93 protein-coding genes, 3 tRNA genes, 2 pseudogenes and 1 riboswitch (2 of these 99 running past the window's edge) are annotated in these 115,343 nt (G+C 55.5%); of the genes and pseudogenes, 53 read left to right on the top strand and 45 right to left on the bottom strand.

What is annotated here, in order from left to right:
- On the bottom strand, window positions 1-1,565 hold the 5' portion of the coding sequence (locus KSF73_11755) for a patatin-like phospholipase family protein (protein ID MBV1776386.1). 631 nt of this gene lie to the left of the window's left edge; only the first 1,565 of its 2,196 coding nucleotides appear in the window; it begins with the start codon at window positions 1,563-1,565; the stop codon falls past the left edge of the window.
- Between the two features lie 108 nt (window positions 1,566-1,673).
- On the opposite strand from KSF73_11755, the gene KSF73_11760 reads away from it, so the two are divergent.
- From KSF73_11760 to KSF73_11775, 4 genes are all read left to right on the top strand, one after another.
- Window positions 1,674-2,327 (top strand): glycerophosphodiester phosphodiesterase, encoded by a 654-nt coding sequence (locus KSF73_11760; protein MBV1776387.1) that lies wholly within the window; start codon window positions 1,674-1,676, stop codon window positions 2,325-2,327.
- Window positions 2,328-2,478: 151 nt separating this feature from the next.
- Window positions 2,479-3,702 (top strand): hypothetical protein, encoded by a 1,224-nt coding sequence (locus KSF73_11765; GenBank protein MBV1776388.1) that lies wholly within the window; start codon window positions 2,479-2,481, stop codon window positions 3,700-3,702.
- Window positions 3,703-3,737: 35 nt separating this feature from the next.
- Window positions 3,738-4,136, top strand: coding sequence for a hypothetical protein (locus KSF73_11770; GenBank protein MBV1776389.1), 399 nt, complete (start codon window positions 3,738-3,740; stop codon window positions 4,134-4,136).
- Window positions 4,137-4,192: 56 nt separating this feature from the next.
- Window positions 4,193-5,809: a methyl-accepting chemotaxis protein gene (locus KSF73_11775; GenBank protein ID MBV1776390.1), complete on the top strand. Its 1,617-nt coding sequence runs from the start codon at window positions 4,193-4,195 to the stop codon at window positions 5,807-5,809.
- Window positions 5,810-5,945: 136 nt separating this feature from the next.
- Here the strand turns inward: KSF73_11775 and typA are convergent, their stop codons facing one another.
- Window positions 5,946-7,763 (bottom strand): translational GTPase TypA, encoded by a 1,818-nt coding sequence (gene typA / locus KSF73_11780; protein ID MBV1776391.1) that lies wholly within the window; start codon window positions 7,761-7,763, stop codon window positions 5,946-5,948.
- Between the two features lie 545 nt (window positions 7,764-8,308).
- Here typA and KSF73_11785 point away from each other — a divergent pair.
- Window positions 8,309-10,213 (top strand): DEAD/DEAH box helicase, encoded by a 1,905-nt coding sequence (locus tag KSF73_11785; protein MBV1776392.1) that lies wholly within the window; start codon window positions 8,309-8,311, stop codon window positions 10,211-10,213.
- 163 nt (window positions 10,214-10,376) lie between these two features.
- Here KSF73_11785 and KSF73_11790 read toward each other — a convergent pair whose 3' ends face one another.
- The 11 genes and pseudogenes from KSF73_11790 to KSF73_11840 all read right to left on the bottom strand — a co-directional run bounded on the left by KSF73_11790 (window position 10,377) and on the right by KSF73_11840 (window position 19,123).
- Window positions 10,377-10,964, bottom strand: a complete 588-nt coding sequence (locus KSF73_11790) for a DUF3617 domain-containing protein (GenBank protein MBV1776393.1) — start codon at window positions 10,962-10,964, stop codon at window positions 10,377-10,379.
- 496 nt (window positions 10,965-11,460) lie between these two features.
- Window positions 11,461-11,736, bottom strand: coding sequence for a hypothetical protein (locus KSF73_11795; protein ID MBV1776394.1), 276 nt, complete (start codon window positions 11,734-11,736; stop codon window positions 11,461-11,463).
- Between the two features lie 84 nt (window positions 11,737-11,820).
- Window positions 11,821-12,141, bottom strand: a complete 321-nt coding sequence (locus KSF73_11800; protein ID MBV1776395.1) for a DUF2004 domain-containing protein — start codon at window positions 12,139-12,141, stop codon at window positions 11,821-11,823.
- Between the two features lie 252 nt (window positions 12,142-12,393).
- On the bottom strand, window positions 12,394-13,584 hold the full coding sequence (locus KSF73_11805) for a DUF5009 domain-containing protein (protein ID MBV1776396.1): 1,191 nt from the start codon (window positions 13,582-13,584) through the stop codon (window positions 12,394-12,396).
- A 100-nt stretch (window positions 13,585-13,684) separates the two neighbouring features.
- Window positions 13,685-14,043: pseudogene (locus KSF73_11810) on the bottom strand (DUF86 domain-containing protein).
- A complete protein-coding gene (locus KSF73_11815) occupies window positions 14,040-14,330 on the bottom strand; it encodes a nucleotidyltransferase domain-containing protein (protein ID MBV1776397.1) in 291 nt (96 codons plus the stop codon). The pseudogene KSF73_11810 and the gene KSF73_11815 overlap by 4 nt, the downstream one beginning before the upstream one ends.
- A 137-nt stretch (window positions 14,331-14,467) precedes the next feature.
- Window positions 14,468-15,103: a phasin family protein gene (locus KSF73_11820; protein MBV1776398.1), complete on the bottom strand. Its 636-nt coding sequence runs from the start codon at window positions 15,101-15,103 to the stop codon at window positions 14,468-14,470.
- Window positions 15,104-15,350: 247 nt separating this feature from the next.
- Window positions 15,351-15,926, bottom strand: coding sequence for an SMC-Scp complex subunit ScpB (scpB, locus tag KSF73_11825; protein ID MBV1776399.1), 576 nt, complete (start codon window positions 15,924-15,926; stop codon window positions 15,351-15,353).
- Window positions 15,923-16,729 carry a segregation/condensation protein A gene (locus KSF73_11830; protein ID MBV1776400.1) on the bottom strand — a complete coding sequence of 269 codons (807 nt, stop codon included), beginning with the start codon at window positions 16,727-16,729 and terminating at the stop codon, window positions 15,923-15,925. Before KSF73_11830 ends, scpB begins: the two co-directional genes overlap by 4 nt.
- A gap of 57 nt (window positions 16,730-16,786) precedes the next feature.
- Window positions 16,787-18,130: a tRNA 5-hydroxyuridine modification protein YegQ gene (gene yegQ / locus KSF73_11835; GenBank protein ID MBV1776401.1), complete on the bottom strand. Its 1,344-nt coding sequence runs from the start codon at window positions 18,128-18,130 to the stop codon at window positions 16,787-16,789.
- Window positions 18,131-18,265: 135 nt separating this feature from the next.
- On the bottom strand, window positions 18,266-19,123 hold the full coding sequence (locus KSF73_11840; GenBank protein MBV1776402.1) for a DUF2807 domain-containing protein: 858 nt from the start codon (window positions 19,121-19,123) through the stop codon (window positions 18,266-18,268).
- A 167-nt stretch (window positions 19,124-19,290) separates the two neighbouring features.
- Here KSF73_11840 and KSF73_11845 point away from each other — a divergent pair, with 167 nt between their 5' ends.
- Both KSF73_11845 and KSF73_11850 read left to right on the top strand, forming a co-directional pair.
- Window positions 19,291-20,172: an SPFH domain-containing protein gene (locus tag KSF73_11845; protein ID MBV1776403.1), complete on the top strand. Its 882-nt coding sequence runs from the start codon at window positions 19,291-19,293 to the stop codon at window positions 20,170-20,172.
- A gap of 9 nt (window positions 20,173-20,181) precedes the next feature.
- On the top strand, window positions 20,182-20,409 hold the full coding sequence (locus KSF73_11850; protein MBV1776404.1) for a hypothetical protein: 228 nt from the start codon (window positions 20,182-20,184) through the stop codon (window positions 20,407-20,409).
- Here the strand turns inward: KSF73_11850 and rraA are convergent.
- From rraA to KSF73_11870, 4 genes are read right to left on the bottom strand one after another with little or no spacing between them, the layout of a single operon-like run.
- On the bottom strand, window positions 20,394-20,876 hold the full coding sequence (rraA, locus tag KSF73_11855) for a ribonuclease E activity regulator RraA (protein MBV1776405.1): 483 nt from the start codon (window positions 20,874-20,876) through the stop codon (window positions 20,394-20,396). The two genes, KSF73_11850 and rraA, sit on opposite strands and share 16 nt — an antisense overlap.
- Before the next feature lie 45 nt (window positions 20,877-20,921).
- Complete coding sequence (locus KSF73_11860) at window positions 20,922-21,170, bottom strand: hypothetical protein (protein ID MBV1776406.1); 249 nt, start codon at window positions 21,168-21,170, stop codon at window positions 20,922-20,924.
- A 47-nt stretch (window positions 21,171-21,217) separates the two neighbouring features.
- A complete protein-coding gene (gene pabC, locus KSF73_11865; GenBank protein ID MBV1776407.1) occupies window positions 21,218-22,042 on the bottom strand; it encodes an aminodeoxychorismate lyase in 825 nt (274 codons plus the stop codon).
- Window positions 22,042-23,355, bottom strand: a complete 1,314-nt coding sequence (locus KSF73_11870) for an aminodeoxychorismate synthase component I (GenBank protein ID MBV1776408.1) — start codon at window positions 23,353-23,355, stop codon at window positions 22,042-22,044. Before KSF73_11870 ends, pabC begins: the two co-directional genes overlap by 1 nt.
- A 163-nt stretch (window positions 23,356-23,518) precedes the next feature.
- Here KSF73_11870 and KSF73_11875 point away from each other — a divergent pair, with 163 nt between their 5' ends.
- Together KSF73_11875 and dinB are read left to right on the top strand one after the other, a co-directional pair.
- Window positions 23,519-23,692, top strand: coding sequence for a DUF3149 domain-containing protein (locus KSF73_11875; protein MBV1776409.1), 174 nt, complete (start codon window positions 23,519-23,521; stop codon window positions 23,690-23,692).
- 108 nt (window positions 23,693-23,800) lie between these two features.
- A complete protein-coding gene (dinB, locus tag KSF73_11880; protein MBV1776410.1) occupies window positions 23,801-24,847 on the top strand; it encodes a DNA polymerase IV in 1,047 nt (348 codons plus the stop codon).
- Between the two features lie 62 nt (window positions 24,848-24,909).
- Here dinB and KSF73_11885 read toward each other — a convergent pair whose 3' ends face one another.
- Window positions 24,910-25,398 carry a low molecular weight phosphotyrosine protein phosphatase gene (locus KSF73_11885; GenBank protein ID MBV1776411.1) on the bottom strand — a complete coding sequence of 163 codons (489 nt, stop codon included), beginning with the start codon at window positions 25,396-25,398 and terminating at the stop codon, window positions 24,910-24,912.
- A 429-nt stretch (window positions 25,399-25,827) separates the two neighbouring features.
- Between KSF73_11885 and KSF73_11890 the strand changes: the two genes are divergently transcribed.
- Window positions 25,828-27,807: an EAL domain-containing protein gene (locus tag KSF73_11890; protein MBV1776412.1), complete on the top strand. Its 1,980-nt coding sequence runs from the start codon at window positions 25,828-25,830 to the stop codon at window positions 27,805-27,807.
- Between the two features lie 79 nt (window positions 27,808-27,886).
- Here KSF73_11890 and KSF73_11895 read toward each other — a convergent pair whose 3' ends face one another.
- The 4 genes from KSF73_11895 to KSF73_11910 are packed head-to-tail and all read right to left on the bottom strand — an operon-like array spanning window position 27,887 to window position 32,793.
- Window positions 27,887-28,270, bottom strand: a complete 384-nt coding sequence (locus KSF73_11895; protein ID MBV1776413.1) for a hypothetical protein — start codon at window positions 28,268-28,270, stop codon at window positions 27,887-27,889.
- 20 nt (window positions 28,271-28,290) lie between these two features.
- Window positions 28,291-29,763: a type II secretion system ATPase GspE gene (gene gspE / locus KSF73_11900; protein MBV1776414.1), complete on the bottom strand. Its 1,473-nt coding sequence runs from the start codon at window positions 29,761-29,763 to the stop codon at window positions 28,291-28,293.
- Window positions 29,760-31,916 (bottom strand): type II secretion system secretin GspD, encoded by a 2,157-nt coding sequence (gene gspD, locus KSF73_11905; protein MBV1776415.1) that lies wholly within the window; start codon window positions 31,914-31,916, stop codon window positions 29,760-29,762. Before gspD ends, gspE begins: the two co-directional genes overlap by 4 nt.
- A 1-nt stretch (window position 31,917) precedes the next feature.
- The gene (locus KSF73_11910) at window positions 31,918-32,793 is read right to left on the bottom strand and encodes a hypothetical protein (GenBank protein ID MBV1776416.1); all 876 of its coding nucleotides are present in this window, start codon (window positions 32,791-32,793) and stop codon (window positions 31,918-31,920) included.
- A gap of 212 nt (window positions 32,794-33,005) precedes the next feature.
- On the opposite strand from KSF73_11910, the gene KSF73_11915 reads away from it, so the two are divergent.
- From KSF73_11915 to KSF73_11925, 3 genes are all read left to right on the top strand, one after another.
- Window positions 33,006-33,082 (top strand) — tRNA-Asp (locus KSF73_11915).
- 102 nt (window positions 33,083-33,184) lie between these two features.
- A tRNA-Val gene (locus KSF73_11920) sits at window positions 33,185-33,259 on the top strand.
- Between the two features lie 28 nt (window positions 33,260-33,287).
- Window positions 33,288-33,364: transfer RNA gene (locus KSF73_11925), tRNA-Asp, on the top strand.
- A gap of 178 nt (window positions 33,365-33,542) precedes the next feature.
- Here KSF73_11925 and KSF73_11930 read toward each other — a convergent pair.
- The gene (locus tag KSF73_11930; protein MBV1776417.1) at window positions 33,543-33,806 is read right to left on the bottom strand and encodes a hypothetical protein; all 264 of its coding nucleotides are present in this window, start codon (window positions 33,804-33,806) and stop codon (window positions 33,543-33,545) included.
- 68 nt (window positions 33,807-33,874) lie between these two features.
- Between KSF73_11930 and KSF73_11935 the strand changes: the two genes are divergently transcribed.
- Both KSF73_11935 and KSF73_11940 read left to right on the top strand, forming a co-directional pair.
- A complete protein-coding gene (locus KSF73_11935; protein ID MBV1776418.1) occupies window positions 33,875-35,695 on the top strand; it encodes a PKD domain-containing protein in 1,821 nt (606 codons plus the stop codon).
- A gap of 143 nt (window positions 35,696-35,838) precedes the next feature.
- Window positions 35,839-37,587, top strand: coding sequence for an STAS domain-containing protein (locus KSF73_11940; protein ID MBV1776419.1), 1,749 nt, complete (start codon window positions 35,839-35,841; stop codon window positions 37,585-37,587).
- Between the two features lie 61 nt (window positions 37,588-37,648).
- On the opposite strand, the gene KSF73_11945 is transcribed toward KSF73_11940, so the two are convergent.
- Window positions 37,649-38,083, bottom strand: coding sequence for a hypothetical protein (locus tag KSF73_11945; GenBank protein MBV1776420.1), 435 nt, complete (start codon window positions 38,081-38,083; stop codon window positions 37,649-37,651).
- An 833-nt stretch (window positions 38,084-38,916) separates the two neighbouring features.
- Here KSF73_11945 and hrpA point away from each other — a divergent pair.
- The 5 genes and pseudogenes from hrpA to KSF73_11970 all read left to right on the top strand — a co-directional run bounded on the left by hrpA (window position 38,917) and on the right by KSF73_11970 (window position 44,583).
- Window positions 38,917-42,981 (top strand): ATP-dependent RNA helicase HrpA, encoded by a 4,065-nt coding sequence (gene hrpA, locus KSF73_11950; protein MBV1776421.1) that lies wholly within the window; start codon window positions 38,917-38,919, stop codon window positions 42,979-42,981.
- 33 nt (window positions 42,982-43,014) lie between these two features.
- Window positions 43,015-43,194 carry a hypothetical protein gene (locus tag KSF73_11955; GenBank protein ID MBV1776422.1) on the top strand — a complete coding sequence of 60 codons (180 nt, stop codon included), beginning with the start codon at window positions 43,015-43,017 and terminating at the stop codon, window positions 43,192-43,194.
- Between the two features lie 184 nt (window positions 43,195-43,378).
- Window positions 43,379-43,747 carry a hypothetical protein gene (locus KSF73_11960; protein ID MBV1776423.1) on the top strand — a complete coding sequence of 123 codons (369 nt, stop codon included), beginning with the start codon at window positions 43,379-43,381 and terminating at the stop codon, window positions 43,745-43,747.
- Between the two features lie 487 nt (window positions 43,748-44,234).
- Entirely contained in the window at window positions 44,235-44,468 is a 234-nt protein-coding gene (locus tag KSF73_11965) for a MerR family transcriptional regulator (GenBank protein ID MBV1776424.1), read from the top strand.
- Window positions 44,425-44,583 (top strand): annotated as a pseudogene (locus KSF73_11970) (carboxymuconolactone decarboxylase family protein). The gene KSF73_11965 and the pseudogene KSF73_11970 overlap by 44 nt, the downstream one beginning before the upstream one ends.
- A 76-nt stretch (window positions 44,584-44,659) precedes the next feature.
- On the opposite strand, the gene KSF73_11975 reads toward KSF73_11970, so the two are convergent.
- The 3 genes from KSF73_11975 to KSF73_11985 all read right to left on the bottom strand — a co-directional run bounded on the left by KSF73_11975 (window position 44,660) and on the right by KSF73_11985 (window position 47,703).
- Complete coding sequence (locus KSF73_11975) at window positions 44,660-45,475, bottom strand: hypothetical protein (GenBank protein MBV1776425.1); 816 nt, start codon at window positions 45,473-45,475, stop codon at window positions 44,660-44,662.
- Between the two features lie 110 nt (window positions 45,476-45,585).
- Complete coding sequence (locus KSF73_11980; protein ID MBV1776426.1) at window positions 45,586-46,347, bottom strand: hypothetical protein; 762 nt, start codon at window positions 46,345-46,347, stop codon at window positions 45,586-45,588.
- A 324-nt stretch (window positions 46,348-46,671) separates the two neighbouring features.
- Window positions 46,672-47,703 carry an AraC family transcriptional regulator gene (locus tag KSF73_11985; protein MBV1776427.1) on the bottom strand — a complete coding sequence of 344 codons (1,032 nt, stop codon included), beginning with the start codon at window positions 47,701-47,703 and terminating at the stop codon, window positions 46,672-46,674.
- Window positions 47,704-47,951: 248 nt separating this feature from the next.
- Between KSF73_11985 and KSF73_11990 the strand changes: the two genes are divergently transcribed.
- From KSF73_11990 to KSF73_12035, 10 genes are all read left to right on the top strand, one after another.
- On the top strand, window positions 47,952-48,308 hold the full coding sequence (locus tag KSF73_11990) for a c-type cytochrome (GenBank protein MBV1776428.1): 357 nt from the start codon (window positions 47,952-47,954) through the stop codon (window positions 48,306-48,308).
- The gene (locus KSF73_11995) at window positions 48,305-49,732 is read left to right on the top strand and encodes an FAD-binding protein (GenBank protein MBV1776429.1); all 1,428 of its coding nucleotides are present in this window, start codon (window positions 48,305-48,307) and stop codon (window positions 49,730-49,732) included. Before KSF73_11990 ends, KSF73_11995 begins: the two co-directional genes overlap by 4 nt.
- 1 nt (window position 49,733) lies before the next feature.
- Window positions 49,734-51,002 carry an alanine racemase gene (locus KSF73_12000; GenBank protein MBV1776430.1) on the top strand — a complete coding sequence of 423 codons (1,269 nt, stop codon included), beginning with the start codon at window positions 49,734-49,736 and terminating at the stop codon, window positions 51,000-51,002.
- Between the two features lie 36 nt (window positions 51,003-51,038).
- Entirely contained in the window at window positions 51,039-53,435 is a 2,397-nt protein-coding gene (locus KSF73_12005) for a TonB-dependent receptor (protein ID MBV1776431.1), read from the top strand.
- 127 nt (window positions 53,436-53,562) lie between these two features.
- Window positions 53,563-54,435, top strand: a complete 873-nt coding sequence (locus KSF73_12010; GenBank protein ID MBV1776432.1) for a tetratricopeptide repeat protein — start codon at window positions 53,563-53,565, stop codon at window positions 54,433-54,435.
- Window positions 54,436-54,460: 25 nt separating this feature from the next.
- Window positions 54,461-54,856 carry a DUF4431 domain-containing protein gene (locus tag KSF73_12015; protein ID MBV1776433.1) on the top strand — a complete coding sequence of 132 codons (396 nt, stop codon included), beginning with the start codon at window positions 54,461-54,463 and terminating at the stop codon, window positions 54,854-54,856.
- Between the two features lie 29 nt (window positions 54,857-54,885).
- A complete protein-coding gene (locus KSF73_12020; protein ID MBV1776434.1) occupies window positions 54,886-55,365 on the top strand; it encodes a hypothetical protein in 480 nt (159 codons plus the stop codon).
- An 11-nt stretch (window positions 55,366-55,376) separates the two neighbouring features.
- Entirely contained in the window at window positions 55,377-55,826 is a 450-nt protein-coding gene (locus tag KSF73_12025) for a hypothetical protein (protein ID MBV1776435.1), read from the top strand.
- Window positions 55,823-56,248: a hypothetical protein gene (locus KSF73_12030; protein MBV1776436.1), complete on the top strand. Its 426-nt coding sequence runs from the start codon at window positions 55,823-55,825 to the stop codon at window positions 56,246-56,248. Before KSF73_12025 ends, KSF73_12030 begins: the two co-directional genes overlap by 4 nt.
- A gap of 137 nt (window positions 56,249-56,385) precedes the next feature.
- Window positions 56,386-56,994: a DUF2306 domain-containing protein gene (locus KSF73_12035; protein MBV1776437.1), complete on the top strand. Its 609-nt coding sequence runs from the start codon at window positions 56,386-56,388 to the stop codon at window positions 56,992-56,994.
- Between the two features lie 6 nt (window positions 56,995-57,000).
- On the opposite strand, the gene KSF73_12040 is transcribed toward KSF73_12035, so the two are convergent.
- The gene (locus tag KSF73_12040) at window positions 57,001-57,888 is read right to left on the bottom strand and encodes a DMT family transporter (protein MBV1776438.1); all 888 of its coding nucleotides are present in this window, start codon (window positions 57,886-57,888) and stop codon (window positions 57,001-57,003) included.
- Between the two features lie 125 nt (window positions 57,889-58,013).
- Between KSF73_12040 and KSF73_12045 the strand changes: the two genes are divergently transcribed.
- Genes KSF73_12045 through KSF73_12060 form a run of 4 tightly spaced genes read left to right on the top strand, consistent with a single transcriptional unit; the run spans window position 58,014 to window position 63,351 of the window.
- On the top strand, window positions 58,014-59,225 hold the full coding sequence (locus KSF73_12045) for a class I SAM-dependent methyltransferase (protein ID MBV1776439.1): 1,212 nt from the start codon (window positions 58,014-58,016) through the stop codon (window positions 59,223-59,225).
- Complete coding sequence (locus KSF73_12050) at window positions 59,222-60,088, top strand: hypothetical protein (GenBank protein ID MBV1776440.1); 867 nt, start codon at window positions 59,222-59,224, stop codon at window positions 60,086-60,088. Before KSF73_12045 ends, KSF73_12050 begins: the two co-directional genes overlap by 4 nt.
- A 43-nt stretch (window positions 60,089-60,131) precedes the next feature.
- Window positions 60,132-60,635, top strand: a complete 504-nt coding sequence (locus KSF73_12055; protein MBV1776441.1) for a class I SAM-dependent methyltransferase — start codon at window positions 60,132-60,134, stop codon at window positions 60,633-60,635.
- Between the two features lie 49 nt (window positions 60,636-60,684).
- Window positions 60,685-63,351, top strand: a complete 2,667-nt coding sequence (locus tag KSF73_12060; GenBank protein ID MBV1776442.1) for a tetratricopeptide repeat protein — start codon at window positions 60,685-60,687, stop codon at window positions 63,349-63,351.
- A gap of 73 nt (window positions 63,352-63,424) precedes the next feature.
- Here the strand turns inward: KSF73_12060 and KSF73_12065 are convergent, their stop codons facing one another.
- The 6 genes from KSF73_12065 to KSF73_12090 form a co-directional block, all read right to left on the bottom strand.
- Window positions 63,425-64,225, bottom strand: coding sequence for a hypothetical protein (locus KSF73_12065; GenBank protein MBV1776443.1), 801 nt, complete (start codon window positions 64,223-64,225; stop codon window positions 63,425-63,427).
- Between the two features lie 3 nt (window positions 64,226-64,228).
- Window positions 64,229-65,365 carry a DegT/DnrJ/EryC1/StrS family aminotransferase gene (locus tag KSF73_12070; GenBank protein ID MBV1776444.1) on the bottom strand — a complete coding sequence of 379 codons (1,137 nt, stop codon included), beginning with the start codon at window positions 65,363-65,365 and terminating at the stop codon, window positions 64,229-64,231.
- 169 nt (window positions 65,366-65,534) lie between these two features.
- A complete protein-coding gene (locus KSF73_12075) occupies window positions 65,535-66,875 on the bottom strand; it encodes a TolC family outer membrane protein (GenBank protein MBV1776445.1) in 1,341 nt (446 codons plus the stop codon).
- A gap of 2 nt (window positions 66,876-66,877) precedes the next feature.
- Window positions 66,878-68,245 (bottom strand): HlyD family type I secretion periplasmic adaptor subunit, encoded by a 1,368-nt coding sequence (locus KSF73_12080; GenBank protein ID MBV1776446.1) that lies wholly within the window; start codon window positions 68,243-68,245, stop codon window positions 66,878-66,880.
- Entirely contained in the window at window positions 68,242-69,969 is a 1,728-nt protein-coding gene (locus tag KSF73_12085) for a type I secretion system permease/ATPase (protein MBV1776447.1), read from the bottom strand. Before KSF73_12085 ends, KSF73_12080 begins: the two co-directional genes overlap by 4 nt.
- A gap of 78 nt (window positions 69,970-70,047) precedes the next feature.
- Window positions 70,048-76,224 carry a heme utilization protein gene (locus KSF73_12090; protein ID MBV1776448.1) on the bottom strand — a complete coding sequence of 2,059 codons (6,177 nt, stop codon included), beginning with the start codon at window positions 76,222-76,224 and terminating at the stop codon, window positions 70,048-70,050.
- A gap of 497 nt (window positions 76,225-76,721) precedes the next feature.
- On the opposite strand from KSF73_12090, the gene KSF73_12095 reads away from it, so the two are divergent.
- The 8 genes from KSF73_12095 to cheB are packed head-to-tail and all read left to right on the top strand — an operon-like array spanning window position 76,722 to window position 85,969.
- Entirely contained in the window at window positions 76,722-77,039 is a 318-nt protein-coding gene (locus KSF73_12095; GenBank protein ID MBV1776449.1) for an STAS domain-containing protein, read from the top strand.
- A gap of 1 nt (window position 77,040) precedes the next feature.
- Window positions 77,041-79,314 carry a chemotaxis protein CheA gene (locus KSF73_12100; GenBank protein ID MBV1776450.1) on the top strand — a complete coding sequence of 758 codons (2,274 nt, stop codon included), beginning with the start codon at window positions 77,041-77,043 and terminating at the stop codon, window positions 79,312-79,314.
- Window positions 79,315-79,362: 48 nt separating this feature from the next.
- Complete coding sequence (locus KSF73_12105) at window positions 79,363-81,006, top strand: MCP four helix bundle domain-containing protein (GenBank protein ID MBV1776451.1); 1,644 nt, start codon at window positions 79,363-79,365, stop codon at window positions 81,004-81,006.
- Window positions 81,007-81,017: 11 nt separating this feature from the next.
- Window positions 81,018-81,569: a chemotaxis protein CheW gene (locus KSF73_12110; GenBank protein ID MBV1776452.1), complete on the top strand. Its 552-nt coding sequence runs from the start codon at window positions 81,018-81,020 to the stop codon at window positions 81,567-81,569.
- A 22-nt stretch (window positions 81,570-81,591) separates the two neighbouring features.
- The gene (locus tag KSF73_12115; protein ID MBV1776453.1) at window positions 81,592-83,232 is read left to right on the top strand and encodes an MCP four helix bundle domain-containing protein; all 1,641 of its coding nucleotides are present in this window, start codon (window positions 81,592-81,594) and stop codon (window positions 83,230-83,232) included.
- 10 nt (window positions 83,233-83,242) lie between these two features.
- Window positions 83,243-83,779, top strand: coding sequence for a chemotaxis protein CheW (locus tag KSF73_12120; GenBank protein MBV1776454.1), 537 nt, complete (start codon window positions 83,243-83,245; stop codon window positions 83,777-83,779).
- A gap of 57 nt (window positions 83,780-83,836) precedes the next feature.
- Complete coding sequence (locus tag KSF73_12125; GenBank protein MBV1776455.1) at window positions 83,837-84,685, top strand: SAM-dependent methyltransferase; 849 nt, start codon at window positions 83,837-83,839, stop codon at window positions 84,683-84,685.
- Between the two features lie 39 nt (window positions 84,686-84,724).
- Window positions 84,725-85,969 carry a chemotaxis-specific protein-glutamate methyltransferase CheB gene (gene cheB, locus KSF73_12130; GenBank protein MBV1776456.1) on the top strand — a complete coding sequence of 415 codons (1,245 nt, stop codon included), beginning with the start codon at window positions 84,725-84,727 and terminating at the stop codon, window positions 85,967-85,969.
- Window positions 85,970-86,009: 40 nt separating this feature from the next.
- On the opposite strand, the gene flgL is transcribed toward cheB, so the two are convergent.
- The 7 genes from flgL to KSF73_12165 all read right to left on the bottom strand — a co-directional run bounded on the left by flgL (window position 86,010) and on the right by KSF73_12165 (window position 98,712).
- Window positions 86,010-87,386 carry a flagellar hook-associated protein FlgL gene (gene flgL, locus KSF73_12135; protein MBV1776457.1) on the bottom strand — a complete coding sequence of 459 codons (1,377 nt, stop codon included), beginning with the start codon at window positions 87,384-87,386 and terminating at the stop codon, window positions 86,010-86,012.
- A gap of 29 nt (window positions 87,387-87,415) precedes the next feature.
- A complete protein-coding gene (gene flgK / locus KSF73_12140) occupies window positions 87,416-90,625 on the bottom strand; it encodes a flagellar hook-associated protein FlgK (GenBank protein MBV1776458.1) in 3,210 nt (1,069 codons plus the stop codon).
- 27 nt (window positions 90,626-90,652) lie between these two features.
- Complete coding sequence (gene flgJ, locus KSF73_12145; GenBank protein MBV1776459.1) at window positions 90,653-91,543, bottom strand: flagellar assembly peptidoglycan hydrolase FlgJ; 891 nt, start codon at window positions 91,541-91,543, stop codon at window positions 90,653-90,655.
- Between the two features lie 151 nt (window positions 91,544-91,694).
- Complete coding sequence (locus tag KSF73_12150) at window positions 91,695-92,369, bottom strand: nitroreductase family protein (GenBank protein ID MBV1776460.1); 675 nt, start codon at window positions 92,367-92,369, stop codon at window positions 91,695-91,697.
- A gap of 218 nt (window positions 92,370-92,587) precedes the next feature.
- The gene (locus KSF73_12155) at window positions 92,588-94,285 is read right to left on the bottom strand and encodes a M28 family peptidase (protein MBV1776461.1); all 1,698 of its coding nucleotides are present in this window, start codon (window positions 94,283-94,285) and stop codon (window positions 92,588-92,590) included.
- A gap of 60 nt (window positions 94,286-94,345) precedes the next feature.
- Window positions 94,346-95,932 carry an amidase gene (locus KSF73_12160; GenBank protein MBV1776462.1) on the bottom strand — a complete coding sequence of 529 codons (1,587 nt, stop codon included), beginning with the start codon at window positions 95,930-95,932 and terminating at the stop codon, window positions 94,346-94,348.
- 281 nt (window positions 95,933-96,213) lie between these two features.
- A complete protein-coding gene (locus tag KSF73_12165; GenBank protein ID MBV1776463.1) occupies window positions 96,214-98,712 on the bottom strand; it encodes a prolyl oligopeptidase family serine peptidase in 2,499 nt (832 codons plus the stop codon).
- Between the two features lie 225 nt (window positions 98,713-98,937).
- Between KSF73_12165 and KSF73_12170 the strand changes: the two genes are divergently transcribed.
- Window positions 98,938-100,599: a S53 family peptidase gene (locus KSF73_12170; GenBank protein ID MBV1776464.1), complete on the top strand. Its 1,662-nt coding sequence runs from the start codon at window positions 98,938-98,940 to the stop codon at window positions 100,597-100,599.
- 92 nt (window positions 100,600-100,691) lie between these two features.
- Here KSF73_12170 and KSF73_12175 read toward each other — a convergent pair whose 3' ends face one another.
- Window positions 100,692-101,402: a hypothetical protein gene (locus KSF73_12175; protein MBV1776465.1), complete on the bottom strand. Its 711-nt coding sequence runs from the start codon at window positions 101,400-101,402 to the stop codon at window positions 100,692-100,694.
- A gap of 146 nt (window positions 101,403-101,548) precedes the next feature.
- Window positions 101,549-102,547 (bottom strand): helix-turn-helix domain-containing protein, encoded by a 999-nt coding sequence (locus tag KSF73_12180; GenBank protein MBV1776466.1) that lies wholly within the window; start codon window positions 102,545-102,547, stop codon window positions 101,549-101,551.
- A gap of 122 nt (window positions 102,548-102,669) precedes the next feature.
- On the opposite strand from KSF73_12180, the gene KSF73_12185 reads away from it, so the two are divergent.
- From KSF73_12185 to KSF73_12200, 4 genes are read left to right on the top strand one after another with little or no spacing between them, the layout of a single operon-like run.
- A complete protein-coding gene (locus KSF73_12185; GenBank protein ID MBV1776467.1) occupies window positions 102,670-103,806 on the top strand; it encodes an acyl-CoA dehydrogenase family protein in 1,137 nt (378 codons plus the stop codon).
- Between the two features lie 13 nt (window positions 103,807-103,819).
- A complete protein-coding gene (locus tag KSF73_12190) occupies window positions 103,820-105,025 on the top strand; it encodes an acetyl-CoA C-acetyltransferase (protein MBV1776468.1) in 1,206 nt (401 codons plus the stop codon).
- A gap of 10 nt (window positions 105,026-105,035) precedes the next feature.
- Window positions 105,036-107,171 carry an enoyl-CoA hydratase/isomerase family protein gene (locus tag KSF73_12195; GenBank protein MBV1776469.1) on the top strand — a complete coding sequence of 712 codons (2,136 nt, stop codon included), beginning with the start codon at window positions 105,036-105,038 and terminating at the stop codon, window positions 107,169-107,171.
- Window positions 107,172-107,173: 2 nt separating this feature from the next.
- A complete protein-coding gene (locus KSF73_12200) occupies window positions 107,174-108,229 on the top strand; it encodes a CoA transferase (GenBank protein ID MBV1776470.1) in 1,056 nt (351 codons plus the stop codon).
- A gap of 80 nt (window positions 108,230-108,309) precedes the next feature.
- Here the strand turns inward: KSF73_12200 and KSF73_12205 are convergent, their stop codons facing one another.
- Window positions 108,310-108,855, bottom strand: a complete 546-nt coding sequence (locus KSF73_12205) for a peptidylprolyl isomerase (GenBank protein ID MBV1776471.1) — start codon at window positions 108,853-108,855, stop codon at window positions 108,310-108,312.
- Between the two features lie 584 nt (window positions 108,856-109,439).
- Window positions 109,440-109,946, bottom strand: a complete 507-nt coding sequence (locus KSF73_12210) for a peptidylprolyl isomerase (GenBank protein MBV1776472.1) — start codon at window positions 109,944-109,946, stop codon at window positions 109,440-109,442.
- 535 nt (window positions 109,947-110,481) lie between these two features.
- Between KSF73_12210 and KSF73_12215 the strand changes: the two genes are divergently transcribed.
- The 6 genes from KSF73_12215 to KSF73_12240 all read left to right on the top strand — a co-directional run.
- Entirely contained in the window at window positions 110,482-110,979 is a 498-nt protein-coding gene (locus tag KSF73_12215; GenBank protein MBV1776473.1) for a DNA-deoxyinosine glycosylase, read from the top strand.
- 114 nt (window positions 110,980-111,093) lie between these two features.
- Window positions 111,094-111,516, top strand: a complete 423-nt coding sequence (locus KSF73_12220; protein ID MBV1776474.1) for an OsmC family protein — start codon at window positions 111,094-111,096, stop codon at window positions 111,514-111,516.
- A gap of 9 nt (window positions 111,517-111,525) precedes the next feature.
- Window positions 111,526-112,398, top strand: coding sequence for a pirin family protein (locus KSF73_12225; protein MBV1776475.1), 873 nt, complete (start codon window positions 111,526-111,528; stop codon window positions 112,396-112,398).
- A 405-nt stretch (window positions 112,399-112,803) separates the two neighbouring features.
- Window positions 112,804-113,064 (top strand): translation initiation factor IF-1, encoded by a 261-nt coding sequence (gene infA, locus KSF73_12230; protein MBV1776476.1) that lies wholly within the window; start codon window positions 112,804-112,806, stop codon window positions 113,062-113,064.
- A gap of 68 nt (window positions 113,065-113,132) precedes the next feature.
- Window positions 113,133-113,315: riboswitch (FMN riboswitch) on the top strand.
- 132 nt (window positions 113,316-113,447) lie between these two features.
- Entirely contained in the window at window positions 113,448-114,113 is a 666-nt protein-coding gene (ribB, locus tag KSF73_12235; protein ID MBV1776477.1) for a 3,4-dihydroxy-2-butanone-4-phosphate synthase, read from the top strand.
- 139 nt (window positions 114,114-114,252) lie between these two features.
- A protein-coding gene (locus tag KSF73_12240; GenBank protein MBV1776478.1) for a PDZ domain-containing protein crosses the window boundary here: on the top strand, window positions 114,253-115,343 show its beginning. 2,038 nt of this gene lie beyond the right edge of the window; only the first 1,091 of its 3,129 coding nucleotides appear in the window; the start codon lies at window positions 114,253-114,255; its stop codon lies off the right edge, out of view.

Genomic DNA, 115,343 nt, shown 5'->3' on the forward strand with positions numbered 1-115,343 from the left:
GCCTCACCAAATTCACCCTGATTGGAACCAACATCGAGTTGAACCTCGCGCCGAACCAGCTGGTAGTCGCTCACATGATGATTGCCCACCCAGGCCTGCTCAGGTACACCCAGAAAGCGCGCACTCGCTGACGCAAACATGGTGTGTCCTGCACCCACCGGCTGGGTCAGGAAGGTCTCTATCCCGCGCTTATCACCTGCCCATAAGCGCGTCTTCCAGTCACCGCCCGCATCATTAATCCAGGTTCGACGGTACTGTGCCAGCAAAGTGAAATCAGATGTTTCCGAGAAATTTGTACTGAGTGCCAACCCGAAGTTGAGATAGCCGGGGCCCCACTCTTTTTCCTGGGGCAGGAGAAGTAGTACATCTCCCCCGCCGGGATGCGGCGCCAGACGATAGCTGATTCGGCTGTAATCCCCGCGCGCATAGGCCTTGTCGAGCGCCCTGGCTAGCTCATCCGCATTCAAAGGACGATCTGTTTCCGTATGCGCCGCCTCTTTCAAGCTTTCCGGGCTCACAAATCGCGTCGGCTCCACTTCAACCGCACGTATCATCGGATTGGATGGCTTACGTTGCTGTCGGGACATCAGCCAAGCCTGCCAGCTTGCATCATCCGCCTTGAGCGCCTGCAACCGTGGCAAGACACGTTCGGTCGCCGCCTTTCCCTGCTCAATCGCCCAGGCAACCTGATTGAAATCTGCCGAAGACATATTTCCCAGTACAGGACGAATCAGCACATCCTGCCACGCCAGGGTAGCAAGTTGTTCATCCACATTTCGCTGCACCATCAGGCGTAGCGTTTGGTCGGAAATGGCAAGGGCATCAGGGATGTCCTTGCGCGTCAGTAACGGCGAACTGATATCTACCGCAATCACGACATCACCACATACTTGCCGGCCCACATCGACAGGCAGATTGCGCGCCAGCCCTCCATCCACCAGAACACGCGTTTCGCGCTCGACCGGCGCAAACACACCGGGTACCGCCATACTTGCACGCATGGCTTCGGCTAGGTCACCACGTGAAAGCACAACCATTTCGCCCGTTTCAAGATCGGTGGCAACGGCTCGGTAGGGCAAGGGCAATTCATCAAAATTCGCGTTCGCATTGCCTGCCAGCGAACGGATCATGAGATCGACCTTGTGTGTGCCAATTGCACCCTTGGGTAGTTTCAATTCGCCGGCATCCGAAATGCCCAGCTCGAAATCAACGAAATTCAGACGGTCATCCACCTTTTGCCGGTAATCCAGCAAGCTACGCGGCGGGCGGTCATTCAGAACATGATCCCAGCGTGTTGCGCGTACCACGCGCTCCAATTCGGCGGCGGTCATCCCTGAGGCATATCCCCCACCCACGAGCGCGCCCATACTGGTTCCCACCACGCAATCGACGGGTATATGGGCTTCTTCCAGTGCTTTTAGTACGCCAATATGTGCCAGTCCTCGCGCACCGCCGCCCGACAATACCAGCGCCACACGAGGTCGATCGGCCCAAACAACCGTACTACCCAGCAGGGATAGGCCGAACATACACACCGCCAATATCTGTCTTGATCGCGCAATCATAGGTGCCACTCGTCGGGAATCTCCGGCGCGATCATCCAGACTTGTGGGGTGGCTGGCAAGCATTCACACTACAGTAAGACTAATTGCGATTACATGAACAGATTCAAGATGAAGATTCTCGCTCACCGTGGCTGCCACCTCGACCATCCGGAGAATTCGATGGATGCCTTTGCTGCGGCGGTTTCCCGTCGATTCGATGGCATCGAAACCGATGTGCGCGCCAGCACCGACGGTCAAGCAGTTCTGATACATGACCGCGTCCTGAAAATGGGTGTAGCTGTCAGTGATTTAACACATGCCGAACTATCGCATGCCTGCGGATTTACCATTCCAACGCTGGAAGATGCACTCGATGCTTTCCCCGGCATCCTGTGGAATATTGAAATCAAGACGGTCGAGGCCGCGGCACTGGCCTGGCCCATCTTACGGCGATACGCATCGAGCCGCAGGCTGTTGCTCACCTCGTTCCGGCACGATGTCGTCATTCAGTCCTTAAGCGAGATCGCTTGTCCTGCGGGCTTTTTAATTGCCAGCCATCCCTCCGATATCCCGCATCTGATCTCCGCCTGTAAAACCCATCCCTTGATCTCTACCGTTGTCTGGGATTTCGAGATTCTGGATAACCGCACACTCGCCATGCTGTCCGATGCAGGCATTCACAATGCTGTGTACGGTCCGCGTACGCGTGCCGAGCATGAACGGCTAGCGCCACCCTTGATTGACACTGTCATTACCGATTTCCCGGATTTTTGTGGTCTTTAGGCAGCAAACTGCTCCAGTTTGACCATCGCGGCCATCTATTGCACTGGCGTACTCAAGATTGGCCTTCTATGGTGAGTTCAGGCATATCCAAAGAATGCATTTGATTTGTGCATGTTTTGCCTGAACCCATTGATGGAAATGGAGCCAAAAGATGATTGTGCGCCTCACCCCTCTGGCAGGAGCCCTACTCTTTGCCACCCTTAGCACTGCATATGCTGACGATGCAGGCAATATGTTCAAATTTTCTGGATTCGGCACGGTGGGTTTAAGCAAAACCAGCACCGACGAAGCCGAGTTCAGAACAAGCTACCTTACCTCGACCGGTACAAAGAAGAGTGCCGATTTCGGGCCGGATACCAAGCTGGGCATGCAACTTGAAATTGCGCCAACCCAAGGCGTGGTAGGTACCATCCAAGTGCTGTCCCAGAAAAACCGCGATGGTAACTACACGCCCGAAGTTGAATGGGCAAATGGAAAGGTAGCCATCAATAGCCAGCTGACTGCCCGTGCAGGTCGCATCGGTGCACCTGTGTTCATGATTTCCGACTTCCGCAGCGTGAACTACGTGAATACCTGGGTTCGCCCACCGATCGACGTGTACGCCCAAGTGCCCATCTCATTTTTTGATGGTGTTGATTTACTGTGGAAGCAATCCGTCGGCGATGCTTTCTTGACGATCCAACCTTATATGGGTCGCTCAAAAGCCAAGGTCAACTTCGACATGGATGTCGATCTCAAGAATCTTCAAGGGATCAATGCCACGCTGGAATATAACTCGTGGTCATTCCGGGCAGGCTACACTCAGGGCAAGATTACCGCGCATAGCCCTCAGCTGGATCAGGCGTTCGGCACCATGCACAAAGTGCCTGTCCCGGCCGTTCAGGACACTGTCAGCCAGCTCGAAGCTGTCGACAAGAAGTCGAGCTTCTGGGGCTTAGGTGCAACCTACGATGATGGCTCCTGGGTGGCGCAGAGTGAATATACCCAGCGTAAATCCGATAGCTTTCTGTCGAATTCAAAGGCCTGGTACCTGAGTGGCGGCTATCGCATTGGCGACTTCACGCCCTACGTCGTCACCAGCAAAGTAACGTCCGAACCGAATCTGGTGGGTGTCCCGCTTCTCTCCAGTCCGTCGCCTGTGTTGCAAGCACTGGGGAAGGCCTCTATGGCTGTACTGAGCGCCCTGAACCAGCACACAAACTCGGTAGGGGTGCGCTGGAATGCGGCGACCAACCTCGCGGTGAAAGCGCAGTATGATCGTATATCAACCGATACAGGCGTTGGCTACGGCAGCATTTTCACCAACCGTGTGAATCCGAACTTCCAGGGAAGCGCTGTCAGTGTGTACAGCGTCTCCGTGGATTTCCTGTTCTGAGGGGGTGAATCATGATGCGCATTGCAAAACTTCAATTGATCGCGACATGTCTGATCTCCGGTGTGGTCTGTGCTGAGTCACTGGTGGTGATTGTCAATCCAAAGGCAGCTGTCACCTCCATGACTCAGGAACAGGTGGCCAATGTCTTTATGGGCAAAGCCAACGATGTGGGTGGTATCTCGCCCGTGTCACCAACGGACCTGAAGAGTGAGGACAGCAAGAACGAGTTCTACACTAAGGTTCTGAAACGTGATAACGCTCAGATGAAGGCGTACTGGGCAAAGATGAGCTTTACCGGTAAAGGTCTTCCGCCCAAGGAGCTCGCCACAAGCGACGAAGTGCGTCGATTTGTTGCAGCAACTCCCGGTGCAATAGGCTATATCGATAAGAGTGCTGCAGATAGTTCCGTGAAAGTGGTATTGAGCGTGAACTAGTCGGGCCGCCCTGCAGGTGTGTACTTGCAGGGCAGATTATCCTTCGGAGTGAAATCATGACGATTGCCAAGCGTCTCATGTTGCTGATTTCGGTTGCGCTAGCCGGGCTTCTACTGGTTGGCGGGGCTGGTATGCTGCAGTTCAAGCGAATGAATAACCTGGTCGGCGTCATGACCGATGAGTCTATCCCCGGGCTTATCGCCATCAACAATGTCAGTGAAGCGTATCGTGATATGCGGACCTTGATTCTCAGCTTCATGGCGGAATCGGATCCGGACTTGCGCGGTGGATTCAAGGGCAAGATTGAAGAGGCGCGCAAGAATGGCCAGCATGCCATTGATAACTATGTCGCCCTACCGACACCAGATGAGGACAAGGCCAAAGTAGCCTCACTCAAAGCCGCGTTCGACAAGTATCTCAAAGCCTTTAACGGTACAATCTCCAAAGCGGAAACCGGCAGTACCGACTTGGCTCAGGCAGCCTTGTATGGCGAAGTGATGCCAGCCGCTGCGGAAATCGAGAAACAGCTGAAAGCTAGCCAGGAGGCTAAGCTGAAAGCACAAAGCTCCGCCTCGGAAAAGCTGAACAAAGCTTACAGTAACTCGATCATTGTCATGCTGATCGTGATCATCGGTGGATCAGCCTTACTGCTAGTGTTCAGTGCACAGCTGAATCGCTCCATATCCGGGCCACTGGGGTCCATGAACCGGACAGTGGTTTCGATTGGCAATAGCCTCGACTTCACCAAGCGCGTTCCGGTGTCCAATACCTCGGATGAAGTCGGACAAACTGTTGAAACGTTCAACAAGCTGCTGGATACATTGCAAACAAGCTTCGGGCAGATTTCTCAAGGCATTCGCGGCGTCAGTGGCTCTGCCAACGCAATTGACGGGTCTGCCCAGCAAATGCAGCGCAGTATTAATACCACCAGCGAATCTGCATCGGCGATGGCGGCAGTGGTCGAACAGGTCACCGTGATGGTGAATCATGTAGCCGAGCGTGCTGCTGATACGGAGTCCCTGGCCATGAAGTCAGGGAAGATCGCAGATGATGGCGCGGAAATTATTGAAGCTACCGTGCAGAATATCGATGAGATCGCGTCTTCGGTGAAAGAAGCCGCCGCGATTATCGAAGCACTGCAGCAAGAAAGCTCAAAGATTAGCGTGATGGTCACCGTGATCAAGGAAGTGGCCGATCAAACCAATCTACTGGCACTCAACGCGGCCATTGAAGCAGCCCGCGCGGGTGAACAAGGTCGCGGGTTTGCAGTGGTAGCGGATGAAGTACGGAAGCTCGCCGAGCGCACGTCGCAATCGACTCAGGAAATCAGCAAACTCGTGGGTAGCATCAGCACTGCCTCCGAACAGGCAGTATCTGGCATGAAGCAAGCCGTGACCAGTGTCGAAAACGGCGTGGTCAAAGCCAAGGAAGCGGGCAATGCAATTGGCGAGATTCGCTCGGGATCGCGCACACTGGTCGAACTGGTGTCGGATATTAGCCACGCCATTCGCGAACAGAGTGCGGCCAGCTCCAGCATGGCAGGACAAGTGGAACGCGTAGCGGAAATGTCGGAAACAGCAAGTGCCGAGGCCAGCCACACAACCCATGCTGTGAGCGAACTGCGCCAGCTAACCAATCAGATGCAGGATGTAGTCGGTCGCTTCCGAGTCTGACACACGCTTTCACGCATTCTACCCAGGGGTGAGCACATCATGCTCGCCCCTTCTTCTTTATGCCCCTGCCGCACCCCAGACAAAGAAAAAGCGATCCATCAGGATCGCCTTTATTGGCTAGCAGTCTATCTAGCAATTAGCCTTCGGAAGCACGCATTGCGCGCTTGCGGTCATGCTCGTTCAGGTGACGCTTGCGGATACGGATGCTCACCGGTGTAATTTCCACCAGTTCGTCATCATCAATAAATTCCACAGCGGATTCCAGGGTCAGCCTGATCGGAGGTGTCAGACGCACGGCTTCATCGGTACCCGATGCACGCACGTTGGTCAGCTTCTTGCCCTTGATCGGGTTCACGATCAGATCGTTATCACGGGAATGGATACCGATGATCATGCCTTCATACAGCTTGTCGCCCGGATTCACGAACATACGGCCGCGATCTTCCAGATTCCACAGCGCGTACGCCACGGCTTCGCCATTTTCCTGGGAGATCAGCACGCCATTGTGACGACCCGGCAGATCTGCCTTCACAGGACCGTAGTCATCAAACACGTGTGACATCAGACCGGTACCACGGGTCATAGTCATGAAGTCGGACTGGAAGCCGATCAGACCACGTGCAGGAATGCGATATTCCAGACGGGTACGACCCTGGCCATCCGATTCCATATTGGTCAGTTCGCCACGGCGACGACCAATTTCTTCCATGATGCCACCCTGGTGTTCATCTTCCAGATCGATGGTCAGGTTTTCGTATGGCTCGCACTTCTCGCCATTGATTTCCTTGTACACGACGCGCGGCTTGGCCACAGCCATTTCGAAGCCTTCGCGACGCATGTTTTCCAGCAGAATGGTCAGGTGCAGCTCGCCACGACCGGATACGCGGAATACGTCGGAATCTTCTGTGTCTTCAACGCGCAGCGCCACATTGGTCAGCAGTTCCTTGGTCAGACGATCGCGGATTTGACGCGAGGTCACGAACTTGCCTTCGGTACCGGCCAGCGGCGAGGAGTTCACCATGAAGTCCATGGTCAGGGTCGGCTCGTCTACGGTCAGCATCGGCAGACCAACAGGCGATTCCTGATCACAGATGGTGACACCAATACCGATTTCTTCCAAACCGGAGATAATGATGATGTCACCGGCTTCAGCGCCTTCCACCGGCACGCGATCCAGACCCTGGAAGCCCAGCACCTGATTGATACGGCCCTTGGCAACTTGATCTTCGTGGTTCATTACCACCACGTTCTGGCCCGGCTTGATACGGCCGTTCAGCACACGACCAACCCCGAGACGACCGGTGTAGGTGGAGTAGTCCAGCGCAGCGATTTGCAGCTGCAGCGGTGCATCCGGCGAACCCGGCGGGGTCGGCACATGGCTCAGCACGGTTTCGAACAGCGGACGCATATTATCGGATTCGGCAGCCAGATCCAGCTTGGCAAACCCGTTCAGACCGGAAGCGTACACAATCGGGAAGTCCAGCTGCTCGTCTGTGGCACCCAGCTTGTCGAACAGATCGAAAGTCTGATCCACCACCCAGTCAGGACGTGCGCCCGGACGGTCAACCTTGTTAATCACCACGATCGGACGCAGACCCAGAGCCAGTGCCTTCTTGGTCACGAAACGGGTTTGTGGCATCGGGCCTTCAACGGCATCCACCAGCAGCAGCACGCCGTCCACCATACCCAGCACACGCTCAACTTCACCACCGAAGTCAGCGTGACCCGGGGTGTCAACGATATTGATGTGCGTGCCTTCGTAGTCGATCGCGGTATTCTTGGCGAGAATCGTGATGCCGCGTTCCTTTTCAAGGTCGTTGCTATCCATCACGCGTTCGTCGACTTGCTGGTTTTCACGGAAGGTACCGGATTGACGCAGCAGCTGGTCCACCAGAGTGGTTTTGCCGTGGTCAACGTGGGCGATGATGGCGATATTGCGGAGTGCGCGGCTCATGTGACGTCTCGAAAAATCAGATTGTAAATCGGAGAATTTTGCAATTCTAACACGGCAAGGCAATTTCTTTGCACAAAAACTTGCATTTTTCCTTTGATTTCAGGATAATGCAGCGCCTCACAACCGAATCCTTGAATTAGGGAACCGGTGGAGAGTTTTCATCGTCCTGACCCTTGCGCCGAATTGCCTGTGTCTCAGTACGGTCAGCCACTTTGTGGCATCCAACGACTGTATAGAACATAAATGCTCATGGCGCGCTGTCACGGTAGCACTGCTACCTTGCCTTGTTGGTTAGCGTCGATGTTGGCGCTGACGATCCGCGATTAACGGCCGGGCCCTTCCCTGCCGACTCTGTCTGATCCAGCTTTGTTTGGCCGCCCGTCGGATTTGCGTGCTGCGGCCCCATACTTCAACCCCGAACCCGCAATTGAGCGGGGTGGCACTCATTTTGCCCGCGACTACGCCGTCGCACAGGGGTTGCGCTTCATGCGCCGCACATTCATATCGAATCGCGGCAGGATGATGCACTACTCAGGAAGACTACTTTGACTCAAGTTACATTCGCCGACCTCGGACTCGCTCAACCCGTTCAGGATGCACTGGCCAACGCAGGCTACAGCAACCCGACACCGATCCAGGCCGCTGCGATCCCCATGCTGCTCGAACGCCGTGACGTCATGGCCTCCGCAGCAACGGGTACCGGCAAGACAGCAGCGTTCATGCTGCCCGCCCTCAATTTCCTGACCACGAAGTCTGAAAAGACTGGCCGTGGCCCGCGCATTCTGGTTATGAGCCCGACTCGTGAACTGGCTGCCCAGATCAAGACCGCTGCCGAAAACTACGGCAAGCAAATCCGTCACGCCAAAGTGGTGAGCATCGTGGGTGGCATGCCCTACCCGCTGCAGATCAAGCTGCTGTCCTCCCCGTTTGAAATTCTGGTGGCGACACCGGGTCGTCTGCTTGACCTGATCAACCGTGGCCGTATCGATTTCTCCCGTCTGGAAATGCTGGTGCTGGACGAAGCCGACCGCATGCTGGATCTGGGCTTCCGCGATGACATCGCCGAAATCGCCACCAAGCTGCCAACCGAGCGCGTAACCGCCCTGTTCTCCGCTACGCTGGACGGCGACATCGCCCGCATCGGCGCATCGCTGCTGAACAATCCGGAACGCATCGAAATCGCTGCACCGGAACGCCGTCAGGAACAGATCGTTGAAAAACTGCACTACGCAGACGACATCGGTCACAAGACCAAGCTGCTGGATCGCGTACTGGAAGACGAAACCGTCAATCAGGCCATTGTGTTCATCGCCACCAAGATCGATGCCGATTCGCTGGCCGACAAGCTGCTGGCCGATGGCAAGAAGGTTGCCGCACTGCATGGTGACATGCAGCAGCGCGAGCGTCAGCGCACGCTGAACCGCCTCAAGAAGGGCGAAATTGATATTTTGGTGGCAACCGACGTTGCAGCCCGCGGTATCGACGTGGCCGGCATCACCCACGTGGTGAACTTCGATCTGCCGAAGTTTGCCGAAGATTACGTGCACCGTATCGGCCGTACCGGTCGTGCCGGTCGCGAAGGTGTGGCGATCTCGTTTGCTGCCAAGCACGAAGTGCCGGCACTGCGCCGCATCGAAAAATTTGTTGGCCGCAGCCTGACTTCGTTCAAGTACGAAGGTCTGGAATCCCGCTTCGAGCCGCGCGCCGGTGGCAGCGGTAGTGGTGGCAAGGGTGGCCGCTTCGGTGGCGGTGGCCGTCGTGAAGGTGGCTTTGGTGGTGGTCGTCGCGAAGGTGGCTTCGGTGGCAACCGTGGCGGCTTCGGCGGTGATCGCGGTGGTCGTTTCGATCGCGAACCGCGTCAGTTCGACGGTGAACGCAAGTTTGGCGATCGTCCGCAAGGCGAACGCTCTTTCGGTGACCGTCCGTTCGGTGATCGACCGCAAGGCGAGCGCAAGTTTGGTGACCGTCCGCAAGGTGGTTTCGGTGGCGAGCGTCGTGAACGCAGCTTCGGCGGTGAGCGCTCCTTCGGTGGCGAACGCAGCTTTGGCGGCGAGCGCAAGTTCGGCGACCGTCCTCCGCGCCAGTTCGACACTCCGCGCGCCTCTGCTCCGCGTGATCATCAAGGCGATGCAGATGGCAACCGCCGCGACATCCCTCCGACACACGAGCGCCGTTCGGTAGGCCAGTTCGACGATAACCGCCGTCCGCGCTTCCAGGGCGACCGCGCCGGTTTCGGTGGTGATCGCAAGCCGGGTGGTTTCGGTGGCGAGCGTCGCTTCGGTGATCGTCCGCAAGGTGATCGCAAGTTCGGCGACCGTCCGCATGGCGACCGCAAGTTTGGTGATCGCCCGCAAGGCGAGCGCAAGTTCGGCGACCGTCCGCAAGGCGAACGCCGCAGCTTCGGCGAAGGCCGCAGCAGCCGCTTCCCGAGCGCCGCTGACTTCGAATAATCATCGGGCCGGATAACCGGCCTGCTGGTTCGAAATAAGAAAAGCACACCTGAGAGGGTGTGCTTTTTTGTTTGACAGCGGACTTGTGTGCGGCAAGCTGTCCAGATGTTACTTTCACAGCATGGAAATGCGATTGCCTGAGACGTTGAAAGCCATCAAATACTTATCGAACAATCGGGCGCACATCACCGCAACTGCTACCCTTCCAAATTGCACGTGCCTCCAAGGATGCTTGAATTTTGGATGTACCCGCTGGAGCACCCACGATATCCCCAGAAGAGACGGCGTGGAACGTCCACTCTTTCTCGCTCTTAAGCTCAAGTTCGCCCACTGCATGCTGCGACCCGCCATTCGGTGCCGTACACGTGAGATCGTATTTCGCGCCACGCGGCGTTACGTTCAGTAAACGTGCCTGGCAATTCGGGTGGTCACTCTGTATCTGCTGACGCATTTTTTCGGTGTCCAGTCCCTGAGCTACCGCTTCGGGCGTAATGCATTCGAGATGGCGGCCAGCACTACTTCCTTTGGCTTTCATGTGCTTGAGCATAATTTCGCGCTCTTCAGGCTTGGCCTTGGCCAGAATCTGTTCCTGCATTTTATTCAATGCAGCCTCCATATTCTGACCATTGACGGTGGTATTGCTTGTGCGCTCCCACAGGCCTGGCTCGATTTTCGCGTGGATCACCTCAGCATGACTTTGAAAAATACACAGCAGTGCAGTAGTCATCCCAACAGCATGTCTGATCTTCATGAAATCTTCTTCCCGTAGATGCCACATATTTCGATGTGACAGTTTTTTTCATATATTGCAATAGGTTGCATGCATTATTCATATAGAACAATGGCATATCATATTGTAGCGATGACATGCAATCAAGTCGACGTTTTCGAGATTTCCCCAGTGCTTTCCCGTGTTCGCTATAACAAGTATGGGTTTGCATAAACGATGATGGGTTCATCGGCGAAGCCCGCAGCAGCCGCTTCCCAAGCGCAGCTGACTTCGAATAATCATCGGGCCGGGTAACCGGTCTAATGATTCGAAATGAGAAAAGCACACCTGAGAGGGTGTGCTTTTTTGTTTTTGTCGGGGTGGAAGGTGTGGCGGTTATCGACCCAATTCAGTCGTTCGAACTGGGTGGGAGCGGACGTTCAATGTTGCAAGTTGAACCTCGAATGGCAGCCCGCCGACGCGGGTCGGCTCAAGAGCAGCTTAGGAATCTCGCGGCGAAATTGAATCAGCCGGTTTCTCAAGATAAATGCCTAGCAGTTTCGGGCCACGCACCAGACTTTTGAAAGGCCGCTAGGATCTTCGGAATGAGGCGTTTCATGCATCCTTCATCAGACGAAACCGAGCCTTGCTCTTCGCCATTTGACGGTTCGAGAACGGCATAGCTCCAGTTCTCTGAATTGACACGAACTGTACCCGTCGCGACGGCAGCGTGAAAGCGATCTGGGAAGAAGCGATAGACCGCATACCCGCCCTGATTCTCGATCAGATGGCACTCGCAGAAGAACATGGTCATGGTAGGGGCTCAACGTGGGAATATCCGGCGGCGTGACATTCGCGTAAATTGCGAAGTTAGGCTTACCATTTTTACCAGCTTAATTTAGCTTTCCATTGTTATTTCTTCGACATGTCCATCAACGTCAAAACGAACACTTATAACATAGTCCGTTACTTCTTCTGGCAATGTGAAATCGAATACGCAATCATCATCCCAGTGGCTTTTTAGCTGAAGTATGTTCAATACTTCTCTAGGATCTGGAGTAGCTGTTCCAAAATGCTTTTTCCAATATTCCGCTTCAATTTCTTCTAGATGATGAGAAACAAATAACGTACCGCCAAATTCATCATCTTCTGTCCCAAACGCAGCCTTAATCGCATCAAGCGCCAGTTCTTCTCTTTTTTTAATCTGCTCAGAATTCATAGATAATTCCTGTTTTGCCTTACAGTGATTATACGTGCCCCTCGGTCAGCATAATAATTATTATTAAAGCGTCAGACTATATCACTACAACCCGCATCCAGGCTCGATTCATGCAGTGCTGGGTCCGTATAACAACACGGCTATTCAATATGCATGACTAGATAACTGTACAAGCTGTGATTCCTAACTGACAGGCAGCTTTGGAGACACTTACGGGGAGGTCCGCTCCTGGCCGCAACCAGACTTCGCTCGTCATACCACAACTTTAATACCCACCCGCGTCAGCCCCGCAGCCACGCCCGCCACCACCCACACAAACACCACCGAGCACATCACCCCTACCCCACCCTGCATCCAGCTCACCGGCCAGTTCACTCCAGTGACTTGCATCCCTGCTTCGACAAAAAACGGAATCAGATACGCCAGCAACGGGACCTGTGCCAGCCTACGCATGCCGGGCACCGCGAGCAGGCCGCGTGATAGCGGAGTCACTGCCTGAATCAAGGCAAACACCGCAATACAGATGGCTGCACAGTACAGTGCCCAGCTGGGCGTTGCATGGATTTTCGAGATGGGATAAATCGAATGCACAGCCACGGCCGCCACCAGACACAGCAGCGCAAACGCAAACAGGCCGACCCGTTTCGCCCGTGCAGGCAATTCGCTCAGTGCAATGCGTGTCGTCACAATACCTGCCAGAACGAGCAGCACATGCGCACAATGCAGCGACTGCGTTCGCAGCGCACGAATACCGGGCGAGGCGCTCAATGCCGGACATTCAAGCACCGCGTATATCAGCACACAGCCTGCCATCGCCAGCAGCATAGGCAGGATACGACCACGACCAGCTAAATAGACCTGAGCAGACAAGCAGCCCGCCCAGCCGATCAGACCGAGTATCCCCCACCAGCTGGTCTGCATGGGCAGGTTGCCATCCGGGCCGCCACGATAGATCGCAAAAAGAATCAGTAATCCCGATATGCCAAGGGGCCTTGCCCAAGCTGGCGTTGCATCGTGCCCTGCAGCCGCATGCAACCGCCCCCATATCAGCACCAGACAGATCAGCGAAAGCACGTTCCAGACCGGCAGGTTGATGCCAATCGCGGCAAAGCCCTCCTCCGCATTGACCATAAACAGACCCATCACAATCAGCGCCAGCGCACGTTTGCCCTGATCAAGCTGAAGTTGCCAAATTGAAGCCCCCCGAATCACTTGCTGCTGTAGCGAGAGCGGCATGGACAGGCCGGAAATAAAAAGAAATGCCGGGAAAATCACATCCGGCCAGGTCATGCCATCCACATGGGCAGGCATATGGTGCATCCAGTCCGGCATACCTTTTACGCCTGCCAGCTGATTGATGAATAACATGAGTGCCATCGTTAACGCCCGGCAGGCATCAATGGCAGGCTGGCGGCCGTGTGCGGCAAAAATGAAGGACTGCATGAAGGGGCGTCCGGCAAGACAAAATGCGAGTGTGCCGGCTTATTGCATGGCGCACCACTGTTGGAAAGTGGTCTGATTCATGTCTGACACAAAAGTAGAATTATGTCCGCAATGAATCCTGAGCTAGGCGGACTAAAACACTTAACTCCGGGAGATCACGCTGAACTGTTTTCCAGACAATTTGCAGATCCACGCGGTCATAGCCATGAGAGACGCGATTGCACATCGTATACATCACCAGCCACGGGATATGCTTATTGTGCTCAGCAAATTCTGGCGCTTGCCGGAGAATGTTGTTGGATGCCTCTCCGATGATTTCGATGTTCCGGATGACCGCATCCTGAACAAGTTCACTCCCAAGAAATCCAGCCTCATCCATGTCGGCAGTGTAGCGCCCGATTCGATCATTGCCTTGAGAATATGTTCAAGATAATCATGTGCGCGAGCGTCTTTTGTCATACGGGTACGGCCTCTGACAAGACACGATGACGAAATGCCTCAGGCAACGCCATGGGCGTCAACACATCAACGGATACGCCTAGAAGTTGTTGCAACTCAATCTGAATTGCCGCTACATCCATCAGGGAAGTGTCAGGCGTAGGGTCAATCAGAATATCGAGATCACTGTCATCGTGATCGCACCCATGGAGGACCGAACCAAATATCCGTGCATTGCTTGCATGGTGGGTTGCCACTACATGCCGAATCGCTTCTCTATTTGAATCAAGTACGTCAGAAGGTCTCAATTCCATTCCTTCCATGCTGTCGCCAGACATCATGATAATCGTAGCAAGCTGTGAGTGCACCATGCATTTGTACGATGCCTATAAACGCAAAAAGCCACCTGCCGAAGCAGATGGCTTTTTAATTCAGATGCCTAGAATTAGGCAGCAGCAGCCGGAGCAGCAGCCTTCTTGGCGCGGGTGGTCGCAGCCTTGGCCGAGGTTTCGGCAGCAGCAACGCTGGCTTCTGCGAAGTCAGTGGTGACCTTCTTCACAGTCTTCACAGCGGTGTCGTATGCGGATGCGGCAGTGGTCACCGCGTTCTTCAGGGTGGACACAACTACTTCGGAACCGGCCGGAGCGGACTTCACTGCGCGATCCAGTGCGGACACCAGACCCTTGTTGAACTCAACCACGTTTTCTTCAACGAGCTGGCTCAGTTCGGTTTGAGTGCTGCTGGCGGCTTCGTACACGTGACGGGCGATGGATAGCGCCTTGTCAACGGACGGCTGCGACAGTTGCTGTTGCAGCGCGACCAGACCTTGCAGGTCCTTCACTTCGCTCAGTTGGCGCACGTTGCTGGTGTTTTCTTCCAGCAGCTGGCGGGCCAGATCGATCTGCAGGCTGACCAGACGCTCGACGCCGCTCAGCGCGATGTTGGACAGACGGATGGATTTTTCGAGTTGTGCTTGGCTCAGGCCAGCGAAATCTTGGGTGTTGAACATTTTTTTCTCCAGTTTACGGAAGCGGATGGTATCGAGCGCTACTGCGCGGCCACCAATATTGCGCCGCAACATGACTACATTATGAATGTGCAAAAAAACGTCTGTCAACCTCTTTTTTGTGCACCGCACAAAACAGGGATACTCAAGTAAATGACCAATAAATCATTTACTTGTATACACCCTGACATTTGTTGATTTTGCGACAGCGAATTGCTTCAAAGGCAACATCGCGACGCAAAAAAGCCCGGATTGCAACCGGGCGACTGTCAAAAATGACAGGTAAATGCGATGAAAATTCGGGCAACCTTCCGTCACATTTTTACGACATTGCCATATCTTCCTTGGCAATTTCTGGCGCCACCAGATTGCCCAGCTCGGCGAGTGGCGGCAGTTCGGTTCGCGATTTCAGGCCCAGATCGTCGAGAAATTTGCGGGTGACATTATACAAACCGGGACGGCCGGGCGTTTCGCGATAGCCGACCACTTCAATCCAGCCACGCTCTTCCAATGTTTTCACGATCTGGGTCGACACGGCGACACCACGAATCTCTTCGATTTCGCCACGCGTCAGCGGGCCTTTGTAGGCGATGATCGCCAGCGTTTCCATCACTGCCCGCGAGTAGCGAGGCGGCTTTTCCGGACTCATGCGATCCAGATAGGGCTGCATTTCCAGCCGCGCACGGAAGCGCCAGCCCCCCGCCAGCTTGATGAGCTCGATGCCCCTGCCCCGCCAGGCAAGTTGAATTTCTTCCAGCAGCGGATTGAGGATGTCCGCATTCAGCTCTTCGGCGAACAGCTTCTTCATGTCATTTAAGGTCAGCGTCTCATTTGCGACCAGCAGGGCGGTCTCCAGCACCATTTTGACGTGCTGTGCATCATGAATGGCGGGCTTCATGCGTCTATTCCGGTTTCAATGGCTGCAGATGAATCGGCGAGTACAGCATCGCTACCCGCCAGTTTGACGTATATAGGTGCATAGGGCTCGATCTGGCTGACGTCCACCAGCCGTTCCTTGGTCAGTTCCAGCACTGCAATAAAACTGACCACCAGCAGCGGCACGCCGCGTGTGACATCGAATAGCTGGGTGAATTCGATATAGGCACCGGACTTGAGCTGGCGCAGGATATCACCCATCTGCTCGCGTACCGACAGCTCGTCGGGTCGCACTGTGTGGGATTTATGATGTTTGGCGCGCGCCAGCATGCTCATCCACGCCTGCTTCAAATCAACCGGGGAGACTTCCGGCAGCTTCACCACCAGTTCGCGGTCGAATAGCACTTCGGCCCAGCTGAAATCGCGCCCGGCAACCGGCAGCTGATCCAGCTCGAATGCGGCGAGCTTCATCTGCTCGTATTCCAGCAGGCGGCGGACCAGTTCGGCGCGCGGGTCGTCCACATCTTCGGCTTCGACTTCCGGACGCGGCAGTAGCATGCGCGATTTGATCTCGATCAGCATCGCAGCCATCAGCAGGTATTCCGCCGCCAGCTCGAACTGCGCAGATTGCATCATATCGACATAGTGCATGTACTGCGCAGTGACGGCAGCCATGGGGATGTCGAGAATATCCAGATTCTGCTTGCGGATGAGGTAGAGCAAGAGATCGAGCGGCCCCTCGAAGCGATCGAGGAGCACGCGCAGTGCATCAGGCGGGATGTAGAGATCCTGGGGCAGCTCGTTGACGGGCTGCCCGAACACCATGGCCAGCGGTTCAGCGGGTGTGTTCACGCGATCAGGATCTCGCTTGGAATGGAACGATTAGAGTAAACGCGTCACCATCGCGCCTTCAAGGCCGGATGGCAGCGGAATACGCACAGTATGCCCGACTCCCGGCGCCACTTCGATGGTATTGCCATCCAGGTTTTGCATGCTTGCAACGTCCACCATACGGTTGCCGGACGGGTGAATCACTTCCAGCTTGTCGCCCACAGCGAACTTGTTCTTCACCTCGATCACCGCGAAATCGCCCGACTGGCTCAGCACATCGCCGACATACTGGCTCTGCTTGGACTTGGAATGCCCGCTGAGATAATTCTGGGTTTCGTGGCTGTGATGGCGCTGATAGAAACCATCGGTGTAGCCGCGATTGGCCAGACCATCCAGATCGGCCAGCAGCGCCGGATTGAACGGACGACCGGCGACAGCATCGTCAATCGCCTGACGATAGGTTTGCGCGGTACGCGCCACGTAGTACTTGGACTTGGTCCGGCCCTCGATTTTCAGCGAATCCACACCTATCTTCACCAGACGCTCGATATGCTCCAGCGCACGCAGGTCCTTGGAATTCATGATGTAGGTGCCGTGTTCGTCTTCACTGATTTCCATCAGTTCGCCCGGACGATTGGCTTCTTCGATCAGGTAAGGCTTGTCGGCCAGCGGATGACGCGGCGTATCCCCGGCGCTGGCAAAGCTATTTTCGGCTTCGCTCATCGCCTTCTTGAAATCGAACTGGATGACCTGCGACTGACCGGCTTCGTCTTCAAAGGCATCGTGCACTTTGTAATCCCAGCGGCAGGCGTTGGTGCAGGTGCCCTGATTCGGATCGCGGTGATTGAAATAGCCAGACAACAGGCAGCGGCCCGAATAGGCAATGCACAGCGCGCCGTGTACGAATACTTCCAGCTCCATATCCGGGCATTGCTGGCGGATTTCTTCGATTTCGTCGATGCTCAGTTCGCGCGACAGAATGACGCGCTCCAGACCCAGCGATTTCCAGAACTTCACACCGGCATAGTTCACGGTGTTGGCCTGCACGCTCAGGTGGATGACCTGTTCCGGCCACTTTTCACGCACCATCATAATCAGACCCGGATCGGCCATGATCAGTGCATCCGGTTTCATGGCGATCACTGGCTCCATATCCGCCAGATAGGTTTTCACCTTGGCGTTGTGCGGCAGGATATTGGAGGCCACAAACAGCTTTTTGCCACGGGCATGCGCTTCTTCGATACCGGTCTTCAGGTTTTCCAGCTTGAAGTCATTATTGCGGGCACGCAGCGAGTAGCGCGGCTGACCGGCATATACGGCATCGGCACCAAAATCGTAGGCAGCGCGCATGCGCTCGAGGTCACCTGCAGGCAGGAGCAGTTCGGGGGCTTTGATCGTCATGATGATTCTCCGGCGATGCCGCTGGCAGGGCCACATCGCACAAGGCTAAAAAATGCCCCGCTGTGCAGCGGGGCCAAGGGGAGAATTCTATCATGCGAACCAGAAATTCACAGCGAAGCAGATTGAAGGTCAGCCATTGAAGTGCACATTGCGGCCGCGAACATTTCGTTCAGCAGGCTTGCCATAGATATTGATTGAGCCGGAACCGTACATCCCTGCAGAAATGGCATTGGTCACCGAGGCGTAAACGTCACCGGAACCATTCACTTCGATGTCTGCGTGATCTGCGACCAGCGCACCGAGATCAATCTTGCCAGATCCGTTGATCATGGCAGTCAAGCTAGCCACCTGACCATTCCCCCGGATTCGACCCGAGCCATTGATATGTGCTTTCAGCGTCGCGCCCTGCACCCGCCCGAAATCAACTACGCCGGAACCTGCAATGGCAGCGTTCCCTTCAGCAGACACTAACGCAGCTGCGTCTACGGTTCCGGAACCGGCCACTCTTGCCTCCAGACGGCCTACGCGTCCCTGTAGCCGGATATCTCCCGAGCCGGCGACATTGGTATCAAAGTAGTTTGAATCAATGCCGTTTACAGTAATCTTGCCCGAGCCATTCAGGCGCGCAGCTGTTGCTGCTGGCGTCACGACACGCACTTTCACACCATGACTGGCACGATAGCTGCCCGGCAGGTAGACATGCAGTGTGTCACCATTGGATTCAGTGATCACCTTGGGGAGCAGATTACTGTCGGTCTCGATCTGGATCGAAGGCTCGTTGCCGATTTGCTCGTCCACTTGAATCGAGCCATCCACGATCAGCCGGGGTGCACCGGCAAACGTACGGTTTTCCGAGCGCACATCACCATTCCCTGCAACGGTGTTACCCAGCACGGTTTGCGTCTCTATATCGCCATTCGGATTGATCACGATGGCACATCCACTTAATGCGCCCAGGCAGGCAAGTGCAATCAGCGTTTTCTTCATGTGTACGTCCTCCACCCTGCATTCAATGTTCTTGCATTTAGAATACTCGCAAGTATGTTTACTTGCAATTGTTTTACCTACTTTGCTCGCCAGTGTTTGACAAATGCCGAAAAACGCGTAGAGTGATACAAAAGTGATATCACTTTTATATCAACCAAGGAGGCAACATGAATCACGGTATTCAGGAGCATGACTACAACAGCCAGAATGGCTATGCGATGATCGGATTGGGTACGGTGCTGCTATTGCTCTGCCCCATTGCAGGTGCTGCCATGAAGAGTGCGGCAGTCGCCTTGGTGATCATTTTTCTGATCGTCGGGGCAATCGTGATGTTCTCGGGTTTGTACATGGTGAATCCGAATCAGGCTGCAGTGCTTACGCTGTTCGGCCAGTATCGCGGTACTGATCGCAATGCAGGTCTGCGCTGGGCCAATCCGTTTCTCAACAAACAGCGTATTTCTCTGCGTGCCAACAATTTCATTTCCGAGCGCCTGAAGGTAAATGACAAGCGCGGCAATCCGATCGAAATCGCGGCAGCAATCGTCTGGCGTGTATCCGATACCGCACGCGCCAGCTTCAACGTGGAAAACTACGAACAGTTTGTGCGTGTACAAAGCGAAAGCGCCGTACGCCATCTGGCGAGCAGCTATGCCTATGACGATATGGAGGAAGGTCATCACGCCGGCGAAATTACTTTGCGTAGCGGTGGCAAGCAAATCATGGATGCATTGCAGCGCGAACTGGCCTCTGCCATGGAAGAGGCGGGTATTGTGATCGATGACGCACGACTGACACACCTCGCCTATGCGCCGGAAATTGCCGGTGCAATGTTGCGCCGGCAGCAAGCAGAAGCAGTGCTGTCTGCCCGTCGAAAGATTGTTCAGGGTGCGGTTGAAATGGTGGAATCAGCACTCAAGGCACTGGAGGAAAAAGGCGTGGTCGACCTTGATCCCGAACGCCGTGCAGCCATGGTGTCCAACTTGCTGGTGGTATTGGTGGGCGAACGCGAAGCGACGCCAGTCATCAATAGCGGCACACTGTACGGTTAACCCAGTCTGATGGCCAGTCCGGGAAAAAAGGCCTATCCGCTGCGTATTGACCCCGCTCTATGGGACACCCTGGAGCGGCTGGCGGCTGCCGAGTTTCGCAGTGTCAATGCGCAGATCGAATGTCTCCTGCGGGAGGCGCTCACCGCCCGGGGCATTCGTCCGGCAGAAAAAAAGCGACCCGTTGACGGGGTCGCTTCCGATCCTCTGCCTGACAACGGACATCAGGATGGCGAATAGGCCTGTTCCAGCACCACGATGCCATCCTCATCCGAATACACGTAGTGCCCCGGTGTAAACGTCACACCACCAAAGTGCACCGCCACATCCGCTGCACCATCCCCGCGTTTGTCGCTCTTGCGGGGATTGGTGCCCAGCGCTTTCACACCCAGATCAAGCTGATCGAGCGCCACCGCATCACGTACTGCACCATTGATAATGACGCCGACCCAGCCATTCTTAACGGCGCTGGCACCAATCATGTCGCCCATCAGCGCGCTGTGCAGCGAGCCTCCTCCATCCACCACCAGCACGCACCCGTCGCCGGGCGTGGCCAGTATCTGCTTAACAAGGGCATTGTCGCCCAGTATGCGCGCGGTACGGATTTTGCCGCCGAACGCCCTCTTCTGGCCGAACGGGCGAAACTGCAGGTCGCAAGAAGGGGCGTCTGGAAAGGCGTCCATCAGGTCGCTGGTCGGGAAACTCATCTGTGCTACTCCGCAAAATGAAATGAAATCGGGGATACGGACACCTTAGCCTTCCGGCTTCCACTTCAGGCAGTAGCGATCGTAATTGGTCTCGATTGCCTTGGCGCGAGCTTGCATTTTGTCCAGCTCCCACGCACGTACGCCCATCCGCTTGCGCGTTTCCATGAGCTTCAGTTCATTGATCATCTTTTCACAGCGCGCTCGCTCGAACGGCTGTAAATGCTCGATCATGATGGGGGTGTACTTGTCCGGCAAGGTGACGGGCATCTCCTTGGGTTCAGGTGCCTTGGTCACTGCGGGCACCGAAGTGCATATCAACCATGCCGCCGCTATCCGAATCATCATGCCAAACACTGAACCGACTCCTTGCCTGCGTATTGCTGCCATTGCTGCTGCCATTGTGACATCCGCGTATCGGTCTGCCAGCGTAACGCATCACAGGCAATTACCGGAACCGGACCAGCGAGACTGTTGCACAAAAATACACACTCCGAGTCGATCAGACTTGACCAATCAAATGCTTGCTCTATTACTCGAATGCCCGATGCCGCCAGAATATCCAGCATCACTTCGCGACTCACACCAGACACCCCGCAATCTTGCAGCGGATGGGTATAGATTGCGTCGTCGCGTACGATGAACAGGTTCGAGATCACGCCCTCGACCACTTCTCCACGTGCATTCAGCATCAGGCCATCAAATATCGCCGGGTTCTGCCACTCGCGGCGCGCCATCACCTGATCCAGTCGATTCAGATGCTTGATGCCTGCCAGACCCGGCTGAATAGATAGCGGCCAGTCGCATCGCCGTACGCTGACACCTTGACGTGCATGGCTGTAGTCCGGAAGCGGTGAAGTGGCGACGATGCGGGTCGGCGTGGCCGCCGCATCTACTGCATAACCGCGTGCGGATACCCCACGGGTGAGCGTTAGTTTGATCGTGCAGTCACCCTTGGCAAGCTGCGCGATCTCGCGCATCCAGACCGCATCATCTGGACACGCAATGCCCAGCCGAGCCGCATCGTGACGCAATCGCCGCAGGTGGCGGGCGAGAAACTGCACCGCGCTGCCTTCGCAACGCATGGTACGGAATACACCATCACCAAAGGCCAGCCCGCGATCCCGTGCAGACAGGGATTCAGCCGGCAATCCGTTGATCAGCATCATCAGCCGCCCTGCCCGATGGCGCGTAACAAGCCACGTGCTTTGGCGCGGGTTTCATTCAATTCACGATCCGGATCGGAATCGGCCACAATGCCGGCGCCCGCCCGGAAGTAGAGCTGACTACCGGTTTGCATAAAGGTACGTATCAGAATATTCAGGTCCAGCGAGCCATCGCGGTTGATATAGCCGAGGCTGCCAGTGTAGGCACCACGTGGCCTGTCTTCCAGCTCGCGGATAATCTGCATGCAGCGCACCTTGGGGCAACCCGTGATGGTGCCGCCAGGAAACAGCGCGCGTACCAGATCGGCCACCGTCTGCCCGGCACGAATGGTGCATGACACGGTCGATTCGATATGGTGCACATAGGTATAGCTGGTGACATCCATCAGAGCGTCGACCTTTACCGTACCCGGCACCGCAATCCGGCCCAGATCGTTGCGTTCGAGGTCGATCAGCATGATGTGCTCGGCGCGTTCTTTGGTAGACGCGATCAGGCGAGCTTTCTGGGCTTCGTCTTCGACCGGATCAGGTGAGCGCGGGTGGGTGCCTGCAATCGGACGGGTCTCTACACGGCCAGTGTCATCCACGCGCACCAGTCGCTCGGGCGATGAACTCACAATCGCATGCTGCGCATCCAGCCGAACCAGTGCGGAGAACGGCGCCGGATTGGCTTCACGCAGGCGGGCAAACAGATCATGCGGGCCGACGTCATCCGCCAGCGTGGCATCCCAGCCGCGCGACAGATTCACCTGAAACACATCGCCATCGCGCACATAAGCTTTGCTGCGCAATACGCCATCGAGAAAGCATTGTGGCTCATCTTCGTTCAGGTGCCGGATGCTAACTGGCTGGCGATCAAATGCGGTGGCGGCAGCAATCAGACGATGCAATTTAGCCAGCTGAGCTTCGGTTTCTGCCACCAGCCAGGCCGTACTGGTCTGCCGGTTGACCACAATGGCAGCTGGCACGCGCGCCAGCATCCCCAGAGGAAATGTCTGACCGTCACGATCAGCAACGGTTGGCTCTAGCGCATGCAGCACCTCGTAGCCCAGATAGCAGAACCAGCCGCCATGAAACGGCAGATCCGCATCCACGCGCACAGGCTGAACCGCAATGGCGGCCAGATCCTGCATCAGCGCTCTGCCTTCATCGGCTGCGTAGCAACGTATGGATTCGGGCAGCGCAAAGAGCATATCCCAGCCTTCCAGACCAGACGATTGCAGCGCAAATGGAAAGGCCTCAGGCCAGGCAGCACTGAGGGCAATGAGATCGGGAACCGCAGGAAGCGCTTCCTTGAAAACGGACAGGGTAGACATGCGCGAATTGTACCGCGTTCACGGAAATTTGCCTTACATCAAAGTCAGGTGCGCTGACCATCCGGCAAACACCCTACTGCCAGACGGGGTTTGATCCATATCAAGGCGATTGTGGCGTTAAAGGCGTTCAATGACCTTATCAAACATGCACTTGGAGACGATCATGAATGTTGCGCTGAGCGATCTGTTTACGACCGATATCGGTATTCTGAGCCTGATTACGATCGGGGTGGTGCTGGTTATCGGTACCTATATTTACTTCTGGGTGAAGAAGCAGATCCGCCACGATGTGGAAGCGCATCGTCACGAGATTGAGGCCGCAAAGCACTCGCATTGATTCGGGTAACCTCTTCCAATTGAAGCCCGCCACGCGCGGGCTTTGTTATTTTTGCATAGACACATTAGAATACGATCGTTCACCAAATATCAGAACACGTCTTCCCTTGTGCGCAAAATCATCCATATCGATTGCGATTGTTTTTATGCATCCGTAGAAATGCGGGACAACCCGTCCTTGCGCGGTCGTCCGGTTGCCGTTGGTGGCAGACCGGAGCAGCGTGGCGTCATTTCCACCAGCAATTATGAAGCGCGCAAATTCGGGGTGAGATCTGCCATGGCCAGCAGTGAAGCACTTCGCCGCTGCCCTGATTTGGTCTTGCTAAAACCAGACTTCACCCGCTATCGCGAAGCCTCGCGTGCTGTACACCGCATTTTTCGAGAGTTTACCGATCTGATCGAGCCACTTTCTCTTGATGAAGCCTATCTGGATGTAACGGGTGTGGAGCACTGCCAAGGGAGCGCCACGCGCATGGCGCAGGCAATCCGTGCCCGGATTGAAGCTGAAGTTGGCATTACCGCATCAGCAGGCATCGCACCCAACAAGTTTGTCGCCAAGGTCGCCAGTGACTGGAATAAGCCAAACGGACAATTTTTGGTGGTGCCTGAAGATGTTGACGGCTTTGTCGCTGCCCTACCTGTCGCCAAACTGTGGGGAGTAGGCAAGGTAACTGCGGGCAAACTCAATCAACTGGGTATCCAGACCTGTGGCGATCTGCGCCAATGGGCACTCCCGCGATTGGCGCATGAATTCGGCAAGATGGGCGAACGGATGTGGGAAATGTGCCGGGGCATCGATCATCGCCCCGTGAGCAATGATCAACCCAGACGCTCACTTTCGGTCGAAAACACCTATGTCGATGACTTGCGCACGCTCGATGCCTGCACTCAAGCACTTGATGAATTACTGGCTGACCTGCGCATCCGGTACGACAAACTGGACGATGCGCCACCGCTAGCAAAAGTATTCATTAAATTGCGTTTTTCGGATTTTTCCCGCACCACAGCAGAATGCACCGCCACCACCCTCACGCGCGAGGACTGCGTGCGTCTTCTGTCGGAGGCGCACCAACGCAGTCATCTACCTGTTCGACTATTAGGCGTCGGGATTCGCTTCAGCGAACAACATGCAGCTATGCAGCTCAGCCTGTTCTAATCAGCCTGTTCTAATCAGCCTGTTCTAATCAGCCTGTCCTACATAGATTCGGCCAGCGTTTATCAGGCATGCGCCAGGTTGGCATGTATCCGTTCAAGCCACGCACCTGCAGCAGATTCGCATAAGTCCAGCACCGCCTCGAAGCCCGCCTCTCCGCCATAATACGGATCGGGGACATCCTGCCCTTGCTGCATTGGAAGCGCATCCGTAAACATTGCAATGCTGGCGCGGCAACCCGCAGGTGTCTGGCGCACAAGCTCGTCGTAATGTCCGCGATCCATTGCCAGTATGAGATCGAAATGATGGAAATCCTGAAGTCTGAGCTGACGGGCACGCAAAGCACTTAACTCATACCCGCGCCGCCGTGCATGCACTTGTGACCGTTTGTCCGGTGCCTCGCCGACGTGATAGTCGCTTACACCACAGGAGTCGACTTCGATCTTATGAATCGACTTCTGCTGATCGACCTTTGCCCTGAACACCGCCTCCGCGGTGGGTGAGCGGCAAATATTACCCGTACAGACCATCAGCACACGGTAGCTCGATGTCATCTTTGAATCTCCATGCAGTAGCGGCATCTCGCCATATTACTACGCGAGTGGGACTGTCCGCTTGGCGGGACAGCAACCGAAGGTGCTTCCAAACGCCAATAATAAAGGCAGGAAATCGGGAATCACAGTCATTCAAATATGGCTGGACGCAAAGGTCGCATCATCATGAACGCCCGTACAGGACTCCACTCTCGTCGAATTCAGCCCGAGCAGATTCGAGCAGACTTGCTCAAATCAGCTGTGATTGCGGCATTCTGGCTAGGCGCTACCCTCCTCGAGTCTTACCTCGTCCCCTCAGGATTAGGCATGATCAGATGGATCAGTGGCGCAATTATTATCGCCACCGGTTTCCTTTACGGTCCCCACGTTCTTTTGCCGGTCTTTTTCATGAAGTTGTTGCCTCCCTGGTTCCCAGAGTGGTTTCCGAGTATGACGCACTCTTTGTTCGAGCCGGCGCTTGTGCTGGTATGCGCATCGATCTTGCCTTGGCTGAAGGAGCGCAGAGACTTTGACCCTTTCTTGCGGCATCGCCAGGACGTACTTTTACTGGGTGCAGTCGCAGCTATATTCGCAGCCCTGCAAGGTACCTGCCTGAGCACTGGCGATGTCCGGCAATTTGCACTGGCTATCGTGGTTCAGTGGGCAGGCATTATCATTTGCACACCCGCTATCTTGAGCGCACTGATCCGCTCCGACAGCTATCTGAGCCCGTCCCCCAAACAGGAATCCCACATTTCGCATTTGACTCAGGGCGGGGATATCGGCGCATGGCACATGATTGCCGTGAATGCGGGTAGTAGCTTGCTAATTGTTGTACTGGCCTGGATAAACCCGGTGGTGATAGGCGGACTGCCCTTGCTCGCGCTGTTCCCGCTGCTATGGACTGCACTGCATTGTTCGCCGTCCCGACTGTACGAATCGCTCCTGATTCAGGGGAGTACCGTATTGAGTGTGATCATGATAAATATGGGTCATGCAACACTCGCCCCAGATCATGTGATCTGGGAAATCGCCGAATTACTGATGGCTGGCGGCATTGCTCTGCTGGCCGGAAGCGCGATCTATGCGCAGCGTCTGCTCACACACGATTTACTCTGGGATGCATCCCATGATCATCTCACCAAACTGATCAACCGCGCTGAACTGGAGCGACAGCTAGGCGAGATGCCGGAACGACCCGACAAGTCTGATGTGCAAGACGCATTTTGCCTGATCGACCTCGACAAATTTCGCATCGTGAATGATACATTCGGGCATCGGGCGGGCGATTTACTGATTACGGCACTGGCTCGCCACCTTAAAATCCAAACCCGCCCGCAAGATAGCCTTGCGCGGATGGGCGGCGATGAGTTCGGTATTCTGATTCGTCAGATCGATACTCAGGAGGCCATTGCAATTGCCGAACGCTACTGCGATGCGATCGAACACTTCCGTTTTCACTGGGAAGGTAAACCGATCAGCCTCGAAGCTAGTGCGGGCTTGGTCATGCTGGAAGGCCAGCGACAACAGGCGCACCCGATTGCCGCAGCAGATACGGCCTGCTTGCTTGCCAAACAGGGCGGTACCCATCGTTTGGTTGTTTATACCGATGATAATGAAGATCTCATGCGACACCGCGCCATGCTGGCCTGGGTACCGCAAATACGTCAGGCATTGGCCGACAATCGCCTGAAGCTGTACTGCCAGATCATTTCCCCGATTCAACAGGGGCATGGCACGCTGAGTTTCGAAATACTGGTGCGGATGTTCGATGAAAAAGGCACCATGATGCCGCCCGGTGACTTTATTCCGCCAGCTGAGCGCTTTGGCATTATGCCTGCGCTGGATTTGTGGGTGGTCGGTGAAACGCTGGGATGGCTCAATCGCTGGCCGGTGCTGTGGCCACTGATCGAACACTGCAGCATTAATATTTCGGGGGCATCCATTGGCGAGCCGGATTTCCGGAATGCCTTCACACGACTGATCAGCCAGCCGGGCATTCCCCGAGAAAAACTCTGTTTTGAAATCACCGAAACAGCTGCCATATCGCATCTCGAGCGTGCAGCCGAATTTGTCGGCACCTTGCGTGAACTGGGTGCGCGCACCGCACTGGATGACTTTGGCGTGGGATTATCTTCCTTCAGCTACCTGAAACATCTGCCCGTCGACTTTATCAAAATTGATGGCTCTTTCATCAAGAACATTCTGGATAGTCCAATCGACGATGCCATGGTGAGATCGATCTTCCAGGTTGCCAAGGCAATGGGCGTTGGAAGCATTGCCGAGTATGTCGAAAATGCCGAGGTGATGCAGCGTTTGCGCAATATTGGCATTGAATTTGGTCAGGGCTGGCATTTCGGCAAACCTGTGCCCATCGACGAATTCTTTGTTACGGCAATGGAAGGAGCCATTCTGGGACGCGCCGCTTAATCCTTTATGCCAGATCAATCCGTCGCGTAAAGCAAAAGGGAGCAACTTTGCTCCCTTTTCAGATTGATACGTGCCGGGTTTACGTCGTAGTTGGCTCGGATGGCCCGGCAACTTCAAGCGTAATCCCCATTTCTGCCGTCAGCAGCTGTGGTTCCTTGGTGGAAAACACCAGTGTCTGCCGCATATACCCTTGAAACAGACTGACACCAATCGAGCCGGTCAGCTTATCCCAGCGCGCGTGGTAGCCCTGCTCTTCCTTATTGTTTTCAGCCAGCAGCGTACCCGGCTTCTGATAGATATCACCCAGCACGATCCGGTAGCAATGTTCGCTCTGATCGGCTTTTCTGACCACTTCGGTGATATCAAAATCGCGTACGATCAGGGCTCGTCCTGCACGCTTTTCGCTTTTGCTCGCTTTGCAGTTGACCGAATCATACGGTTCTTTTTTGCCGAAACCGAACATGGCGAGCCCCTCCGATTGCGTTAACCCTCGCGAGTGACCCGAATCACCTCGTCCCAGGTAGTCTGTCCAGCCAGTACCCGCTCGATTCCATCCTGACGCAGGCTTTTCATGCCGACCCTGGTCGCATGATCACGTACATGCGCTTCAGCCGTACCGTCATGAATCATACGGCGGACTTCATCATCTACGATCAGCAACTCATGCACACCCGACCGTCCCTTAAATCCAGTGTAGTTGCAATGTGCACATCCGACTGCGCGATACAGGGTAAAAGGCGACGAAATGCCAAGTTGTTCGCACTCGGCGTGATCCGCTTCATAAGGCTGACGACAAGATACGCACAACGTACGGAACAAGCGCTGCGCAAGGACACCAATCAGTGAGCTGGCCAGCAGAAATGGCTCCACACCCATATCGACAAGACGGGTAATGGCACTGGGCGCATCATTGGTATGCAGGGTTGCCAGCACCAGGTGCCCTGTCAATGAGGCCTGAACAGCGATCTGCGCAGTTTCCACGTCCCGGATTTCGCCGATCATGATGATGTCGGGATCCTGACGCAAAATCGAACGCAGGGCTCGGGCGAATGACATATCAATCCGGGCATTGACCTGCGTCTGTCCCACCCCATCCAGATCGTACTCGATCGGGTCTTCCACGGTCATGATGTTATTGGCAGTGGCGTCCAGAGAGGCCAGGGCTGCGTACAGGGTGGTGGTTTTGCCTGAGCCGGTCGGACCGGTCACCAGCACAATCCCATGCGGCTGCGCAATCAGCGACTGCATGCCTTCCAGTGCTTGCGGTGCCAGTCCGAGTTTGGCCATATTGAGACGGCCAGCACTCTTATCCAGCAAACGCAGCACAGCCCGCTCGCCATGCCCTGTCGGCAGCGTAGATACGCGCACATCCACCGGTCGGCCGGCAATACGCAAAGTAATACGGCCATCCTGAGGCAATCGCTTTTCCGAGATATCCAGGCTGGCCATCACCTTGACACGCGAAACCACGGCAGAGTGAAGTGCCCGCTTGGGTTCGATCACATCCTTGAGCTTGCCATCAACGCGGAAACGCACCACCGATCGCGTCTCGAATGGTTCGATATGAATATCGGATGCGCCCTCGCGCAGTGCCTCGGTCAGCAAGGCATTGATCAGACGAATGATAGGCGCATCGTCTTCGGCTTCCAGCAAATCTTCGATGCCGGGTAAATCCTGTGCCAGGCGGTTGAGATCGAGATCCTGCGCCAGATCTTCCGCCACTTCGGCCGACTGACTGTCGCTGCGCGCAAAGAGCTGGGCAAGGCGCTGGTCGAATTCTTCCCGCTTCACCTGCTGCACATTCACAGGTTTGGCAACCATGCGGCGCAGTTCCATCAAACCCAGCAGATCTGCCCCTTCGCGCATCAGGACGTCAACCGAACCATCCTGCTCGCCCAGATCGACCACACCGCGCTGACGCGAAAATCCGTAATTACAAACGCGTGCATAACTCATGGTTTAGGGGCACCTGACGCTGCAGCCTCTTTGGACTGACGCAAATCGAACAAGGGCAACCCCGGCTGAGGGAGATCCGGCAACAATGCACGTGACTGCGGCGCGTTCGTATCCTGCGTATCCTTGAGCAGCAGGTAACGACCCTGAGCCAGCGCCTTCGCGCTTTCACCATCGCGAATGACAACCGGGCGCAGGAAAATCATGAGGTTGGTTCGGTCGTTCTGACGACCTTCGTAGCGGAACAGATTTCCCAGAATCGGAATATCGCCCAGCAATGGAATCTTGCTGATGCTATTGGAGCTATTGTTGGACAGCAAACCGCCCAGCACAACGATATCGCCATCATCGACAATGACCCGGGTATCCAGTGAACGCTTGTTGGTGACCAAGCCCGTTCCGCCTGTCAGCTGGCTGCTCTTGGTATCAATGGCTTGAACCTTCTGCTTCACGTCCAGCGTGATTGCACCGCCATCGGAAATCTGCGGCTTGACTTCGAGGCTGATACCGATGTCTTCACGATTGATGGTCTGGAATGGCACAGCCGTGGTTGAAGACTGCTGCTGCGAGCCCGTTACAAACGGTACATTCTGCCCCACGAGAATGCTGGCTGCTTCATTATCCACTGTCACCAGATTAGGCATGGACAGCACAGTACCGCCGCCGTTGGACTCTATTGCTGTCGCCAGTATCCCTAGATTAGCGACTTTGCCGCCCTTGAGCGCGCCATTAATGATGCCGATTGTTCCACCCGACGGCAGAATCGTCCCGCTTGGTGTCTTGCCCTGTGCGACCTGCTGCAGGTTGTATGCAGTTGTCTGGATATCTGTACCACCTGAAACGGCGCCACCCAGCGAGCTACCGCCAATGGCTGTCACCTTGTCATTGCCCGCGCCGATCATCCATTGCACGCCAAACTGACCGCTTTTGCTGACCGACACCTCGGCAACCATCGCCTCGACAAAGACCTGTGCGCGACGCATATCCAGCTTGTCGATCACTTCCTTGATCGGATGATACATAGAGTCTGGCGCATTGATCAGCAGTGAATTAGTCGCGACATCGGCAGATACCCACACCCCCGGCATGATCTGACCGCCAGTGCTGTTCGTCGCATTCAAATCTGAGCGGCTGATCGCATTCATGCCCTGCAATGCGCTGCCACCCGTACCCGACTGATTTGCAAGCTGGTTAGGCTGTTGCTGCATGGTCTGGGGAGTATTACCTTGCGTGCTACCGGTTCCCTGACTGCCGCTATCCTGCCCTGTCAGCACACCTTTCAGTACACCGACCAGCCGCGAAGCATTGGCATTTTTCAGGTAGACGATATGAATGGAACCCGTAGCCGCACCGGGCCGATCCAGATCACCCACTACATTTTTAATCTGGCGTAAATGCGAGGGTGCTTCGGAACGCACCAAGAGTGTATTGGCTCGTACATCGGGAATAATGGATGAGCGACGGACGCCTTCCTGACCAATGACCGACTGACTCTGCACGGCAGGTGTGGTGACTTCAGGCATCAAACGGGCAATGGTCTGCGCCACATCGGCAGCTGCCGCATGGTGCAGCGGGATAGATACAATCTCGGCATCCGAGGGCTGATCTATGGTGCCGATGATGTCGGAAATACGTTTGACGTTATCGGCATAGTCCGTAATCACCAGCGAGTTCGAGCCCGTGTAGGCAGCAATCTGATTATTGACCGTCACCAGCGGACGCAAAATTGCCAGCATCTGCACGGCGGATTCATGCTTGAGCGGATAGATCTGGGTAATGATACGGTCACCACTTGCAGCAACCTTATCTTTACGTTTGTAGGTAGGGCTGTAATGCGTCTTGGCTTGATCTTCGGGAATGATCTTGGCGACGCCGTTCGGCATTTCTACCACGGTAAAATTCAATTGGCGCAACGCAGCCAGAAAAATAGGATAGGCATCCTTTTTATCTACCGGACTGCTGGAAATCACATTGAGATTGCCCTTGGCTCGCTGGTCGAGTACAAAATTCTTGCCTGTAATGAGGCTAATGGCCTTGGCAACTGATTCGAGCGGCGTGTCCACGAAATTCAGCGTGACCTTGCTGGCATCGTCAGCGGCAAACGTCACGCTACACGACAGCAACAGCGTCAGCAGGAGCTTGTTTATTGTTTTCATGTCAGGGCTTGATCCGATAAGTGAGCGTAGTAGGCGAACCGTTCCGCAATACGGTTAGTTTGACCGGCGCGCTTCCCGAGAAAGCGTTATAGAGTTGCGATACATCTTGAATTTGTCTGAGCGGCTGCTGATTAACGGCCTGAAGCACGTCATCCGGGCTGAGTTGCAGTAGGCGCATAAACGCCTGATGCTGCGGGCCCGATACGCGCACGCCCTGATCGTTGACCTCGACACCAGCCTGCGAAGCGGTGGCCGCATTCATTTGGAGTGTCTGCAATAAGTCGTTTCGCCGTACCCCTATGCTCGCCTCATCACTTACGGGGCGCGGATGCATTCTCATCGGCCCCGGCATCGGCCCTTGCACAGCAGGCGCTGAAGCAGGCACCGCCTCGGGCGTAATGACATTGGGAGGGGGGGTGAGGTTGACCCCTAGATCCGCAGCGGGCTGCTCCTGTAACTCCAGTTTTTCGCGACGCCCGTTGTTATCGACAATCACGTGCTTGGCTGCAACCTCGATCAGCGTGGCGCCGGGCATGAGCGATTGTCCCACTTTAAAGGCAACATCCTTGCCATCGGCACCGGCAAATATCGCAGCGGCTTCGCGTGGGTCACGGGATGCAATCACGCCCTTCAATTTAAACGAAAGCGTACTGGCTTCCGCGCCCTCACCCTGATGAGGTCGGGAAAATAGCCGCTCAAGCGCCCCCATATCGCGGACAGTTGCTGTCGCCTGTGAGGCAGGTGACGCAACCGGCAATCGCGGGCTGGGCGAGAATATAACCCAGAAAAGCGCAGAAAGTGCCCAGGCAAGCAGTATCAGCAGCACCGCATTCAGCACTTTGTAAGGCCAGGACGATGCTGGAAGGGAAATCATCATGGTGTGTGTTTATCCGCCATGTATGAAGGTTTATAGGAATTGGCGACAAGGCGGCATTTATATCAGGAAGCGCTAACGACCGCCATGAGAGCACACCTGAAATCGGTAAAAGTATTCTCATCAAAAAAATTTTGCGCAAAAAATTTGACAGACGAATTTCACTATGTTTAAATGCGCGCCTCTTCGCTGCAACGCAAGACACAGCAAGGTTCGGAGCGGTAGTTCAGTTGGTTAGAATACCGGCCTGTCACGCCGGGGGTCGCGGGTTCGAGTCCCGTCCGCTCCGCCAAACCTACAAGAGTTTCTGTTGATTGTTCGAAAAAATTGATTGACAACAGAAAACGGTGCGATTAAAATTCGCGCCCTCCGAAAACGAAATTATTCGGATTTCGGGCGGTTAGCTCAGGGGTAGAGCACTGCCTTCACACGGCAGGGGTCACTGGTTCGATCCCAGTATCGCCCACCAATTTGATGTGCTGATGTATCAGCATATTGGAGCGGTAGTTCAGTTGGTTAGAATACCGGCCTGTCACGCCGGGGGTCGCGGGTTCGAGTCCCGTCCGCTCCGCCAACACATGAAAGCCCAGTCTCAAGACTGGGCTTTTTTTATGTCGCCCGACAGTCATTTCACCCATCCGCACTACTCATTCTGCCCTGTCTTATCCATTCATCTGGGGTACGCCAACCGGGTGAATCTTAACAATACCCATCCTCATCACTACCTAATCCGGTCATTTCATTACCAATCTTTACAGTAGCCCCGTGCGGAGAATACGCCAGTCGATGGCGATCGACAACTTTTGTCCGTCAAAAAGTGTTTCGGCCATGTTTTTTACGACAGCATCGTCTGAAATTGCAACAAGCCACTGATCGAAAAGGCATTTCTCGTCATACTGCGTCGCACTTTGTGATGAACTGATCTCGCTCGCCCCCAAAAAACTCTGATGTAACAAGCACGGGGACGCGCACTGTCCAAGCATATGCTGACCCATATGCCTGACAGGATCATTCATTCAACAAGGAGATACTCCAAGTGAGCAATGCATCCAAGCGTTTACTCAACGCCACTACCCTGACGGCCATGTTATCGGCGGTCGGCCTGAGCTCTGTTTCATTTGCCGCAGCCCCGGAAATCAATCCTGAATCACCCCGCTACGCACATCCATGGCGCCACGGGGTTGTGCCGACACTGGAGCAGCACGGTAAGATGCAGGCATGGCGTCAGCTGATGCAATCTACAAAGGGCATTTCTGCCGCAGCGACAAACAGTACAAAGACGCTTAGTTTTAACGGTGGCGTTAATGGTATCGGGGTGACATCTGGCACGCCGAAGGTGTATCTGGTTGTATATGGCAGCCAGTGGGGTGCAGCCAGCACTGATGCAAACGGTAATATGAAGCTGAGCGGCGACTCGCTGGGTGCGGTTCCCTACCTCCAGCAAATGTTCAAAGGTCTGGGTACGAATAATGAGCTGTGGTCTGGCGTCATGACCCAGTACTGTGATGGTCCACTGGTGGCAAAGGGTGCAACCACCTGCCCGTCCGGCGCACCGCATGTGGGCTACCCGACAGGTGGCGCGCTTGCAGGTATCTGGTATGACAATTCCGTTGCTTCGCCTTTCAACGCCACTGCTGATCAACTGGCAGCTGAAGCAGTAAAGGCTGCTGCCCACTTCGGTAACACAACAGCCGCATCCAACCGTTACGTCCAATACGTGATTCTGTCCCCCACAGGCATGCATCCGGATGGATTTAACACCTCCAGCGGTAACTTCTGTGCATGGCACGACTACACAGGCGATACCAATACCTCTTCCCCGTATGGCGATATTGCATTTACCAATATGCCGTATGTGGCAGATGCAGGTTCGAGCTGCGGCCAGAATTACGTCAACAAAACCAGTGGTGCGCTCGATGGCTTCTCGCTGGTTGAGGGTCATGAGTACGCGGAAACGGTTACCGATCAGAATCCTGCAGGTGGCTGGATCAATCAAATCAGCGGCTCTTCCTTTAATGGCGAAGAAAATGCCGATGAATGCTCGTGGATTTCGTCCGGTCAAGGTGCATCTGCCAACCTCACCTTCGCTACCGGTACATTTGCCATGCAATCGACCTGGTCGAACGATACCAACCGTTGCGATCTGACTCATGCGATTGTTACCGGAGGTGGCAGTGGCGGCGGTACCCCGGTTGCCAACTTCACGTATAGCGCAACGGGTCTGAGCGTAGCGTTTACCGATTCATCCACCGATACCGGCGGCACCATTAGCGCCCGTTCGTGGAATTTCGGTGATGGCAGCACCTCGACTGCAACCAATCCAAGCCACACCTATGCTGCAGCGGGCACCTACACTGTCAGCGAGACTGTAACCGATAGCGTCAGTGGTACCACCAATACCAAGTCGCAATCTGTTACTGTCAGCAGTGGTGGCGGTGGTGTAACTCAACTACTGGTCAACCCCGGATTCGAGAGTGGCGCAAGCGGCTGGACGCAATCCAGCACCAGCATCATTGGTGCAGCAACATCCAAGGCACCAGCTCACGGTGGCACCTACTCCGCGATCCTGGACGGCTATGGCAGCACCCACACCGATACCCTGTCGCAAACCGTGTCGATTCCTGCGGGTAAGACCAGTGCCACACTGACATTCTGGCTGTACATCGCCACCTCGGAAACCACCACCAGCAGTGCGTATGACAAGCTCACGCTGACAGGTGTATCGGGTGGTACAACCACGACGCTCGGCACCTATTCAAACCTGAACAAGGGCGCATACAAGCAATACAGCATCAATCTGAACAGCTACATCGGCAAGACTGTCACCCTGACCTTTACCGGTAAGGAAGACACCACGCTTGCTACCAGCTTTGTGCTGGATGATCTGGCACTGAATGTTCAGTAATCCCCCCTGCTGATGCGTGACGGTCAAGAGGCCAGCCTAGCTGGCCTCTTTTTTATTTCCAATGGATATTACTTCATTCCATTTCAATCTATTGATTCTGACGCTACAATCCGTGCATTCTTGCAATTTCGTCTGCACTCGCAATGTCAGTCCAACTCCGCTTGCCTGCCTGGATAAGGCACTACCCCAAACACGCGCTCAGTTCGGACGTACTGGCGGGGTTGATGGTCACCATTTTGGTGCTACCACAGAGTCTGGGACTCGCACTGGTAGCGGGTTTGCCGCCACAGCTCGGGCTTTACGCAGCATGTTTTCCGGTAATTGCGTACGCACTTATTGGTAGCAGCATGGTGCAGGCGGTGGGGCCAGTCGCCATTACCGCCATCATTACCTTCTCGGTGCTTCACTCGCTTGCGCCTGCGGGATCTGCTACCTATATAGGACTGGCGGCAGTGCTGTCGCTTATGAGCGGCGCACTCATTCTGGCCTGTGGCGTATTCAGACTGGGATTTCTTTCGCAATTATTGAGTCGCCCGGTGGTAAACGGCTTTGTAGCTGGATCGGCCATCCTGATTATCATCAGCCAATTCAAATACGTACTGGGCATTCATCTTTCAGGCAATCAACCCCTCGATACATTGCGTTTTCTGCTCAGTTCGTCTGGCGATATTCAGTTTTATGCTGCCCTGCTAGGCTTGGGTGCCATGGCCATACTGGCAGCGGGCCGTCTGCTTTTGCCCAAAGTACTGCCGATTCTGGGCATCCCAAGCCAGTACATTCAATTTCTTGTTCGCCTGTTGCCACTTGCGCTGGTCGTGTTCAGTACCGCGCTGGTTGCCCATTATCAGCTCGACACTCGATACGGGCTCAATGTGGTGGGCCCCATTGCCGCAGGTTTGCCGGGGTTTAACTGGCCGGATCTGAACCTGATGCAAATGCGAGCCCTGCTCGTGCCAGCCTTGATCATTGCGCTAATTGGCATGGTTCAAAATATTTCCATGGCTCAGGCACTGGCGGTAAAGCGTCAGGAAAAAGTTGACCCGAATGCAGAGCTGATCGGATTGGGTCTGGCCAATCTGGTTGCGGCCGGGTTTGGTGGCATGCCTGTAGGAGGCGGCGTATCGCGATCGGCAATCAATGTGGCGGCTGGTGCCCAGACGCCACTCGCGAGTATCGTGGCCGGACTGTTCATGCTCGTACTTGCGGGTGGCGCAGCACAACTGTTTGAACATCTGCCGCTGTCTGTGCTTGCGGCCAGTATCATCGTTGCGGCAGCGACCATGATTGACGCGAAAGCCATGATTAGAACATGGCGGCACGATCGCGCAGACGGTGTGGCCCTTTTTCTGACGGCTGGTGGTGTGCTGGTATTTGGGCTCAGTATCGGGATCGCCCTCGGTGTGCTCCTTACGATCGCCACCTTGCTATGGCGTGCCAGTACGCCACATATTGCGGTGGTAGGTCGGATTTCCGGCAGCGAGCACTTCCGGAATGTTGAGCGGCATGCAGTTGAGACATTGCCGCATGCCTTATTCATCCGAGTCGATGAGAGTATGGTGTTCAGCAATGTGGCCGCCATCGAGATGCGCATCCAGCAGGAGCTGGTTCGGGCGGAAGCCACACATGCAGGCATGCTCAAGCATCTTGTACTGGTGATGACTGCTGTCAATCAGATGGATGCAACGGCCATTGACGCGCTGATTGAATTAAACCGGGAGCTGAGCGCGAGCGGTATCGTACTGCATCTGGCGGAGGTCAAAGGGCCGATTCAGGATAAGCTATCGAGAACAGATTTCTTGCAGAGTCTGACAGGGCAAGTCTATTTATCTGCGCATGCAGCGTATGACACCCTGTCAACCGAAGGTGCACCAGGGGCGCACCCTCAACAATAAAACAGTGCCCGATCGATATGATCAGGCACCGTCCCTGACCGGCTTTCAGCCGGATACATCCCTAGTTGATGCTTGTCCAGGATGTGCTGGCAGAGAGATTGGCCTGGCCACTGATACGCACAGACTCAGCACCTGCATCAACGCTGATCGCCCATGCATAACGTGCGCCAGTCAATTCGAGCTGTTTGACGACCTGTCCGTTACGATAACCAACCAGTCCAATGGACATGCGATTATCCATGTAAGAGAACGGCCAATATTGAACGCCATCAAATGAGACCACCGGGCAGGCATTACTTAATGCAGTCGAATTTGCGTCTGTAAAGCACGCCAGCTTCATACCAGATGGCGGAACCGGTGCATTGGCAGTCGTCACTTGAATCACAACAGGTACGGGATTAAATGGCTGACGCACATCTCCACACAGCCAGCCCGTGCGATTACCGGGTTTGCCGCCCCCATATGATTGATCCACCGTTTGTTGCGTCAACCCCATGTCGATATAATTAGGATCAGCTCCAATTCCACCATTACCGCAATAGCCTTGGCAATAGCAGCCTTTTGGTCCGTTACTCCCTCTGACTTTCGCGGGTGCCACACATGTCCAGCCCGTGTTTGGATTGGTTTTGAAATACTTGTTAACTGTACTGCGATATAAGCCCACAAACAGATCGCCTTGATTACCACCAATGGCGTTATTGCCGCACGCAGCGCCTGTGCATGAGCACGTAAGGCTTTCTGCATATGCCGGGGTCGTGGCTGCAACACCCCATAAGAGCCCCGAAACAAGGGCAACCATTTTCATCCATTTCCTAGCTGTTTTCAGCATCATGATTTACTCCATATTCATACTGATGACATATTTACGGTTCGCGAGACAATGTATCCAATTGGTATTCAATTATCTCGCTCACGCAGATACAACAGACAACCTTTCATCATTTCACCATCTATTTTCACGAAAAATTTTATGACGTATCCACTTCATCCTCCTTTATCATTTTTTAGTAATATTTAGAAAGACTGAGAGTTCCTCCCCCTCAATCCATTATTAAATTCAGTCACTTGCTAATCACCATAGCACACACTTTTGAAACAACCAGCCAAATCAATTGAATATTTAAATCAATCAATTTATTTATATAGCAATTAAATTCCCACATATTCAAATACACTGAAATAGTTAAAAGGAACCCACGACATGAATTAACTCACCGCAATGGCACGCCACTGGCTGATATACGCTTAATTTGGGATGATCAGGGTAGCATTGCGGTACAATGCCGGTTTTGCCGTTTCTGTGTGCCTTTTGGGCGCTGTAAAGCCATCATGCAAAACCGTTCTGCCGACGCCACCTCCCCTCGCCTGCCGCTTGAAGCCTGCCTGATCAAGGATCGGCATCATTTGCGGCAAAAGCTGCGCACGCTGAAAGAAAGGCGTGCAGCCGGGCAAGCGGCAGACAAACTCGAACAGGACATTCAAGCCCACTTCGAGCGCTCGAAGGCGCAGATGGATGCACGTCTGGCGCGCTTACCCAAACCCCGCTACGACGACGCCTTGCCCGTTAACCAGCGCCGCGATGAACTATTGAAGGCAATTGCCGACAATCAGGTGGTCATTGTGTGTGGCGAAACCGGCTCGGGTAAAACCACGCAGCTGCCCAAACTCTGCCTGGAGCTGGGGCGCGGTGTGGCGGGCATGATCGGCCATACCCAGCCGCGCCGTCTGGCTGCGCGCTCGGTGGCGAGCCGCATTGCGCAGGAACTGGATAGTTCGCTGGGTGATCTGGTGGGCTACAAGGTGCGTTTTACCGATCAGTCGTCCGAGCTGAGTCTGGTGAAGCTGATGACCGACGGGATTTTGCTGGCCGAGACTCAGACCGACCGCTATCTGAATCAATACGACACTATCATTGTCGATGAGGCGCACGAACGCTCGCTGAACATCGACTTTCTGCTGGGCTATCTAAAGCAGCTCCTGCCGCGCCGCCCCGATCTCAAGGTCATCGTGACCTCGGCGACGATTGATGCAGATCGTTTCAGCCGTCATTTTGATGGTGCGCCGGTCATCGAAGTCTCGGGCCGGACCTATCCGGTCGACGTGCGTTACAAGGAACTGCGCTCCAAGGATGCGGACGACGCCGATTTGGAAATGGAAGAGGCCGTTGTCGAGGTGGTGCAGGATCTATGGCGCCACGACGGGCTGGGTGATGTGCTGGTGTTTTTGCCGGGTGAACGCGAAATCCGCGAAACCGCCGAAGAGCTGCGCAAGGCCCGCATCATGGGTGCGGAGATCGTGCCGCTGTTTGCACGGCTCTCGGTGGAAGATCAGCAGAAGGTGTTCCGGACGTCCAATGGGCGGCGGATTGTGCTCTCTACCAACGTGGCAGAAACCTCGCTGACTGTGCCGGGCATCCGCTACGTGATCGATTCGGGTCAGGCGAGGATCAACCGCTATTCGCCGCGCGCCAAGGTCGAACAGCTTCAGGTGGAAAAGATTTCGCAGGCATCTGCCCGCCAGCGTTCCGGTCGATGCGGCCGGGTGTCGGCTGGTGTGTGTGTGAGGCTGTATTCCGAGCAGGATTTCAACGCCCGCCCTGCCTTCTCCGATCCGGAAATCATCCGCTCTTCGCTGGCCGCCGTGATCTTGCGCATGCAGGCGCTGAAAATCGGTCGCGTGGAAGATTTCCCTTTTATCGAAGCACCGTCTGGCCGCCTGATTGCCGACGGCTATCAATTGCTGCACGAACTGGGCGCAGTCGATGAGGAAAGCCGCCTGACGCGTCTGGGGCAACAACTGTCCCGCCTGCCGATTGATCCGCGCATTGGCCGCATGCTGCTGGCCGGTAAGGACGAAGGTGTGCTCGACGAGTTGCTGGTGATCGCCTCGGCACTGAGTATTCAGGACCCGCGTGAGCGTCCCTTCGAGGCCCGTGATGCGGCGGATCGAGCACAAGCGCGATTCGTCGATGAAAAATCCGACTTCCTGACGCTGCTGAATATCTGGGACTTTTTCAGCGCCACCCTGCGCGAGAAGAAGAGCAATCGCCAGCTGGTGCAAACCTGTCATGACCATTTCCTGAGCTACTTGAGACTACGAGAGTGGCGCGAGCTGCATGCGCAGCTTAAAGAAATCGTCACCGATCTGGGCTGGAAGGTTGCCGAGAAGGAGGCCGAAGAAGACGCGCCTGTGTCCCGCAACCCAGTGAAGGCAGAAAAGCAGCGCAAGGAAGCCGAACAGAAGCATTACGACGCCATTCACCGTGCGCTATGTACCGGCTTGCTTGGCCAGATCGGCATGAAGCAGCCCGAAGCTGACGAATATCTCGGCGCACGCGCCATACGCTTTTCGATTTTCCCCGGCTCTGGCCTCAAAAAGTCGCGACCGAAGTGGGTCGTGTCCGCCGAGCTGGTGGAAACCACCAAGCTCTATGCGCGCTGCGTGGCCGGAATTCAGCCGGAATGGCTTGAACAGCTGGCCGGGCATCTGGTGAACCGTGATTATTTTGATCCGCACTGGGAAGAGGGTCCGGGGCAAGTGGTGGCCAGCGAGCGCGTGACGCTCTATGGTCTGCCGATTATTGCCCGTCGCAAGGTGCATTTTGGCGCGGTTGATCCCGTTGAATCGCGCCGCATCATGATTCTCGAAGGACTGGCCGGACGCCGCATCAATAGCCGTGCGCCATTCTGGCTGCACAACGAGAAGCTGATCTCGGAAGTGGAAGAGCTGGAGCACAAGGCCCGCCGTCAGGATGTGCTGGTGGACGAGCAGGTGCTGTTCGATTTCTACGATGCGCGCCTCCCGCAGGATGTGTTCAACCAGCAGGGTTTTGATGCCTGGCGAAAGCTGGCGGAAAAAGACAACCCGCAGCTGCTCTTCCTGAACCGTGAAGATCTGATGCGCCACGCAGGCGAGTCGATCACCGAGGCACAGTTCCCGCCCAGCCTGGCGCTGGCGGGCAACGACATCACGCTCTCCTATCGATTCGAGCCGGGCCATGCGCTCGATGGCGTGACGGCGCATCTGCCGCTACACATGCTGAACTCGGTCAATGGCGCGGTGTTTGACTGGCTGGTGCCGGGTCTGTCGCGCGAGAAAATCACCCATTTAGTGAAATCACTCCCGAAGGCGATTCGCCGCTTGTGCGTGCCGGTGCCGGAGTTTGTTACCAAGATGATGGTGGAGCTGGACAAAGCCGACCGAAGCGCCCCGCTGATGCCGCAGCTCGCCCACTCGGTAAGCCGTGGCGTAGGGCAGCCTGTGCGCGTGGAAGACTTTGATGGCAGCGATTTACCCACACACTTGCGCATGAACTTCCGCATTATCGACGAAGCGGGCAACGAACTGGCCAGCGGCCGTGATCTGGTGGCCTTGCGCGAACAACTGGGTGAAGCGGCGCAGATGACTTTCCGCGCCGTGGCATCCACTCAAACGCCCCCACCTGCCGGTAAATCCGCCAAGGGTGCGCCGCAGCCTGACAGCAAGGGCAAAACAAGCGCACCTGCCGCGACTGCCCCCTCTGGCAGCGCCGCATCCGTCGAACGCGACAACATCACCAGCTGGGACTTTGGCGATTTGCCGCCGAAGCTGGCCTTCGAGCGCAATGGCAGCAAGCTGGTGGGATATCCGGCGCTGGTGGCGGGCGAAACCGGCTGTACCATCCGGCTGTTCGATACCGAAGGGGCGGCGCTGGTGTCGCACCGTGCCGGCGTGGTTCGGCTGATGCAGTTCGAACTCAAGGAGCAGGTCAAGCAGCTGCCCAAGTGTTTCCCCAATTTCAATCAGACCGCCATCCTGCTGCGCAATTTTATGGATAGCGACGCGCTGATGGATGATCTGGTCGCCTGTATCTGCGACCGCGCGTTTGCCGGTGATGACGAACTGCCGCGTGACAAAAAGGCCTTCGATGGCCTGAAACAGAAAGCCAAGGCACGTCTGCCCGCAGTACGCGATGCGGCCTGGCGTGCGGTTCAGGAATTGACAGCAGACTGGCAGCAGATCAATCCCGTCCTCAGCCGGCCGGTGCGTCCGCAGGCCGAGATGAAGCAGCAGCTGGGCCGCCTGATCTACAAGGGTTTCCTGCGCCAGACGCCGTGGGAACAACTCGCCCACCTGCCGCGCTACCTCAAGGCCATGCGCATGCGGCTGGATAAATTCAACGCCGCGCAAGACCGCGACGCCCAGCGCGCCGCCGAGATCGCCGCGCTGTGGCAGCGCTGGGAAACCGAACAGGACAAATGGCGCCGCGAAGGCCGCGATATCGCACCATTGCAACCGTTCCGCTGGATGATTGAAGAGCTGCGTGTGGGCCTGTTCGCACAGGAATTGCGTACGCCGTATCCGGTGTCAGTGAAGCGGCTGAATAAGGTGTGGGAGGAGTTGGTGAGGCGGTGAGATAAGCGCATCCAATTCAAAACACGCTTCGTCTTGACAGAAGGCCTGAGTGGCATAGCCGATGTCAATCAGGATGGTTTCATTACCACCGCTGAACTGACGAGCTATATCGATGAAATGATCCCCAGACTCGCACAGAAAGTATTTGGCAAAGAACAGTTCCCGACCGTAAATAATGGCAGTCAGATTTTTCCGGTGGGACGGGTGCGTTAAAAGTCAATCGCCGGGATCGCAACGAAAGATCCCGGCACCGTCATTCTCCACTCCCAAAGCTGCTTCGAAGCGATTTTGCGTGATATATTGCGGGCATACCTTGTGAACTGAGTTGGATTGAAAAGAGTGATCGATCAATTCACAACTTAATATATCATTACTTTCATTTAGGAGGAAAAGCCACATGCAGTCCATGCCCGGAGGTGTTAAACAAGCCATTCTTGCAATCTGGATCACAATCGGACTTTCGGCAATTGGCGATCTAATTGCAAAATTAATTGGAATTGCCAGCTTTGGCGATTTAATCGGCGCTATATTTTTCAGTGCACTGCTTTGTATCATTCCATACAAGCTAAGCAACCGTAGCAATGCCGCACGATATTTCTATGCAGTTATCACAGTGGCTTCACTTATCCTGCTTGCCTCCGGTAGCGTCCCGCTTAACAAAATTGACTATTTCGTATCCATTCTATTCATTCCGGTAGAGATTTTTATCATTTATCGGCTATTTCAAGCAGAAGCGAATAGCTGGTTTACGGCAGCGCAAGAGTAATGATACGGGATGCAATAGTGCATCCCGTCTTACTTGAACATTTGGCCGCCATCTCCCTCCCACTGAAGCTGGGGCACATATTCGGTATCGGTGAAGCGTCTGAATAAGGTATGGGAGGAGTTGGTGAGGCGGTGATTAATTGATCGTTCGCCATGTCAAGAAAATGAACACAAACTTTTTTCGGCAATTCACTTTCCGCACCAGCATCGGTTTGATCTTGCTCGTTCTGTTCTCCAAGCTGCTGATGTGGCTCCTGCCAAATTGCAGTCCGAATCCATATGCAGTTGGCAAGTGTGCAGGTTCTGCTTTGCTCGCAAACCTGCTACTCCTAGCTGAACTCGGAAGCCTCTATTTGCTTGGCGTGGTTGTAATATGTCTTGCCATACCTCTGACCGTCACCTCATGGATTTTTCGCATCATTCGGCGGGCACGACGATAGGCCCGCCCTCTTGACCTCCAGTACACTCGAAGTTTTAGCATGATCATCATGACCAGCAAGGTACTGACGATTGGCGAACTGGCCAGCCTGAGCGGCTTGTCGGTGTATACGCTGCGCTACTACGAGGCAGAGGGCATTCTCAATCCGGCGGCGCGGGCGAGTAACGGGCATCGCCGCTACCGACCTGAAGATGTCCGTTGGCTAGAATTTGTGCTGCGGCTCAAGCTCACGGATATGCCGCTTGCCGATTCACGGTGCGCTCAACGTAGGCTGTACGCGTGAAGAGATCGTGGAAATCATCATGCAGATGGCCGTCTATGCGGGGTTTCCTGCTGCACTCAATAGCCTGTTCACTGCGAAGGAAGTGTTTGCGGAGCGGGACGGCGCAGCAATCTGATGCGAGAGTGCTCACCCGCTCTATGCCGACGTGAACACTGAAAATAAAAACGCCCGAATAAATCGGGCGCTTTGCATTAACCAGCAGCATTATCCTTTTGAGCCTGCACATTGGAAAATTGAAAGCCACCAGCTGCACAATCATTTTCATTTTCCTGAGCGTCACTCTCATTCGGAACAGACATCAAACCACCTCGCAACGTCCTCAATACAGTTCGTCCGCACATATATTGCAGCACCTGCGCGCGTTCAACTTGAGAACTGTTGCCAAGTCCATACTTCACACTCCGCATGGTTTGAGGTAACCAGTCCTGATGCGAAGCATCCCGATAGGCAATCGTATACGCTTCTGCAGCCAGATTTGCGGCAATATCCTTTAGATTCTCACCTGCATTATTGCGCCAGAATTGACTAATCGGATCATGACTAACTCTGCCAGATACAATTCTGATGGTTGCCTGGTATACCGGCTTTTCTTTCGAATCGCCTAGATAAATCGAAATGAAATCATCCAGTACAACCGCTCGCTGATCCTGAGTAAGTGAAAAGGTCGGCTGGCTAGCAATTAACAGGCCACTCACATCGGTAATATCCGGCTCGACAAAACTCAATGAGCGGTTACCAATTTTTTTTCTTACGCGCTGACCCAGCTCCTCATATTTAAAACCGATCAGTTCGGACAAATACGGTGCGATGATCAAATCCGCCTTGCTACGGAGCTCCTGTTTCTGCTTTTCCTTGGCAGAGTCAGCAATGACGGCGTGTGTAGCAATGGCGGCGAGTAATCCGACCACATTTGGCGCAGGATAGAGCATACCGTTGGCTGCAATACCTGACTGATCATAACTGACCAGACCATGGTAGCTTACCTTATCCTGCGTGGCAAAACGCACCGCCCATGGCAGTTGATCAAACTGCGGTGCAGGCAGGGTGCCGCCTCCCTCAGCCAGACATACGGGCAAACACATGCAGATCAAGCTATAGAAAAAATATAGCCGCTGTCTCAATTGGATACTCCGACTGCCGAAGGCTTCACTTCCGCAGTCTGATCAGCCTTATTCTTAGCACTAACTGTCGATGCGGATCGGATTGAACCAATTAGCATGTCCGAGCCATTTACAAGCGCCTGATAGAACGCATTGGTTAACCCTGGATATTTTGGTGCTTCATCCCATTTATCTTCTGCCGCTTTCTGAACATTTACAGGCTGGTACCATTGCAAACTATTGGTGTTCAGATCAACCATCATTCCCGTTGCTTCAAAATAGCCCTTAGGGTCACTTGTCGGAACATATGCCGAGTAATTTCTCAGAAAACCAACATTTTTCACATCAACAAAAATAATTCTGTCGATTCCGTACTTAGATTTGAAAGCGGAAAGATCATATGGTGATTTCCCCACACCACCCTGGGTTTTTTCAAGTTTATCAACCTTAATGGCTTCGCTGATAATCACCGTTTTCACACCATTTTTATTGAGCGTTCCTGCAATATCTTCTTTCAGGTGATTCAAATCATCTGCAGCAAGCGTTCTTGCGTGGGTCGTCAGTGTGGCATTCATTGCACTTGCCGCCGCATAGCACAACAAACAGCCTGCGCCTGGAAAGAATGTATCAGTAACAGGCACTGTGCTCATGGCGATCCCAACCACACCTCCATCGGATTTCAATGATCCTGGTGTCATAGGCACAATGGGTGTGACAGTCGCACATCCAGCTAACAGACTCACGATTAATCCCAGTACTGCGATTTTACTCTTGATCATTTATTTTCCTCATTTAAGGTTTTAATATTTCAATTGCCGCCAGGTAAAGTCGGGCGGGCGTGATTCTAGCGGGTCGATCCTCATGCTTACAACCACGACGCAATCAAAACGAGAAAAATATAGCAATCACAAAAAATTCGACCATGCATAAAATTAATTAATAAATTAATCATTGACGGAAGTTATGTAAAGCTCATTCATACACAATGGAATTGCAATGGAGTTAAAAGGATTGCAGTGCTCTCTGCCACATTCAATAAGATCTGCTCTCTGTAAAAAAGTATCTGCAGAACGGGACCGCGAGGCATGCTGATAGAGGGGGCGTCACCCCCGCCCCATCTCCCTTACTGCCGACGGCGTCCCCCCCGACCAGCGCCGGAAGGCTCGGCGGAAGTTCTTGTCATCATTAAAGCCCAGCGCCAGCGCGATATCGGTGATCACCATATCGGTTTTGCAGAGCATCTGCCGGGCGTGCTGGTAGCGCACCTCATCCAGTAGCGACTGGAACGATACGTCAAGCGCCTTCAGGCGACGGCGCAGGGTGCGTTCGCTCAGGTTGAGGCTGGCCGCCACTGCAGCAATGGTGGGGTTGGACTCGATGTGCGCGTGCAGATAGGTTTTGATCGATTCGACCAGATCGGGATGATGATCGATCGGGGTCAGGAGCTGCGCCAGCTGGCTCTGGATGATGTCTTTCATGTAGCGATCACAGGTCGGCAGCGGCGTGGCGAGAATCCGGGCGTCGATGATGGCCTGATTGCGGCCTGTATTGAAATGCAGCGGACAGCGAAAATGCTGCGCATAGGCCTCGCGATGCGCGGGCTCGGGATAGGCCAGCGACACGGACAGCGGCTCAAAATCGTTCCCGATCAATGAACGGATCAGGGCAATGCCGCTCGACATCACTTCTTCGACAAAAAAGTGTTCCAGTTCGGGATCGTGGAAGCAGGTCGTGATATCGACAACAAAGTGCGGTCCGTCAATCGCGACCTCAGTTTCGGTAAAGGCACCGGCATCGGTTTGAAAGCCCAGCAAATATTCGAGCGCTTCGCCCAGCGTCTCGCACGTCATCATGCCCAGTCCCGGCAGACCGAACGACACCAGTGTCTGCTGACCGCCAACCTGCACGCCCATGCCCGGATTGCCCAGCAGCTTCATGGCGCGCAACACCACATTGCGTGTCTGACGATAGGACACGCGAAAATCCAGCGATTGCAGGTCCTCGAAGGAAAAGCCCAGCCCCCGGCATAGCTGCACCGGATCATGTCCCATACGCGCCACATGATTGGCCACATGGCGGATCACATGCGCCGGCACACTGGCCATGTACTCGCCGGGCATCAGTCGATCATTCATGTTGTTCTCCATGTGTGGCGATACGCCAACAGTTTGTACACCTCACCCGCCATTTCTACGCAGGCCCACTCCGCTCTAGCGCTTGATTTTCAGGCGATTACAGCAAGTTGGCCCGAATTCGCCCCCCTGATGGCCGGATTGCACCCCCTGCCCGATCAGCAGCCCTCCCTACCATGTGCTGCATCCCGCGTCAGCCGCACTGGCGGCGTTCATCATCGCGCGGACCGCTGCCAGAGGGGAAGCCGGACATGCATTTGTCGCATCGACTGTCGTATTACGTACTCGCCTGGGCATTGCTCAGCCCATCCGCTGAGGCCGGCACGCTCACGCCGCGCCAGACCCAGCTGCTCGCCAATAACTGCATTCAGTGCCATGCGCGGCCCGATATTGGCGTGCCCATCATGGGCAAGGAAGCCGACTGGCTGGATCGCCGTCGGGTGGGTGAATCCGCCATGCTGCTCAATGTGGTGCAAGGCGTGCGCGGGATGCCGCCACTGGGCTATTGCACCGCCTGCAACGAGCAGGATTTCCGCGCAATGATCCGCTTGATGGCCAATCTGCCCGACCCAGTTGTGACGACGCCGGCCACGGGAGGTAAAAAATGAGCCGCCTGCCCGAACAGCCGCAGATGCCACGCCGCCAGTTTCTGCAATCCGCAACGGCGATTGCCGCCGCCAGCCTGCTGCCGGGATGTGGGCAACAGGGCACCGAGCCTCAAAGCCCGGTGCCCTTCACGCCGGGCAAGCCCCTACCCTGGGTGAACTGGGCGGGCAATCAGAGTTGCCTGCCCGCTTTTCGCGCCGCACCCGCCAGCGAGGATGAACTGGTCAGCGTGCTCAAATCAGCCAAAGGGTGTATCCGTGTAGTCGGGGCCAGCCATTCGTTCAGCGCCGTGGTGCCAACATCCGACACGCTGGTGGCGACCGATTTGCTCTCAGGTGTGATTTCAAGCAAGGCCGATACGCTGGAAACCGAGATCTGGGCGGGCACCCGCATGCATGCACTGGGGCCGATGCTGGCTGCGATTGGTCAGGCGCTGCCGAATCAGCCCGATATGGACTACCCGGCCATGGGCGGCGCCATTGCCTGTTCGGTGCATGCAACCGGTTCGACCTTTGGTTCGATGTCGTCCTATGTCACCGGGCTGACGCTGGCAACGCCAACAGGCGAACTGATCGAGTGCAGCACGACGCAGCATCCCGAGATTTTTCAGGCAGCTCGGGTGTCGCTAGGCGCGTTGGGAATTGTGTCGCGCATTCGCCTGCAAAACGAACGCGCCTTTGATCTCACCGAAATCAATGCGGTCGAAAAAACCGAAGATGTGCTGGATGACTTCGAGGCGCGTTGCAAACAGCATCGGCACTTCGAATTCATGCCGCTGCCGCATACCTCGATGAGCGCCACGATCGCCACCGACCTCGCCAAACCAGGCGATGCGTCTTCCGGTACCGATGATCCGCAGGCAGTGAATACGCTGCGCAAGGTGTTTCAGGGCACCGCGTGGATACCCGGTCTGGGCGAAGCAGCTTACGAAAAAATTCTCACCATGGCACTGGGTGGCGAGGCCAATCAGGTGCGCACTGGCAAATCGTACGAGGTGTTCCCGCATGTGCGTGTGGTGCGCTTTCGCGAGATGGAATACACCGTACCAGCCGAACATGGCCCGGCCTGCGTGCGCGAAATTCTCAAGACGATTCGCGACAAAAAACTGCCGATCTGCTTTCCGCTGGAAGTGCGCCGTGTGAAGGCGGATGACATCTGGCTGTCGATGTTCGAAGGCCGTGATGGCTGTTCGATCTCGGTCCATCAGTTTGGCGACATCGATTTCCGGCCCTACTTTGCCGCCATCGAACCGATTTTCTGGAAATACGAGGGTCGGCCGCACTGGGGCAAGATCCACACCCTTACCCACCAGCAGCTGGCGGCACTCTATCCCCGTCACTGGCAGGATTTTCAGGCCGTGCGCCAGTCGCTTGATCCGCATGGCCGCATGCTCAACGCCCATCTCAAAACACTATTCGGAGCCTGACATGATTTCCCGCAGATCCGTACTGATCGGCAGCGGCGCACTGGCTGTTGCTGCCGTCGCGGCCAAACCTGGCGATCAGGGAGGCCCGTACCCGCCCTATTTTGCCGACCTGAACCAGACCCTGCGCCGACATGGCATCGACCGGCCAGTATTGCTGATCGACCTCGACCGGCTGGACCGCAATATTGACCGAGTGCGCCAATCGATTGCCAAGGGCTCGCCCAAGCAATACCGCATCGTGGTGAAATCCATACCCAGCCCGGCGCTGGTCGACTATGTAGCCAAGCGCAGCCAGAGCACGCGGCTAATGTGCTTTCATCGCCCCTTTGTGCAGGCCATGGCCCAACTCAGGCCCGATGCCGACATTCTGCTAGGCAAGCCGATGCCTGTCGCAGCGCTGCATACCTTCTACAGCACGCATCAGGGGCCATTTGATCCCGCCAAGCAACTGCAATGGCTGGTGGATACCGAGGCGCGCCTGCACGAATATCTGGCACTGGCGCAAACCATGCGGGTACGCCTGCGGGTCAATCTGGAGATCGATGTCGGCCTGCACCGCGGCGGCCTGAGCGACCCATCACAACTCGGGTCGATGCTGAAGCTAATCAGCGACCATCCCGATCATTTGCAGTTCGCCGGCTTCATGGGCTACGACGCGCATCTGATGGGCCTGCCCGGCTTTCTGGCCCGACGCGAGCAACCGCGCGTGCATGCCCGCTACGAAGCCTTTGTGGCCGCACTGAAACGCGATTTCCCCAAGCTCGTTACGCCCGACCTGACTTTCAATGGCGCGGGGAGCCCCACCTTCCGCGATTACGAAGGCGAAACGGTACTGAATGACATTTCGGCGGGCACCTGCCTGCTCAAACCTTCGCATTACGACATCGACAATCTGAGCGACTTCGAGCCAGCGACCTACATCGCCTCGCCGGTGCTCAAGCGTCTACAGGGCGGCAATCTGCCCGCGCTGGAAGAACTGGGGCCACTGATTCGCGGCTGGGATGTCAATCAGGCGCAGATGTATTTCGCCTACAGCGGCAACTGGCTGGCCGATCCCATCGCGCCGCCCGGCGTACATCCGCACTTTGCCTACACCAGTTCCAACCAACAGGGCTACACCGCCTCCGCCCGTGTGCAGATGGACGTGAACGATTTCCTGTTCCTGCGTCCCACGCAATCCGAAGCCGTGCTGCTGCAATTTGGCGATCTGGTCGCGGTGCGCGGCAAGGAGATCGTGGATCGCTGGCCCGTACTGCCCGTTGGCATCTGATTCGCATCCCACCATTCAATAACAGGAAAAGACAACATGATCACACGCCCCCGCCCCATTGCACTCAGCCTATCGCTGATAGGCTGCACCCTTGCGAGTCTGCCACTTGCATCGCATGCCGACGATACCTCTGCGACCGAACAGATTACGGTTACCGCACAAAGTCGCAGCCAGCAATCCCAGGCCGTACCGATTGCGCTGCAGGTTGTGACCGGCGAGCAGATCGACAAGCTCAGCGCCAACAATCTTGCCGACATGAATGGCTATCTGCCGGGCTTTCAAGTGAATGGCGAGCAGGCCACCCAGCCTTTTTTCTCGCTGCGCGGGCTGGGCACCATGGACTTCGGCATCGGGACCGATTCGCCACTGGGGATTTACGTGGATGGCGTGTATACCGGCAAAACCGGTGGTTCGATGCTGACGTTTGACGATGTGCAGCGCATCGAAGTGCTGAAAGGCCCGCAGGGGACGCTGTTTGGCCGTAATAGTGCGGCCGGTGCGATTTCAATTGTGACCAATGAACCCGACCCCGGCGCGCGGCGCGCGGAGGCGAAGGTCAAGCTGGGGCAATATGGTCAGCGCGACGCCCGCCTGCTGTTTAACCAGCCGCTTAGCGACGCCAGCGCCTTCCGCCTGAGCGTGACACGGGTCGGCAGCGATGGCTGGCTGAAAGACGCGGCTACAGGCGAATCCCTCAACAGCACCCATGATGTCGGCGCCCGCGCCAGTTTCCTGAGCAAGCTGGGTGAAGGCAGCAAAGTGATGTTCAGCTGGGAGCACGAAGAGCTGGGCCAGCCCTCGCGTCCGGCCATCGGCATCGTGCCTGCCCCTGCGCCCGGCAGCTATCCTGCATTCCCGATCAATCCCGCCACCCTGCTCGATCCGCTCACGGCACCGGCCTACAATCAGTCTGCACTGAACCATGAAGGACGGATTTTTGATGGGGCGACGCTACGCCTTGAAGTGCCACTGACGGGCAGCCAGTTTCAGTCGACCACAGCCTATCGCCGCTTTCACAGCATCAACAGCGAAACCGACGATGGCACGCGCCTGGCCGCGTCTTACCTGACCATCGCCAATCTGGAAAAAAACCGGATGCTGCAGCAGGAATTCCGTCTTTCCGGGCAAACCGAGCGCATCGACTGGGTGGGCGGCATCAGTTATTTCCAGCAAGTGGCCGACCAGACCGCACAGGTCAATACCACTACCGACTCGCTCGACAATCTATCGGCCAATATGGCCGGCATGCCGATCTATTCCACCATCAACCAACTCAGCGGCGTGAACTTGCTCGGTAATAGCTGGCAGGAAAACATGATCAACCATGGTCGCAATACCGCTGTGGCCGCGTATGGCGATGTGATCTGGCATCTCGATGACCGGACTAATCTCACCACCGGCGTGCGCTTCACGCGCGACAGCAAAACCTTCAGCTGGTTTCAGCCCGCCCGTGCCTCAGCGGCTGTAGATGCCGGATACGCCGCGCTAGGCGCAGGTGGATTCTTTGATGCCGTCGCCCAGCAGATGGGGCCGGAGGTGGCGCAAGCGCTGCAGGGTTTCCTCACCCAGAACCAGTTGCTCGCCAGCCAGGGTGCAAATGGCGTGCCGCTAGAGGTAAGCAATAGCTGGCGCGATGTCAGCCCGCGCTTGGTACTGGACCACACCCTGAGCCCCGATCGCATGGTGTATGCATCGGTATCCAAGGGCTATCAGGCAGGCGGCTACAACACGGTGTCGCAAGTGGGTGGCAAATTTGATCCGGAAACCGTGTGGAATTATGAAATCGGCAGCAAGAACACCTTCCGCGATCTGCATCTCACGGTGAACGCCTCGCTGTTTGCATACCGTTTCACCAATCTGCAGGCGCTGAATCTGGTCAATATCAATGGCAGCGGCATGCCGGTGTATCAGGTCACCGTGGGCGACCAGAAAGCACACGGCGTGGATTTTGACATCCGCTGGCAGCCCACCCGCAATCTCCGTCTCTACACCACCGGCGAATATCTGAACCAGACCTATGGCCAGTACAAGCAGGCAGATGGCCCCGACCTGAGCGGCCAACCTGTTGGCGCCCCGCTGTGGACGGTGGCTGGCGGCGTGGATTACACGTGGCAAGGCGTGCTGGATGGACAGTTGATGCTCAGCTTGCAGGATGCATGGCAAAGCAAGGCACGCTGCAACGATGATTCCGCCCATCAAGGCAACTGCCTGTCGGTGCCCGCCTTTACGGTGGGCAAGGCGCAAAACCGCGCCAACCTGCGCCTGCGCTGGGATAGCGCCGACCGCCGCTGGCACGCCGCGCTGCTGGTCAGCAATCTCTTCGACCAGCGCTACGTCAATCGCGTCGGCACCGAAGCCACCGTGCTGGGCGCGCAATACGCCACCATCAACGCCCCGCGCATGACTGCGCTGGAGGTGGGGATGCGGTGGTAGGCTGATTGGTCGGCTTGAACTCATTGGAATGACGCTGTATGCCCCCGGTGTGAGCCGGGGGGCAGGCCTGTTGGGCATGGTATAGTGTGCAAAACACGCACAACTATTCTCGTCAAGATTCAAATAAATGAATATTTTTAATTCTAATAAACGAAAAGCACAAAACCTTCATCAATCCGCTCAGGAGCTGCACGACAAGGGGGATGAAGACGGCGCACTAAATCTCTACAAACAAGCAATTTCCCTGCAGCCAGATAAGTCTGAGTCTTATTACAATATTGGCTTGATTTATAAATACCGCTCTGAATGGGAAAATTCTCTCGAATACAATGCTAAGGCATACCAAATATCACCTGATGATGAGGCTGCTCGCTGGAACCTTGCCATCGCTGCCACCGCATTGAGGAAATGGGATATCGCCCGCAAAGCGTGGGAAGATAATGGAATTAAGCTGACAGGCACGTCCGGCCCGATTGAAATGAATTTTGGCATCACGCCCATTCGGCTCAATCCGGATAGTACAGGCGAAGTTGTCTGGGCGCAGAGAATCGATCCCGTCCGAGCGGTGATCCAAAACATTCCACTTCCAGAATCTGGCTTTCATTTTCAGGACATTGTTCTGCATGATGGTGCTGCTGTGGGATACAGGCAATATCAGGGGCGTGAATATGCAGTATTTAATGTGCTTGAGCTGTTTGAATCATCTAACCAGCAAACCATCGTTATCCATGCGCAAGCTTCAGATGAAGCTATTCATTGGCTGGATACCGCTTTAACTGAAGTAGGTGGTGCACTTGAAAACTGGAGCAGCAGCATCCGTCAGTTATGCAAAGCTTGTAGTGAAGGCAGGCCTCATGAAAGCCATGATCACGAATTGGATGAGATTGCGACGGTTGATAGAAAACTAGGTGTTTCCATTCCAGTAAATATTGATATCCAAGAAATAGTATCTGAATGGAAATCAATCCATTGTGTAGACATTCAATCGATTGATAATTAACTACATATCATTAATCATCCGCCGAATGAAAATCAGTCTGTTCACGCTGAATAGCATCGTTCTCTCCACCCTCGCATCGGCCTCCCCCGCCTGCATTCCCTACGGAAAAGCAAGCATTCATGGCACACTCAATCGTCATACCTTTTATGGCGCACCCGGCTTCGGAGAAGATCCAGCACATGACGCGAAAGAAGCCGGGTTCTATCTCGACCTGCCTACGCCAATTTGCACCATTGCAGGTGAAAATGAGAATGAAGCCAAGCAAGGTGTGCGACGAGTGCAGCTAGTACTGAATCAAAAGGGCTATGACACGCTGCGCCCGAAGCTGGGGAAATCGCTTACATTGAGAGGCGAGCTATTTGGTGCATTAACCGGTTATCACCATGCGCCGCTCTTGCTCGATGTGAAGTTCTCGAAGTAATGTCCGACCTACACACACCGGAGCCCCCCATGATCCCCCGCACCCAGACCGAACTCGATGCCATACGCGATGAATGCTATGCGATGGTGACGCGGCGGGCGTCCATTTCGGCGGGGGCATCGGTGATTCCAGCTTTCGGGCTGGATGCAGCGGCAGATGTGGCCATTCTGCTGGAGCTGATTCCGGCAATTAACCAGCGCTTCGGGCTGGCCGGACATCAGATCGAGGGGTACGATCCTGCGGTCAAGCGCCTGATTTTTCAGGTGATCAAGCGCGCAGGGATTGCATTGATCGGCGTGGAAATCACCCGTACACTCGCCACCGAAGCGCTGAAGAAAATCGTCGGCAAAACGGTCACTAAACAAGTGATGAAATTCGTGCCAGTGCTCGGCTGGGCGGCAAATGCAGCGATTGGCTTTGGCGCGATGAAATATGTCGGTAATACCCACGTGGATGATTGTTATCGGGTGTGTTGCCGTTTGCTGGCCGAACAGCCGCAGCCAGTATGACGCCTCCCGTCATGATCACCCGACTGTTAGCGGCTTTTCTTTGCAGTGTTTTATCCACGGCGGCACTAGCCTACTGTGATGGCGGCTATCCCAATCTGTCTGTCCGGCAGGAAGTACGGGAGAGTGCGTTTGTGGTGGTCGGCACACTGTTATCCCGAATGCTTGTGGTCGACCCGGTTGCCGATCCTGAAGGCTATGAGGCGACCCTGTTTCAGGTGAAAATCAAACGTATTCTGCATGGCAAACCACCCGCCTATGCCAGACGCACGTATTTCTCGATATATAACGTCAATACTTCTGCGCGCTTCCCGATTGATGAGCAGGACATCGGCAAAGACTATGTGCTATTTGTGCGCACAGGCGCCGATGGCTACTGGGTAGATAGCTGCGGACATTCACAGCTGCATTCGGAAAGCGCGCAATTGATAAAACAGCTGTCGCGCATTGGGAAACATCCATGACCTCCCCCCAATATTCACTAGTCGCAGGTGCCGTCCTGACCTGCCTAGCCGCCCTATTGCATTTTGTATGCATCATCTGGCCCGAAGGTTTCCGCATCATGGGGGCGGGGGAATCGATCAGCCGTCTGGCGATAACGGGGCACTGGTATCCACGGGTGGCAGCGATTGTGATTGGCAGCATGCTGTTGGTCTGGGCGGCTTATGCATTCTCCGGCGCGGGTCTGATTGTGCCGCTGCCATTTACCAAACTGGCGTTGACGGCCATTACTGGTGTCTACCTGCTGCGCGGCATCGCCTTCCCGCTGCTGATACCTGCTTTTCCCGGTAATAGCATGACGTTCTGGTATGTGAGTTCGGGTATCTTCCTGCTGATTGGCGGGCTGCATGTAGCCGGTCTCATCCGCATATGGAGCAATGGCTAAAGGATTCAAATCTGCCATGCGCTCGCTCGTCACGGGTACGCAACACTAGACCTGCCGACAGCAATAGGATTCGCGATAAACATACTCACTAAAATATTATTTAAGCCATTCCATACTTCCGGAAACTGGCGCATATCATGGGCTTAATCAGGCAAGGTTTGCTCGCATTACTCGCGTTTGGCGTGGCAGGGTACGCACTATTCGTATACGGCACCATGCCCATTGGCGCACTGGTACACCCAAGCATGCGGCTCACCTTCGCAGCGCATGCCACAGCCGTCTATATTCATGCGTTTGCATCCAGTATTGCGCTGATCATTGGCCCACTCCAATTTTCAGGCAGGATTCGCAGGCGCTGGCCACAGGTACACCGCTGGATGGGACGTATCTATCTGGGGGTAGGCATTCTCGCAGGTGGTGTATCGGCGCTATACATCGCCCAGTTCGCCTATGGTGGACTCCCGTCCCGGCTGGGTTTTTCTTCACTGGCGCTGCTCTGGCTATACACGGGTTACCACGCTTATTCCGCTATCCGCGCAGGCAATATCAAACAGCATCGCACCTGGATGCTGCGCAATGTCTGTCTGACTTACGCAGCGGTGACCTTACGTATCTATCTGCCGGTTTCGCTCGTTGCACAGCTCAACTTCGATGTGACTTATCCTGCGATATCGTGGTTGTGCTGGGTGCCGAATGCATTGTTTGCCGAATGGTATGTCCGTCGGAGCAAAAACGTGGCGGTATAGTACTGCTTACCCCCGCTTCACCTGCCCCAGCCACACCCCGCCCAGTACCAGCAAGCCGCCGACCAGATGGTAGGGATGCACCGCCTCGCCCAGCATGCTGACTGCGATGATCACGGTAAACACGGGCAGCAGATTCATGAACAGCGCAGTACGTCCGGCGCCGAGCTGCGCCACACCCCGCATCCACAGGAAAGGCGCGATGGTGGACGCAAAAATGCCGGCAAACAGAATCAGCGGAATATTCCCGGCATTTAATGGCGACGGTGCCGCATGCAGATAGCCCGGCAGCAACATCAGCACACTGAAGAAAATCTGCATATAGAGCGATTGCCACACCGGCAGCGGGAGCGCCCATTTACGCAATAGCACGCTGTAGGTGCCATAGGAGAGCGACGCCAGCAGCATCAGTGCATCGCCCCGACCAAACTCGCCTGCCAGCAGCTTGACGGGATCCCCGGATGACAGCAGCCAGACCAGCCCGCTTAACGACACGGCAGCACCAGCAAGCGTGGTGGCGGTGAGCTTATCCTTGGCGATCAGCCTCCCCTGCAACTGAGTGAGCAAGGGAATCAGTGCGGCGATCAGCCCCATATTGGTGGCACTGGTGGCATGCGCCGCAAAATAGGCAAGACTCTGATACGCCACCATCCCCAGCAAGCCCAGCACCATCAACTTGCCTATCAACGGGCGGATCACCGCGCGATTGCGCCATACAGCGGGCAGCATCACCGGCGTGAGCAGACACAGCGCCACCGCCCAGCGATAGAACGAGATCGCCGCGGGATCAATGCGGCCCGCGGCCAGCTTATTGACGATGGTATTGACTGACCAGATCAGTACGGCCAGCACAGGAAAGGCGTAGATGCGTGAGGATGGATTCACGACTGTACTCACATTCAAATTCAGGCCGGTATTATTTCATTGTGTACGATTTCCGGCCAATTGAATTTCCCCTGCAATTGCATAAGGATTGCCTATAGTGGTGCATAAGGCTCACACCACAATAACGAGGGAATGCCATGAGTACGCCACAGGCTCGCGCACTGCTTCAGCACGCCGTCTCACTGCATCTGCAGGATCGATTTCAGGAAGCACACGACTTCTACCTCAGCCTGCTGGGCGATCCCGTACTCGCGCCGCATGCATCCCATCTGCTGGGCGTGTTGCTGATGCAGCACGGTTTTCTGGATGAGGGCAAACGGCGGATTGATGCCGCGCTGCAATCACGTCATTACCCCGAAGCACATGCCAATCTCAATGTATTTGGCGAGAGTGTGTCGGCCAAGTGGGATCAGGAAGACCGCTTTGCAGAACGGCCAGAGCCATGGCGTCCGCCCGCTTGGGGTACCACCGATCGCTGGCGGCATCTGCGCATGATTGATTTTGCGAACTGCTTTGTTGAAGAGAATGCCACCTGGCTGACCATTGGCGATGCCTATGGCCATGATGCCCTGATGCTGCACGAGTTTGGGATTAGCAAGGTGACAGCATCCAACCTGAATGCCACCCAGCTGCAACAGGCACACGACCTCGGGCATATCGGCGACTTTCTGGCTTTGAATGCCGAGAAGATTGATCTGCCCGATGACTCGGTCGATTACGTGTTGTGCAAGGAGGCGCTGCACCATATGCCGCGCGCTTCGGTAGCGATTTACGAGATGCTGCGCGTGGCGCGCAAAGGCGTATTTCTGGTGGAGCCACAGGACCCGGCTATCGACCTGCAGGCCAATCACGACAATGGCTTCTATTTCAAAATGGAAGGCAACCAGCTGCATACCTGCAAGGAGGGGATGGAGCAGCCCCTTCATAGCGCGATGATGGACTGGTACGAGGATGGCGCATTCAATTACGTCTATACCATTTCACGTCGCGAAATCCGCAAGCTGTGCTGTGGCATGGGCTTGCCCGCGTATGCAGCACTTTCGTTCAATGACATGTATGTGGAGGAATGGTGCGATCAGCCAGCTACCGCAGATAGCCCCGGCTTCCAGCGTCTGTATCGCGAGATTGCCCTGTGGGATAACTTCTGCAATCAAACCGGCAAGCCGCGCAGCCACCTTGCCGCCCTGCTGTTCAAGCGCGCCCCCTCGCATCTGGTCGAGCAGGCGCTGCATCAGCGCGGCTACACCATCCAGCGTACCCCAACACGATTCTTGCCGATTCGTTGGCCAGACATTCAGACCCAGCCAACTCATGTGCCACAGCGGGAGGTTGAGGAGCAGTTGCCATGATCCGCGACTTGCCGGTATTGCTGCTCAATTTCAATCGGCCAGACCTGACACGGGGCCTGATCGACAACTTGCGCCTGGTTAAACCGTCGCGCGTGTTTGTCTCCATTGATGGGCCGAGAGATAGCCATCCGGACGATGCTGCACGCTGCCAGCAGGTTTTTGAATCACTGGCGGCCATTGACTGGCCGTGCGAATTAAACGTGAAACGTCATGGCAGAAATCAGGGCTTGCGGCTGGCAGTACGCACGGCACTGGCCTGGTTTTTCGAGGCGGTGGAATACGGGGTGATTCTGGAGGACGACATCCGCTTCGGTGAGGACTTCTTCACCTATTGCGAGGAGATGGGCGAGCGTTACCGAGACGATCTGCGCATCGGTGCCGTATCCGGCAACAATCTGATTGCCCATCTGCTGGCACCGGGCACCCTGCCCGACCACGAATTCCTGTGCACCATTTTCCACTGTTGGGGCTGGGCCACGTGGCGCGATCGCTGGGCCGCCTACGACGATAATGTCGTGCTGGATGACGCACTGTTCGGCGCTCCACTTGAGGATCGGGTGAGCAACGACCATGCCCGTACCTTCTGGCGACATGCACGCCTGGCGCTGGCCGCCAACAAGATTTCATCGTGGGCGTGGCGCATGCAGTTTTCGCAGTGGCGAGCCAATCGCTATTTTGTCACACCGCCACACAATCTATGTGTGAACGAGGGATTTGGCGAAGAGGCCACCAATACCGCGCAAAAACCGATCTGGGCTGCAGGCCTCACAATCGGCAACTTTGATGTGCATCGCCCCGTTCCGTTACCGATTGCCGTACACGATGCCTTTGACTGGTATGAAAACAAGGCGCTGTTTGGCTAATTGCCAGCAAGCGTCTCACACATGAACATGAGGGAGTGCTGTTATGGAAAACGCCACCAAGACGCTTGATCTGGGATGTGGCCCCAATCCACGCAATCTGTTCAATGCAGCAGAAGTGTACGGGATTGATATCCGCGAAAGTGACAACCCCAACATCAAGGCGGCCGATCTAGCCATCGAGCCGATTCCGTTTCCAGATAACCATTTCGAGTTTGTCACCGCGCACGATTTTATCGAACATATTCCGCGCGTCATTTATATGCCGCATCGGCGCTTTCCCTTTATCGAACTGATGAACGAGGTGTATCGCGTACTCAAGCCGGGCGGCATGTTTCTGTCGTTTACACCAGCCTATCCGCATGGCGAGGCGTTCCGTGATCCGACTCACGTCAACATCATCACCGAGCAAACCTTCCAGGCCTATTTCGACGACACCAATCGCTGGGGCACAATGTATGGGTTCAATGGCGCATTCAAGATTGTCAGTCAGGAATGGAAAGGCCCGCATCTGCTGACCATTCTGCAGAAAATTCAGGTTTTGGCCTGATTTGTGCTTGGCATATTGATCGATTCAAAAGCGGCATAGAGGCACCACCATGGCGGATCTGAAAAACATTCTGGAATCCGGCCTGGCCATGCAGAACGCAGGCCAGCACGATACGGCGCGATCATTGTTCAATCAGGCCTTAGCCCTTGACCCGGACAATATCATTGCACTGTACTCGCTCTCCATTATCTTGCTGAATGTCGACAGCCAGCCTGATGTGGCACTGCAAAAAATCAGCCATGCCGTCAAAGTCAGTCCGGCATTCTCGCAAGGCCATTTTGCGCGCGGGGTAATTCATCAATCGCTTGGGAAGTACGATGCCGCCCTAGCTGACTTCGATGAGGCCATCCGACTGAACCCGCAATATGCCGAAGCCCTGATCAATCGCGGCGCGCTTCTGCGCGAACTGCACCGCCATCACGATGCGATTTCCTCATTCAAACAGGCGCTGGATATTGACCCCTCGAACATCACCGCACTGGGCAACTACGGCATCATGCTGTCCGAGTACAAGCAGCACAAAGCCGCCGCAGAGGTCTTTTCCGCGTTAATCAAACAGGCGCCGGACTACGACTATGGCCCGGGATTGCTGGTGTATGAACAGCTGCACATGTGTGACTGGAGTCAGTATCACGCGCTAAAAGCCGCGATTGAATCCGGATTGCGCGAAGACAAGCGCACCTGCAAGTCACTGGCCTTGATGTCTGTCTCGGATGAGGCTGAACTGCATTTCAAGGCAGCGCACCTCTTCGCCGATAAGCGCTTTGCCCCTGAACATGATCCGGCGATTGCTGCAGGTCACTATCGCCACAAGCGCATCCGCATTGGTTATGTGTCACCCGACTTCCGCGAACATCCAGTGGGACAGCTAATTGTTGGCGTTCTGGAATCGCACGACCGCGAACGGTTTGAGGTGTATGGCTACTCGATTGGTATGGATGACGGCAGCGACCGCCGCGACCGTATCAAGGCTGCATGCGACCATTTTTACGATCTGAAAGCGACGCCCGCCAAGGAAGCCGCCGCGCTGATTCGCTCGCACGAGATCGACATCCTGATTGATCTGGCAGGGTACACCAGTGATTCGCGTACCAAGATCTTTGCCTGGCGTCCTGCCCCGGTGCAGATCAATTTCCTGGGTTATCCGGGCACCATGGGGGTGAACTACTACGACTACATCCTGGCTGATCCGCAAGTGATTCCGCAGGAGCATGAGGCGTACTACAGCGAAAAAGTGCTGCGCATGCCGCATTGCTATTTGCCCACCGATGCCTCGCTGATGGCCGAGCGGCCCACGCCTCTGCGCGCCACGTACGGATTACCGGAAACAGGCGTGATTTTCTGCTCGTTTAATCACGAGCACAAAATCAATCCGGATGTATTTGGCAGCTGGATGCGCATCATGCAACAGGTGCCCGGTAGTGTCCTGTGGCTCATGGGTCGCAACGAGATGGTGATCCGCAATCTGCAGGAAGAAGCCGGACGTCACGGGATCAGCGCCGAGCGTCTGATCTTTGCCAGCCGGGTGCCATCGCTATCTGACCATCTGGCGCGTTACCAGCTGGCCGACATGTTCCTCGATACCTTCCCGTATAACGCCCACACCACAGCCAGCGATGCGCTGCTGTCAGGCTTGCCCGTTATTACCCTTGCCGGGCATTCCTTCCCGTCGCGCGTGGCGTCCAGCCTGCTCAAGGCCGTGGGCATGGAAAGCCTGATTACGCATTCACGCGAAGAATACGAGCAGCTTGCGATTCGACTGGCCAACGCGCCAGCAGAGCTGGCTGCCATCAAGCAGCGTCTCAATGACAACAAGCGCAGCTACCCGCTTTTCGATACAGCCGGCTTTTGCCACGATCTCGAGGCGCTGCTGGCACGCACACTCGGCCAGCATCAGAAAGCGCATGCGAGCCAGCAGGTACGCCATGAGAAGGCAAGCAAGGCGCTGTCTGCCAAAGCGATATCTGCATCCACCGAAAGCAAACGACTGGTATCGGTTGTGCCGGTGTATCGCGCCGAGTTGCCGCTTAAGGAGCGCCATGCGCTAGATCTCTCGCTCAAGCATCTAAACGGCCATGCACTGTGCTTTGTGCATCCGCGCAGCCTGAATCTGGACTGGTATCGCCAGTGCTATCCTTCCGCCACCTTTGAAGCATTCGACGACAGCTATTTCGTTTCCGTCAATGCTTACAGCCGTCTCCTGCTCGACCCTGCTTTCTATTCCGCCTTCACGACCTGGCCGATGATGCTGCTGCTTCAAACGGACGCAGCCATCCTCAAGCCCGGTATCGAGTCCTGGCTGGAGATGCCTTACGACTATATCGGTGCCCCGTGGCCGGATGGATTCGAGTTTTTTGTGAACGCCGATCAGTTCGCCGGCAGCAATGGCATCAAGATTCGCGTCACGGTGGGCAACGGCGGACTCAGCCTGCGCAGGCCCGAAGCCTGTATTTGCGCCTTGCAGGAGTTTCCGGGGCTGGCGAGTACATTTGCCCGCAGCGGATCAAACGAAGACCTGTATTTTGCGATTGCAGGCCAGATTTCCCGCCATTTCCGCGTACCCAATGAGATGGTGGCCGCACGCTTCTCGCTCGAACGCGCCGTCGAAAAATACTTCAAACGCACGGGCGAATTGCCACTGGCCACCCATGCGTTTGAGAAGTACGAGCCAGATTTCTGGCGGGAGCATTGTCCGGGACTGTGGCCATCACATTGAATGCCGGTCGGCACAGATGCAAACAGGGTGCTTTCGCACCCTGTTTCACTGAATCGTAGCGGATGACTTCGATCTAATTTTTCCCGAGCATCGCAGCAAATCGCGCCGCATTGTCCCGATTATCCATGCAGGCATCAAAGAATTCGGGCTGGATTTGCTTGTTGCCGCGCACCCGCGAAGCAATCATGCCTAGATACGCCTCGTGGTGTACCCCCAGGCGCATGAAGGTATAGAGCAACATGCGCTCGGCCTGAAGCGGCTCGTCCACCTCGTTGAGATAGGTGGGAATCATATCCAGACGATGGCCGTATACTTCAGCCACGCGCGCAGGCGCGAAAGCAAAGCGGTCATTTAACCCGCCCCACAATTGCCATCCCGGTGTCAGAATCACATTACCTTGATACTGTTGTGAAGCATTCACTGCATGCACAATATCGAGTGGCGTGTGGTAATACAAATCCAGACGTACAAAAAGAAAGTAATCAAACTCCCCTTTCGGCACGGATGAATATACAGTGCGGATTGAAAATAATTCGCGCAGGATATTACGAATACTGGCGAAATCATCGCGATATTCGTGATCATGATGCGGCCGAAACAAACCGTAATTGATTGTTTGGTCGAATGCACCCTGATCAATCCCAACCAGATTGGCAAATGGAATCGAGGCCAGTGTATCCATTTCCGGCATGCAATTCACTTCGCCGCTACGCGCATTGCTGAATCCGGTAGAAGGCATCATTAATCCGCCAAATACCCGATACTCACACCCCGCCGCCTTGAGCGCACCAAAAATATTGCGCTCAATGGACGGCAACGTAACTGATAAAGAGCGATTCAGGCCAAAAAAGCAGACTGCGACGCGAACAGCCATGATTTACCACCCGGAGCGAATCACTTCACAGACTTGATCGATTTGTTCCAGTTCGACACGTGGATGCGCAGGCAAAACCAGATAGCGGTATTCCACTTCATCCATATTCGGCAAATCAGTCCGGCGCTGACCGAAGATTGAATAGCGATCGTTGCGGTAATGCACTTGTGCCGATTCGATCTTGTGCTCACGCAATTTCTGCATGAGGCCGATGCGGTCTTTATCCACCACAATGGTCACCAGCCACGGGCAGAAATCTTGCGTCTTCTCAGAGACAGGCTCGATCAGATGCAGACCAGCTACGCCTTTCAGGCCTTCCTGGTAACGCTTGAAAATCGCCTTGCGCGCAGCGACCACGGAGTCGATACGCTCAAGCCCGGACAATCCCAGCGCGGCGGCAATATCGGTCATCTGATACTTGTAGCCCACGTCGACAATATCGTTTTCCCACACCCCGCCCTGCTTGGATTCGCGGTCGATTCCGAACCAGCGCAGCTTTTTGGCACGCGACAGCAAGGCTTGATTACGGAAAGTCAGCATGCCGCCATCGCCCGTGGTCAGTGTCTTGATGGCCTGGAAGGAGAAGATGACAAAATCTTCAAATGAGCCTACCCATTTGCCGTCGTATTTCGATCCAATTGAGTGCGCGGCATCCTGAATAACCGGAATACCATAACGCTTGGCAATGGCATTGATTTCATCGTACTCGCAGCAAATGCCACCATAATCGACGGTCACAATCGCACGGGTGCGTTCGGTAATCTTGCGCTTCAAATCATCAATCGAGATATTCAGCGTGCGCGGATCAACATCGACAAAGACGATTTTCACGCCCATGTACAGGAAGGGGATATTGGTGGCGGTACAGGTAAATACGGGCACCAGTACTTCATCACCTGCTTTTAATCCTGCCAGTAAATAGGCCAGGTGCAATGCGTCCGTGCCACTTCCTACTGCAAGCGGCAGATTATCGCCAAGATATTTTTCTCGGAGTAATTGCTCGAATTTCTCGACACGCGGGCCTTGACCAATCCAGCGCGTTTTTAAGGTGGCGGTCACTTCATCAATTGCAGCGAGTGGCACAGTGGGGTAAAACAGCGTGATACCCTCGGATGGATCCATCAATGGATATTCGTTCATTTTCTTGCCTCTCGACATGATTCGGGCAGACTCATGCGCCCCCTCTGGCGACTCGTTGCTCCGATAGCCCGAATCGCGCCTGTTTACTCATTTCAGTGTAGAAAACAATGCGTAATGTGCAAATGCAATCGACAAGGAAATAGCCTGAATAAATGACCGTGCCTGTAAATTAATTGCCAGCCAGCTCGCGTGTCTGGTTGAAATAGGCATCCATGCGCGCCACATCATCCATGGTCAGTGCACCAATATCGGATTTCAGCATCACCCAGGAAAGCAGATAGCCCGCAACTGCCTGCGTCAGATCGCGGCGTACCTGATAAAGCTGCTGTTCCGCATTCAACACATCGATATGCGCACGCACCCCGCCCTTCACGCCTGCTTCGTTTGACTTGAGTGCCTTTTCACTGGAGCGTTCGGCCACCAGCAGTGCCTTGATGCGGTTGATCCCGCCAGTGACACCGGAGAACTGACGTACCACGTCCTCTTCGACTTGATGTTGCGTTGCTTCGTGTGTGCTTCGCGCGGCTCCCCAGCGGGCAGCAGCGGACTGGCTGGCCGCTGAAATAGCGCCACCGGAATAGATCGGCACATTTACCTGTACGCCTATCAATCGAGTATTGGATTGTTCATTCAGCGTTGCCAGTGTTTGCGAGCTGGTCTTCTGCGATTGCATGACCAGATTCACCGTCGGGTAATGATTGGCTTTGACGATATCGATATCCTGACGCGCAATCTCGACGCCGTGCTGACTGGAACGAAGCAAGGGGCTATCTACCACTGCCTTTTCAATCCACCAGTCGACTTTGGCTGGTTCGGGCATTTCGAGCACCAGTCCGGTGCCGGGTACACGCAGGGCATCTACCGGGACCGACACCAGATCAGACAGGCGTTTGCGCACCACCCGCAATACACTTTCAGCATCAATCCGTTGTGCTTCGGCCAAATCCAGACGTGCCTGGGCATCATCCATATCGACAACTGTTCCCTCGCCAGCCCCGCGTGATTGCTTGGCGAGCAAACGCAATTGTTCCAGTGTCGAAATCTGTCGCTTGGCTAGTTCGAGATTTTCAGCAGATACCAGCACATCAAGATAAGTAGACACATAGCGAACCACAGCATCAGACTGACGCACCCTCAGCGATTCGGATGCAAAGTCCCGCTTGACGCGGCTTTGCTTGTATTGTTCCCAGATGGATTTGTTAAAGATGGGCTGCGTGAGCGTAATGGCCCAGTCTCTGGAACTGTAATTGAGCGGATCAGTTGCGGAGAGGTTACCCAATGATGCAGTGCGATCCCCTCTGACACGGGAAATACTGCCTGATACACCCACCTTGGGGAGTAAGCCGGAAAATGCAATATCGCCTTCCGCGTCCATCGCTGCCTTGTCTTGCAAGGCAGCAGCCAGCTGCGGATCATGCGCTAGTACCTGACGGTAGCCTTCTAGCAGTCCCATCGCCGATACGGAAGGCACGATTGCACATGCACACATGACAGCGATAAGACGAGGCAACATTATTCCTCCGAGAAGGCAGTTCCAATCCGATCTTTGAGGGGTTTGACCAAGTAGTTATACAGCGTATGTTCACCGGTCTTAATAACCACCATAGCATTCATTCCCGGCTTCAGTTGGTAACGGCCCAGACGTTTCATTTCCTGTTGCGGAATTGTCACTTTCATCGAATAGAACACCCGCCCGGTGCGCTGATCCACGGTACGGTCGGCTGACACATAAGAAATCGTTCCTTTCAGGACTTTCTCACCTTCATGACTCAATGTCGGGAAGCTGACATTCACCTTGGTTCCCGCAACCGCCTTCTGCACGCTTTCTGGCGCAAGTTGCACTTCAACCAGCATGGCATCATGTTGCGGAACGATTTCGAGAATATGCATACCCGGCTGGATCACCGCACCGGGGTGGTTTACGGCCAGACTCATTACCTCACCGTCAATCGGTGCCTTGATATTGGTGGCCAGCAAAGCATGCAGGGCCGAGGTCAGCCGTTCTGCAGATGCATTGGATTCACGTTCGACATCGACCAGTTGCCCCTGCACTTCCTTCTCGAACTCCTGTTCGCGGGCAATGGCGCGCAACTGTACTTCTTCGATCGCTTTTAAGGTACGGGTCGAGTTTGCAAGCACTTCGCCCAGTGCCGCATCGATATCAGCTGCGCTGCGTTCCATTTGCAGCAGCCGGTTGCGTGGCACATACCCATCCTTGGCCATTTCACTTACACCGCGTAGTTCTTCATGTAGCGACTCGGATTGTGCCATCCGGGAATTACGTAGCGCCTTGTAGCCATCCAGCTGTGCATGCAATCCGGCAATCTGTTCACGGAAAATGCTGCGTTCGCTATCACGGGTTGCGCGGCGGGAAGCGAACAGCTGTTCCTGAATCCGCATCGCGTCCTGCAGACGCGGATCATCGGCAAAGATATCCAATAAATCGGGATCAAATGCCACGTGATCCAGGCGGTCGCGTTCGGATTTCAGACGACTCTGCAAAGCATGCAGACTGATGTACTGGCCTTCGATCGTTGCCAGCTGAGCGCGCGCATCCACCATATCCAGCTGAATCAATGAGTCGCCCTTGCGTACCAGTGCCCCCTCGCGAACGAAGATTTCCCGCACTGTGCCACCGTTCTGGTGCTGCACCAGGCTATGACTATTGGTAAAGCTCACCACGCCACCGAGACTGATCCCGCCATCCAGCGGTACGCTCACAGCCCAGGTCAGAAAGCCCCCAAAGCCCACGATGGCCACCCACCAGCCCACGCGCAATTTGACGCCATGCTCGGCCTCAACCTTGGCATGATCTACCGGAATGCCGCCACTCATCTTGATCCCGATGAGTGCCTGTTCTTCTGCGCTTAACCGTCTCATGTCTGACCCGCCACTTCAACACTGGGGCTGGATGGCGCCGGATTGCCATTGATCAGCACCGACAGCACCTGGTCACGCGGACCATAGAGCTGTAACGAGCCGTCATTGAGCACCATCAGCTTGTCGACCACATTGAGGATACTGGTGCGATGCGTGATCACGATCACCGTCTTGCCCCGGCGTTGCAGATCAATCATGGCGCGCACCAGCGCTTGTTCTCCCAGCTCATCCAGACTGGCATTGGGCTCATCCAGCACCAGCAACGACGGATTGCCATACAGCGCCCGTGCCAGACCGATCCGTTGCCGTTGTCCGCCAGACAGCATCGAGCCTCCGACACCCAGTTTGGTGTCATAGCCTTTGGGCAGACGCTGGATCATGTCGTGCACACCTGCACGCATTGCGGCTTCCACCACTTTTGTGGCATCCAGCTCGCCAAAGCGCGAAATGTTCTCCCCCACCGTGCCTTCAAACAGCTCGGTGTCCTGTGGCATATACCCGATGCAGGGGCCCAGTTCGGCCTTGTTCCATGCATGTACATCGTGCCCGTCCAGTCTCACCGAACCGGTCTGGGTCGCCCACACACCCACCAGTGCGCGGGCAAGACTGGATTTCCCCGATGCACTCTGTCCAATGACGCCCACGATATCGCCTGCGCGAATCGTAAAATTCAGCGACTTCAGGACGGGTGCCATGGCACCGGGCGGGGTTAGCGAGACGTTTTCCACGGTCACTTCGCCAATCGGTGCGGGTAAGCTCATATTTTCGTCACGTACCGGATATTCTTTAAGCAGCTTGTCGAGTCTGCTCCAGGCTGTGCGCGCGTTAAAAATCTGTTTCCACGAGGTGATCACCATGTCGATAGGTTGCAGGGCGCGTCCCATCAGCATCATGCAAGCCGTCATCATCCCGGCGGAGAGTTTGTCTTCGATATTCAGCACCACGCCTACCGCCATCACGGCACACATCAAGAGCATTCGCACAATTTTGCTGGCGATATGCAGCACAGCGGCGCGGTCGGCGGCTTCGGTCTGCTTGCTCAGCACCCGGCTCTGAAAATGGAACCAGCGCGTGCGGATGGAGGGCAGCATGCCCAGCGCCTCGATCACTTCAGCGTTTTGCAGATTGTTGTTGGCGTAGTTGCTTGCGGCAATTCCTGCCGTGCTGGCGTCAGAAAGTGCCGCCTTGGTGGTGACTTCGGACAGCCAGGTGATGCCGCCAAGTAGCACAATCCCGATCAGAAACACACAGGCCATGGCCCAGTGAATAGCCATGAACAACCCGAGATACAGCAATCCCCAGGGCGCATCAAAGATAGCGATTGGTGCGGTACCGGTCAGAAACTGGCGCAGGGTGGTAACGTCGTACATGGCTTGCGACGGATTGCCGCCGGCACGCTGGAGATTACGCTCGAATGCCGCTGTAAATACACGCGGACTGAGCGTCAGGTCGATTTTATTGCCAATGCGGATCAGTGCATGCGATCGCACGACTTCGAGCGCCGCCATCAACGCAACGAGCGCCAGCCCGAGCAATGTGAGCATGAACAGCGTGCTGAGATTACGACTGGACATGACGCGATCAAAAATCTGCATCATGTAAATGGCAGGCGCGAGCATCAGCATATTGATGACCGCGCTGAGTGCCGACAACTGCAGTGCTGCCCCTTTCAGGCTATCGACGATGGCCCGGAGCTCGCTGCGGCCGTTGGGCTCGTTTTCCATGCTTCCCCCACGGTATGACGTCGCTGCTCCAGTTCATGGCGAATGGGGGAAACTCCCCCACCCGCCTTGTGCCCTGTATCAGTTGAAGATCATCTGTACATCGGCATGAACCAGCAGCTGTGCGTTGCCTTGGTTGAGTACGTGGTAGGTGGCATCCTGAATCTGCACGGTGCCGCCGTGTACCCAATCTCCCGTTGCAAGCTGGACAGAGTGGCCGCTTCCGCCCTCGATCACCATCTGCACCGGGGCCGCTGCGGTGTTGGCCTGCGTTGCGCCGTAGTGCAGCACATCGCCGACATTCACCTTCAGGCTACTGACTCCCTGGCCGACTGCCGCCAGATTGACATGCCCGCTCGCTGCTCCTAGTGCCCGCTCGATCGAAGCCATATCCACGGTACCGCCGTGTCCGGCAATCTGTCCGGTCAGGCGACTGCCATCCGTCGGGAGGACATGATGACTGATCAGTCCCGGGTCAAGTCGGGCAATCAGTGCTTCCATCGGCAGATGCTTACCGAGATCGGTCAGACCTTGCGCGCTTGCTACGCCAGCTTGTTGAGCAAGTGTCGTGCCAGCCGCAACTGCACTACCCGTCAGCGTCGAACCATCACTGAAGAGTGCCGTTGTTGTCGACAGGGAGTTGATAACCGGACTCGATGCCAGCGGTACTACCTCGGCATTGACGCCTGCCTCGCCAATCAACGAGAGGCTGACGCTCTGACCCGTGAGCAGCGCATCACCGTTCAGGAGCGAACCCGCAGCGGATGGTTTGGCCAGATCAGCCAGCAGCGCAGCAATCTGATCAGAGCTCATCACTGCGCGCTCGGCCGAGGTGAAGGCCTGGGCTTGCGCCTTGGACATCGCGCTCAGTTGAGTGGTTGTCAGCGCCTGTACTTCCACCGTTGTCAGGTTGGCGATCGCACTTGTGGTCAGCGCCGTGATCTGAGTGGTCGTCAGTGCAACCAGCTGGTTGGTGCTCAATCCTGCGATGCCGGTGGTCGCCAGTTTGCTGATTTGCGATGTCGTCAACGCAGTCAGCTGATTGGTACTCATGGCCACCAAGTCCGCACTATTGAGTGCCGCAATCTGCGTGGTCTTCAGTACGGCGATCTGGGAGGTCAAGAGTGCCGCAACCTGATTGGTACTCATCGACGCAACGCTAGAGGTCGTCAGCGCAACCAGTTGAGCCGAACTCAAAGAGGTCAACTGCGTAGTATCCAGTGCAGCGACATCTTCGGTTCCCAGTACCGCAATCTGCGTCGAGGACAACGCGCCGACCTGATTGGTATTCAGGGCTGCAATGTCGGCCGTGTTCAAGGCGATAATTTGCGTCGTCTTCAGTGCCGCGACCTGTGAAGTCAGCAGGGCCGATACCTGAGACGTATTCAGACCTGCGATATCTCCGGTTTCCAGGGCGCGCAGCTGGCTGGAATTCAGTGAAGTAAGCTGAGCCGTATCCATTGCCGCCACATCTTCCGTCCCCAGCGCGGTAATCTGCGAGGTTGACAGTGCAGCTAGCTGCGACGTCAGCATTGTTGCGACTTGCGCGGTATTCAGCCCTGCAATCTGAGCTGTTTTCAGCGCGGCAATTTGCGCGGTCAGCAACGACTGCAGTTGCGTGCTGTTCAGACCTGCCAGATCACTGGTTTCCAGTGCCTGCATCTGGGTGGTGCTGAGCGCCACCAGTTGTGCAGTGCTGAGTGCAGCGACATCTGCCGTATTCAGTGCCAGCACCTGAGTCGTCTTCAATACTGCCAGCTGACTGGTCAGCAAGGCCGCAAACTGAGCCGTATTCAGTGCACCGACATCACCTGTTGTCAGCGCCTGTACCTGAGCCGTATTCAGCGTGGTCAGCTGGGCTGTATCCAATGCGGCGACATCCTCGGTTCCGAGTACCGCAACCTGCGCTGTGGTCAGAGAGGTGACCTGACTGGTTGTCAGTGCCGCCATATCCGCGGTATTCAGCGCCGCTACTTGCGAGGTCTTCATCGCTGCCAGCTGCGAGGTCAGCAGCACCTGCACCTGAGCGGTGGTTAGGCCAGCGACGTCGCCTGTAGTCAGCGCCTGCACCTGGGAAGTATTCAATACCGTGAGCTGCGCGGTATTCATTGCGGCCACGTCTTCCGTACCAAGCGATGCCACTTGGGCGGTTGTCAGCGCCGTAATCTGGTTGGAGTTAAATACCGCCACATCGGCCGTATTCAGTGCCTGCACCTGATTTGTCTTAAGCGCAGCCACTTGCGAGGTCAGCATCACTGCGACCTGTGCAGTACTCAGTGCGGCAATATCACTCGTTTCCAGCGCACGCAACTGGCTCGTGGTGAGTGCAGTAAGCTGACTGGTATCCAGCGCTGCAACATCTTCGGTGCCGAACGCGACGATCTGAGCCGTGGACAATGCGGCAAGCTGAGTTGTCAGCAGCGACGCAACCTGAGCAGTATTGAGCGCTGCAAACTGTGCTGTCTTCAGTGCAGCAATCTGCGAGGTCAGCAGGGCTTGCAGTTGCGTACTGTTCAAGCCAGCCAGATCACCCGTTTCAAGTGCCTGGATCTGGGCAGTATTGATGGCAACCAATTGAGCCGTACTGAGCGCAGCCACATCTGCAGTCGTCAGGGCGACGACCTGATTGGTCTTGAGTGCAGCCAGCTGACTGGTGAGCAATGCGGCAAACTGAGCCGTGTTCAGCGCACCTACTTCACCCGTAGTCAACGCTTGAACCTGCGCAGAGTTCAGTGTGGTGAGCTGCGAGGTGTTCATCGCGGCTACATCTTCTGTCCCCATTGAAGCAATTTGCGCAGTGGTCAGTGCGGTAACTTGATTGGTGCTGAGAATTGCCACATCTGCCGTATTCAGTGCCTGAACCTGACTGGTCTTCATCGCGGCAATCTGCGATGTGAGCAAGGCCTGAACCTGTGTCGTATTCAGCGCAGCGATATCACTGGTTTCCAGCGCGCGCAACTGGCTGGAGTTCAGCGATGTCAGCTGTGCCGTATCCATCGCTGCTACATCTTCAGTTCCCAGTGCCACCACTTGTGAAGTCGTCATGGCTGCGAGTTGCGACGTGAGCAGAGACGCAATCTGAGTGGTATTCAGTCCGGACACCTGGCCTGTCTTCAGCGCGGCAATCTGCGAGGTCAGCAGCGATTGCAGTTGCGTGCTGTTCAAGCCTGCAAGATCGCCTGTTTCCAGTGCCTGAATCTGTGCCGTACTCAGTGCGGTCAGCTGGGCAGTATTAAGGGCAGCCACATCAGCCGTATTCAGTGCCACAACCTGATTGGTCTTCAGTGCGGCCAGCTGGCTGGTCAGCAGTGAGGCGAACTGGGCGGTACTGAGCGCGCTCACATCCCCGGTGGTGAGTGCCTGCACCTGCGCAGTATTCAGGATATTAAGTTGCGCCGTATCAAGTGCCGCAACATCCTCGGTGCCCAGTACTGCTACCTGTGCAGTGGACAGCGCCGTAATCTGGCTGGTGCTGAGTGCAGCCATATCTGCCGTATTCAGGGCAGCAACCTGGCCGGTCTTGAGTGCGGCAATCTGCGAAGTCAGCAAGACCTGAACCTGCGCGGTATTCAAGCCAGCTACGTCACCCGTGGTCAGCGCCTGGACCTGGGCTGAAGTAAGCGTAGTGAGCTGCGCTGTATTCATCGCAGCCACATCTTCAGTACCCAGTGCTGCCACCTGCGCAGTGGTCAGCGCATTCACCTGGTTTGTACTAAAGACTGCAACATCAGCTGTGTTCAAAGCTTGAATCTGGTTTGTTTTCAGCGCCGCAACCTGTGAAGTCAGCAGAGCCGATACCTGCGCCGTATTCAGCCCGGCGATGTCACTGGTTTCCAGTGCGCGCAACTGGTTGGAATTCAGTGCGGTCAGCTGGCTGGTATCCAGCGCAGCGACGTCCTCAGTCCCCAGTGCGACGATCTGGGCTGTAGTGAGTGCCGCAAGTTGCGAAGTCAGCAATACAGCTACTTGCGCGGTGTTGAGTCCTGCAATCTGTGCGGTCTTCAGCGCTGCAATCTGCGCAGTGGACAGCGCCTGCAGCTGGGTACTGTTGAGCCCGGCTATATCGCCAGTCTCCAGTGCCTGAATCTGCGAGGTATTGAGTGCGCTCAATTGTGCTGTATTCAGCGCAGCCACATCTGCCGTGGTCAATGCCAACACTTGCGAAGTCTTGAGTGCAGCCAGCTGACTGGTCAGGAAAGCAGAGAACTGTGCGGTATTCAGTGCACCGACATCGCCTGTAGACAATGCCTGCACTTGCGCGGTGGTAAATGACGTCAGTTGTGCGGTGTCCATCGCAGCAACATCTTCCGTACCCAGCACAGCCACTTGCGCAGTCGAAAGTGCATTGATCTGGCTCGTGCTTAGCGCGGCCATGTCAGCGGTATTCAGTGCGGCGATCTGACTGGTCTTCAATGCTGCAACGTGCGACGTCAACAAGGCTTGAACCTGAGCCGTGGTCAATGCGGCCACATCACCAGTGGTCAGTGCCTGCACCTGTGCGGATGTAAAGGCTGTGAGCTGCGCGGTACTCATTGCAGCAACGTCTTCTGTCCCCAGAGAGGCAACCTGAGCGGTATTCAGGGCATTGACCTGTGCGGTGTTGAGTACAGCTACATCCGCCGTATTCAGTGCCTGAACCTGATTGGTTTTAAGTGCAGCTACTTGCGATGTCAGCAAGACCGATACCTGAGTGGTATTCAGACCGGCAATATCACTGGTTTCCAGTGCACGCAGCTGGCTGGTATTCAGCGAGGTCAGCTGGGCAGTATCCATGGCGGATACGTCTTCTGTTCCCAGAGCCAGAATCTGCGCAGTGGTCATGGCGGCGAGCTGGGAAGTCAGCAATGCCGCTACTTGAGCAGTATTAAGGCCTGCTACCTGAGCGGTCTTCAATGCTGCGACCTGTGCTGTTGAGAGCGCTTGCAGTTGCGAACTGTTCAGACCCGCAATGTCGCCGGTTTCCAGCGCCTGAATCTGCGAGGTACTCAGCGCATTCAGCTGCGCAGTACTCAATGCTGCAACATCTGCCGTTGTCAGTGCGAGTACCTGTGAGGTCTTAAGCGCAGCAAGCTGGCTGGTCAGCAAAGCGGCGAATTGTGCAGTGTTGAGCGCGGCAACATCACCGGTCGTCAGTGCCTGCACTTGTGCGGTCGTCAGTGTAGCCAGCTGCGAAGTATTCATCGCAGCAACATCTTCAGTACCCAGCACGGCAATTTGGGTCGTCGTCAAAGCAGCAACCTGGCTGGTGCTGAGTGCTGCCACATCGGCGGTATTCATCGCAACAATTTGCGAACTCTTCAAGGCAGCAACCTGAGAGGTCAACAGTACTTGTACCTGCGCCGTATTCAGGCCAGCGACATCCCCTGTGGTCAGAGCCTGAACCTGTGCAGTGGTCAGGGTGGTCAGCTGGGCGGTATTCATTGCTGCGACATCTTCTGTGCCAAGCACCGCAACTTGAGCTGTCGTGAGAACAGAAACCTGAGTCGTATTCAGCACAGCTACATCGGCAGTATTCAGCGCAACAACCTGACTTGAATTCAGCGCCGCAACCTGCGAGGTCAGCAACACCGACACCTGCGTGGTATTCAAGGCAGCGATATCGCTGGATTCGAGTGCCCGCAGCTGGCTGGTACTCAGCGAGGTCAACTGGGTAGTATCCAGAGCAGCCACATCATCTGTACCCAGTGCAACCACCTGCGAGGTGGTCAGCGCAGCCAACTGCGACGTGAGCAGTACGGCAACCTGTGCCGTATTCAGGCCGCTCACCTGACCCGTTTTCAGTGCTGCAATCTGGGATGTGAGCAGTGCCTGAACCTGAGTGCTGCTCAGGGCAGCAATGTCATCCGACTCCAGAGCCCGCACTTGATTAGTCGTGAAGGTACTGAGCTGTGTTGAACTCAGTGCAGAGACATCAGAACTATTGAGCGCGAGAATCTGGGTGGTTTTCATCGCCCCGATCTCGGACGTGGTCAGCGCCTGAATCTGATTGGTATTCATCGCCGCAATGGCGGTCGTCGTCAGGGCGGCGAAGGCCGATGTGGTAAACATCGACACCTGCGTCGTGAGCAGCGCCCCCACACTACTTGAATTCAGCGCCGCAACCTGCGCCGAATTCAGGACCCCGATATGGGTCGTCGTTAGCGCCTGAACCTGCGCAGTGTTGATCGCCGCGAAATCTGCGGTGGAGAGTAGCGTGATCGCAGTCGTATTCAGACCGGCAATGGTGGCCGTGCTCAACGATGTGATAATCGGATCCATGTTTTTCTCACCTATTCCTATGCGGGAGCTCGCTCCCTGACGACCACTGCACGCGGTCAACCGCCATAAGCACGACTTACGTGCTCAGGCTTCGCAGCTGATACGCTAATTTCGACATATCCCAAAAAATCTTGATGGCCAATCACACAAGTGGCGACAAACGGTCATCCCATCTTATTCAGGCACGCAATCCCCTCCCGAGGCGCACGCCCTCGTGCTGTATTCAAGTCCTGTGCAGATCGAAAAGCAAAGCCGTCTGGCGGCGGATTGAAATGTCCCTATTGATAGATTTGTTTGCAGCCACACCTACTGCGGCTCGGCACGGCATCTGCGGCGAATGACTCGGGGTCACGCCACGCATCTCAACCGATGACCGGCATCCAAATCCCCTCCACCTACCATGAAAAAATATTTTTGACTGCTAAGGTTGTATGAGTTGGCGGTGAGCGCGCGCCACATTTTTGGCTTAAGGCGATGAATTTGGCGGAGAAGCACTCATGACACTCGGTGTTGAGGAAAAGGCGGGGATCAGGCATCTCACCCTGGATGGCGAACTCACCATTTCAACGGTCAGTGCGTTGAAATCGGAACTGATCGAGGCGGCTCAAAGCGACAGCGTCTTATTCGACCCGTCACAGCTGAGTGATATCGATAGCTGTGGTGTTCAGTGGCTGGCATTGCTGCACCAGGAAGCGACCCGGCAAGGTCGCGCATTCCATGTTTTACCCGGCCATGCGTCCCTCGATCACATTTTGAAATTGCTGGGGCTCAGCAACATCCTTTCACCGGATACACCGGCCAAGGCGGAGCAATAACATGGACTTAAGCAAGGCCAAGGCCCTGTTTTTCGATGAGGCTCGCGAGTTGTGCGATGCCTTTGAAGGTGTATTACTGGATAACGAACACACCAACGCCGACGAAGAAACATTCAATCTGTTATTCAGAACGGCTCATACGATCAAGGGATCGTCTGGCATTTTTGGTCTGGATGCCTTGGTGCGCTTCGCCCACGTCGTTGAAAACGTCCTGGAGCGCCTGCGCGCAGGCATCATTGCACTGGATGGCGACCTCGTGTCGCTCTTGCTCCACTGCAATGACCACTTGCGTACGCTGTTACAGCAGGTGGAAACAGATGAAACCACGGCGAATAGCGACCTGCCGGAAGGGATGCCTCTCCTGCAGCAGCTGGCGCGCTATCAGGTCGACGAAGCACATCAACCTGACTTCAGCCCAGTGGCCGACTCCTCTACCGTCCCTCAGGCGTCCTCACGAGCCGCGCCCGACAGTACCCAGATCTGTGCGACTTCGCCCTTGTGGCAAATTTCATTGCGATTCCAGGCGGATTTATTCAGAGACGGCTTTGATCCCGCCTCACTGATCCACTATCTCACCTCTTACGGTGAGATCAAGCATGTTGAAGCCATTTGGCGCACCTTGCCCGAACTGACGCTACTTGATCCGACCGAATGTTTCCTGGGTCTGGAAATCGCATTTGAATCAGGTGAAACACTAGACAAGGTGGCAGAAGCATTTGAATTCATTAATGAATACAGTTTGATTGGCCTTTTACCTCCGCATGCGCCACTTCGTGAATATCAGGCGCTCGCTATACAAATCGCGGCACGTAACGATGACCCCCTGGCAGATGCGCTGAGCGATCAGGTGAATCGCTGGCTGACTCGTCAGGCGCTGACACCAGATGAAGCCCGGATCATCCTGGCAGGTGACGAGGCGGGCTTTGCCATCGCAGAATCGGCGCCCGATCCAGACGACGCCCTTGCACCACAGGCAGATACACCACCGCAGGTCAGCGCCGAGCAGGCGCCCGCCCGCTCCTCTGGTATTTCCCCCGGTCGTACCAGCGCCCGTAACGAAGGCCACTATATCCGCGTGGAAGCAGGCAAGTTAGACCGCCTGATCAACCGGGTGGGTGAGCTGGTGATTGCGGCATCCAGTACCACCATGATCGCGCAAGGTCACGGCAGTGCCGAGATGCTTGAGTCGGTTGCCATTGTTAACACGCTGGTCGAAAAAATCCGCGACGATGCGCTCACGCTGCGCATGGTGCCGGTCGGCGACATCTTTGGTCGCTTTCCGCGCATGGTTCGGGAGGTATCGCAGCAGATTGGTAAAACGATTCAGCTGAATATCGAAGGGGCAGATACCGAAATCGACAAGTCGATGGTGGAGAAACTCACCGATCCCCTCATGCATATCGTGCGTAATGCGGTCGACCACGGTCTGGAATCGCCCGAAGTGCGTATTGCCGCCAACAAGTCTCCGACAGGAACGGTCACCCTGAATGCATATCACGATGCAGGTTCGGTGGTCGTTGCCATCAGTGATGATGGCGGCGGAATCAATACCGACAAAGTGCTCGCCAAAGCGATTGATCAGGGACTTATCCCGGAAGGCCGCACGCTAAGCGAACAGGATGTCTTCCAGCTGATTTTTCATCCGGGATTTTCCACTGCAGACAAGGTGAGCGACCTGTCCGGGCGCGGGGTGGGAATGGATGTGGTGAAGCGCAATATCGAAGCACTGCGCGGCGAAATCGAGATCCAGTCAAAGCGCGGTGTCGGCACCCATTTCAAGATCAGATTGCCGCTTACGCTTGCGATCATTGATGGCTTCCGAGTCGAGGTGGATGGCTCTTCTTTTGTCATGCCGCTGGACATGATGGTGGAGTGCATTGATTTGCCGCCGGATGCCATGCACCACCGCGTGCGTCAGGTGAATGTCCGGGGCGAATGGCTCCCGTTTGTATCGCTGCGGGAACTATTTGACCTGCAAGCTGCGACATCTCAAGAGTACATCGTCATCGTGCATTACGGCGAACACCGCGCCGGCATTGTCGTGGACAAGCTGATGGGCGAAGTTCAGGCAGTCATCAAACCGCTGGGCGAACTATTCAAGTCACTCCGTGGTATCAGCGGCTCCACCATTTTGGGTAACGGCAAGCCGGCGCTGATTCTCGATATTCCCCAGCTGGTGCAATACGCCTTGCAACTTGAAAAGCAAAGTATCGAACACGCTTCACGGGGCGGACTGCCACCCAAGCGCCATGTTGCACACGATGCTGAATCCTGAACCTTTCGCTATTAGAACTGCATCCTCCTTATTCCGAGGTAATTCAATATGTCTTTTGCCAACATGAAAGTCGGTTCTTTGCTTGGTCTGGGCTACGCTACCGTGCTCGGCCTGATGTTGATCCTGACAGGAATTGCGCTGACAAGAATGTCGCAATTCAATAGCAACCTCGAAACACTCAGTCAGGAAACGATGCAACAGATCGAGATAGCAAATGACATGAGTGAACAGGTGCACATTGTGTCACGGGTGATACGCACCATTGTCATTCTTGATGATGTAGGGCAAATGAATGAGCAAAAAGAAAAACTGGTTGCTGCCCGCACCAAGTACAACGCCCTGAGCGATAAATTATCCAAAGGCGAAATGAGCGAAGATGAACGAAATGCGCTCAACAAAGTGAATGAACTCCGTGATGTTGCACGTCCGTTGAATGATCAGGTGTTGCAATTAGCGCTGGAGAACAAGGATCAGGAAGCGGTGCAATTCCTGCTGAAAACAAGCGGTCCGGCAGTTGCCAAATGGCAAGACGCCATAGATACCTTCAAGGAAATTCAAAGCAAGAACGCACAGAAGGATGTCAATCTAGCAAATGAAACTTATATTAGCGGTAGACAGCTTTTAATTGGCCTGTCCATTCTTGCTATTGCACTGGGAATCGCCATCGCATGGTTTATCACCCGCACCCTGACACGCTCACTGGGTGGCGAGCCTAACTACGCCTGCGATATTGTCAACAAAGTGGCAGACGGTAATTTCGCGGTACCCATCCAGCTCAAGCATGGCGACCATTCCAGCCTGCTGTTTAATATCAAGAATATGGCCGCCAAGCTGTCTGGCACCATGCTGGAAGTATCGAATATGGCGGATGCCCTCACCTCCGCATCGGAGCAGGTAAGCGCGACCTCGACCTCCATGTCGCAAACCTCGTCGGAGCTGGCCGCCAGTGTAGAAGTCACCAGTGCATCGGTCGAACAACTGGCGTCAACTGTCGCACAGAATTCCGATAGCGCCCGTGTGGCAGAATCCATCGCTACCAAATCAGCCACGGGTGCGACACAAAGCGGTTCCGCCGTCACCGACATGGTCAAGGCCATGCGCGAAATCGCTTCCCGCATCACCATGATCAATGACATTGCCAACAAAACCGATCTACTGGCGATCAACGCTGCCATTGAGGCTGCCCGCGCTGGCGAGCATGGCAAAGGGTTTGCCACAGTCGCTGTGGAAGTCCGCAAACTGGCCGAGCGCTCACAAACTGCAGCTAAAGAAATTGGTGATCTGGCTGGCCGTTCGGTCAAGGTGGCCGAGCATGCGGGCGGCTTGCTGGATGAGATGTTGCCCGATATCGACAAGACCTCATCCCTTGTTCAGGAAATTGCCGCAGCCTCTCGCGAGCAACGCCGTGGTATTGACCAGATTAATACTGCAGTGACGCAAATCAGCCAGGGCATGCAATCCTCGGCAGCATCGGCAGAAGAGCTCAGCTCGACCTCGGAAGAGCTAAGCGCCACGGCACTGCAACTGCAGGATCTGCTGAATCAGTTTGTGCTCGACAACACACGTAGCAGCAGTACACGTTCTGCCCCTACCCGGCAAACGGCATTCTCCCGCGCCAAGGCCAAAAGCCTGATGCGCAACGAGGATAATTTTGGCGGCGAAGTCAACGATGACAAGTTCACCACTTACTAACCGGGGGCACCATGTCGATCATCCAGGAAGCGACGGACGCACCGCCAAAGGCGAAGGATTTTCATTGCGTCACCTTTATCCTCGGGGAAGATTTGTTCGGCATCGAAATCAATCATATCCGCGAGATTATCGAGTTTGAAGGCATTACCCATGTCCCCATGATGCCCGGTTTTGTGCGCGGCATAATTAATTTGCGCGGCTCTGTGGTGCCGGTCATTGACTTATCCATACGCTTTGGCCGCCATGAAACCAGCATCAAACCTACCACCTGTGTCGCTATCTTGTCGCTTGTCGGGGTTGAAGGTGGCTATACCGACATCGGCATATTGCTGGATGCAGTGTGCGAAGTATTGGAAATCCCCGAGGATCAGATCGATCCCTCTCCTACCTTTGGTGCCAATATTTATGGCGACTTCATTCAGGGGATTGCCACGCTGAATGGCCGCTTTGCCATCCTGCTAGATGTCCGGCGCGCACTGTCCAGCAATGAACTCACTGCACTGGCGCAAAGTATGCAAATGCGGATGCAGGCGCATGCAACCAACCCAGAACCCCATGCCTAATGGCTGGACAGGAAAAATCAAGATGAACACGCTGCAAAACATGACCGTTCGCGCCAAGCTGCTGCTTTCGTTCCTGCTCGTACTGCTAATGCTGGCTCTGGTTGCATGGTTTGGCTTTCGAGGTACGCAAACCATGAACGGTCTGGCTGGCGACCTGTATAACGATACCTTGGTGCCCATCGTGCATCTGGATAAGGTGCGGGTAGTTGCATTGATCCACAATCGCACCTTATTCCGCATGATGGCCGAAACCGATCAGCATGTGCGGGCAGAAGCAGAACAGCGCATCGCCAAGCGCGATCGCGAAACCGAAGAAGCCTTTGCGGCTTTCAAGCAATCGGAAACACACCCAACAACAGCTGAAGCAGAGGCGATGCATGCCTTTGAAAATCAGTGGCGGGTATATCAGGCCGCCACGGCCAAGCTGGTCGCGCTGGCATTATCGAATGACAATGTAGCTGCCAACAAATACATGCGTGACGAGTGTCGCCCGGCGTTCGAGGCCGCCGACAAATCTCTGTCCGAGTTGCTCGAAATCAATCAGGCGCAAGGGGAAGTAGCACGTAAAACCACTACCAGCACCTACCAGACCAGTAGCAACTGGATTATCGGCGTGAGTCTGACCGCCTTTGTGCTGTGTGCCGTACTAGGTCTGCTGATTACCTCAAGCCTGCTCAAACAGCTGGGTGCCGATCCTTCGGTTGCCAGTGCCATTGTCAGTAAGGTGGCAGAGGGCGACTTCAGTGTGGAAGTAAAGCTGCAACACGGTGATCAATCGAGCTTACTGTATTCCATCCAGCAAATGGTGGAAAAGCTGTCCACCACATTGTCCAATATTCATATCATGACCGAGTCGCTCACCTCTGCAAGCGAACAGGTTGCCTCCACCGCAACAGGCATGGCGCAAAGTTCTTCCGAGCTGGCAGCCAGCGTAGAAGAAACCAGCTCATCAGTAGAAGAGCTGGCTTCCACCGTCTCGCAAAATGCCGATAGCGCCTCCATCACCGAATCCATTGCGGGTCGCTCGGCCACCAGTGCCACCGAAGGTGGAAAAGCGGTAGAAGACATGGTGCGTGCCATGAAGGACATTGCCACCCGCATCACCGTCATTAACGATATTGCCAACAAGACTGACCTGCTAGCGATTAATGCCGCTATTGAGGCAGCACGTGCAGGTGAACATGGCAAAGGCTTTGCTACGGTTGCAGTTGAGGTGCGCAAGCTTGCCGAACGCTCGCAATCCGCCGCCATCGAAATTGGCAATCTGGCAAGCAACTCGGTGAGCGTAGCCGAACAAGCGGGCAAATTACTAAGTGATATGTTGCCGGGCATTGCGCAGACATCGGGTCTGGTACAAGAGATTTCAGCTGCATCATCGCAACAGCGCACCGCCATCGATCAGATCAACACGGCGGTCACCCAGATCAGCCAGGGCATGCAATCCGCCGCTGCCTCGGCCGAGGAATTGGGATCGACCTCCGAAGAACTCAGCGCCACGGCCATGCAATTGCAAGACATGATGCAGCAATTTGTACTCTCTGGTAACCAGCGCCGGGGTGCAAGCCGGAGCATGAACACAAAACGGCGTACCTTCCCGATGCCCTCCTTTGCCAAGAAAGACGGGTTCACGGATATCAATGACGATTCCTTCCAGTCCTACTAGGGAGGCCGGAATGAAACACAAACAACATGCTGAAACCGGTAACGCAGCCAGCTTTCACTGCGTGACCTTTATTCTGGGCGACGATCTGTTCGGAATTGCCATTGGCCACATACGCGAAATCATCGAATACGATGGTGTCACCCCGGTTCCCATGATGCCCTCGTTTGTTAAAGGCGTGATTAACCTGCGCGGCTCTGTGGTGCCCGTGATTGATTTGTCGGTTCGCTTTGGACATGGCGAAACAGGCATCAAATCAACTACCTGCGTTGCCATCCTCTCGCTTCCGGGAGCTGAGGGCGCGATCACCGATATTGGTATTTTGCTGGATGCCGTCTGCGAAGTGCTCGACATTCCAGAAAGCGAAATTGATTCCTCTCCGTCATTTGGTGCCAGCATTCGCGGAGATTTTATACAGGGGATTACAACCATCAATGGTCGATTTGCGATCCTGCTCGATGTCAAACGGGCTCTGAATATCAGTGACTTGAGCCAACTTGCCGAACAAAGTTGCCAGGAACGTGTCGGACTGCTCGCAGAACTGGCCTAATTCAGTCCGACAGCATTCGGTACAGGTACATTCACATTCACGCTTTGAAAGAACGTCATGCAAGAACGTGCTGACCTGGTGGAAGGCGTTCCCCCCATTAGCGGGGCAGAATTCGAACAAGTCCGCCGTTTTATCTATACCGAAGCAGGCATTGATCTCGGCCCGACCAAACGAGCGATGGTTCAAAGTAGATTAGCGAAACGCCTTCATGCGACGGATTGCAAGACCTTTCATGGTTACCTGAAATTTCTGGCCACTAAAGAGGGTGCTGGCGAACGGCAAATTGCCATCAATCTGCTTACCACCAATGAAACATACTTTTTCCGCGAGCCCCAGCATTTCGACTGGCTTAAGCAGCATGTGAGCGAACTGGCACGCCAGCGTGGTCCACAGGGAAATATCCGCATCTGGTCGGCCGCCTGCTCGACCGGAGAAGAACCCTATACCATCGCCATGATCCTCGCCGAAACCCTGGGACTACGCTACAACTGGTCGATTCATGCAACAGACATCAATACCAAGGTGACCGAGTTTGCCAAGCGCGCCATCTACATCATCGAACGAGTTAATAAAACACCCAAGCACCTGTGGATGCGTTATTTCCGCAAAGGGTTTGATGAATATGAGGGCAAGGTGCGGGTACATGGCGATCTGATCAAACGCGTCACCTTTAGCAATGCCAATTTGCTTGACCTGAACGCGTTCGCAGAATTTGAGTTTGATATCGTATTCTTGCGCAATGTCATGATTTATTTTGATGACCCGACTAAATCCAAGGTGCTGAATGGCGTTATCCGTCATATGAATAAAGAGGGATACCTGCTGATCAGCCATTCGGAAGTCATACGGCGGCCAGATGTACCGCTCAAACAGGAAGCAACTTCGCGTTACCGCATCAATCATTAATCGCTCAAGCAACGTGGCATATTTTTGTTCCGGAGTATCATGGATATCCATGTACTGATCATTGATAGCTCGGCAGTCGCCCGGGAAGCCTTGGTAAAAATACTGAGTCGCGATCCCTCCATCCAGCTCATGCGTCCGCTGGCGAATACCGCCTTTATTGCCAATCGCTTTCAGGACAGGCGTCCCGATGTGGTCATACTGGATGCAGGCATGCCGCAACTGCACGGATTGGTGACGCTCAGGCACATCATGAAAGAGACACCCGTGCCGGTTGTGTTTTCGGTGCCCCTCAGTGCCGAAGGCGGACAGGTTGCCGAAGATGCAATGGATATCGGTGCAGTCAGCTTTTTCAGTCGTCCGGAGCACAACATCCCCCAGTTTCTCGAAGCCTTCGCCACCGAACTCCTAACCAAAGTGTGGGCAGCTGCACATGTGCGACTGCCGGCAAGCCAAGCCGGATCGAGGGAACAAACTGCTACCCCGACTCAGGCCAGCAAGCTTCCGCTTCCCAAAGCACCACCGACGCCGCAGCGCCTGATCAAACCGCAAACGCAATCATCCCTGCCTTTGCGGCCAGCACCTGTTGCGTTTGTACCGCCCACCCACCCTGATCTGCCCCACCAAATCGACTGGGATGGAAACTGGAACAGCATCCCGCAAAAACGCAGCCCGGATGCGATGTTGCCCCGACCTGCGGTGAATCCGCATATTCCCAAAACGCCTTCAGTGGTCGCGATTGGCACCTCGGCAGGCGGCACCATCGCACTGGAGTTTTTGATTCCACGATTACCCCCAAGCTGTCCAGCCATGGTCGTGGTGCAGCATATGCCGGAGAAATTCACGACCAGCTTTGCCGAGCGAATCGATCAACTCTCCCGTGTCAGAGTGAAAGAGGCTAAGCATGGCGATCTGCTCGAGCAGGGGACGATACTGATTGCACCCGGCGGCAAACACTTGCTGATCAAGCGCCAGGGAACACATTACTTTGCAGAAGTGCGTGATGGCCCGACGGTGACCCGCCACCGCCCCTCGGTAGATGTACTATTCCGATCAGTCGCCACGCATGCAGGGCGCAACGCCATTGGCCTGATCCTGACCGGGATGGGTGACGATGGTGCCATGGGTATGGCAGAAATGCATGAATGTGGCGCCCGCACCATTGCGCAGGATGAAGCCAGCTGCATGGTGTTTGGCATGCCCAAGGAGGCCATTGCACTAGGTGGCGTCGATCATGTGATGTCACTGGATCAGATTGCCACCTATCTGTGCGGGCTTCGCCCTTAGCCTGCTGGCAGGATCATCCGCCCCGACACATTCATCCCGCTTAGTTAATGTATTGGAACAGCGTCAGGTTCTGAACCTGCGAAAACGACTTCATTGCCGCATTCAGTGTCATCTGGTTTTGCGTGAAGTCACTGATGCCTTTGGCATAATCCACGTCCATCAGTGTTGAAATTTGCTTGCTGTATTGCAGGGAAATATCGCTCTGTGTGCCCTGAATGCTTTTCAGCTGGTTCATACGCGCACCCACTGCCGTCTGCACCTGCAGCACACTCTTCATGGCATTTTGCAGATACTGCACGGTGTACCCGATCTGGGTCTGGAACTGTGCCTGCGTGGCTGGCGTAATCTTGGTATTCTGGGTGGCGGAAATCATATCGCCCAGCACAGAAAACACATCCTGATTGCGGCTGCTCTGAATCGTAAAAGCATCCCCATCAGCAGGGGAGCCAGAGATACTGACCTTGGCGCCAAAATTCCAGCCCGGAATCAATGGATACCCCTGTCCTGCCCCCTGCGACAGGCTAATTTGTCCGCCATCGGTATATTTAACGGGAAAGGAATTGGGATTCAGTGCCGTGTCGGTTCTGCCACCCACTGGCTGCTGGGTGTTGTAGTCGTACCCATCAATCATCGAGCGGTTATAGTTCACCGAGCTCGGATCGTTATTGATGATGTCGTAATTCGTCATGCTCTGCGTCGGCGTAGTCGGATCGGGCACCACGTGGAAGGCAATCCGGTAATCGCCGGTATTGTTGGTATTTGCCCACGCCTGCGGATCGCTGACCATGCCCGTCGTAATCATGGCGGTGCCGGTATTGGTTGGTTGCCCGCCAGTGGCAAAATACCCATTGCCATTGGGTACATTCACCAAAAAGTCGGCACCCGAATCAGAAATGGCAACGGTGGTCGTTTGCGACACCTGCATCATCCGCTGGCCACTATCGCCCTGATAATTCACCTGCCCTAGCGCCATCTCTGCAAAAGGCTGGGTATCACCCTTGAACCCGGAAAACAGATACTTCCCGTATTGATCCGTGCCATTGGCGAGTGATAGCAACTGCTTGTAACTAGCCTGCAATTGCTGGGAAATGGCATTTTCGGCAGTCGGCGACATGGCCGAACTCCCCGCCTGAATCACCGAGGACTGGATGCTGGTGAGCAAATTCACCATCTGCTTGAGGCTATTTTCCTCAGCACCCAAACTGCTGGTGGCATTATTGATGCTGACATCGAACTGTTTCAGCAAACTCTTTCCCTGCCCCAGATCGAGGGATTGCGCTGCCGCAATCGGATCATCTGCTGGCGTCAGTACTCGACGTCCCGTGGAGAGCTGGTTTTGCAGGTCGTACATATTGGCCTGCAAATTATCAATATTGAAGACACTGGCCGCAAAGATAGAACTACTGGCGATACGCATGATTCATGCTCCCGAGGCGTTTATGACCTTCAATTAATATTGAGAATCTGTTCAAAGGCTTTCTGTGCGACCTGAATCACCTTGGACGATGCCTGATAAGCCTGCTGGTAAATAATCAGGTTCGATGCTTCTTCATCCAGATTCACGCCCGACATGGATTGCTGCTGCTGGGTGATCTGCTGCAGCATGGCCGCCTGTGTCGACTGGTTTACCTTCACCTGATTCGACATCACCCCCACTTGCGCCACCCACTGGCTGTAGGCCGACTGGTAGGAAGCCGTGTGACCCAGCATGGTTTTGGTGGTTTGCAACTGACCAATCGCCACTGCATTGCGGTTATCCGATACCCCGCCGGTATTCGGACTGACCAGGAAGCTATCGCCCGCAGCAGGCACACCTGTCACCTGAGCAGTCCAGCCGTTGTAACTGATCTGATTACCCGGCACAAAGTTATTGGGACGCGCCAATTGCAGAATCTGACCATTGGTGGGGTCTTTAATCTGGTAACTGGTGGGTGTCACAAAATTAATTTCGATGGGACGGCGGATGGCCGGATTATTCTGGGTCATGGTATTGGCCACCGTGCCAATGCCCGTGGCGGTTCCCTGTGCCAACTCCTCAATCTGGAAGCTTTCTCCGGATTCCGGCGTCCCCGTAATGGTGGCGGTCCAGCCATCTACCGTAATGGGTTGCCCGGAAAAAACCTGCGGCTTGCCCAGCGCCATGCCGGGCGCCGGACTCCCTGCTGTGCCTTGATCTTCAAATATCTGGTAAAGCGGCAGGGAAACAGGCGGCTGTAACGCACCCAACGGGGATGGCACCGCAACCGATGCGCCCAGATAGGTAATATTCGGCTGACCGTTAATGGCCTGATTCGCCGCCACCACATTGCCATTCATCACATTGACGATATTGAATGTTGTCGGCGGGTTGCCATTACCCGGATCAATAAATTGAACCTGGAAGGGGAATTCGATCACCGAATTCATGGTTTTCGTGCCGTTCTGCAATGGGCCATTGCCGGTCACAGCAACGGTCGCAGCCGCACTATTGGCCGTACCGGTCAGGGTATAGAACTGATAGCTCGTTGACGTCACCGCGCCGGGAGACACCTTCGCATTCCCGCTATTGGTGGTGGGTTGTACCGCAAAGGCATCATCGGGCTTGGGATAGCCGCTGACCGCCACACTCCAGCCGTTGTAGGTAATGGCATTGCCTGATGTATAGGGCAGGTTATTGCCAATCACCGCGCCAGTTTGCGAGTTGAGCAGATTATAGGTAATGGCACCCGGCCCCGGATTTGCCCCCGGCTGTGCCACTGTCCGACCTTGGTAGATAATCGGCACACCCGGCGTATAGGCCACACTCGTCGCCAACACCGTCTGTGAGCGGGCATCGACGATATCGACGTCCGGTCCGTTAGGAATGGCCTGCAGGTAATCATTGAATTTGATGGTCACCGGCAAGGCTGCCACCCCACCCTGTCCCGATACTGCCGACGATAGCGTGGAAATGGTTGCTGCGCTTTTATTCCCCACCACTGCATTGCTGGCCACGGTCACGACGTCCGAGCTGCCTGTCATCGGCAGCGCGGCAGCAATCTGCGCAGCTTCGGTAATCGCCAGCCCCATCTGCATGACCGTTTGCCGGGTTGGCTGAATCAGGTACTGATCTCCGGTCTGGAATGCGCCTGCCAGTTGCTGGAACTCGAGGCCATCCGGCTGGGTAACTTTGATATTGGTACCCGAAACTGTCCAGTTGACCAGATCGTTACTCGTCCAGCTGGCCGCACCATCGGAACGGTTCAGTGTATAAGTGGGCGGAACCGGCGGCACCAGAGTCGCATCACCTACAGTGGTGACGAAAAAGGTGTAATCATCGCCACTGAGCGCTGAAGTATCTGCAATCGCAACTTGTAGTTTGCCATCGCCTTTGTTCTCGCTATTCGGCAGCACGGCAGAGGCCGCAGGCTTGAATGTCACGCCAATCTGCTGTCCGGCAGCAAAGTCTGCGCCCACAGTCTGCATCTTGAACTGAATCCCGAATGCAGTGACGCCTGCATGCATCTGCGTCGTATCAAATAAGGCACTGGTTTTGCCGTCACTCAGTTGGGTAATGCTGTAGTTAGTCCCATCAAAAGAGATGTTGTAGTCGCTGGCAACATAAGGCGTCTCACCCAGGTTTTCGGCTGTGAATGTGGCCAGCCCGCTGGGTGTATTAAAGGTTTGCGTATCGATTCTTTCCTGCGGAATCTGGAAGAAATTACCGCCATTATTGCCCCGCAAATCCTGGCCCTGGCGACTGAGCTGATTGATATTGACCGCAATATTCATTGCCACCAGACCAATCTGATTTCGCGTGGCCTCCAGCATCTGGGTGCGGAATTGCAGCAAGGCACCGAGTGTTCCACCAGTCAGCTGCGCATCGGGAATATGGGCAGTATTCCCAAATTGCTGGTAGGCCACAGTCAGCTCACCGGCATCCGAATTGGAAAATACTGTGCCTAGCGTAAACGCCTGTGCCCCCACTACCAGACTCTGTCCATTCCCGATAAAGATGTTATAAGTACCATCTCCCTGACGGATCACGTTGGCATTCACCAGCTTGTTCATTTCGGTGACTAAGTTATCGCGCTCATCCAGCAAATCATTGGAAGGCTGTCCACCTGCCGCACCTTCGGCCGTCAGAATGGCGACATTCAGGTTGGCAATTTGCGCACTGATACTGTTGATCTTCCCGACAGTGGCGGTCAGATTATCGTTCAGCTGGGTGTTCATCAGATTGAACTGCGTGTCCAGGGTCTGCATATTGCTGATCATCGTCTGGGCATTCCCCATCAGCGACTGGCGAGCAGGAATGGACGATGGATTCGCAGACACCGCTTGTACGCCGCTGAAGAAAGACTGCAGCGTAGGCGAAAACCCGACATTGGGATCCGCCATCATATTATTGATGGCACCTATGTGCTGATTGAGTTCGGTGTAAAAGCTGTTTTGCGCATGGGCGGAATTCACCTGCTGCGACATGTACTGGTTGTACACGCGCGCAACGGTCGCCACATCGACGCCGCGTCCCAAAAATCCCGATCCAGTGGGATCGGCCATCTGGGTTTTCTGCACAATGGTCTGACGGTTGTAGCCCGCAGTATGTGCATTGGCGATATTGTGCGAAGTGGTCGATAGACCAATTTCCGCTGCTGCCAGCCCGGTGACTGCGACGCCATAAACACTTGTAGACATCTTATTCTCCCTTTTATGTCGCTACGTTCAGGCCATGCGCCACGGGTTGAGCGCCGGATTGGCGGCTACCTGAGCCAGCTTTCTGGCGTAATGCGGATCAGTGGCATAGCCACCTTGCTGCAGGCCACTGGCAAATTGCTCGACATTGCCGCCGCTATTGGCTGACTTGCCATAGCGCGATTGCAGCAGTCGTGCATAGTCGTTGAATGCGTCGCCATAGCTGTCATAGGCACGGAATCGCTCGATCCGTCGCTGAGCGACGCCATCGACGTATTCGGTGGTGACCACGTCAGCGGTCTTGCCGTTCCAGTCTGGCGTCGCCTTGATGCCGAAGAGATTGAAACTATTGCGGCCGCTCTGATCGCGGATTGGCTTCTTGCCCCACCCCGTTTCCAGCGCGGCATGTGCCAGTAGTAGATGTGGCGATACGCCAAGCGATTGCGCAGCACCGTTAGCAGACTGTCCCAGGTCGGAAACAAATTGTTCCGGGGTCTCGACGGCAGACTGTGCCGGTTGTCCCGCCTGCTGGATGGCAGGTTTTGCCGTATACGCCGACAGAAGGGAAGATGGCGGTCGCATCAGCGGCACCTGACGCAGGCTCGGATCACTCTGCAGATTCAGCTGACGCTCGATGAGGCTGGCAAACCCTACGCCACGCTCGGACAGCGTCTGCATCATTTGCTGGTCGTGCATCCCTCGCCAGGTTTGGACCTGATTAGTTTCCAGGCCATCAAAGGACGGGGTGGCCTGCCGCATGGCCTTGAGCATCATATTCATGAACAGTGCTTCAAATTGCTGGGCAACCTGGCGATTCGCCGCTTTGGTATCACTGGATGCCATCGACTTCAGCTTGCCTACGCTTTGCGTATCAAAAGCAAGCTGCCCGGACAATTTGAACTGGCTGTCAGCTACTGACATGATGCATCTCCCATGCATGACTTCGATCTTTGGGAGAGGTTTAAGCAGGGTTCGTGCCAGCGTTTATATGCGGCGGGACGAAAAAATGGCGAAGCTAGCGCTTCGCCCAAAGGGTTGAACAACAGTTACGGAGGAAATCGGCGAAATCGAATTAAATGAAGCGCGCGATATCTTCCAGCGGCTTCTTAATCAACGCGTGTTCTGGCACCGTTGCAGCCTCGGCGGGATACCCCACCACCAACAGGATATAGGGCTTGTCATCCTCGGGGCGGCCGCAAATTTCGTTCAGAAACCCCATCGGCTTGGGCGTGTGTGTCAGCGTGGCCAGTCCGGCATCATGCAGGGCAGCGATCAGAAAGCCGGTCGCAATGCCAACAGACTCATTGATGTAGTAATTCTTTTTCTGGTCATCTGCATGCACCCCTCCACGACGCTGGGCAAAAATGGAGATCAGCCAGGGTGCGGATTCAAGAAAGGGCTTGTGCGCATCGGTTCCCAGCGGCTTCAGTGCATTCAGCCATTCTTCGCCGCCCTTCCCGGCATAGAATGCGCGCTCTTCTTCCTCTGCCGCCTCGCGAATCTTGCGCTTGGTGTCGGGGTCGGAAATACAGGCAAAGTACCATGGCTGATGGTTGGCACCACTCGGTGCAGTCGCTGCAGCCTTGATACAGGATTCGATCACTTCGCGTGCAACGGGGCGATCCGAGAAGTCGCGCACGGTATGCCGACGCTTGATGTTTTCATAAAACATGGCGGCACGCAGACGCATTTCTTCCGGTGAATATTCCCGGTAATCTGGCAACGGTCGCGATTGTGCTTCGCTCATGATTTCCCCTCCAAAAGCATTTGTAACAAATATATCGTGCATGCTTTTGGCGCCAGGCAGCAAGCGAATCGCAATTGGGAAAAATGCATGTTGCGTGAAAGCTGTGCACATTTGATCAATAACTGGCGGCAAATCATGTTTGCCAATTGCAGAGAAAAAAGATTAAAAAACCCGCCAATTGGCGGGTTTGCAAGGAAATCAATTATCTCACCTTAAGTTTACTGGCGAGCCTTGATCCACACTTTCTGTGCAGCATTAAACTCTGAATCGACACGGTAAAGTGGCCACTCTCCACTATTTGCCAAGCGCAAGCCCACGTCATAGAGCAAGCCTAAATCGTCTGCACCGCCCGCCATTGTCCAATCCGGTTTAATCACATCCGTTGGCTTGTGATAGTCATTGGCGGTATAAGCCTCTTTAGCCTTGCGTCCATAATCCGCAGCCTGACCAATGTATTCGTTACCCGATTTCAGATACAGGGTTGGAATGCCCACTTTGGCAAACTCGAACTGGTCGGCGCGATAGAATAAACCGAGCTCTGGCACCGAATCCGGCAGCCAGACACGTCTCCGAGCCTTCACGGCAGCGTCAAGATAGTCGTCCATACTGGAGTGCCCTGAACCCAGTGCTTCCACATCGCGGGTTTTCCCCAGTGGATTCATGCCATCCATATTGAGATCGGCCACAGTCCGGGCGAGCGGATACAAAGGATGCGAAGTGTAATAACGCGCCCCTAATAATCCTGCTTCCTCTGCCGTAGTTGCCATAAAGAGCACGCTGCGTGCAGCCCGCTTGCCCTGACGTGCCTGCTCACCCCATACGCGTGCCAGTTCGAGCAATCCCGATGTGCCGGTCGCATTGTCCTGTGCACCGTGATAAATCGGCTTATCCTTCATCATCAGATTGCGACCCAGATGATCCCAGTGCGCCGAATACACCAGCCAATCGCGGCGCAGATGTTTATCCGCACCATCCAGCTTGCCTACGACGTTGTACGACGTCATGTGGCGAACCGCCTGCTCCAGATGGAAGCTCGCCGATCCATCAAGCGCCACAGGCCTGAAATCCGGTCGGCTGGCGGCCGCCTTGAGCGAATCGTAATCCTGCCCGCACGCTGAGAGCATCGCCTTACCATGATCGAGACGAATCCATGAACGAACCGGCAACTGCTCGGCATTACCGCCCTTGCTGTCCAGGGTGACGTTCTCGCGCATATTGCTATTCATCACCACAAACCACGGATAAGCCGCAGGCTTGGTTTCGTGAATAATTATGGCGCCGACAGCGCCCTTGGCGGCCGCAATTTCGAACTTGTAGCTCCAGCGGCCGTAATAGGTCATGGCATCGCCTTTAAACAGCGATGTATCGAGCTTGGTGGGGTCATGCGCGTCCGGCACCTGCGGATCGTTGATCAGCATGACCAGCGTTTTGCCTTTTACATCCAGCCCCTTGTAATCATCCCAGCCATACTCTGGTGCCACCACGCCATACCCGACAAATACCAGCGAGGCATCCCTGGTATCAATCGCGGGTTTGACCTGCGTCGAGAACGCCACAAAATCCGTAGGCGCCTCCAGTTTCAAGCCAGCTGCACATCCGCCAAAGCTGACCGTGGGATGTGGCGTGAGACCCACCATGGGTACTTTTTGCAGATAGGTTCCATCCGGATTACCGGGTTTGAGTCCGGCCTTTTTAAACTGCTTCTGCAGATAGGCGATGGTCTTGGCTTCGCCCGGCGTGCCCGGTGCCCGCCCCTCATAGGCATCGCTGCTCAGTTCCTTGATATCCGCCATCATGCGGGAAGGCTGGATGATGACGTCGTTCGACTCGGATTGTGCCCACACCCCTGCGGCACACATGCTCAGCAGCGAAGCGGACGTGAGGCAGGAGACGGTGTTTATTGCGGATCGATTCAATTCAAACCCCCGGATCATTTCACTTCCCCTATTTACCCACGAAGTCGCACAGAAATTCAATTAAATGCGTGGCAGGTAGCGCGGTGACTGTCGTTTTCGTGTCCCTTGCTCGTAGGCATAGGCCATGCCCAGCAGTTGGGCATCCGAAAATGCCATCCCCACAAACGACAAACCAACGGGCAGCCCCCCTACCTGACCCGCTGGGACGGTCACATGCGGATAGCCCGCCACGGCGGCGGGAGAAGAAAAGCCATTACCCGTATGATCACCCATGATCAGATCATTCACCCAGGCAACACCGCCCGTGGGTGCCACCAGTGCATCCAGCCGATGCTCGGCCAACACCTGATCGATGCCCTCCTGACGCGCGTAGCGGTGATTATTGGCTAAGGCTTGCTGGTATTCCGGTGCATCCAGCCCTGTGGTTGCATCAGCCTGCATGAGCAGTTCCTGCCCGAAATGCACCAGCTCCCGATCTTGATGCTGTTCGTTAAAGCGGATCACATCGGCCATCGAACGTATGGCGCCATTGGGGCTGAACTCATCAAGATAGCGCTTCAGATCATCCTTGTATTCAAACAGCAGCGCCTGAAATTCGCTGTCTGCATATTTAGACACATTCGGTACCTCAACCGGATCAACCAGAGTCGCGCCAAGCGCCTGCAAGTCTTTCAACGCCTGCTCGATCACTGCATCCACCTGATCGTGGAACCCGAAAAAATTGCGCGCCACACCAATGCGCTTGCCCTTGAGTGCAGTTTCATTCAATTGCTGCACAAAGCTGGCCGGACGCCCTGCAGCCAATGTCACCGGATCGCGCGGATCGGGTGCTGCCAATACGTCGAGTAGTGCTGCTGCATCCGCTACCGTCCGCGTCATTGGGCCGGCAGTATCTTGCGAATGCGCTATCGGGATAATGCCATTGCGGCTCACCAGACCAATGCTGGGTTTGACGCCCACCAGCCCGCAGATGGATGCGGGCGAGACAATCGAGCCATCGGTTTCGGTACCCACACCCAGTATGGCCAGATCAGCAGCAATTGCGGCTCCCGTGCCAGAACTGGAGCCACTACAGTTACGATTCAGTGCGTAGGGATTCAGCGTTAGTCCGCCTCGCCCGCTCCAGCCGCTTGTTGGCCTGGTTGAGCGCATATTGGCCCACTCACTGAGGTTGGTCTTGCCGAGTATCACGGCACCCGCCTCGCGCAACTGCCGGACAATTGCCGAATCCTTGATAGGCTTGGCTCCCAGCAATGCCAGCGAACCAGCCGTTGTTTCCATGCGATCGGCAGTGGCGATATTGTCCTTGAGCAAGACCGGCACTCCATGCAAAGGGCCGCGCACTTTGCTAGCTTGCCGTTCGCGATCCAGTGCGGCTGCTATGGCGAGCGCGTCGGGATTCAGCTCGATAATCGAATTGAGCCGGGGGCCATGGCGATCAATGGCCTCAATCCGCCCAAGGTAATGCTTGCAAAGCGCTAGCGAGGTTAGCTCACCTTTCTGCATACGTGCCTGAGCTGTCGCCACGCTAAGTTCAGCCAATTCAGGTGTGCTACCCACATTGCGAGTAATGGCTGCGAAACTGTTGATTGATGTATGCATTCCGCCAGCCGCAATGGCCGATTGAATAAAGGTACGGCGATTCATCCCACTCCCCCTTTTCCGTTTTAATTAAATGCAGGATCTATTTGACCAATCAATCATATTTTGTACTTTTAAAATTGATCAAACGTACCATTTATAATGAGTAATACTTGATCCTGCTTAACCGGAAATATTACATAGAGACATCTCTGCCTGCACAGTTTTTGTGGTCGGAAGCATGTGCAGTAATACCAATTATCGCGATGCCAGCCAGCAAAAAAAATTGCGGAAGATTGCTCTTCCGCCATTTTCAATCAAATGCATTGATCAATTGATCAAGTAGCTTACTTGCCCTCGGAAACATTCGCCGAAGCATTTTTCACATACTTGTCGAACCAGTTCACCATTTCGTACACCTCCTGCTCGTTGGATTCGAGGGCGGTATACCAGTGCGGTTCGTGCGGCAGCATCACCAGACGAGTAATACCGCCATTGCCACGAATCGCTTCATATAGCTTGGTGGCCTGCAGCGGTGTAGTGCCCGGATTCGCATCATCTTCGCCATGCATGATCAGAATCGGTGTTTTCAGCTTGTCGGCAAAGAAGAAGGTCGAAGCCTGTTTGTAGACTTCCGGCGCTTCCCAGACCGAACGACGTTCGTTCTGGAACCCGAACGGCGTCAGCGTCTTGTTATAGGAACCGCTGGTTGCCACACCGGCCTTGAACAGATTGGTATGCGCCAGCAGATTAGCCGTCATCAGGGCGCCATGGCTGTGCCCTGTCACCCCGATACGTTCAGGATCAACCACACCCATCTTCACCGCTTCGTTCACCGCGGCCTTGGCATTGGCAATCAATTGCGGCAGATAGGTATCGTATGCAGTGCGCGGGTCGCCCACAATCGGGAAACTGGCACTGTCGATAATGGCATAACCCGACAGCAACAGGAGTTTGTACTGGCGCAGACGGGTATAGGTCTGCTGCGATCCGCTCACTTGCCCGGCTTTGGATGCATCCGCATAATCCAGCGGATACGCGTTCAGAATCGCCGGCAAGCGGGTACCTTCCTTGTAGCCCGGCGGGGTATACAGGGTAAAGGACAGATCCACGCCATCTTCGCGCTTGTATTTCACCAGCTGCTTCTTGATCTGGCGAATCACTGGCGTCACTTCTTCGACATGGGTCAATGACTGTCCGGCCAGGGCAAACTTGGCTTCGCCCTTGTCTGCCGATTGAGTTGTACCAAGTGAGCGTGCCCAGACATTCGGCGGATCAACGGGGGTTTGGCGCAAAGTCAGGAAGCGGCTGCCATCGCCGCTTTGCAGGCTGATCACCCGCTCGTATGCATCCTTTCCGCTACGGAACAGACGTTCGCTGGTCAGCGTCTCCAGATCAAGGCGATCCAGGAACGGGCGATCCCCGTCGGGCGATGATCCCGAGCCAGTCAGGAAGATGCGATTGCCATCCATGCGAATGACGGCCTCCCCATTTGGCAAACGGCGCATGACCGGCGAACCCGGATTGTTGTAGCGATCCTCCGTTGACATATCAACCCATACGCGATGCGCTTGCTCGGGTTTATCCGCATTGAAAATGGCAGTACGCATCCAGTTGCGGTTGGCATCATATTCATAGAGCATGGCGGTGTCGGCGCGCTCGGTCCAGCTGATTCCTGCAAATCGCTGTGTGGTGCGGGCAATTTCGACAGGCGCAGCGGTAAAGGGTGCCGATTGCATCATGACCTTGTCACGTGCGGGCACGTTCACTTTCCAGTTACCCTCATCCAGCGCCTCTGCCCAGACCAGTGTGGCAGGCTGTAACGGACGCCAGACATGACTGCGCGGCCCCTTGCGCACACCGCGCACCGGTACGCTATCAGTAAGTGGAACCGAGGCAATTGTCTTGATCGCAACCTTTGCAGGATTGGAAACATCCCACACTTCGATATCTACCGGAAAGCGGTTGTACGCCACCACATAGGAATACGGCTGATGAATGCGATCAACCAGAATGTGCTTGCCATCCGGTGCCGGTTCAAGGGAGTCATAGTTGGCAGGTTTGCCAATCAGGGTGACCTTGCCGCTCGACGCGTTTACCAGCGCCAGCTGACTTGCCGCGTAGTAATCGAACAGCGCTTCGTCGTGCGGGCTCTTGAGGGTGTCACGCGTTTCATAGGTGCTACTCTGGCCTGCCTTGCCTGTGCTTTCCTGAATATTCGGACTGAGTTCGCTTGCGGGCGCAGTGGGAGCGTTGCCAATGCCGGCGGGCACCAGTTTCACCAGCAGATGCTGCTGATCCGGCATCCACTGCACTTCTTCGTTAAACATCGGATTGAGTTTGAGTCCGGCAATCTTGCGCACCTTGGCGCTGCCAGCTTCGCCTACCCACAGTTCGACTGATTCTTTGGCAACATTGGAAAATACAAAGCGCTTGCCGTCAGCGGACCAAATCGGCGTACCAGGACAGGCCCCCGCAGGCAACCCAATGTGCTGTTGCTTGCCATCAGCTACGTTCACCAGATCAAGATTAGCGACGCACGGGTTGATACCATAACCACCGGGGGTGTCGTGTTTACTATGATTACGCGGTTCGACGCGGGCACCCGCCAGTTTCAGGAAAGGTTCGGCCACACGCGTAATCGAGGGATACTCCTGCATGGACACCATCAGCATCCTGTCACCCGTCGGACTCATCATCGGCGCAGGGAGTGCCGGTGCACGCATCACCTGACGGATGTTGTCGGGCGGCGAGTTGTATCCTGCAAAAACCGGAGCAGCTGCCGGTACAAGGCACGCGGCAACCGCATAAGCGATCGCGTGGCGGACAGTAGGTGCTGTGTTCATGTTTTCCCTCTTTTGGTCACTCGGACGTCCCCGCGTCTGGATTGATGCCGACCGGGAACCTAGTGTTGCAGTGTACCTCTATCCTGTGCGTTTACTCCAAATACACCACTCATCAGAATCACTACTCACTGTCCCTCCGTTCATCCCGAACAATATGTTAGCCAAATCTAAATTAGATTAATCTGATTGAGTAACGTCTTTTGGCGGATCTAGAGGAATAGTGTGATGACATTTCGCGCGACCTTGTTTCTGACAGCCCTTGCAAGTGCTTCTGCAACCCAGACGCATGCAGCAGGCTTTTTTGATACTGCGGGGCAAACCTGGGGCACCGCCAGAGCAGGCTGGATGGCGACAGAAACGGTGGCAAAGCAGGTCACAGGATCAAAGCTGAATGAACTCGCGGCATCGCGGCAGGTGCCCATCACTATTACGCTGCAGGCACGCAATCAGGATCAGCTGGATCGCATTGTTGCCGATCAGCTAACCGGAACGGGTCGCGCCCTTACGTCAGCGGAAATGTCCGCCCAATTCCTGCCGACACAGACCGATGTCAGCGCTGTTGTTACCCACCTTGCACAAGCTGGCTTCCACGATATTGTAGTGGCCGAGAACCGCATGATCATTACGGCCGTCGGGAATAACAAAGCCGTCAAAGCCGCATTCCAGACGCCCCTGATGAGCGAAACCAGCGCCAGCGGCGTTCAGTATTTCTACAACAGCCAGCAAGTGCTCGTCCCCAGCCAGCTGGCCGGTGTTGTGCGCTCGGTCACGGGTCTGCAAAGCGAGGAAAAGCTGCAAACCTTCATGCAGATGCGTGAAATCGCCCCGGAAATGCAGTTCACGCGGGGCATGGTATCTGCCGCAGCAGTCACCAATGCTGTCACCTACCACTATCCGGCCGAATTCCGCACGCTGTACAACGCCAACTCGCTGAAGCCCAGCACTGCCGCGATAGCGGTCATTGTGCAGGGGAATCTGACACAGACGCTTGCCGACCTGAAGCTGGGCATGACAAAGGCCGGCGTCAGCTCGGTGAATGTGATCACCCGTCAGGTTGGTGCTGCATCGAACGACATCAGCAATATGGGTGAGTGGAATCTCGATACCCAAACCATCGTCGGCATCAGTGGCGGCAGCCTGAAATCTCTCACCCTGTATGATGTTCCTACCCTGTCCAACAGCGATATTCTGGCTGGGGTAAACAAGTTTGTATCGGACAATACTGCGAAAATCCTGAGCATCTCGCTAGGCGAGTGCGAGGCCGCCGCCAAAACGAGTGGTTTTATTGCAGCAATGGATGCAGTGTTCAAGATTGGCGTTGCACAAGGACAGATGTTCTCTGTTTCTACAGGAGATTCCGGCTCCAGTATCTGCGGTGCCAAAACGGTATCCTATCCAGCAACCTCACCTTATGTTGTAGCGGTCGGGGGAACCACACTGACGACCACCAGTGCCGGTGCCTATGTGTCGGAAACTGCATGGAAAGGCAGCACCGGTGGCAATAGTGCCTACGAGGCTGCACCAACTTGGCAAAGCGGTAGCAATACCCGCAAGGTGCCGGATATTGCCTTCGATGGTGATCCGAACTCCGGCGCGGCCATCTACGTAAAAGGCAAACTCGCTCAAATCGGTGGCACCAGCCTGTCTGCACCGATTTTTGCAGCCCTGTGGGGTCAGGTCATCAGCAACCAGACCAAAACCCTGAGCGCCAATCCAACCGCATCGTTTTACAAGTATCTGCCTACGAATGCTTCACTGTTCAATGACATCAAAAGCGGCAGCAACGGTGCATACAGCGCTGCCGCTGGCTGGGATTACACTACCGGCTTCGGGAGTCTGAACATCGCCAATGTCAGCGCATTTGCAGCAAAAACGGCAGGATTTTGATTCCAACACCGACGTGTTTGCATAAGAAAACGGCCAGTGGATTCACTGGCCGTTTTGTATGCTGGCAGATATAACGATCTGCGCTCAGGCAATTAGAAGCCCCAGACGTAGCCAATCTTGATGGTTGGCACAGCCTTCAGGAACTTCACCGAATCGTTCAGCTTGCTTTGTTCAACCAGCGCATCGGCTTTTAAACGCGCGCAGTAGGAATCAAACATGCTAGCGCCACATACCGCGGTAACCGTCGAGTTCAGTTTGTTGCTCAATGTCAGACCAGCATCAATAAAGAGTCCCGAGTCTGATCCGGTCAGCTTGCCCCAGCCTACCCCAATATACGGTTTGATCTTGTTGGCAGCAGTCACTTCGCCATCAATCGAATACACCTGATCTGCGGCATAGGTATTATGACCGAGTTGATATTTGTTACCGTCTGACACACCCTTGAGCGAAATCCGGTTGGTGCCGGAAAGCAATCCGCCTGTTACACGGAAAAAACCACCGTTTGGTGCCCAATCCACCAGCAGGGATACATCGCGCGCGGTATAGTTCCCGTCATACTTCATGCCGGTAGTGCTGACATTGTGGCTGATACCGCCATCATTGAATCCGAGACGCACCGTTGTATTCGGGAAAATCAGCAGGTAGTCCGCAGCAATCGACACACCTGCGCCGTCCACGCCATAGGATGCCTGCACACCCAGACCGACGTCCTTGCGCTGTGCCACCATGCTGTTATCTGCATACGCCGAGCCAGCCAGAGCGGCCAGCGCCAGTGCGCCCACTTGAATTGCCTTAATCGACATTGTCCTTGTGCTCCCGAATTGCTTGCTGTCTGCGTGCGACTGACGTCGCATCTGCCGGAAAAGCGCAATCTTATCCGATCACGCCCGACTACTGAGCATGAAAGAGCAAAAATGCGTAAAAAGGTTCCACTGCCCCCGATGTCCGATTAAGCGGACATGCGTTTACGATAGGCCAGCGGACTTGCATCAAACCGATCCTGAAAGGCGCGCCCCAGTGCACTGGCACTGCCAAATCCGCATTCGCTGGCGACATGTGACACGGCCATCCGTGTCGAGCGCAGCAGAAAAGCCGCCATTTCCAGTCGCAGCAAAGCCACGTATTCGCGCAGGGTGTGGCCGGTTGCCGCCTGAAAGCGTCGCGACAGGGTGCGCTCGCTCATGGCAGCCTGCGCTGCCAGTGCCGCCGCTGCTGATAAATCGGCCAGTTCGCGCTCGATGCGATCCTGTACCGACAGAATCTGCGCATCGCCATGCTGGCGAAAGCGCCGTGTCCACGCGGCCAGATGCGCGTAACCCGGTAATACTTCGTTCACCGCCACCCGCAAAATTCGCTGCGATACACCTGCCCCGAAACGCTGGTCAATCACATACGCGCATGCATCCACTGCCGCGTTGATGCCGGTAATGGTAATCAGGCGCTCGTCCACCACCATGGGGCGGGTGGGCGCAAAGGTGATATCAGGGAAATACTGGCGAAACCAGCGGGTTTCGTTCTGCATGCCAGTGGCAATCCGGCCTGAAAGCAACCCCGCCTTGGCCAGCAGCGGCGCGCCGTTGAGCGCCACTAGCGTGGCACCTTGCGCGTATTGTTCGCGCAACCAGCCGGTGAGTTCGGCCTCCCCCTCCCGCAGCGCACGCTGCGGGGCAAACTGGGCCGGCACCATCACATAAGCATACCGCTTGCCGTTGTTCAGCGTGGCACTGGCCGCAATCGGCGCACCGGCAAAGTTGTGAACCGGCAGGCCGTCCACCGATACCAGATCAATATCAAACAGGCGGCTCGCCATCACATCGGCGCTGCGTGCCTGCATGGTGCCTGCCAGCAGCAGCATTTCCTGCGTGAGATACACATAGCTGGCCATCACCGCCGGCGGCAGCAAAATGGCGACGGGAACAGGCGTGTGCGATGCGGTTTGGCGTTTCATATCAAATATCTGTCTGATCAGATCAAACAAAATGATCAAGCATTTGCTCAAATGATGCAAATTGCGCCGAGTACCCAAACGCGCGAATGACACATAGAACAAGATGGACTGGAGACATCCCCATGATCAGCCGCACACTATTTGATGAAGAGCACGACCTGTTTCGCGACTCGGTTCGCCGGTTTATGGACAGCGAAGTCATGCCGCACCACGAACGCTGGGAAGAGCAAGGCTATGTCGATCGCGAGATCTGGACCCAGGCCGCCGAATCCGGCTATCACTGCGCCAGCATGCCGGAGCAATATGGCGGCGCCGGTGCAGATATCCGCTATAGCGTGGTGCTGATTGAAGAAATCTACCGCGCAGGGGCGACCGGCCTCGGTTTCGGTCTGCATTCGGAAATTGTCGCGCCCTATCTGCTGCACTATGGCAGCGAAGCGCTGAAGCAGCACTATCTGCCCAAGCTGGCCAGCGGCGAGATGATCGGCGCGATTGCCATGACCGAACCGGGCGCGGGCTCCGACCTGCAGGGCCTGCGTACATCGGCCGTACTGGATGGCGATCATTACGTCCTCAATGGATCGAAAACCTTTATCACCAATGGCTGGCATGCCGACATGGTGATCGTAGTGGCGCGGACCACGCCAGAAGGTGGCGCCAAGGGCACCAGCCTCTTTGTCGTTGATACCTCGATGGCTGGCTTCTCCAAGGGCAAGCGCCTGAAAAAAGTCGGCATGAAGGCGCAGGACACCTCCGAGCTGTTTTTCGACAATGTGCGCGTGCCGGTGGGAAATCTGCTGGGTGAAGTGAATCAGGGCTTCAAATACCTGATGCAGGAATTGCCTTGGGAACGTCTGCAGATCGCCATTGGCGCCATTGCCTCGGCCGAATCTGCCATCGAATGGACGCTCGCCTACACCCGCGAACGCAAGGCATTTGGCAAGGCCGTGGTCGATTTCCAGACGACCCGCCACACGCTGGCCGAACTCAAGACCGAAGTGCAGATCGGCCGCGTATTCGTCGACAAATGCATCGAGCTGATCATGGACAGCCAGCTCGATGCCGCCACAGCCTCCATGGCCAAATACTGGGCCAGCGATCTGCAATTTAAGGTGCTGGATAAATGCGTGCAGCTGCATGGCGGCTACGGCTATATGTGGGAATACCCCATCGCCCGCGCCTGGGCCGATGCACGCGTGCAGCAGATTTACGGCGGCACTAACGAAATCATGAAAGAGCTGATCAGCCGTTCGCTGTAAGCCGGAGACTCCTATGGAAGCGTATATTTTTGATGCCGTGCGCACCCCGCGCGGCAAGGGCAAGAAGGACGGCAGCCTGCATGGCTTCACGCCGCTTTATCTCGCCGAAACTGCCTTGCGCGCCATCCGCGACCGCAACCATCTCGATACCGCACTGGTGGACGACGTGGTGCTGGGCTGCGTGGAACCTGCCGGTGAACAAGGTGCCTGCATTGGCCGGATTTCGGTACTGGCTGCAGGCTATGCCGAATCGGTCGCAGGCGTACAGATCAACCGCTTTTGCGCCTCCGGCCTTGAGGCCTGCAATATGGCAGCTGCTCAGGTGATGTCCGGCCAATCGGATATGGCGATTGGCGGTGGCGTAGAAAGCATGTCACGTGTGCCGATGGGCACATCCGGCGGAGCGTGGGCCGTCGATCCGCACAGCGCCTTCCCAACCTACTTTGTGCCACAAGGTATTTCAGCTGATGCGATTGCCACCCGCTGGGGCTACTCGCGGACAGATGTCGATGCCTATGCTGCCGAGAGCCATCGCCGCGCGCATCTGGCGGCGACTGCAGGCTATTTTGCACGGTCGATTGTGCCGGTGCGCGATGTGAATGGCCTGATCGCGCTAGGTCGTGACGAGACCATCCGCCCGGCAACGACTGTCGAATCACTCGGCCAGCTCAAGCCTTCATTTGCCGTGATGGGCGAGCAATTTGGTTTTGACGACGTGATCTGCCAGCGTTATCCCGATATGGATGGCATCCAGCATGTGCACCATGCGGGCAATAGTTCGGGCATCGTCGATGGTGCCGCCGCCGTCCTGATTGGTAGCCGCGAAGGCGGTGAACGCGCCGGACTCAAGCCGCGTGCGCGCATCCGCAGTTTTGCCAGCATCGGCTCCGAACCGTCCATCATGCTTACCGGCCCGAGCTACGCCACCGAGAAGGCGCTGAAACGCGCCGGGATGTCAGTAAAAGATATCGATCTGTTCGAGCTCAATGAAGCGTTTGCCGCCGTGGTGTTGCGCTATATGGACGCGCTGGCCATTCCACACGACCGTATCAATGTGAACGGCGGTGCAATTGCGCTAGGCCATCCGCTGGGCGCGACTGGCGCGATGATTCTGGGCACGCTGCTCGATGAAATGGAACGGCGTAACGTGGGTACGGGCCTCGCCACCTTGTGTGTGGGTGCGGGTATGGGTACCGCGACCATCATCGAACGTGTCTAAGGAGAAAATTATGATCGACTACATCCTCGACACCGACGGCATTGCCAATCTGTGCTGGAATCTGTCTGGCCGCAGCCAGAATGTACTCAATGGCGAAAGCTGCGCGGCATTCTTTGACGCCATTGATCGTGCCATCGCCGACCCGGATGCACGCGCCATTCTGATTTCATCCGCCAAGTCTGACTTTATTGCCGGCGGCGATCTGGAATGGTTGCTGGCCAGCACCGAAGCCGAGACCTTGTTCAAACAAACGCGCACCATCCAGCAAGCCTTGCGCAAGCTGGAAACCTGCGGCAAACCGGTGGCCGCTGCACTCAATGGCAGCGCACTGGGCGGCGGGCTGGAAGTGGCGCTGGCTTGTCATTACCGTGTTGCTGCGGAGAATCCCAAGGCTCGCTTCGGTCTGCCCGAAGTCACGCTGGGACTCTTGCCCGGCGCAGGCGGCACGCAGCGATTGCCGCGCTTGATCGGCGTACAAGCTGCCCTGCCCCTACTGCTCGAAGGCAAGCGCCTGAAAGCCGCTGATGCGCTTAAACTCGGCATCGTTCAGGCTATTGTGCCTGCGGGCGATGAAGTACAAGCCGCCAAAGCGTGGCTTGTGAGCCAGTTGGATCAGCCTGTCTCCCAGCCTTGGGACAGCAAAGGCTACAAGGTCCCCGGTGGCGGCATCCAGACACCTGCCATCCAGCAAACCTTCATGGCGGCCAACGCGCTGCTGCGCCAGAAAACCAAGGGCAACTATCCTGCGGCGACCAGTATTCTGTCGTGCGTGTACGAAGGGCTGATCACCGATATCGATACCGGTCAGGCGACCGAGGCGCGCTACTTTGTGCAGGCAGTGCGTTCGCCTGAAGCCAAGGCCATGATCCGCACGCTGTTTTTCAGCATGAACGAGGCGAATAAACTGGCGAGTCGCCCGGCAGATATCCCTAAGCGCAGCTATGCCAGTATTGGTGTACTGGGCGCGGGCATGATGGGCGCAGGGATTGCCTATGTGGCGGCAAAGGCCGGGATGAAGGTCGTCCTGCTTGATTCGACGCAGGAAGCTGCCGAACGCGGCAAGCATTACAGCCGCACGCTCACCGACAAAGCCGTGCAGCGCGGCCAGATGACGCAGGAGAAGGCCGATGCCCTGCTGGCGCGGATTCTGCCCACAACCGATTACGCCGCACTGGACGGCGCCGAACTGGTGGTCGAGGCTGTCTTCGAGGATCGCGCCATCAAAGCCGATGTGACGCGACAGGCCGAAGCCATGCTCGCGCCGAATGGCATTTTTGCCTCCAACACATCGACCCTGCCGATCTCGGGGCTGGCCGAAGCCAGCGTGCGCCCGGAACGCTTTATCGGCCTGCATTTCTTCTCGCCAGTCGACAAAATGCCGCTGGTGGAAGTGATTATTGGCAAGGCCACCAGCGATGTCACACTGGCCGAATCACTGGACTTTGTCAAAGCACTCGGCATGACGCCGATTGTGGTCAACGACTCGCGCGGCTTCTACACCAGCCGCGTGTTCTCCACTTATGTGCTGGAAGGTCTGGCGATGCTGGCCGAGGGCGTCAAACCGGTACTGATCGAACGGGCCGGCCTGATGGCGGGCATGCCGGTCGGGCCTCTGGCGCTGACGGATGAAGTCTCTAGCGAACTGATCTGCAAGATCAACCGCCAGACTCGCGCCGATCTAGGCGATGCCTACACTGACAAGCCCGGCGAGCAGGTCGCCGAACGCATGGTCACCATTGGCCGTATCGGCAAGAAGGCGGGGCGCGGCTATTACGACTACCCAGCGGATGGCAAAAAGCAGCTGTGGGCGGGTCTTGCCGAGGAATTTCCTGTCGCTGCCGAGCAGCCCGATGTACAGGTACTGATCGAACGTTTTATCACCATTCAGGCCGTGGAAACCGCACGCTGCATGGCTGAAGGCGTGCTCATGCATGCGCGCGATGCGGATGTCGGGGCGATTCTGGGCTGGGGTTTTCCGGCCTATAAGGGCGGCCCGATCAGCCATATCGATACGGCGGGTCTGCCCGCCTTTATCGCGCAATGCGAGGCACTGGCGCATCAATTCGGCCCGCGCTTTGCACCGCCCCCTTGGATCAAGGAAATGGCAGCAACCGGTCGCACCTTCTACCCTGTGGCGGGTGCATAAGCATGGGGCCGCTGCACGGGGTAAAGGTCGTGGAAATTGCCGGACTTGGTCCGGCGCCATTCTGCGGCATGCTGCTGGCCGACATGGGCGCGCAAGTCATCCTGATCGACCGGCCAGTATCTCCCGTGCCAGACCCGCTCGCGCTGGGCAAAGCGGCCATTTTCAATCGCGGCAAACAATTGCTCAGGCTGGATCTTAAACAGCCCGAGGCAATCGCCACCGTCCTCGATCATCTGGCGGACGCCGATATCCTGATCGAGGGCATGCGCCCCGGCGTGATGGAGCGGCTCGGTTTAGGTCCTGACATTTGCCATGTGCGCAATCCGAAGCTGGTATACGGCCGCATGACCGGCTGGGGCCAGACCGGCCCCCTGGCACAGCATGCGGGCCATGACATCAACTTTGCGGCACTATCCGGCGCGCAGTGGTTTGCCGGTGCGCCGGGGGACGCACCACTGGTGCCACCTACCTTGGTAGGTGATCTCGGTGGCGGCGCCTTGTATCTGGCGATGGGGGTACTCGCCGCGCTGTTACACGCACGCCAGTCCGGACAGGGTCAGGTCGTCGATGCGGCCATTGTCGATGGCAGCGCCAACCTGATGAATCTGCTGCTGTCGCTGCATGCGGGCGGATTACAGCCGATGCAGCGCGGCACCGGTCTGCTGGATGGACCGCACTGGTATGGGGTGTATCGGTGCGCCTGCGGAGGCTGGCTGAGTGTAGGTGCGCTGGAAGCCCCCTTCTACGCCATCTTCCTCAACAAGCTGGGGCTGGCAGATGATCATGCCTTCAAGCGTCCGTTCGACCCGCGCACCTGGCCCGAGCTTCGCCAGCGTCTTTCCAGCCTGTTTGCATCACATCCGCGCACACACTGGATGAGCCTATTTGACGGGACGGATGCCTGTGTGGCGCCCGTTCTTTCACCGTTGGAATCAGCTGCGCATCCGCATCTGGGTGCACGCGGGGTATATCAGACCATTGACGGTGTATTTCAGGCTGCCCCGGCGCCACGATTCAGTCTCACACCAGCGCAAGCTGGACCAATACCTGCGGCCTGATGACATCCAGTTATTAGCACTAGGGTTCCTGCAAAAATCAAGTAACAAGAGATGGGCAGCCCACACTGGGGATGATGGGTTTACTTCAGTTGATATACCCAGTAAATAACGGGAGGCACATCAGGTATGCTCATCTCTCCGCCGGTCGACTCCACCTTCAGACTCTTCATGGCAGGAATCGTTGTGCTTGTACCGTTAATGACACTACCGAATACCGCATATCCCGTGTTGCCATTCGAGGCCGATGCATCCAGCTGGCTTCTATTGTCTACAAAATTGATATAGAACTGACTGGTCGCACTATTCGGGTCATTCGTTCTGGCCATGGCGATGGAGTACATCGTATTGTGCAGGCCAGTCAACGATGTAGGCTCAAGCTGGATGGGCAAATATGGTGGCGTTTTTTCAATAAACTGACCGGGAAGGTAGGTATACCCGCCCCCCTGACCGACAAATGATGCCACGATGCGATGGAATACAGTGCCACCATAAAAGCCTGAATTCACATATCTCAGAAAGTTAGCCGTAGTAATCGGCGCCTTGTCGTTCGCCAATCCAAAGACCAGCTCCCCAACACTCGTCTGCATACAGACTGTCTGCCCCGAATATGCGGTGGAAATTGCCATGCCCACTGCGCTGCACGGCCAAGGCTGTGGCGTAGTCCCTACCGCACCAGCACTATCCCGCACCCAGATATACTTCGGTGTAACAGGCAAAGTGGACGAGACCGTCAGCTGATTACTGGCATTGAAACAGCTATCTGTTGCCGCTGGTGCGGTTGCACTCTGGTTCATGCAATAGCCATTGATACCTGCTTTGGATGTCGCAATCACTGTGATGGTGATCTGGCCATTCTGTGGCTGTGACACACTCAGGTTGGTGATCGCCGGAGCGCCAGAAGGCGGAGGGGTTGGAGTGGGGGTTGGGCTTGGAGTGGGCGCAGGCGTAGTTCCACCTGATGAGTCGCTTCCACCGCCACAGGCAGCGAGTGTTACCAGTACCGGCATCAACAGAATATGCTTTAATGAACGCTTCATTTGATATCTCGTGTAAACACAACAGACAACACTGCAAAGCGGATCAATGAGCAAAAAATTGCCTGTAAGACCGCGTCAAGTCGTACATCAGGCCGCAGACGGCGCACTCCATGAAGCAAAGCACGCCGACCACAACACCTGGTGATGGGTAGGCCACACTGGGGCTAACGGGTTTACTTCAGCTGATAAGCCCAGTAAATGACAGGTGGCTTGATTGGCAAGCTGACTTCGCTACCATTGGATTGCACCTGCGTGCTTTGCAGCGCTGTGGTTGTGGTGCCAACTCCGGAAATTACACTGCCAAAAACAGCATAACCAGTATTAGCATTGGATGCAGATGCATTCAAAAGGCTGCTGTTATCTACAAGATTGATGTAGAACTGGCTAGTCGCACTATTCAACACATCCGTTCTGGCCATTGCGAGTGTATAGGACGTATTGCTCAGGCCGGTAGTCGTGGTCGGCTCAAGGGCAATCGGGTCGAAAGGCGTGTTTTTCTGGGAAAACTGGCCGTTCACAAATGTATAGCCACCGCCCTGAGCAACAAAGGTTCCCATGATGCGATGGAAGACAGTTCCGCTATAGAAGCCCGCATTCACATACTTCAGGAAGTTGGCGGTGGTAATCGGCGCCTTGGCATTCGCCAGACCGAACACCAGCTCGCCCACGCTGGTCATCATGCAGACGGAAGAACCCGCAGTGTAAGCGGTTGAGGCTGCAATCCCCGCTGTACTGCACGGCCAGGGCTGAGTCGCAGTGCTCACATTACCTGCGGCATCCTTCACCCAGATGTAGTAGGGTGTTGCGGGTAACATCGCTGGCAAGGTGAATTGATTACCGGCCTGGAAACAACTGTCGGTCGCAAGTGGCTGTCCCGATTTTTGTGTCAGGCAGTAACCTGCGGCGCCCACATTGTCGGTCGCCGTCACCGCCAGTGTCACCTGACCGTTGCTTGGCTGGGTTACACTCAGACCGGAGATGAGTGGCGGTGTCGTATCCGGCCCACCATTTCCGCCATTGTCAGTCGTTCCGCTCCCTGCACCACCACATGCAGCAAGTGCTACAACCAGTGGCATCAAGGCAAGGTATTTGATTGAACTTTTCATCGTGACGTCTCTAATATTGACCAGCAGACCAGGCTGCAAAGCTGGACAGTATAAAACGTCTGAAACCGCTCATGCCATGTACACTGAATTGAGTTTCCATTCATGCATCATGATTGATACACCACGCAAATCCTGCTTTCCACCCGTCGTCAATTCCGGTACGCACATCCTGATCCTGGGTAGTCTGCCGGGAGATGCTTCACTGACCCTTCAGCAATATTACGGACATCGGCAAAACAAATTCTGGGAGCTCATCGGTGCAGTGATCAATGTCGATCTGCGCCCCCTGCCCTATGATGACCGCTTGCAGCGTTTGCTCGAACAGGGTGTCGGGCTGTGGGACGTCATTGCCGAAGCCGACCGCAAGGGTAGTCTCGACTCGGCCATCCGCAACGAAGCAATCAATCAGTTGACAGCATTGATCGCGTCACTCCCCGAACTCAAGGTGATCGCCTTCAATGGCGGAACGGCTGCGAAAATCGGGCGGCGTCAGTTAAGCCATCTGACACATCAATACACCTTGCTTGATCTGCCATCTAGCAGCCCAGCCTATACACTGGCTTACCCGGCAAAGCTGGCAGGCTGGATGACGCTACGTTCGTCATGAACCCCGCCACATGTGGCGGGAGGGGCAGACGAATTAACGCCCTCAGTCTGATAGACGAATGGCCCCGCACGCATCACAATCTGGGTCTTTGCAGTTTCTTCATCAGGAGTCCCCATGAGCACCACCTCCACCGTCACAGCCCGACTGGGTGACACCCCCTGGGAAGTCACGTTTACCGACGATCTAGGCCACACATGGCGGGCAGATGAGCCTGAATCAATTGGCGGCGCCAATACTGCCACCACCCCCGACCGACTGGTGCTATCCGGCCTGGGCTCCTGCACTGCCATCACCGTAAAGATGGTTGCAGTACGCAAACAGATTCCACTGGAGGGAATTGAAGTCGATGTGCAGCTCAACCCCGACGGCAAACCTGAATCCGGCAATGATCTGGTGCGCACCATTCGCTTACAGGGCAATCTGGATGATGATCAGCGTGCCCAGCTTCTCAAGGCTGCCAATGCCTGCCCGGTTCACAAACTGCTGACCGGCGAAATCCGCATTCACACCAGTATGCAGCAAGCAGCGCCAAACTAAGGAACAGACATGACGCACTTCCAGCGCATTCAGCCGCCCCGCAACGATCTGGGGGAAGGCATGATGGTTATCCGCGCGCTGCCCACCCGCCATCAGCGTACCGTGGGTGCCTGGTGCTTTCTCGATCACATCGGCCCGGTTGATTTCCCGGCGGATCGAGGCATGCATGTGGGTGCTCACCCTCACATCGGTTTGCAAACCTTCACCTGGCTGATCGAAGGCACAATCCATCATCGCGACAGCCTCGGCAACGACATGATCATTCGCCCCGGTGAAGTGAATCTTATGACAGCCGGCCACGGTATTTCGCATACAGAGGACTCGCCAGAGCACGGCCAGCGATTGCACGCAGCGCAGTTGTGGATTGCCCTGCCAGCCGATCAGCATGATTGTCCGCCCGCATTCGAACACCATGCGGCTCTGCCGGCGTGGTCGGAGTACGGCGCGCGCTTTACCTTGCTGGCCGGCAAATTTGGCGATCGGCAATCACCCGCCGGAGTACGCAGCCCTCTGATCGGTCTCGATATTGTTGCCGACAGCAATGCCAGCCTGACCCTCCCGCTTAATCCGGCATTCGAGTATGGCCTCCTGCCTCTGGTGGGAGAGGTGGAAGTGGCCAGTCAAAGGCTGGATCAGGATGAATTTGCATACATCCCGGCCGGACAAGCCAGCTTGTCCCTCACGCTGCCTGCAGGTCATCGTGCCCTGTTGCTAGGGGGCGAGCCTTTGCAGGATGAGCTGATCATGTGGTGGAACTTCGTGGGGTTCTCAAAAGATACGATCCGGAGTGCGCAAACAGAATGGGAACAAGGCAGCGCCCGCTTCGGCCAGATCGGCGATGACTCCGCCCGGCGTCTCGTAGCCCCGCCTCTACCATGGTGAGTGGCTTGGCCTGACAATCGCCAAGCCATTGCCCAGATCGCAATAAGTCGATGGCGTGACAGGGTATTTTCTCTGGCAGACCACCACATAGTAGCGTATCATTGAGCTCACGCATTCATGTGCGGTTTACTACGCTGCACATGAATCCCCACAGGTTCCAGTCTCAAGTTCCTCGCCTCGTTGGCCGATTTCTCTTTCTGATATCACATCCAGAAAGCGCTTCAGTTGATGTTCAAAGCGCTTGATGAGTCTGTTGGCTCGTAATGAAGCGTCAGGATGCACTTCAGTGCATCACAACCGGCATCTCACCATTCTGTTCTCGTCGCTCATTCAGGTTCGATTGCACTTTGGTCTTCCCCATTTCTGTCGGCAGTGTTTGCTGTCGACTCCAGAGGAGCACACGGCATGAAAGAAAAAGAAGGCACCGTTACATTTGAAGGCGTCGTGGTCGACAGCCTGCCTGAATCACGATTTCGCGTCACCCTTGAAAACGGGGTGGAAATTCTGGCCTATGGTTCGGGCAAGATGAAGATGCACCGTATCCGTATACTGACAGGTGACAAGGTTACCGTTGAAATGTCGCCCTACGACCTGACCAAGGGTCGCATTACCTTCCGTCACGCCACAGCAAAAATCGATTCCGGATTTACGCCCCGCAGACGCTAGCACCTCGCATTGCCCCTCAGGACATTCTTCACTACCATATCGCCACTGCTTGCCCATTCCGGCATGCAGTGCGTCTTCAGGGCGGGGTGGAATTCCCCACCGGCGGTAGCCGCAGCATGCTGCGGGAGCCCGCGAGCGCCTTCGGGTCCGGCCGCCGTGCTGCTTGAAGGGTCAGCAGATCCGGTTTAATGCCGGAGCCGACGGTCATGGCATGGATGCATGCCTCATAGTCCGGATGAAAGAAGACAACACCCGACCACCCCCTGATTTTGTCAGTGCGTGGGCGGTGTTTTGCCGTGCGTACGCCAGCGGTTGTTCCGGCACGTACCTGCGGTCTGCCCTGAACGCTTACTTGCCACTTAATCCGACAAGGAGCGTTTCATATGCAAGCCCTTCACCACTCAACCTTTACACATTACTTTCACACCACGACGCCCACCGAGCGGATAAATCGTGCACTTGCCGCCATGCGTGCAGGCAAAGCGGTTGTCTTGCTCGACGATGAAGATCGCGAAAATGAAGCGGATCTGATCGTCGCGGCCGAGCTGATCGATCTTCCCACGATGGCCACCCTGATCCGCGATTGCAGCGGCATCGTCTGCCTGTGTCTACCCGGCCACGCCATGGATGCGCTTGGGCTACCGCCCGTTTGTGCTGAAAACGGCAGTCGCTACGGAACCGCATTTACCATTCCCATCGAAGCACGGCATGGCGTGACAACAGGCGTATCTGCGGCCGATCGCGTCACCACCACACGTGCTGCCCTGACCCTCAATCCTGACAATATCGTGTCTCCCGGCCATCTTTACCCCATCCGCGCCGCAGATGGAGGCGTATTCGCACGGCGCGGCCATACCGAGGGTTCTGTAGATTTGGCGATGTTAGCGGGACTGCAGCCTGCCGCCCTACTATGTGAATTGATGCATCCGGATGGCAGCATGATGCGGGGCGATGCGGTAATTGAATATGCGCATGCACATGATCTGGCTGTGCTGACCATAGAGGATATTGTCCGATTCCGACACTCACTGACCGGCGCAGCAGCATAATCTGATTATGCCCCGGACTCCCTGCTCATTCCGGGTGGGATTCGGGGCAATTGCCTCTGGCATTACATGGCATAATCAAACGCTTTGATATTCGTCTGATCATCTGTTCATGTCTTTTAGCATCCCGTACACATCGCGCATGAGCCTCATTTTCTGCGCTTGCCTGATGGCATTGCCCTGCCTCGCAGATCCGCCCCTGCCTTATATTCGCATGCCCGCAACACAGGGCAATACCACCTATTTTGTTGCCGACGACGAAATCTGGCGGGTTGCCAATGAAGGTGGTTTGGCTACACGACTCAGCGCGCCGGGATTCACGCGCAAGCAGGCTTTTCCAGTTCCGTCGGCCGATGGTAAATGGATTGCATTTGTCAGACCACATGGGCAATTTGAAGAAATCTACCTCATGCCAGCAGAAGGTGGCACGCCACGCAGACTGACTTGGCGCTACCATCATCCGGAAATCTGGGGATTTGCAGACAATGGCGACATCCTGTTCAGTGATACCGACGGCCCCCCTGCTCGCACGCTGCTGACGGTGAATATGCACAGCGGTGTGGTCAGGCAGTTGCCCGTATCACAAGCGAGCGATGGCGCGTTAAGCACTAATGGCCATACCCTCTATTTCACGCGTGGCGGGATGAATAATCATGACAATGCCCGTTTGTATCGGGGTGGCGCACGTGGTCGCGTCTGGAAACTGGATCTGACAGGGCAGTCCGAGGCAGCACCGCTCCTGAAAGATGCGGGCGATTATGCATACCGTCCAATGCCCTACGCCTCTTCGCAAGGTGAGCGGATTGCGTTTCTGTCGGATCGCGATGGCACAGTCAATCTCTGGTCGGTGGGAGCAAACGGACACGCGCTCCGTCAGCACACGTTCTTTAAACAGCAGGACATCCGTCATGCCAGCCTGGATGGCCATCAGGCGGCGTTGGCAGTGGGTTCTGAACTGTACCGGATCGACCTGAATGATTCGCGCGATCACGGACGACACATCCAGCCCGTGCTCAATTCGCCCATGCAGGATCAAGCCGCCTTCGCCGCAGAGATTGATCCCGATTCCGTACAGCATGCTTTTGCGCCCGATGGACTGCATGCAGCATTCATCGCACGCGGGCGACTTGCCATTGCGGATCCAAATGGCGCATTGCACGAACGTCCCTACCCGGCCAATGGAGCATGTACGCTACCGCAATTCGGCATCGATAGTGCCAGCCTCTATGCACT

It is taken from the genome of Burkholderiaceae bacterium DAT-1, assembly GCA_019084025.1.
GTDB lineage: Bacteria > Pseudomonadota > Gammaproteobacteria > Burkholderiales > Chitinimonadaceae > DAT-1.

What these genes read in the sequence shown, in the direction of transcription:
- KSF73_11760 (MBV1776387.1), top strand. Translation starts at nt 1,674, where the DNA reads ATGAAGATTCTCGCTCACCGTGGCTGCCACCTCGACCATCCGGAGAAT.
- KSF73_11765 (MBV1776388.1), top strand. Translation starts at nt 2,479, where the DNA reads ATGATTGTGCGCCTCACCCCTCTGGCAGGAGCCCTACTCTTTGCCACC.
- KSF73_11775 (MBV1776390.1), top strand. Translation starts at nt 4,193, where the DNA reads ATGACGATTGCCAAGCGTCTCATGTTGCTGATTTCGGTTGCGCTAGCC.
- typA (MBV1776391.1), bottom strand. Translation starts at nt 7,763, where the DNA reads ATGAGCCGCGCACTCCGCAATATCGCCATCATCGCCCACGTTGACCAC.
- KSF73_11790 (MBV1776393.1), bottom strand. Translation starts at nt 10,964, where the DNA reads ATGAAGATCAGACATGCTGTTGGGATGACTACTGCACTGCTGTGTATT.
- KSF73_11795 (MBV1776394.1), bottom strand. Translation starts at nt 11,736, where the DNA reads ATGACCATGTTCTTCTGCGAGTGCCATCTGATCGAGAATCAGGGCGGG.
- KSF73_11800 (MBV1776395.1), bottom strand. Translation starts at nt 12,141, where the DNA reads ATGAATTCTGAGCAGATTAAAAAAAGAGAAGAACTGGCGCTTGATGCG.
- KSF73_11805 (MBV1776396.1), bottom strand. Translation starts at nt 13,584, where the DNA reads ATGCAGTCCTTCATTTTTGCCGCACACGGCCGCCAGCCTGCCATTGAT.
- KSF73_11820 (MBV1776398.1), bottom strand. Translation starts at nt 15,103, where the DNA reads ATGTTGCGGCGCAATATTGGTGGCCGCGCAGTAGCGCTCGATACCATC.
- scpB (MBV1776399.1), bottom strand. Translation starts at nt 15,926, where the DNA reads ATGAAGCCCGCCATTCATGATGCACAGCACGTCAAAATGGTGCTGGAG.
- KSF73_11830 (MBV1776400.1), bottom strand. Translation starts at nt 16,729, where the DNA reads ATGGTGTTCGGGCAGCCCGTCAACGAGCTGCCCCAGGATCTCTACATC.
- KSF73_11840 (MBV1776402.1), bottom strand. Translation starts at nt 19,123, where the DNA reads ATGAAGAAAACGCTGATTGCACTTGCCTGCCTGGGCGCATTAAGTGGA.
- KSF73_11845 (MBV1776403.1), top strand. Translation starts at nt 19,291, where the DNA reads ATGAATCACGGTATTCAGGAGCATGACTACAACAGCCAGAATGGCTAT.
- KSF73_11850 (MBV1776404.1), top strand. Translation starts at nt 20,182, where the DNA reads ATGGCCAGTCCGGGAAAAAAGGCCTATCCGCTGCGTATTGACCCCGCT.
- rraA (MBV1776405.1), bottom strand. Translation starts at nt 20,876, where the DNA reads ATGAGTTTCCCGACCAGCGACCTGATGGACGCCTTTCCAGACGCCCCT.
- pabC (MBV1776407.1), bottom strand. Translation starts at nt 22,042, where the DNA reads ATGATGCTGATCAACGGATTGCCGGCTGAATCCCTGTCTGCACGGGAT.
- KSF73_11870 (MBV1776408.1), bottom strand. Translation starts at nt 23,355, where the DNA reads ATGTCTACCCTGTCCGTTTTCAAGGAAGCGCTTCCTGCGGTTCCCGAT.
- KSF73_11875 (MBV1776409.1), top strand. Translation starts at nt 23,519, where the DNA reads ATGAATGTTGCGCTGAGCGATCTGTTTACGACCGATATCGGTATTCTG.
- KSF73_11885 (MBV1776411.1), bottom strand. Translation starts at nt 25,398, where the DNA reads ATGACATCGAGCTACCGTGTGCTGATGGTCTGTACGGGTAATATTTGC.
- KSF73_11890 (MBV1776412.1), top strand. Translation starts at nt 25,828, where the DNA reads ATGACGCACTCTTTGTTCGAGCCGGCGCTTGTGCTGGTATGCGCATCG.
- KSF73_11895 (MBV1776413.1), bottom strand. Translation starts at nt 28,270, where the DNA reads ATGTTCGGTTTCGGCAAAAAAGAACCGTATGATTCGGTCAACTGCAAA.
- gspE (MBV1776414.1), bottom strand. Translation starts at nt 29,763, where the DNA reads ATGAGTTATGCACGCGTTTGTAATTACGGATTTTCGCGTCAGCGCGGT.
- gspD (MBV1776415.1), bottom strand. Translation starts at nt 31,916, where the DNA reads ATGAAAACAATAAACAAGCTCCTGCTGACGCTGTTGCTGTCGTGTAGC.
- KSF73_11910 (MBV1776416.1), bottom strand. Translation starts at nt 32,793, where the DNA reads ATGATGATTTCCCTTCCAGCATCGTCCTGGCCTTACAAAGTGCTGAAT.
- KSF73_11930 (MBV1776417.1), bottom strand. Translation starts at nt 33,806, where the DNA reads ATGAATGATCCTGTCAGGCATATGGGTCAGCATATGCTTGGACAGTGC.
- KSF73_11935 (MBV1776418.1), top strand. Translation starts at nt 33,875, where the DNA reads ATGTTATCGGCGGTCGGCCTGAGCTCTGTTTCATTTGCCGCAGCCCCG.
- KSF73_11940 (MBV1776419.1), top strand. Translation starts at nt 35,839, where the DNA reads ATGTCAGTCCAACTCCGCTTGCCTGCCTGGATAAGGCACTACCCCAAA.
- KSF73_11945 (MBV1776420.1), bottom strand. Translation starts at nt 38,083, where the DNA reads ATGGGGTTGACGCAACAAACGGTGGATCAATCATATGGGGGCGGCAAA.
- hrpA (MBV1776421.1), top strand. Translation starts at nt 38,917, where the DNA reads ATGCAAAACCGTTCTGCCGACGCCACCTCCCCTCGCCTGCCGCTTGAA.
- KSF73_11960 (MBV1776423.1), top strand. Translation starts at nt 43,379, where the DNA reads ATGCAGTCCATGCCCGGAGGTGTTAAACAAGCCATTCTTGCAATCTGG.
- KSF73_11965 (MBV1776424.1), top strand. Translation starts at nt 44,235, where the DNA reads ATGACCAGCAAGGTACTGACGATTGGCGAACTGGCCAGCCTGAGCGGC.
- KSF73_11980 (MBV1776426.1), bottom strand. Translation starts at nt 46,347, where the DNA reads ATGATCAAGAGTAAAATCGCAGTACTGGGATTAATCGTGAGTCTGTTA.
- KSF73_11985 (MBV1776427.1), bottom strand. Translation starts at nt 47,703, where the DNA reads ATGAATGATCGACTGATGCCCGGCGAGTACATGGCCAGTGTGCCGGCG.
- KSF73_11990 (MBV1776428.1), top strand. Translation starts at nt 47,952, where the DNA reads ATGCATTTGTCGCATCGACTGTCGTATTACGTACTCGCCTGGGCATTG.
- KSF73_11995 (MBV1776429.1), top strand. Translation starts at nt 48,305, where the DNA reads ATGAGCCGCCTGCCCGAACAGCCGCAGATGCCACGCCGCCAGTTTCTG.
- KSF73_12000 (MBV1776430.1), top strand. Translation starts at nt 49,734, where the DNA reads ATGATTTCCCGCAGATCCGTACTGATCGGCAGCGGCGCACTGGCTGTT.
- KSF73_12005 (MBV1776431.1), top strand. Translation starts at nt 51,039, where the DNA reads ATGATCACACGCCCCCGCCCCATTGCACTCAGCCTATCGCTGATAGGC.
- KSF73_12010 (MBV1776432.1), top strand. Translation starts at nt 53,563, where the DNA reads ATGAATATTTTTAATTCTAATAAACGAAAAGCACAAAACCTTCATCAA.
- KSF73_12015 (MBV1776433.1), top strand. Translation starts at nt 54,461, where the DNA reads ATGAAAATCAGTCTGTTCACGCTGAATAGCATCGTTCTCTCCACCCTC.
- KSF73_12020 (MBV1776434.1), top strand. Translation starts at nt 54,886, where the DNA reads ATGATCCCCCGCACCCAGACCGAACTCGATGCCATACGCGATGAATGC.
- KSF73_12025 (MBV1776435.1), top strand. Translation starts at nt 55,377, where the DNA reads ATGATCACCCGACTGTTAGCGGCTTTTCTTTGCAGTGTTTTATCCACG.
- KSF73_12030 (MBV1776436.1), top strand. Translation starts at nt 55,823, where the DNA reads ATGACCTCCCCCCAATATTCACTAGTCGCAGGTGCCGTCCTGACCTGC.
- KSF73_12035 (MBV1776437.1), top strand. Translation starts at nt 56,386, where the DNA reads ATGGGCTTAATCAGGCAAGGTTTGCTCGCATTACTCGCGTTTGGCGTG.
- KSF73_12045 (MBV1776439.1), top strand. Translation starts at nt 58,014, where the DNA reads ATGAGTACGCCACAGGCTCGCGCACTGCTTCAGCACGCCGTCTCACTG.
- KSF73_12050 (MBV1776440.1), top strand. Translation starts at nt 59,222, where the DNA reads ATGATCCGCGACTTGCCGGTATTGCTGCTCAATTTCAATCGGCCAGAC.
- KSF73_12055 (MBV1776441.1), top strand. Translation starts at nt 60,132, where the DNA reads ATGGAAAACGCCACCAAGACGCTTGATCTGGGATGTGGCCCCAATCCA.
- KSF73_12060 (MBV1776442.1), top strand. Translation starts at nt 60,685, where the DNA reads ATGGCGGATCTGAAAAACATTCTGGAATCCGGCCTGGCCATGCAGAAC.
- KSF73_12065 (MBV1776443.1), bottom strand. Translation starts at nt 64,225, where the DNA reads ATGGCTGTTCGCGTCGCAGTCTGCTTTTTTGGCCTGAATCGCTCTTTA.
- KSF73_12070 (MBV1776444.1), bottom strand. Translation starts at nt 65,365, where the DNA reads ATGAACGAATATCCATTGATGGATCCATCCGAGGGTATCACGCTGTTT.
- KSF73_12080 (MBV1776446.1), bottom strand. Translation starts at nt 68,245, where the DNA reads ATGAGACGGTTAAGCGCAGAAGAACAGGCACTCATCGGGATCAAGATG.
- KSF73_12085 (MBV1776447.1), bottom strand. Translation starts at nt 69,969, where the DNA reads ATGGAAAACGAGCCCAACGGCCGCAGCGAGCTCCGGGCCATCGTCGAT.
- KSF73_12090 (MBV1776448.1), bottom strand. Translation starts at nt 76,224, where the DNA reads ATGGATCCGATTATCACATCGTTGAGCACGGCCACCATTGCCGGTCTG.
- KSF73_12095 (MBV1776449.1), top strand. Translation starts at nt 76,722, where the DNA reads ATGACACTCGGTGTTGAGGAAAAGGCGGGGATCAGGCATCTCACCCTG.
- KSF73_12100 (MBV1776450.1), top strand. Translation starts at nt 77,041, where the DNA reads ATGGACTTAAGCAAGGCCAAGGCCCTGTTTTTCGATGAGGCTCGCGAG.
- KSF73_12105 (MBV1776451.1), top strand. Translation starts at nt 79,363, where the DNA reads ATGTCTTTTGCCAACATGAAAGTCGGTTCTTTGCTTGGTCTGGGCTAC.
- KSF73_12110 (MBV1776452.1), top strand. Translation starts at nt 81,018, where the DNA reads ATGTCGATCATCCAGGAAGCGACGGACGCACCGCCAAAGGCGAAGGAT.
- KSF73_12115 (MBV1776453.1), top strand. Translation starts at nt 81,592, where the DNA reads ATGAACACGCTGCAAAACATGACCGTTCGCGCCAAGCTGCTGCTTTCG.
- KSF73_12120 (MBV1776454.1), top strand. Translation starts at nt 83,243, where the DNA reads ATGAAACACAAACAACATGCTGAAACCGGTAACGCAGCCAGCTTTCAC.
- KSF73_12125 (MBV1776455.1), top strand. Translation starts at nt 83,837, where the DNA reads ATGCAAGAACGTGCTGACCTGGTGGAAGGCGTTCCCCCCATTAGCGGG.
- cheB (MBV1776456.1), top strand. Translation starts at nt 84,725, where the DNA reads ATGGATATCCATGTACTGATCATTGATAGCTCGGCAGTCGCCCGGGAA.
- flgL (MBV1776457.1), bottom strand. Translation starts at nt 87,386, where the DNA reads ATGCGTATCGCCAGTAGTTCTATCTTTGCGGCCAGTGTCTTCAATATT.
- flgK (MBV1776458.1), bottom strand. Translation starts at nt 90,625, where the DNA reads ATGTCTACAAGTGTTTATGGCGTCGCAGTCACCGGGCTGGCAGCAGCG.
- flgJ (MBV1776459.1), bottom strand. Translation starts at nt 91,543, where the DNA reads ATGTCAGTAGCTGACAGCCAGTTCAAATTGTCCGGGCAGCTTGCTTTT.
- KSF73_12150 (MBV1776460.1), bottom strand. Translation starts at nt 92,369, where the DNA reads ATGAGCGAAGCACAATCGCGACCGTTGCCAGATTACCGGGAATATTCA.
- KSF73_12160 (MBV1776462.1), bottom strand. Translation starts at nt 95,932, where the DNA reads ATGAATCGCCGTACCTTTATTCAATCGGCCATTGCGGCTGGCGGAATG.
- KSF73_12165 (MBV1776463.1), bottom strand. Translation starts at nt 98,712, where the DNA reads ATGAACACAGCACCTACTGTCCGCCACGCGATCGCTTATGCGGTTGCC.
- KSF73_12170 (MBV1776464.1), top strand. Translation starts at nt 98,938, where the DNA reads ATGACATTTCGCGCGACCTTGTTTCTGACAGCCCTTGCAAGTGCTTCT.
- KSF73_12175 (MBV1776465.1), bottom strand. Translation starts at nt 101,402, where the DNA reads ATGTCGATTAAGGCAATTCAAGTGGGCGCACTGGCGCTGGCCGCTCTG.
- KSF73_12180 (MBV1776466.1), bottom strand. Translation starts at nt 102,547, where the DNA reads ATGAAACGCCAAACCGCATCGCACACGCCTGTTCCCGTCGCCATTTTG.
- KSF73_12185 (MBV1776467.1), top strand. Translation starts at nt 102,670, where the DNA reads ATGATCAGCCGCACACTATTTGATGAAGAGCACGACCTGTTTCGCGAC.
- KSF73_12190 (MBV1776468.1), top strand. Translation starts at nt 103,820, where the DNA reads ATGGAAGCGTATATTTTTGATGCCGTGCGCACCCCGCGCGGCAAGGGC.
- KSF73_12195 (MBV1776469.1), top strand. Translation starts at nt 105,036, where the DNA reads ATGATCGACTACATCCTCGACACCGACGGCATTGCCAATCTGTGCTGG.
- KSF73_12200 (MBV1776470.1), top strand. Translation starts at nt 107,174, where the DNA reads ATGGGGCCGCTGCACGGGGTAAAGGTCGTGGAAATTGCCGGACTTGGT.
- KSF73_12205 (MBV1776471.1), bottom strand. Translation starts at nt 108,855, where the DNA reads ATGGCAATTTCCACCGCATATTCGGGGCAGACAGTCTGTATGCAGACG.
- KSF73_12210 (MBV1776472.1), bottom strand. Translation starts at nt 109,946, where the DNA reads ATGATGACCAGCGTGGGCGAGCTGGTGTTCGGTCTGGCGAATGCCAAG.
- KSF73_12215 (MBV1776473.1), top strand. Translation starts at nt 110,482, where the DNA reads ATGATTGATACACCACGCAAATCCTGCTTTCCACCCGTCGTCAATTCC.
- KSF73_12220 (MBV1776474.1), top strand. Translation starts at nt 111,094, where the DNA reads ATGAGCACCACCTCCACCGTCACAGCCCGACTGGGTGACACCCCCTGG.
- KSF73_12225 (MBV1776475.1), top strand. Translation starts at nt 111,526, where the DNA reads ATGACGCACTTCCAGCGCATTCAGCCGCCCCGCAACGATCTGGGGGAA.
- infA (MBV1776476.1), top strand. Translation starts at nt 112,804, where the DNA reads ATGAAAGAAAAAGAAGGCACCGTTACATTTGAAGGCGTCGTGGTCGAC.
- ribB (MBV1776477.1), top strand. Translation starts at nt 113,448, where the DNA reads ATGCAAGCCCTTCACCACTCAACCTTTACACATTACTTTCACACCACG.